Annotated in this window: 87 protein-coding genes and 1 pseudogene (1 of these 88 running past the window's edge); 43 read left to right on the plus strand and 45 right to left on the minus strand. The window is 69.8% G+C overall.

Features of this window, described 5'->3' with window-relative positions; genetic code table 11:
• From N542_RS0108270 to N542_RS0108280, 3 genes are all read right to left on the minus strand, one after another.
• A protein-coding gene (locus N542_RS0108270; protein ID WP_051551500.1) for a DUF7059 domain-containing protein crosses the window boundary here: on the minus strand, positions 1–234 show its 5' portion. Its footprint begins 1,239 nt before the window's first position; only the first 234 of its 1,473 coding nucleotides appear in the window; its start codon is at positions 232–234; its stop codon lies off the left edge, out of view.
• An 86-nt stretch (positions 235–320) separates the two neighbouring features.
• Positions 321–2,693, minus strand: a complete 2,373-nt coding sequence (locus N542_RS0108275; protein WP_028643528.1) for a sodium-translocating pyrophosphatase — start codon at positions 2,691–2,693, stop codon at positions 321–323.
• 184 nt (positions 2,694–2,877) lie between these two features.
• Positions 2,878–3,216 carry an STAS domain-containing protein gene (locus N542_RS0108280; protein WP_028643529.1) on the minus strand — a complete coding sequence of 113 codons (339 nt, stop codon included), beginning with the start codon at positions 3,214–3,216 and terminating at the stop codon, positions 2,878–2,880.
• A 243-nt stretch (positions 3,217–3,459) separates the two neighbouring features.
• On the opposite strand from N542_RS0108280, the gene N542_RS0108285 reads away from it, so the two are divergent.
• Positions 3,460–5,787 carry a DEAD/DEAH box helicase gene (locus N542_RS0108285; protein ID WP_028643530.1) on the plus strand — a complete coding sequence of 776 codons (2,328 nt, stop codon included), beginning with the start codon at positions 3,460–3,462 and terminating at the stop codon, positions 5,785–5,787.
• Positions 5,788–5,796: 9 nt separating this feature from the next.
• The gene (locus tag N542_RS0108290; protein WP_028643531.1) at positions 5,797–6,099 is read left to right on the plus strand and encodes a hypothetical protein; all 303 of its coding nucleotides are present in this window, start codon (positions 5,797–5,799) and stop codon (positions 6,097–6,099) included.
• On the opposite strand, the gene N542_RS0108295 is transcribed toward N542_RS0108290, so the two are convergent.
• The 6 genes from N542_RS0108295 to N542_RS0108320 form a co-directional block, all read right to left on the minus strand.
• Positions 6,093–6,455, minus strand: a complete 363-nt coding sequence (locus N542_RS0108295) for an Rv3654c family TadE-like protein (RefSeq protein WP_028643532.1) — start codon at positions 6,453–6,455, stop codon at positions 6,093–6,095. The genes N542_RS0108290 and N542_RS0108295 overlap by 7 nt on opposite strands.
• Entirely contained in the window at positions 6,452–6,829 is a 378-nt protein-coding gene (locus N542_RS0108300) for a TadE family protein (RefSeq protein ID WP_036506710.1), read from the minus strand. Before N542_RS0108300 ends, N542_RS0108295 begins: the two co-directional genes overlap by 4 nt.
• Positions 6,826–7,044, minus strand: a complete 219-nt coding sequence (locus tag N542_RS0108305; RefSeq protein ID WP_028643534.1) for a DUF4244 domain-containing protein — start codon at positions 7,042–7,044, stop codon at positions 6,826–6,828. The genes N542_RS0108300 and N542_RS0108305 overlap by 4 nt, the downstream gene beginning before the upstream one ends.
• 171 nt (positions 7,045–7,215) lie before the next feature.
• Positions 7,216–7,950: a type II secretion system F family protein gene (locus N542_RS0108310; protein WP_028643535.1), complete on the minus strand. Its 735-nt coding sequence runs from the start codon at positions 7,948–7,950 to the stop codon at positions 7,216–7,218.
• Positions 7,947–8,723: a type II secretion system F family protein gene (locus N542_RS27445; protein ID WP_036506713.1), complete on the minus strand. Its 777-nt coding sequence runs from the start codon at positions 8,721–8,723 to the stop codon at positions 7,947–7,949. The genes N542_RS0108310 and N542_RS27445 overlap by 4 nt, the downstream gene beginning before the upstream one ends.
• The gene (locus N542_RS0108320) at positions 8,720–8,986 is read right to left on the minus strand and encodes a hypothetical protein (protein WP_028643536.1); all 267 of its coding nucleotides are present in this window, start codon (positions 8,984–8,986) and stop codon (positions 8,720–8,722) included. Before N542_RS0108320 ends, N542_RS27445 begins: the two co-directional genes overlap by 4 nt.
• Positions 8,987–9,265: 279 nt before the next feature.
• Here N542_RS0108320 and N542_RS23950 point away from each other — a divergent pair, with 279 nt between their 5' ends.
• Both N542_RS23950 and N542_RS0108330 read left to right on the plus strand, forming a co-directional pair.
• Positions 9,266–10,852, plus strand: a complete 1,587-nt coding sequence (locus N542_RS23950) for an AAA family ATPase (protein WP_081795065.1) — start codon at positions 9,266–9,268, stop codon at positions 10,850–10,852.
• A 49-nt stretch (positions 10,853–10,901) separates the two neighbouring features.
• A complete protein-coding gene (locus tag N542_RS0108330; protein WP_197025892.1) occupies positions 10,902–11,711 on the plus strand; it encodes an HNH endonuclease signature motif containing protein in 810 nt (269 codons plus the stop codon).
• Between the two features lie 634 nt (positions 11,712–12,345).
• Here the strand turns inward: N542_RS0108330 and N542_RS28350 are convergent.
• The 4 genes from N542_RS28350 to N542_RS0108345 form a co-directional block, all read right to left on the minus strand.
• Entirely contained in the window at positions 12,346–12,762 is a 417-nt protein-coding gene (locus tag N542_RS28350; protein WP_081795066.1) for a DUF3263 domain-containing protein, read from the minus strand.
• Between the two features lie 743 nt (positions 12,763–13,505).
• Positions 13,506–13,916: a hypothetical protein gene (locus N542_RS0108335; RefSeq protein WP_028643538.1), complete on the minus strand. Its 411-nt coding sequence runs from the start codon at positions 13,914–13,916 to the stop codon at positions 13,506–13,508.
• A 131-nt stretch (positions 13,917–14,047) separates the two neighbouring features.
• Entirely contained in the window at positions 14,048–14,485 is a 438-nt protein-coding gene (locus N542_RS0108340; RefSeq protein ID WP_028643539.1) for a hypothetical protein, read from the minus strand.
• 78 nt (positions 14,486–14,563) lie between these two features.
• On the minus strand, positions 14,564–14,944 hold the full coding sequence (locus N542_RS0108345; RefSeq protein ID WP_028643540.1) for a hypothetical protein: 381 nt from the start codon (positions 14,942–14,944) through the stop codon (positions 14,564–14,566).
• Between the two features lie 233 nt (positions 14,945–15,177).
• Between N542_RS0108345 and N542_RS0108350 the strand changes: the two genes are divergently transcribed.
• The 5 genes from N542_RS0108350 to N542_RS27820 all read left to right on the plus strand — a co-directional run bounded on the left by N542_RS0108350 (position 15,178) and on the right by N542_RS27820 (position 23,484).
• A complete protein-coding gene (locus tag N542_RS0108350; protein ID WP_155992893.1) occupies positions 15,178–19,194 on the plus strand; it encodes a YobI family P-loop NTPase in 4,017 nt (1,338 codons plus the stop codon).
• 105 nt (positions 19,195–19,299) lie between these two features.
• A complete protein-coding gene (locus N542_RS26525; protein WP_155992894.1) occupies positions 19,300–20,502 on the plus strand; it encodes an abortive infection family protein in 1,203 nt (400 codons plus the stop codon).
• Between the two features lie 183 nt (positions 20,503–20,685).
• Positions 20,686–20,937, plus strand: a complete 252-nt coding sequence (locus tag N542_RS0108360) for a hypothetical protein (RefSeq protein ID WP_028643543.1) — start codon at positions 20,686–20,688, stop codon at positions 20,935–20,937.
• Between the two features lie 184 nt (positions 20,938–21,121).
• Positions 21,122–22,606: a DUF4041 domain-containing protein gene (locus tag N542_RS23960; protein ID WP_051551503.1), complete on the plus strand. Its 1,485-nt coding sequence runs from the start codon at positions 21,122–21,124 to the stop codon at positions 22,604–22,606.
• A gap of 8 nt (positions 22,607–22,614) precedes the next feature.
• Positions 22,615–23,484 carry an HIRAN domain-containing protein gene (locus tag N542_RS27820; RefSeq protein ID WP_197025893.1) on the plus strand — a complete coding sequence of 290 codons (870 nt, stop codon included), beginning with the start codon at positions 22,615–22,617 and terminating at the stop codon, positions 23,482–23,484.
• A gap of 41 nt (positions 23,485–23,525) precedes the next feature.
• On the opposite strand, the gene N542_RS27450 is transcribed toward N542_RS27820, so the two are convergent.
• Positions 23,526–23,684: a hypothetical protein gene (locus N542_RS27450; protein ID WP_155992895.1), complete on the minus strand. Its 159-nt coding sequence runs from the start codon at positions 23,682–23,684 to the stop codon at positions 23,526–23,528.
• Between the two features lie 234 nt (positions 23,685–23,918).
• On the opposite strand from N542_RS27450, the gene N542_RS0108380 reads away from it, so the two are divergent.
• From N542_RS0108380 to ku, 4 genes are all read left to right on the plus strand, one after another.
• Positions 23,919–24,332 (plus strand): hypothetical protein, encoded by a 414-nt coding sequence (locus N542_RS0108380; protein WP_155992896.1) that lies wholly within the window; start codon positions 23,919–23,921, stop codon positions 24,330–24,332.
• Between the two features lie 29 nt (positions 24,333–24,361).
• A complete protein-coding gene (locus N542_RS28425; protein ID WP_081795096.1) occupies positions 24,362–24,637 on the plus strand; it encodes a helix-turn-helix domain-containing protein in 276 nt (91 codons plus the stop codon).
• A gap of 6 nt (positions 24,638–24,643) precedes the next feature.
• On the plus strand, positions 24,644–25,066 hold the full coding sequence (locus N542_RS27455) for a hypothetical protein (RefSeq protein ID WP_155992897.1): 423 nt from the start codon (positions 24,644–24,646) through the stop codon (positions 25,064–25,066).
• A 668-nt stretch (positions 25,067–25,734) separates the two neighbouring features.
• A complete protein-coding gene (ku, locus tag N542_RS0108395) occupies positions 25,735–26,808 on the plus strand; it encodes a non-homologous end joining protein Ku (protein WP_028643546.1) in 1,074 nt (357 codons plus the stop codon).
• 21 nt (positions 26,809–26,829) lie between these two features.
• Here ku and N542_RS0108400 read toward each other — a convergent pair whose 3' ends face one another.
• Together N542_RS0108400 and N542_RS0108405 are read right to left on the minus strand one after the other, a co-directional pair.
• Entirely contained in the window at positions 26,830–27,879 is a 1,050-nt protein-coding gene (locus N542_RS0108400; protein ID WP_155992898.1) for an ATP-dependent DNA ligase, read from the minus strand.
• 185 nt (positions 27,880–28,064) lie between these two features.
• Positions 28,065–28,289, minus strand: coding sequence for a DUF2188 domain-containing protein (locus tag N542_RS0108405; RefSeq protein ID WP_028643548.1), 225 nt, complete (start codon positions 28,287–28,289; stop codon positions 28,065–28,067).
• A gap of 315 nt (positions 28,290–28,604) precedes the next feature.
• Between N542_RS0108405 and N542_RS27460 the strand changes: the two genes are divergently transcribed.
• Positions 28,605–28,901, plus strand: coding sequence for a DUF3263 domain-containing protein (locus N542_RS27460; protein ID WP_197025894.1), 297 nt, complete (start codon positions 28,605–28,607; stop codon positions 28,899–28,901).
• A 337-nt stretch (positions 28,902–29,238) separates the two neighbouring features.
• Here N542_RS27460 and N542_RS23975 read toward each other — a convergent pair whose 3' ends face one another.
• Positions 29,239–29,526: a hypothetical protein gene (locus N542_RS23975; RefSeq protein WP_051551508.1), complete on the minus strand. Its 288-nt coding sequence runs from the start codon at positions 29,524–29,526 to the stop codon at positions 29,239–29,241.
• A 186-nt stretch (positions 29,527–29,712) separates the two neighbouring features.
• Between N542_RS23975 and N542_RS0108420 the strand changes: the two genes are divergently transcribed.
• A complete protein-coding gene (locus N542_RS0108420; protein ID WP_081795067.1) occupies positions 29,713–32,427 on the plus strand; it encodes a helix-turn-helix transcriptional regulator in 2,715 nt (904 codons plus the stop codon).
• 90 nt (positions 32,428–32,517) lie between these two features.
• Here N542_RS0108420 and N542_RS0108425 read toward each other — a convergent pair whose 3' ends face one another.
• On the minus strand, positions 32,518–33,393 hold the full coding sequence (locus tag N542_RS0108425) for an alpha/beta fold hydrolase (protein ID WP_036506725.1): 876 nt from the start codon (positions 33,391–33,393) through the stop codon (positions 32,518–32,520).
• Positions 33,394–33,497: 104 nt separating this feature from the next.
• Between N542_RS0108425 and N542_RS0108430 the strand changes: the two genes are divergently transcribed.
• The 4 genes from N542_RS0108430 to N542_RS23980 all read left to right on the plus strand — a co-directional run bounded on the left by N542_RS0108430 (position 33,498) and on the right by N542_RS23980 (position 38,820).
• Entirely contained in the window at positions 33,498–36,227 is a 2,730-nt protein-coding gene (locus N542_RS0108430) for an AAA family ATPase (protein ID WP_028643551.1), read from the plus strand.
• A 93-nt stretch (positions 36,228–36,320) separates the two neighbouring features.
• Positions 36,321–37,145, plus strand: coding sequence for an alpha/beta fold hydrolase (locus N542_RS0108435; RefSeq protein WP_028643552.1), 825 nt, complete (start codon positions 36,321–36,323; stop codon positions 37,143–37,145).
• Positions 37,146–37,187: 42 nt separating this feature from the next.
• On the plus strand, positions 37,188–38,033 hold the full coding sequence (locus tag N542_RS0108440; RefSeq protein WP_028643553.1) for an alpha/beta hydrolase: 846 nt from the start codon (positions 37,188–37,190) through the stop codon (positions 38,031–38,033).
• Between the two features lie 4 nt (positions 38,034–38,037).
• A complete protein-coding gene (locus tag N542_RS23980) occupies positions 38,038–38,820 on the plus strand; it encodes an MBL fold metallo-hydrolase (RefSeq protein WP_036506728.1) in 783 nt (260 codons plus the stop codon).
• 69 nt (positions 38,821–38,889) lie between these two features.
• Here N542_RS23980 and N542_RS0108450 read toward each other — a convergent pair whose 3' ends face one another.
• The 4 genes from N542_RS0108450 to N542_RS0108460 form a co-directional block, all read right to left on the minus strand.
• Positions 38,890–41,616, minus strand: a complete 2,727-nt coding sequence (locus N542_RS0108450; protein WP_028643554.1) for a helix-turn-helix transcriptional regulator — start codon at positions 41,614–41,616, stop codon at positions 38,890–38,892.
• Positions 41,617–41,766: 150 nt separating this feature from the next.
• Complete coding sequence (locus N542_RS27465) at positions 41,767–42,156, minus strand: MarR family transcriptional regulator (RefSeq protein WP_155992900.1); 390 nt, start codon at positions 42,154–42,156, stop codon at positions 41,767–41,769.
• Positions 42,157–42,532: 376 nt separating this feature from the next.
• Entirely contained in the window at positions 42,533–43,390 is an 858-nt protein-coding gene (locus N542_RS0108455) for an enoyl-CoA hydratase/isomerase family protein (RefSeq protein WP_036506731.1), read from the minus strand.
• Positions 43,391–43,399: 9 nt separating this feature from the next.
• A complete protein-coding gene (locus N542_RS0108460) occupies positions 43,400–44,260 on the minus strand; it encodes an alpha/beta hydrolase (protein WP_028643556.1) in 861 nt (286 codons plus the stop codon).
• A gap of 147 nt (positions 44,261–44,407) precedes the next feature.
• Between N542_RS0108460 and N542_RS0108465 the strand changes: the two genes are divergently transcribed.
• Positions 44,408–45,469, plus strand: coding sequence for an alpha/beta fold hydrolase (locus N542_RS0108465; RefSeq protein ID WP_231482559.1), 1,062 nt, complete (start codon positions 44,408–44,410; stop codon positions 45,467–45,469).
• 54 nt (positions 45,470–45,523) lie between these two features.
• Here the strand turns inward: N542_RS0108465 and N542_RS0108470 are convergent, their stop codons facing one another.
• Together N542_RS0108470 and N542_RS0108475 are read right to left on the minus strand one after the other, a co-directional pair.
• Complete coding sequence (locus N542_RS0108470) at positions 45,524–48,247, minus strand: AAA family ATPase (protein ID WP_028643558.1); 2,724 nt, start codon at positions 48,245–48,247, stop codon at positions 45,524–45,526.
• 43 nt (positions 48,248–48,290) lie between these two features.
• Positions 48,291–51,053: a helix-turn-helix transcriptional regulator gene (locus tag N542_RS0108475; RefSeq protein WP_081795068.1), complete on the minus strand. Its 2,763-nt coding sequence runs from the start codon at positions 51,051–51,053 to the stop codon at positions 48,291–48,293.
• A gap of 136 nt (positions 51,054–51,189) precedes the next feature.
• Between N542_RS0108475 and N542_RS0108480 the strand changes: the two genes are divergently transcribed.
• Positions 51,190–52,065, plus strand: coding sequence for an alpha/beta hydrolase (locus N542_RS0108480; RefSeq protein WP_197025895.1), 876 nt, complete (start codon positions 51,190–51,192; stop codon positions 52,063–52,065).
• 26 nt (positions 52,066–52,091) lie between these two features.
• Here the strand turns inward: N542_RS0108480 and N542_RS0108485 are convergent, their stop codons facing one another.
• Positions 52,092–53,054: a helix-turn-helix domain-containing protein gene (locus N542_RS0108485; protein ID WP_028643561.1), complete on the minus strand. Its 963-nt coding sequence runs from the start codon at positions 53,052–53,054 to the stop codon at positions 52,092–52,094.
• Positions 53,055–53,608: 554 nt separating this feature from the next.
• Here N542_RS0108485 and N542_RS0108490 point away from each other — a divergent pair.
• From N542_RS0108490 to N542_RS0108530, 9 genes are all read left to right on the plus strand, one after another.
• Positions 53,609–54,928, plus strand: coding sequence for a hypothetical protein (locus tag N542_RS0108490; RefSeq protein WP_028643562.1), 1,320 nt, complete (start codon positions 53,609–53,611; stop codon positions 54,926–54,928).
• A 111-nt stretch (positions 54,929–55,039) separates the two neighbouring features.
• Positions 55,040–55,357: a hypothetical protein gene (locus N542_RS0108495; RefSeq protein ID WP_028643563.1), complete on the plus strand. Its 318-nt coding sequence runs from the start codon at positions 55,040–55,042 to the stop codon at positions 55,355–55,357.
• Positions 55,351–55,497 carry a hypothetical protein gene (locus N542_RS27470; RefSeq protein ID WP_155992902.1) on the plus strand — a complete coding sequence of 49 codons (147 nt, stop codon included), beginning with the start codon at positions 55,351–55,353 and terminating at the stop codon, positions 55,495–55,497. The genes N542_RS0108495 and N542_RS27470 overlap by 7 nt, the downstream gene beginning before the upstream one ends.
• A 383-nt stretch (positions 55,498–55,880) precedes the next feature.
• Positions 55,881–57,035 (plus strand): hypothetical protein, encoded by a 1,155-nt coding sequence (locus tag N542_RS27825; protein WP_197025896.1) that lies wholly within the window; start codon positions 55,881–55,883, stop codon positions 57,033–57,035.
• 298 nt (positions 57,036–57,333) lie between these two features.
• Positions 57,334–59,247: a TniQ family protein gene (locus tag N542_RS0108510; protein ID WP_155992904.1), complete on the plus strand. Its 1,914-nt coding sequence runs from the start codon at positions 57,334–57,336 to the stop codon at positions 59,245–59,247.
• The gene (locus N542_RS26545; protein ID WP_155992906.1) at positions 59,244–60,056 is read left to right on the plus strand and encodes a TnsA-like heteromeric transposase endonuclease subunit; all 813 of its coding nucleotides are present in this window, start codon (positions 59,244–59,246) and stop codon (positions 60,054–60,056) included. The genes N542_RS0108510 and N542_RS26545 overlap by 4 nt, the downstream gene beginning before the upstream one ends.
• Positions 60,046–62,619, plus strand: coding sequence for a helix-turn-helix domain-containing protein (locus N542_RS23995; RefSeq protein WP_051551510.1), 2,574 nt, complete (start codon positions 60,046–60,048; stop codon positions 62,617–62,619). The genes N542_RS26545 and N542_RS23995 overlap by 11 nt, the downstream gene beginning before the upstream one ends.
• Positions 62,616–63,776, plus strand: a complete 1,161-nt coding sequence (locus tag N542_RS0108525; RefSeq protein ID WP_028643566.1) for an AAA family ATPase — start codon at positions 62,616–62,618, stop codon at positions 63,774–63,776. Before N542_RS23995 ends, N542_RS0108525 begins: the two co-directional genes overlap by 4 nt.
• Positions 63,773–65,713 (plus strand): TniQ family protein, encoded by a 1,941-nt coding sequence (locus N542_RS0108530; protein WP_197025897.1) that lies wholly within the window; start codon positions 63,773–63,775, stop codon positions 65,711–65,713. Before N542_RS0108525 ends, N542_RS0108530 begins: the two co-directional genes overlap by 4 nt.
• Before the next feature lie 189 nt (positions 65,714–65,902).
• Here the strand turns inward: N542_RS0108530 and N542_RS24000 are convergent, their stop codons facing one another.
• Positions 65,903–66,856 (minus strand): TadA family conjugal transfer-associated ATPase, encoded by a 954-nt coding sequence (locus N542_RS24000; RefSeq protein WP_442937434.1) that lies wholly within the window; start codon positions 66,854–66,856, stop codon positions 65,903–65,905.
• A gap of 163 nt (positions 66,857–67,019) precedes the next feature.
• Positions 67,020–68,015 (minus strand): annotated as a pseudogene (gene ssd / locus N542_RS27115) (septum site-determining protein Ssd); the annotation flags it as partial.
• Positions 68,016–68,021: 6 nt separating this feature from the next.
• Here ssd and N542_RS0108545 point away from each other — a divergent pair.
• Positions 68,022–68,816: an HAD family hydrolase gene (locus N542_RS0108545; protein WP_036507088.1), complete on the plus strand. Its 795-nt coding sequence runs from the start codon at positions 68,022–68,024 to the stop codon at positions 68,814–68,816.
• Positions 68,817–69,067: 251 nt separating this feature from the next.
• On the opposite strand, the gene N542_RS0108550 is transcribed toward N542_RS0108545, so the two are convergent.
• Positions 69,068–69,808 (minus strand): hypothetical protein, encoded by a 741-nt coding sequence (locus tag N542_RS0108550; RefSeq protein WP_036506735.1) that lies wholly within the window; start codon positions 69,806–69,808, stop codon positions 69,068–69,070.
• Between the two features lie 35 nt (positions 69,809–69,843).
• On the opposite strand from N542_RS0108550, the gene N542_RS0108555 reads away from it, so the two are divergent.
• The 6 genes from N542_RS0108555 (at position 69,844) to N542_RS0108580 (ending at position 75,163) form a co-directional block, all read left to right on the plus strand.
• Positions 69,844–70,686 carry a class I SAM-dependent methyltransferase gene (locus tag N542_RS0108555; protein ID WP_028643570.1) on the plus strand — a complete coding sequence of 281 codons (843 nt, stop codon included), beginning with the start codon at positions 69,844–69,846 and terminating at the stop codon, positions 70,684–70,686.
• A 10-nt stretch (positions 70,687–70,696) separates the two neighbouring features.
• On the plus strand, positions 70,697–71,812 hold the full coding sequence (locus N542_RS0108560) for a sensor histidine kinase (RefSeq protein ID WP_028643571.1): 1,116 nt from the start codon (positions 70,697–70,699) through the stop codon (positions 71,810–71,812).
• Positions 71,809–72,555: a LytR/AlgR family response regulator transcription factor gene (locus tag N542_RS0108565; RefSeq protein ID WP_028643572.1), complete on the plus strand. Its 747-nt coding sequence runs from the start codon at positions 71,809–71,811 to the stop codon at positions 72,553–72,555. Before N542_RS0108560 ends, N542_RS0108565 begins: the two co-directional genes overlap by 4 nt.
• On the plus strand, positions 72,552–72,920 hold the full coding sequence (locus N542_RS0108570) for a membrane protein (RefSeq protein WP_028643573.1): 369 nt from the start codon (positions 72,552–72,554) through the stop codon (positions 72,918–72,920). The genes N542_RS0108565 and N542_RS0108570 overlap by 4 nt, the downstream gene beginning before the upstream one ends.
• On the plus strand, positions 72,917–74,425 hold the full coding sequence (locus N542_RS0108575) for a sodium/solute symporter (RefSeq protein WP_028643574.1): 1,509 nt from the start codon (positions 72,917–72,919) through the stop codon (positions 74,423–74,425). Before N542_RS0108570 ends, N542_RS0108575 begins: the two co-directional genes overlap by 4 nt.
• 87 nt (positions 74,426–74,512) lie before the next feature.
• A complete protein-coding gene (locus N542_RS0108580; protein ID WP_028643575.1) occupies positions 74,513–75,163 on the plus strand; it encodes a histidine phosphatase family protein in 651 nt (216 codons plus the stop codon).
• Between the two features lie 34 nt (positions 75,164–75,197).
• Here the strand turns inward: N542_RS0108580 and N542_RS0108585 are convergent, their stop codons facing one another.
• From N542_RS0108585 to N542_RS24015, 8 genes are read right to left on the minus strand one after another with little or no spacing between them, the layout of a single operon-like run.
• Positions 75,198–75,605, minus strand: coding sequence for a globin domain-containing protein (locus N542_RS0108585; RefSeq protein ID WP_028643576.1), 408 nt, complete (start codon positions 75,603–75,605; stop codon positions 75,198–75,200).
• 50 nt (positions 75,606–75,655) lie between these two features.
• On the minus strand, positions 75,656–76,300 hold the full coding sequence (locus N542_RS0108590) for a sirohydrochlorin chelatase (protein ID WP_028643577.1): 645 nt from the start codon (positions 76,298–76,300) through the stop codon (positions 75,656–75,658).
• Positions 76,297–77,415 carry a uroporphyrinogen-III synthase gene (locus tag N542_RS0108595; protein WP_028643578.1) on the minus strand — a complete coding sequence of 373 codons (1,119 nt, stop codon included), beginning with the start codon at positions 77,413–77,415 and terminating at the stop codon, positions 76,297–76,299. The genes N542_RS0108590 and N542_RS0108595 overlap by 4 nt, the downstream gene beginning before the upstream one ends.
• On the minus strand, positions 77,412–77,741 hold the full coding sequence (gene nirD / locus N542_RS24005; protein WP_036506740.1) for a nitrite reductase small subunit NirD: 330 nt from the start codon (positions 77,739–77,741) through the stop codon (positions 77,412–77,414). Before nirD ends, N542_RS0108595 begins: the two co-directional genes overlap by 4 nt.
• Positions 77,738–80,281: a nitrite reductase large subunit NirB gene (gene nirB, locus N542_RS0108605; RefSeq protein WP_028643579.1), complete on the minus strand. Its 2,544-nt coding sequence runs from the start codon at positions 80,279–80,281 to the stop codon at positions 77,738–77,740. The genes nirD and nirB overlap by 4 nt, the downstream gene beginning before the upstream one ends.
• Complete coding sequence (locus N542_RS0108610; RefSeq protein ID WP_028643580.1) at positions 80,278–81,639, minus strand: FAD-dependent oxidoreductase; 1,362 nt, start codon at positions 81,637–81,639, stop codon at positions 80,278–80,280. The genes nirB and N542_RS0108610 overlap by 4 nt, the downstream gene beginning before the upstream one ends.
• Positions 81,636–83,717: a molybdopterin oxidoreductase family protein gene (locus N542_RS24010; RefSeq protein ID WP_081795071.1), complete on the minus strand. Its 2,082-nt coding sequence runs from the start codon at positions 83,715–83,717 to the stop codon at positions 81,636–81,638. The genes N542_RS0108610 and N542_RS24010 overlap by 4 nt, the downstream gene beginning before the upstream one ends.
• Entirely contained in the window at positions 83,718–85,229 is a 1,512-nt protein-coding gene (locus tag N542_RS24015; RefSeq protein WP_081795072.1) for an MFS transporter, read from the minus strand. It abuts the gene before it with no gap.
• Positions 85,230–85,502: 273 nt separating this feature from the next.
• On the opposite strand from N542_RS24015, the gene N542_RS0108625 reads away from it, so the two are divergent.
• From N542_RS0108625 to N542_RS0108645, 5 genes are all read left to right on the plus strand, one after another.
• Positions 85,503–85,865 carry a DUF485 domain-containing protein gene (locus tag N542_RS0108625; protein ID WP_036507103.1) on the plus strand — a complete coding sequence of 121 codons (363 nt, stop codon included), beginning with the start codon at positions 85,503–85,505 and terminating at the stop codon, positions 85,863–85,865.
• A 1-nt stretch (position 85,866) separates the two neighbouring features.
• Positions 85,867–87,501 (plus strand): solute symporter family protein, encoded by a 1,635-nt coding sequence (locus N542_RS24020; protein ID WP_036506743.1) that lies wholly within the window; start codon positions 85,867–85,869, stop codon positions 87,499–87,501.
• Between the two features lie 75 nt (positions 87,502–87,576).
• Entirely contained in the window at positions 87,577–89,586 is a 2,010-nt protein-coding gene (acs, locus tag N542_RS0108635) for an acetate--CoA ligase (protein WP_028643582.1), read from the plus strand.
• A 122-nt stretch (positions 89,587–89,708) separates the two neighbouring features.
• On the plus strand, positions 89,709–91,022 hold the full coding sequence (nhaA, locus tag N542_RS0108640; RefSeq protein WP_051551511.1) for a Na+/H+ antiporter NhaA: 1,314 nt from the start codon (positions 89,709–89,711) through the stop codon (positions 91,020–91,022).
• Between the two features lie 21 nt (positions 91,023–91,043).
• A complete protein-coding gene (locus N542_RS0108645) occupies positions 91,044–91,454 on the plus strand; it encodes a phage holin family protein (RefSeq protein ID WP_028643584.1) in 411 nt (136 codons plus the stop codon).
• 39 nt (positions 91,455–91,493) lie between these two features.
• On the opposite strand, the gene N542_RS0108650 is transcribed toward N542_RS0108645, so the two are convergent.
• The 4 genes from N542_RS0108650 to nth are packed head-to-tail and all read right to left on the minus strand — an operon-like array spanning position 91,494 to position 94,721.
• Positions 91,494–92,669 (minus strand): MarP family serine protease, encoded by a 1,176-nt coding sequence (locus tag N542_RS0108650; protein WP_028643585.1) that lies wholly within the window; start codon positions 92,667–92,669, stop codon positions 91,494–91,496.
• Entirely contained in the window at positions 92,666–93,400 is a 735-nt protein-coding gene (locus N542_RS0108655; protein ID WP_028643586.1) for an NUDIX hydrolase, read from the minus strand. The genes N542_RS0108650 and N542_RS0108655 overlap by 4 nt, the downstream gene beginning before the upstream one ends.
• The gene (locus tag N542_RS0108660) at positions 93,397–94,014 is read right to left on the minus strand and encodes a TlpA family protein disulfide reductase (protein WP_051551512.1); all 618 of its coding nucleotides are present in this window, start codon (positions 94,012–94,014) and stop codon (positions 93,397–93,399) included. Before N542_RS0108660 ends, N542_RS0108655 begins: the two co-directional genes overlap by 4 nt.
• The gene (gene nth, locus N542_RS0108665; protein ID WP_028643588.1) at positions 94,011–94,721 is read right to left on the minus strand and encodes an endonuclease III; all 711 of its coding nucleotides are present in this window, start codon (positions 94,719–94,721) and stop codon (positions 94,011–94,013) included. The genes N542_RS0108660 and nth overlap by 4 nt, the downstream gene beginning before the upstream one ends.
• Positions 94,722–94,889: 168 nt before the next feature.
• On the opposite strand from nth, the gene N542_RS0108670 reads away from it, so the two are divergent.
• Positions 94,890–95,567, plus strand: a complete 678-nt coding sequence (locus N542_RS0108670) for a Crp/Fnr family transcriptional regulator (protein ID WP_028643589.1) — start codon at positions 94,890–94,892, stop codon at positions 95,565–95,567.
• A 170-nt stretch (positions 95,568–95,737) separates the two neighbouring features.
• Here the strand turns inward: N542_RS0108670 and N542_RS0108675 are convergent, their stop codons facing one another.
• From N542_RS0108675 to N542_RS0108695, 5 genes are all read right to left on the minus strand, one after another.
• Positions 95,738–96,547, minus strand: a complete 810-nt coding sequence (locus tag N542_RS0108675; RefSeq protein ID WP_028643590.1) for an MBL fold metallo-hydrolase — start codon at positions 96,545–96,547, stop codon at positions 95,738–95,740.
• Positions 96,544–97,413, minus strand: coding sequence for an NUDIX hydrolase (locus N542_RS24025; RefSeq protein WP_081795074.1), 870 nt, complete (start codon positions 97,411–97,413; stop codon positions 96,544–96,546). The genes N542_RS0108675 and N542_RS24025 overlap by 4 nt, the downstream gene beginning before the upstream one ends.
• Positions 97,410–97,874: a RidA family protein gene (locus N542_RS0108685; RefSeq protein ID WP_028643591.1), complete on the minus strand. Its 465-nt coding sequence runs from the start codon at positions 97,872–97,874 to the stop codon at positions 97,410–97,412. Before N542_RS0108685 ends, N542_RS24025 begins: the two co-directional genes overlap by 4 nt.
• Entirely contained in the window at positions 97,871–98,026 is a 156-nt protein-coding gene (locus N542_RS27830; protein ID WP_197025898.1) for a DUF4177 domain-containing protein, read from the minus strand. Before N542_RS27830 ends, N542_RS0108685 begins: the two co-directional genes overlap by 4 nt.
• A gap of 37 nt (positions 98,027–98,063) precedes the next feature.
• Positions 98,064–98,421, minus strand: a 358-nt coding sequence (locus tag N542_RS0108695; protein WP_028643592.1) for a sigma-70 family RNA polymerase sigma factor, incomplete at its 5' end; no start/stop codon positions are given.

A 98,421-nucleotide genomic window follows, 5' to 3' on the forward strand; every position in this document is an offset into this window, starting at 1 on the left:
CGCCCGCTCGGCCGCGTCGAGGTCGACCACGCTCTGCAGCAGGAAGAGCCGGGTCAGGGTCTCCAGGGGGCTGCCACCCGTCGTACGCCGCAGCGCGGGCGTCGTCTCGTTGCGCGCCAGCGCGTCATGGGCGGCGGGACCGAGCAGGTCGGCCACCCGGTCGTAGGTGAAGTCGGCGGCGACCAGGGCCGCACGCAGCCGGTGCGGGAGGGACACGGGCAGGTCGTCAGTCACACCGCGAAGCCTAGGGCCCCGGCAGACAGCGACCCGCCCGCTCCCGGCGATCGTGCTGTCGGGAGCGGGCGGGTCGACGCGTGGTGCTACGGCTGGTTCGGCGTCCCGAACTGCTGGGTCGGAGCCGGGTAGTCCGGCGGCGGGGGCGGAGCGTCCGCCGCGGGCGGAGGAGGCGGCGGCGCCGGTGTCCCGGAGTCGTCGTCGCCGAGCGTGACCTCGCGCTGCTTGGAGACGTAGACCGCGACCGCGATGATCGCGACCGCCACCAGGGCGATGGCGATCCGGGCGGCGTCGTGCTGGTCGTCGCCGACGCTCATCGAGACGACGGCGCTGGCGATCAGCAGCGAGACCAGGTTCATCACCTTGATCAGCGGGTTGATCGCCGGACCGGCGGTGTCCTTGAACGGGTCGCCGACGGTGTCGCCGATGATCGTCGCCTCGTGGGCGGGCGAGCCCTTGCCACCGTGGTTGCCGTCCTCGACGAGCTTCTTGGCGTTGTCCCACGCGCCACCGGAGTTGGCCAGGAAGACGGCCATCAGGGTCCCGGTGCCGATCGCGCCGGCCAGGAAGCCGGCGAGGGCCGTCGCGCCGAGGCCGAAGCCGACGGCGATCGGGGCCAGGACCGCCAGGATGCCGGGCGTCACGAGCTCGCGCAGCGAGTCCTTGGTGACGATGTCGACGACCTTGCCGTACTCCGGACGACCGGTGCCCTCCATGATCCCGGGGATCTCGCGGAACTGGCGGCGGACCTCGTAGACCACCGCGCCGGCGGCGCGGGCGACGGCGTTGATCGCCAGGCCGGAGAAGAGGAAGACCACGGCCGCACCGAGGAGCACGCCGACCAGGACCGCCGGGTTGAACACCTGGAAGTCGAGCAGGTTCCTCTCGTCGACGGTGGGGTTGGCGTCACGCATGGAGTCGAAGACCGACGTCGCGTAGGAGCCGAAGAGCGCCGTGGCGGCGAGCACGGCCGTCGCGATGGCGATGCCCTTGGTGATGGCCTTGGTGGTGTTGCCGACGGCGTCGAGCTCGGTGAGGATCTGGGCCCCCTCAGGGCTCACGTCGCCCGACATCTCGGCGATGCCCTGCGCGTTGTCGGAGACCGGTCCGAAGGTGTCCATCGCGACGATCACGCCGACGGTCGTCAGCAGGCCACAGCCCGCGAGCGCCACCGCGAAGAGCGACACCGTCAGCGCGGCACCACCGAGCAGGTAGGCGCCGAACACGGCGGCCCCGATGACGAAGGTCGTGTAGACGGCCGACTCGAAGCCGACCGAGAGCCCCGAGAGGATCACGGTGGCCGCGCCGGTCAACGACGTCTTGCCGACGTCCTTGACCGGGCGGTACTCGGTGCCGGTGTAGTAGCCGGTGAGCGCCAGGATGCCGGCCGACATCACGATGCCGATCACCACGGCGGTGGCCGCGATGAAGCGGGGGTCGCCGTCGTAGCCGGCGTAGCGGAGGCCGAAGTCGCTGAAGCTGCTCGGCAGGTAGACGAAGGACAGGACCACGCAGGCCACGGCCGCGATGCCCGAGGACAGGTAGAACGACCGGTTGATGGTCGTGAGCCCGTTCTCGCCGGCCTTCGGGTTGGTCAGGTAGACGCCCGCGACGGCGGTCAGGGCGCCGATGGCCGGGATCAGCAGCGGGAAGACGAGTCCCTTGTCGCCGAAGACCTGCGAGCCCAGGATCAGGGCCGCGACCAGGGTGACGGCGTACGACTCGAAGAGGTCGGCGGCCATGCCGGCGCAGTCACCCACGTTGTCGCCGACGTTGTCGGCGATGGTCGCCGCGTTGCGCGGGTCGTCCTCGGGGATGCCCTGCTCGACCTTGCCGACCAGGTCGGCGCCGACGTCGGCGGCCTTGGTGAAGATGCCGCCGCCCACCCGCATGAACATGGCGAGCAGCGCGGCTCCGAAGCCGAAGCCCTCGAGGACGTTGGGAGCCTTGTCCTGGAAGACCAGCACCACGATGCTCGCGCCCAGCAGGCCGAGGCCGACCGTGAGCATGCCGACCATCGCACCGGTCCGCAGACCGATCCGCATGGCGGGCTCACGGCCCTCGGTGTTGGCGGCGGCCGCGACGCGCAGGTTGGCGCGCACGGCGAGGTTCATGCCGAGGTAGCCCACCGTGGCCGAGAACCCGGCGCCGACCAGGAAGAAGACGGATCTGAAGACCCGGACCGTGGCGTCGTCGGCCGGGAGGGCCAGCAGCGCGAAGAAGGCGACCGCCGCGAAGATCGCGAGCGTCCGGAACTGTCGCGTCAGGTAGGCGTTCGCACCTTCCTGGACGGCCTGGGCGATGGTCTTCATGTTGTCGGTGCCTTCACGGGCGGCAAGCACTTCCTGGCGGAACATCGCTGCCATCGCGAGCGCGCCCAGCGCGATCAGTGCGACGACGATGACCAGGACGAGATTGCCCCCGGAGACTTCCACGACAGCGGGACTGATCCCCGTCATGCGGTTCCTCCTGAACGTGGTGCTGGAGTGATGCAGATCTCACAGGACGCGCCGGAGTCTACGCAGGGTGGTGCCCGGAATCGCACCGGGATGTGATGTGGAACACACGGCGAGTCGCGCACGTCCCGAAATGACGACCACCCCGTCGTCCGAGGACGACGGGGTGGGAGGTCGGTGCGGCCGGTCAGCTCCCGGCGAGCGCCGCCTCGGCGGAGTCGTGGATGACGAAGACCTTCGCCAGGCCGGTGATCCGGAAGATCTTGAGCAGCCGGTCCTGGTTGCAGACCAGCTCGAGCGAGCCGTCGTTGGCGCGGACCTTCTTCAGGCCGCCGACCAGGACACCGAGCCCGGTGGAGTCGAGGAACTCGACCTCCTCCATGTCGATCACGATGTCGTACGTGCCGGCAGCGACGAGCTCGGTGATCTTGTCGCGCAGCTTGGGAGCCGTGTAGACGTCGATCTCGCCACCGACGGCAACGATGGTCTTCCCACCGGCGTCGCGCGTCGTCAGGGTCAGGTCCACCACTAGTCTCCCGGTGCAGTTCGTTCGGTTGGCCGGTCCGCTGCGAATCATCCCCCGGCGTCCGGCCTGGACAATGAAACCACGCTCCAGCGTTCCCGCGCACAAACTAGGCCACAACCCCGAGACGAGCACCACCCGGGAGGGTGGGGCGGCGCGTGACGCGGCCGGTGCGAGCGTGCGGTGGTGGGCGGTGGCCGGCGGTGGCGATCACCGGTTGTCGGCGGCCTCGGCGAGAATGGGGGCGTGACCACGACCTCGCGATCGCCGTCGGTCGACCTGGGGCACCTGGTCGAGCGGCTGGCCTCGGTGCCCGGGCGCGACGGTCGGCTGCGGCACCTCGAGATGCTGCCGCCGCGGGCCGCGCGCGAGGCCGACTGGCCGACCTGGGCGGCACCCGAGGTCGTCGCGGCCTTCCGGGCTCGCGGGGTGGGACAGCTCTGGCAGCACCAGGCGACGGCCGCCGCGGCGGCGTACGAGGGTCGGCACGTCGTGCTCGCGACCGGGACCGCCTCGGGCAAGAGCCTCGGCTACCAGCTGCCGGCACTCACGACCATCCGCGAGTCGCGGGGCTCCCGGGGGCAGCGTGGCGCGGGGGTCCTCTACCTCGCCCCGACCAAGGCGCTCGCCCAGGACCAGCTCGCCAGCATCACCGCGCTCGGGCTCGACGTGCGCGCCACGACCCATGACGGCGACAGCAGCTGGGAGCAGCGCGACTGGGCCCGGGACCACGGCGAGTACCTCCTCACCAACCCCGACATGCTGCACCGGTCGCTGCTGCCGGGGCACCAGCGGTGGTCGGACTTCCTCGGCTCCGTGCGCTACGTCGTGGTCGACGAGTGCCACCACTACCGCGGTGTCTTCGGCGCCCACGTCGCGCAGGTGCTGCGCCGCCTGCGCCGGGTCTGCGCGTCGTACGGCGCGACGCCGACGTTCGTGCTCGCCTCGGCGACGGTGGCGGAGCCGGAGGTCGCCGCCGCGCGGCTGACCGGGCTCGACGTCCTCGCCGTCACCGACGACGCCTCACCCCGCGGACGGGTCGCGCTCGCGCTGTGGGAGCCGCCGTTCACGTCGTACGCCGGGGAGAACGGCGCACCCGTGCGCCGCGCCGCCTCCTCGGAGACCGCCGACCTCCTGGCCGACCTGGTGAGCTCGGACGTCCGCACCCTCGCCTTCGTGCGCTCGCGGCGCGGCGCCGAGCAGGTCGCCGTCACCGCCGCAGAGCTGCTCGCCGACGTCGACCCCTCGCTACCGGGACGGGTCGCCGCCTACCGGGGCGGCTACCTGCCGGAGGAGCGTCGAGCGCTCGAGGACGCGCTGCGCAGCGGCGAGCTGATCGGGCTCGCCGCGACCAACGCGCTGGAGCTGGGCATCGACATCAGCGGGCTCGACGCGGTCCTGATGGCCGGCTTCCCCGGCACCCGCGCTGCCCTGTGGCAGCAGCTCGGCCGGGCGGGGCGCGGGTCCCGGGACGCCCTCGGCGTGCTCGTCGCCCGGGACGACCCGCTCGACACCTACCTGGTCACCCACCCGGAGGCGCTGCTCGGCCGGCCGGTGGAGGCGAACGTCTTCGACCCGGCCAACCCCTACGTGCTGGGCCCGCAGCTGTGCGCTGCTGCGCAGGAGCTGCCGCTGACCGAGGCCGACCTGGCGCTCTTCGGGCCGACCGCCCGCGAGGTGGTCGACGCGCTGACCGAGGGCGGCCTGCTGCGCCGTCGACCCCGCGGCTGGTTCTGGACCGACCGGCGGCGGGCGAGCGACCTGGCCGACATCCGCTCGACCGGCGGCGACCCGGTGCAGCTCGTGGAGGCCGAGACCGGGCGCGTGGTGGGGACGGTCGACTCCTCGAGCTCCCACTCGACCGCCCACCCCGGCGCCGTCTACGTGCACCGGGGCGAGACCTGGCTGGTGCACTCGCTGGACCTCGAGGAGCACGTCGCGGTGATCGGCCGCGCCGAGCCCGCCTACTCGACCACCGCCCGCGAGCGCACCGACATCGCGATCGTCGACGAGCGGGAGCACGAGCGCTGGGGCGCGTGCCGGCTGTCCTTCGGGACGGTCGACGTGACCCACCAGGTCGTCGCCTTCCTGCGCCGCCGCCAGCCGGGTGGCGAGGTGCTCGGCGAGGAGCCGCTCGACCTCCCCGAGCGCTCGCTGCGGACCGCAGCGGTGTGGTGGACCGTGCCCCAGCACGCCCTGGCCGAGTCGGGGATCGACGTGCGCGACCTCCCCGGAGCGGCGCACGCCGCCGAGCACTGCTCGATCGGGCTGCTGCCGTTGTTCGCGACCTGCGACCGCTGGGACATCGGCGGCGTCTCGACCGCCCTGCACCCGGACACCGGTCAGCTGACGGTCTTCGTCTACGACGGGCATCCCGGCGGCGCCGGCTTCGCCGAGCGCGGCTACCGCTCGGCGCGCGCCTGGCTCGGCGCGACCCGCGACGCCATCCTCGCCTGCACCTGCGAGGAGGGCTGCCCCTCCTGCATCCAGTCGCCCAAGTGCGGCAACCAGAACAACCCGCTGGACAAGACCGGCGCCGCCGCGCTGCTCGACCTGCTGCTTCACGACGGATAGCCTCCGCGCATGATCATCGGTCTTGCGCTCATCGTGCTCGGTGCCCTCGCAGTGGTGGCGGCGGTGTTCACGGCCGACGGCACCAACGTCGAGCTGCTCGGCGTCGACGTCACCGCCCTCGGGCTGTACCTCGCCGGGCTCGGCAGCGGGCTCGCCATCCTGTGGGGCTTCGGCCTCACCAAGTGGGGCACCAAGCGGAGCCTGCGCCAGCGCCGGGAGAACAAGCAGCTCAACGAGCTGTCCGAGAAGCTGGACGAGCGTGACGCCGAGCGGCGCAGTGACGACGACACGAGCAACGACCGCAGCTACTGACCCGGCGGTGCCCCGCGCACCGGCCCGGCCCGCGCCTCGGCGGCGAGGTCCCCGGTCTGGCCCAGCCATCGCGGTCCGCTCACCTCGACCCGGAGCCGCACCTCGCGTCCGGACATCGCGCAGCTGATGACCGCGGCGCCGTTGGCGTCGGCGATCCGGGCGCCCGCGACGCAGCCCTGCTGACCGCGCGCCAGGGCCTGGGCAGCGGCGAGCGCGGCCAGGTCGGCCGCTGACTGCGCCCGACGCTGGGCGTGGACCATCGCCGTCACGACGCCCAGTGCGGCCGCGAGCAGCACCAGGAGGCCCAGGCAGGCGATCGCGAACGGCGTCGCCGAGCCGCGCTGGTCGCGGGTCATCGGCTGTCACCGTCCTCGGTCGCGGCCACCGCCTCGGCGGAGAACCGGGCGAACGGCAGGTCGAACAGCCCTCCTGGTCCGGCCACGCGTCCGACGACGACCGCCCGGACCTCACCGCCGGTGTCCTGCACGCTCACCTCGCTGCCCGGTGGGGCGACCCGCTCGCCGCGTGCGACCGCAGCACCGGTGGCATCACCTCGGGCCACGGCGCGCGCGGTCTCGCGGGCCGCATCCACCGCACGCACCTGGGCCAGTCCGACGGCCAGCAGCCAGACCAGCCCGATCGTCACCGCGATCAGCAGCGGCAGCGTCATCGCCAGCTCGGCCGTCGCCGCACCGCGCTGGTCGCCGCCGCGAGCGGGTCGACGCCTCATCCGATGCCCAGGAGCCCGAGGACGTGGTCGAAGAGCGTCTTGAGCAGCTGGTCACCGAAGCCGCCGGTAAGCAGCTTGTAGAGCAGGCCCGCGAGGCCGGCACCGGCCGCCGTGCCGACGGCGTACTCGGCCGTGGTGATGCCGCGCTCGCCGCGGGCGGTCCGCCGGGGTCGGCGAGCGTGGGTGCGGAGCTGGACGGGACGTGAGTGCGACATGGAATCTCCTGGTGGTGCTGGGATCTGGTGGTCTGCGGCCCGCCCGGTGCGGCCCGCCGGATCCGACGATGCGGGACCGGGGGGACATCGCGCAGGCGCCGGTGCTCCGACTGTGGACGGACCGGTCGGAGACCCGCCGGTGGACGATTGGTGGCCCGGAGCCGGTCGCCGTCACAGGTCCAGAGAGGTGAGCAGCGCGACGACCAGCGGCACGATGCCGATCAGCACGAACGCCGGGAGCAGGCACAGGCCGAGCGGTACGGCGGCCTGCACCCCGACGGCACGCGCGCGCTCCTCGCTCTCGGCCCGACCGGCCCGGGCCAGCTCGTCGGCGAGCCGCTCCACCGCGGTCACGACCGGCGCACCCGTCGCGTGCGCCCGGGCCAGGGTGCGGCCGAGACCGACGAGCCCGGGCTCGTCGGCCAAGGACGACCACACCTCGGCCGGATCGAGCCCCAGCGAGAGTCGGGCGGCGATGCCGGCCAGGCGGTCGGTCGCCGGACCGGGCAGCGCGCGGCACACCTGGTCGATGGCCTCGGCCGGCGCCGCCCCGGCGCGCAGGGCGGCGGCGAGGAGCGCGACGACGTGCGGCAGGTCCCTGGCCACGGCTCGTCGACGGGCCCGGACGGCGGCCGGCTCGGCCCGGCCGATCACGACCCAGGCCACGACCGCTCCCACCACACCTACCGGGAGCCCCATCGGGCCGGACACGAACAGCAGGGCCGCGAGCCCGGCCAGCCCGGACCACACCATCCGGTGCCGGTGCAGCCAGCCGGGCCCGGCGTCGGCATCGGGGGCCGCGGTCGTCGGCGCGGACGCGGTGGGCAGGTGGGCCGAGGGGCGCACCAGCAGCGCGGTGGCGGCGGCCGCCAGCAGCACCACCAGCACCGCCGACGACGAGGTCACGCGACGTCCTCGGCACCGCGGGCGATCGCCTCGATCCACCACAGGCCGGCGAGCCCGAAGGCCAGGCCGAGGGCCAGGCAGGCCAGCCCCGACGCAGTGCCGAGCAGGAAGCCCCACGGGTCGCCGCCGGCGCCCGAGCCCATCACCAGGGAGAGCACCGGGAGGCCGGCGACCAACCGTGCCGTGGCCCGGGCCGACGCCAGCTCGCCGGCGACGACGCGGCGGGTGCCGGCGGCGGCGCGCAGGGACTCGGCGACCCGGTCGATCGTGGACGCGAGGCCCTGACCGGTGCGGTGGGCCACCTGCCAGGCGGCAGCCACGACGCGGAGGTCGGAGGCCCCGTCGAGCTCTGCCGCCAGCTCGCGCATCGCGGTCGGGACGTCCGAGCCGACCCGGAAGGCGGCCGCCACCGGAGCCAACGGCGACCAGGCCGCGGCGGCGTGGTCGAGGCAGGCCCCCGGCGCCTGGCCGGAGGCGAGCTCGCTGGCCATCACCTCACAGGTCTCCAGGACCCGGACCGAGACCGCCGCCGCCGCCCTGCGCCGGCGTTGCTTGCGCACCAGCGCCACGCCGGCCGCCGAGGCACCGGCCACCACCAGGAGCAGCACGCCGGCGCCCGGCGCGACCACGGCCGCGACAACCCCGGGGGCGACCACCACCGACCACCATGACCCGGGTGCCGGGCCGCTGCGGCCCGGGGGTCGTGGTGGCGGCCGCACCAAGAGCGCCATCGCCGCCGCAGCCGCCGCGGCGGCCAGCACCACGGCGCTCATGCCGTCGCTCGGATCCGCTCCGCCAACCGGCCGGCAGCGGGCCCTGCGCTCGGCCGACCCTCGCGGTCCACCTCCAGGGCGGGGGTCATGGTGACCAGGCCGTCGGCACCACGGGTCGGGACCGCGACCTGGCGCAGGCGGCGTACGCCGTCGGCGTCGCGGGTCAGGTGGAGGACCACGTCGACGGCCGAGGCGAGCTGGCTGTGAGCGGCCTCGCGGCCGAGGCCTGCGGCGAGGGACAGCGCCTCGACCCGAGCGGGCACGTCGACGGCGGAGTTGGCGTGCAGCGTGCCGCACCCGCCTGTGGCCTACGGCCGAGGACTTCACTTCGGAGCGCGACTACAGGCGCAAATGAAACTTCGCTCGTCGGGTCGCAGCCAGCTACTGACGAGTGAACTTTTCATTCCGCCTACCCACCGGGTCGTCCTAGCTCGCGGACTGGTCGGGCTCCCTTGTCCTCGGCGGGTCGTCCCGACAGTCGGCCGCAGGGTCACGCCTGATGTCGGCGCCGTCCCGTAGCATCCGGGACGGAGAGGTGGCGAGTGGACTTTCGAGTGGTTGAGCGCGGGACGGATGTCGACGCGTCGCTGCGTAGCACGGTGTTCCTGTGGAACACCGGTTGGGACGACTGGTTCAAGTTCGCGACTTTGCACTCGGTGCTCTACGTCGACCACGAGGGCACACGTCACCCGCTGGGCGACGTCAAGATCGGTCAGGTTGGCCTGCGCGGCGCCAAGGCTGGCGAGGCGGGTCCTGGCGAGCGAGCCCCGGCCATCCCTACGTCGTTCACACAACTGCCGGATTCGTTCTTTTCGCTGGGCCAGGACGATTCGTTCTACGAGGACCTGGGCGAGTTCGGCGGGCAGTTCCGAGAGGACCTTCTGCGTGGCCTGCGGGACATCGCCTTCGACGAGGAAGCCCGGCGGATCGCGCTAGGGGAGCGTGTCACGACCACCTCGCTCCTGCGGTCAGTGACCCTGAAGACCGTCGAAGACCAGTTCGCCAGGATGGCGCACGGTGGGGCGCGGTTGACCGAGTACTCGTTCACATTCCTACCCGGCGGCCAGGACCCGCCGCCGCGGCTGTCGTTCTCCGTCGAGCCGGGGTCGCGCCCGCCCACGAACATCCACGTGCTCATCGGCCGGAACGGGGTCGGCAAGAGCAGCTTGCTGAACAAGCTCGCACGGACCATGGTCAACAAGTCACGCGAGGAGGATGCGCCACCTGGCCCTTGGGATCAGCTGTCGAACATCGTGTCCGTCTCCTTCAGCGCGTTCGACGAGTTCACGCCGATGCGGCAGACCCATGAGCGACAGCGCGGTCTGACCCACCAGTACGTCGGGCTGAAGAAGGTCGCTCCTCGCGAGGGCGAGGCGACGACGAAGGACGACCGCGCGATCAGCGCGGAGATGACGAAATCGCTCAAACTTTGCCTTGTCGGAGCCCGTCGAGCGAGGCTGCGGAAAGCACTCGGCCTCCTCGAGAGTGACCCGATCTTTGCAGAGGCGGGTTTGGCTGAGATTCTGGAGATCCCGCTTTCGGGCGAGTACTCGTCAGCTCCAGGGGAGCCCGGGACAGGGGACGAGCGCGTTGACGAGGCGATCACTGCCTTTGGCGCACAGTTCCGCAGGCTTTCCTCAGGTCACAAGATCGTGCTTCTCAGCATCTCGAAGCTCGTTGAGACCGTCGAAGAGAAGAGCCTAGTTCTGCTGGACGAACCCGAGGCCCACCTACACCCGCCACTCCTGTCGGCCTTCATCCGAGCGTTGAGCGACTTGCTTACGAACCGCAACGGCATGGCGATCATCGCGACCCACTCGCCGGTCGTTTTGCAGGAGGTGCCGCGCGGCTGCGTGTGGAAGTTGAACCGCTCCGGGAACGACCTCCGTGTGGAGCGGCCCCGGATCGAGACGTTCGGCGAGAACGTCGGCATCCTGACCGACGAGGTCTTCGGCTTGGAGGTCACCGCCACCGGCTTTCATCGGATGCTTGCCGACGCCGCTATGTCGTCGTCGACGTATGAAGAAGCGGTCGCCTCGTTCAACGGCCAACTCGGCTCGGAAGGCCGGGCGATCCTGCGCGCCATGATGCTCACAAGCAGCCCGATGTCTGGCCATGTGGGCAGTTAAGACGCCGACATTCACCGCATCCGAAAGTGCCAGCGCGTGTGCGAAGGGTGTGCGTGACAAGGATCTTCGAGCGCGCGCCACCAAAAGCGTCGATCAGTTTCAGGCGAACAGCGTGACGCTCCAAACGGCCATCCACACTCAGGCCCTGCACGGGGTGACGTCGGCGCAGTACAAGGTCGCCGGTCTCAGCGACGACGAGTTGAAGGCGCTGTACAAGGGGCAGTTGTCCCGCCAGAACAGCAAGGCCAGGCACCTGTACGACCACGTCATGAGCAACGCGCTGCACAGCCTGTGCAGCTACTGCCAGTACGGGGTAGCCAACACGTTGGACCACTTCATTCCGATCACGGTGGTGCCCGGTCTCGCGATCGACCTGTGGAACCTGGTGCCCGCGTGCGACCGATGTAACAAACACTTGCTCGACGCCTTCGACTACGCGGCTGAGCACCAGATGCTGCACCCGTACGCGATGCCGGCCTCGGTCCCACCCAGTGCCAGGTGGCTTCGAGCAGCGGTGCATCCTGGCCCGGTGGCGGCCGTGTCGTTCCACGCGGACCCGGACTCGAGCCTCGATGACCTGACTCGCGCACGCATCATCCACCAGTTCACGCGACTCGATCTCGGCGTCCTCTTCCAGGTGGTCGCGGCGCGCGAACTCTCCGGAACGTGTCGAAACCTCGCCGAGAGGTTCCCGGGCGGCAAGCCCCAGCCCGTGGCGGCTCATCTGCGGGAGTTGAGCGACGACGCCTTGGCGGCCGACCCCAACGACAGGCGTGGCGTGATGTACGAGGCCCTGGCGACCGACGAGTGGTTCACGACTGTCGGCTACGAAGTCGGTATCGAGCCTGCCACCGGGTAGCCCGGACCGGCGGCCGCTACGCCTTTGGCGGTCGCTCTTGCCAGGTTCACGCCAGCGCGTCACCGGGTGCAGCGGGCGACGATCCGTGGGGTGCGGGCGGCCGAGCCCGCCGGTCGGGGCTCGGGCGCTCGAACTCGGTCGATCGGGCCCCGCAAGATCCGTACGGAGTCGGCGCCGGCACCGGCGCACGGGTCGGGGTCCGCGCTGGGCGCGTCACCGTTGCTGAGCGAGTTTGGCAAGGAGCTCGGTTACGGCGGCTGCGAATGCGGTGCGGCTCATCCAGGACTTTCCTAGTGCGTAGTCGGACATGGTTCGCCTGCTGAGGCCGGCACGGCGGGCCACGTCCGTGGCGGCTCCCCGGCCGCAGCGGTCGCGGATGAGCCACGCAACCTCGTGCTGCGCTCGCGCAACTGCCAGGTCGGCCTCGTTGCCGTGTGTTGGTACGGCACAGCCGATGTGGCGACCTGTCCGAAAAGGTCAGGGTCGGCGACGTAGTCGCGCGGCGGAGGCCGCCTGATGGGCGGTCGCGGACTGATCTCGTGTGCCGTCCGCGACTGAGTCACTGGGCGCTCAGCGGCGCGGTGCGATTCGCTGCCGCCGTCGAGGTGGCCGACGTCGCCTTGCATGTGTCTGCTCAGTCTTGGAGGCCCTCGGCGCGGCCGCGGGTACGCCGTGGTGAGCGTTGTTCGCGTCGCGTCGCGTCGCGTCGCGCTCGCCGTAGCCGCTGGAGGCGGTGGACGGTTAGGGCGTCGAATGCTGCGGCCTCGGGTCTGTCGATCAGTGCGTTGAGGACCTGGTAGTAGCCGGTTGGTGACAGATCGAACTGGTCACGAATCGCCGTCTCTTTGGCACCGGGGTACTTCCACCAGCTGCGTTCGAATACGAGCACTCCTTCCTCCAGCGCCGTGAGGACACGGACGGTGCAGCCGTTGCCGTCGTGCGCTGCGCCGGCCTCTTGCTCCGGCGCTTGGGTTTCGCTCGCGCCAGCATCTTGCTGGTTCGGTTGCGCCTCGCCGGCTAGGTCGACTGCCGCGGAATCTCGGTCGGTCACGCGGCGAGTGTAGAGATCTATACCCACTCTCGGAAGCCCCCCAGAAACCGAACTGAAGCGATGTCCTGGCAGGCAGCGGTCGGCTGACGAATGCCGGCACGCGGCTGTCCAGACCGCTTGTCCGGCACTACGGCGCTGCAGCCGGACACTAGGCGGCCGATCTGGCGTGATGGTGGACCGCGTGGTTACTTAATCGAACAACCTTTCGATCTTGAGGATGGTGCGGAGGATGGACGGTAGGGCGCTCAACGTGGGCAACGACGCCGCAGAGAGAACAATGCAGGGGGGTCGGGCTGGGGGTGTCCGACTTTCACACGGCCGGCTCTGGCTGCGACGCGGTCGACGCGAGTACCTGGGAGCGGCCGACCAGCCGAAGGGTGCGCGCCGTGCGCCGTGCGCAGGGCCTGGGTCGGCGTCTCGTGACGGGGCGTCGCCGGCGTTGCGAGCTGACCGTGACCGACGGTCTACGGATGCGCGGCTCAGGTGGAACGAGCGGGCGCGAGCTCTCGGCTTTCAGGGACTAGCCGAGTACCTAAGCGCTCGGCTCCACGAGGGTGCGTCGTCGCATCGCGTGCGGACGGAGCTTGGCTGTGGCGGCACGGTTGCCGAACGACTCCTCACTGAACACCTCGACGTCGAGGCACTCGAAACGTGAGTGTCAGACAACGATGAGCAGCTGCACCCCGAGGGCGGGGTGGCGTCGGCGTCCCGGCGTTCCCTAGCGCGCTCAATGGCGCGGCGGGTCAGTCCGGTTCGGGGAGGTAGGCGTGGAGTTCGTCGACGCTTTCGCCGATGTCGTCGCGTAGGCACGTCCCTAGTGCCCAGCGGAGTCCTTGTGTGCGCATGGCGGTGAGGCGGTGTCCGCCGTTGGTGATCTGGTGGGGTGTGGCGAAGATCGGTTCGGCGTAGAGCGTGTAGAGGCCGGCGGTGTCTTTCTTGTTCAGGCGGACGCGTTCGGCGCTGGTCAGCGCCTGGTCGAGGTTGCGTGCGGGGAAGTCGGCGACGTTGTTGCGAACGAGGTCGTTGACGCGTGCCCAGTTCACCTTCTTTGCCCACTTGAGGGTGGCGGGCTTCCAGATGTCGTACGGCTCGATCTGTTCGAGGTCGATGTCGTACCAGACGAACTCGAGCTCGTCGGACGGGTCAGCTGCCATGAGGGCAAGGCTGGCATAGGTGCCTGGGCGCGGCCGTTCGTTCTCCACAGGTCCCCGCACGTGTATGTAGTCCTCTGTACGTGGACGACACAGTGGTGTGCCAGGTGGGTCAGCTCGACTGCGACCTGTTGTCAGTCGACTCGTTCCGCAACATGCTCAACGGTCACGACCAGCTGGCGTGGATGGCTGGGATGTGTGCGGTTGTGGTGCCAGGCGCCGGTGACGACTAGGTCGACTGCTGCGCCGGTGGTGTGGTGTTGCTCAGCGACTTCTGCGAATAGGTCGAGGGATTTCTGCAACGTGGGGAGCCCGATGATGACGGTCGGCAGTGTGGAGGCGGCCGCCGTCAGGGTCTGGTTCGCACGGTGGGCCGGGAGCACGAGGGCGCCGCCGGCGAGGTTGGCGAGCTCTCCGGCGAGGCCGACCCGGAAGTCCAGGTTGGCGCCGATGACCAGGACAGTGCCGCCGTCCGCGAGTACCCCTGTCAGCTGGTCGCGCTGCGACGATTCGAGCGTTGAGGCCGGGTGGGGCGCCAGGCCGTGGGTCGGGCGGTGTGCGGGGGCGGGCATGTACGCAGTGTCGGACCGGTCGTGGTGCGGTCTGGGTGAGGGGCGGCGCCCGACCGGGGCCCGCGGGTCGGGTCCGGGTCAGGCGCGGAAGACAATGTCTTGGACGGCTCTTGCGGTGGCTCGGGGCCGGTCGAGGAGTTGGTTTTCCTGGGCCAGGGTTATTTCGGTGTGGCCGTCGGGGACGTTCAACGCGGATGCATAGTCGCGCGCTTCGCTCCAAGCCTCGATCGCGTCCTGCACGATGTCGATGTCCTCGCTCGACATCTGCGGTCGTGGCGCATCGGAGCCTGTCGCGTTCCGCAGTTCCTTGGCTTCGCCTTCGAGGAGGTCCGGGAAGCCGCGTGTGCCGCGTGTAGCGACCCGGTTCGGGTCGGAGGCGAGACGCATTTCGAGGTGTACGGAGGCGTCGATGACCTCGATGAGGACGCGGTCGAGTTTCGCTAGCGGATCGTTGGTCACCCGCAGACCCTAGACGCGTCGTACGTTCCCAACACGGTGGGCCAAGCCGGCGTGGGAGCCCGGCTCGCACACAGGCCGTTTAGACCTCTGCTCAAATGCGGGGCGCCTTGCGCGATCGGTATCGCCTCCTTGAAAGGGCGGGTGGGCGTCGGCGGTCGCCACTACTCTGTCGCCGCCGCGTCTATGCGAGTCGAGGCCTCGCGGTCACTGCCCGGCGGCTTACGCGAGGCACGGTGCGGCTCGCAAACGAACGCGCGCTTGAAGGGGACACAGTGACCAACGGCTCTGAGCAGGAACATGAACCTGCCGACACTTCCGAGAATGCCGCGCGGTCGGATCAGAGGTCAGACTCAGGCGCGCGCGTCGCCGCTCCTGCGGGCCTCTCCGTCGAACATGTTGAGGAGGGCGATGCTGACGGCGAGAAGGGCCGGTCTGCCGGCGTCCCGCTGCGTTCCCTGACGCCTGAGTACGAGGCGGAGCGTCACGAGACGTACCTGCGTCGTCTCGAGGAGGCGTTGAAGGACCCTCGCAACCACAACATCGCGCTCACGGGCCGGTACGGCGCCGGAAAGTCGAGCGTGCTCGACAAGTTCGAGGAGAACCACCGCGACGCGACCCAGCGGCTGGCGATCTCGACGCTGGCTCCGGGTGAGCAGGGCGAGTCGACTACCAACCGCATCCAGAAGGAGGTCGTCAAGCAGCTCCTCTACGGTGCTTCTCGCAAGGTCGGCAAGAACTCGCGCTTCAGTCGTATCGCCGTCTTGTCGAAGCGGCGAGTGTTGGCCGAGGCGGTCGCGGTCGTCGGCGCCGTTGGTCTGGTGCTCGTCATCTTCGGGTGGTTGCCGGAGCTCGAATGGCCGAACGCGGGCGCTGAGACGTGGAAGCGGGCGACCGCGTGGTGTGTCGCTGCTGCCGTGGGGGTAGCTGTGGTCGCGGTCGTCAGGGTGCTGACGTACGGGTGGTTCATCTCGGACGTGGGGGCCGGCGGCGCAACGGTGACGTTGACCTCGAAGGAGTCGTCATCGACGTTCTTCGACAAGTACCTCGACGAGATCGTTCACTACTTCGACCGGGAGTCGAAGGACATCGTGATCTTTGAGGACCTGGACAGGTTCGAGGACCCCGGCATCTTCGAGGCCGTTCGCGAGCTCAACATCTTGCTCAACGACACACCCCGTCGGCGGGCGCGACGCCGTGGAAACGTGCCCGGCCGGGCGCTCCACTGGGTGTTGAAGAAGCTGCCCGGGGACCTGCCCGGCCGGCTGACGAACAAGCTGTCCGCGAAGTGGTCGAGGCGGCTGCTGGGGCTCGGTGTGCCGTTGCGGTTCGTGTACGCCGTGAAGGACAGCATGTTCGAGAAACTCGGCGCGGACACGAAGAACCTTGCCGCGGCCGGCGAGGCCGCGGCGGCGGAGACGCTGCGGGCCAACCGTACGAAGTTCTTCGACATCGTCATCCCCATCGTTCCGTTCATCTCCCACCGCAACGCCCGCGAACTGCTCTCGGACCTGCTCGCCGAGTCCGGCATCACCGGCATCGACCGTCCTCTGGTCGGGCTGGTTTCTCAGAACTCGACGGACATGCGGCTGCTGCGCAACATGTGCAACGAGTACCTGGTGTTCGCCGAGCGGCTCTTGGAGTCGAAGGAGACCGCACCGGGGTTGGAGCCGAGCAAACTGTTCGCGCTGGTGGCGTACAAGAACTTCCATCTCGAGGACTTCGAGAACATCTCGCGTCGCGACAGTGACCTGGACCGGCTCTACGACTTCCACCAGCAGTTGGTCCGCAATTCGGTCGCCGCGAACGAGAAGCTGGTGCGAGACCTGAAGGGAGGACGGGTTCTTCGCCGTACGAGGGAGGACGTGGCGAAGCGGATCGGGGACAGACTCACTCGGTACGTCCAGGCCGAACATCGTGCCTCGCAATACTCCAACTGGACCTACGTCCTGCTCACGGTCGGGTCGGCAACCTATTCGCTCGAAGACGCGACCAGCTACAAGTTCTGGGCCGCAGTCGCTGAGGCGGGGGCAATTTCGGTCTCGGTGTCGCCGAACTCTCAGCGCAGCCAGACGATGAACGTGGTGTCCTGGGCTCGCGCCGACCTAGAGGTCATAGTCCCCGAGGGTTTGGACGCGAACCAGTGGAGTGCGCTCGACGAGCGCTCGACCCGTGTCGAGTTGGCCCAGCTCGGGGTCGACATTGGGGCTCTGCGTAGCGCCGACTTCAAGCAGCTCGCCGCGTTGCCGGCCTACAAGCTCAACGCCCCGATGCCCCTGCTGCCCCCCATGGGGTCGAAGGCCAAGGCCCCAGCCGAGGTGACGTACGCCGACCAGACGTTCGCGCAGCTCGTGAGGGGGACGATGAAGTCGCAGCTGGCGCGCGACCTCGTACTGCGCGGCTACCTTGACCGGAACTTCTCCCTGTACGCCGCGCAGTTCTACGGACACTTCTCCGGCACCGACGTCGCGAACTTCATGGTTCACCACGTCCAGACGAACACGATGAACATTGACTACAACCTCCGACGCCCCGGCGCGGTCGAGAACCTCCTCACCGAGACCGAAGAGGCCGGCGAGGAGTTCACGACCACCGTCGCCGCGTACAACATCGACCTCGTCAACTACCTCCTAGTCACCGACCACCCCGGCGCGACCGGCGTGGTCAAACGGCTCGTCACCGACCACGACGACGACGCACGCACGTTCCTCACCGCCTACTTCACCTCGGGAGCCCGTCGCGAGGCCCTGGCGGCCCGACTGACCGCACAGCCCTGGCGGGCCGTGTTCGAGTACCTCACCACGGACACCGACGTGCCTGACGACGCACGGCCCGACCTAGTCGGGGCTGCACTCGCTGCCGCGCACCCCGGTGTTGCTTACGACCTTCCACCTGTGGTCGGTGACTTCATCACCGCGAACTACGCCAAGATGACTGCCTTCACCGAGCCGCTGCTCGAGAAGTCCATCGGCGCGGTCGTGACTATGTTGGAAGACACCGGCGTTCGCCTCCCCGACCTGTCCGGCATCGACGACGGCCTGTGCGACCTCGTCATCGAGCGCGATCGGTACCTGCTGACGGGTACGAACCTGCGCATCGCGCTCGGTGTCGATGGTGAGGTCCCACTCGACCGGGTCGTGTCCGACGAAATTGTCTACTCCTACTGCCTGGCCAACCCAAGCGAGTACCTGGCCGCAGTAAAGGGCGACTCGGAGACCAAGTACACGGTCCGACGACCGGAGACGCTGGTCAAGGTCTTGACCGACGCGGTCGAGCGGTGGAGCGAGACTCAGCTCGAGGACTACCTCCTCGATCTGGTCGGCGGCGCCGCCGAGCAGGCACGGATCAGTCAATTGCGGACCGTGCCGAAGCCCACCTGGGGAGCACTCGCGACTGCAGGGCTCTTCGACGCCACTCTGCCCAACGTCGAGCGGTACCGCGAACTTGCCGGCGGCGACATCCACCCAGCCCTCGCGGCGCTCCTAGAAGCCGCCGGGGCCATCAGCGACGTCAACGATGGAAGCGGCGACGAGTTCGACTCGAATGCTGCCGCGGTCGCCATCCTCAACGCGGCCACGTTCTCCTCGACCAAGGCTCGCGTCGACCTCGCGTCGACCCTCAGCGCCGACTTCCCGCTGGCGGCCACGGACATCGTCGTCGAACCCAGTGACCTGTTCGCCCGCATGCTGACCGCGAACTTGGTCGCCGACAGTCCGGCCTCGTTCGAGCACTTCCACAGCGCCGGATGGGACGCCATCAAGCCCGCCATCAAGGTGTCGACAGGCATTGAGACGTTCCTCAGCCCAGACCTGGTACTCGGCATGGTCGACAAGGTCCTTGCCGACCCCACCAGCCGGGAGAAGCTTGGCGACCAGATCGTCTCCAACGCTGAGGCGTTCGTGCCGGAGTCTGATGTGCCCGCCCTGAGGGCCGTGGCGCAGTACGCAGGCGAGCACGGCATCGCACTTCGCCCGGAGACCGTCAGACGCATCGCGGCCTTTCAGGCTGTCCCACCGGACCAGGTCCTTGGCCTCCTTGCTGCCGCCGTACCGATTCCGAGCGCTGCCCAGATCGTTGATGTGTTCACCGTCCTCGGCGGTCAGTACGCCAAGGTCGCCTCCTCTGGGGCGAAGTTCCACGTCGCCAAGGACGAGATTCACACCGCCCTGCTGACAACGCTGCGGCAAGCCGGTGTCATCAGCCCGCCCCGGAAGAAGCCTGGCAAGGACATCTACGACGTGAAAGTGACCTGACCCTGACGCGCACGCTAGGACCGCGACCTGTCCTCCCGTCAGGGCGCGGGGCAGCCGACCTGAACTGACGCCGAACCTCCACATCTGCGCGTACGGTTCACGACTGTGAGCGTGGAATGGCGAGCAGACGCGGCAAAGAACCTGGTCAAACTGGCCGTCGGCAAGGCTCTTCAGGCCCAAATGGTGGATGAGGGGAAGTGGCTCGAACTGGGGATGCTGACCGGCACCACCGAGGTCATCAACAACCACCCACGCCTACTGAGGTCGCTCAGGTTCGGTGACCCCGACTATGACGGGTGCGTCCTCGGCATCGTGCCGGCGATCCTCGGGGAACCACCTGCGCCCCCGGTCCCCCGGTGGCCTACGCCTCCAGAACCATCGCTTCGAGAGGCGTTCCCCAACCTTCAGACCGTGTCGGACTTCCTCGACCTACCCACCTGGTTGGTGCAAGAGAACCCGCAACTGTTCGACCGGGTCTTCTGCGAGGCAGCCGAGATCGTGCAGGGTGACGCGACGATGCCGGACGGGACGGTGCTGTCGGCCGCGGAGGCCATGGCTGCCAGGCTCGAAGTGGGTGAGATGCGGCGCCAGGTCGAACGGATCCGCCGCGACTTCACTGACGACCCAGAAGCGGCGGTCGGTCAGGCGAAGGAGCTCATCGAGTCGGTGTGTAAGACGATCCTGGGGCTGACGGGAGAAGCCGCTCAGGGGCACGAGAACCTGCCGAAATTGGTGAGCCGCACGCTCGCGCACCTCGGTCTCGACCCGGCCCTACTAGTCGGTGACGACCCCGTAGAGGTGCGCGCCGCGCAGCGGATGCTCGGAGGGGTCAGCAGCGTCCTCAATGGCGCCGGCGAGCTCCGCAATGCCCGCGGAACCGGACATGGGAGGTCAGGGACGCCCGTTGTCGATGCTGCGCTGGCGCGTCTGACGGTCGGCGTGGTTCTACCGTCGGTGGTGTACCTGATCGAGGTGTTTGAGTCACAGACCGAGCAAGTCGGCACTGAGGCTCCCGACCTTGTGAAGGTCCCGTCGTCGCCTCCCGTCGAAGCGAGCAGCACACCGTCCGCCGGTGAGACTGCCCGGGCCGTACCCGCCGCACCCACCGCATCCGGCCCTGAACCCCTGCCTGAGGTCGCCGTCGGCGACCTCGTGGTTCACGGGACGTTCGGCGAAGGCCAGGTCGTAGCAGTTGAGGGCGCGGAGCCGGCCAAGCAGATCGTGACGGTGGAGTTCGGTGACGATGTCGGCCAGAAGCGGCTACTGCTCCGGTACACCGAACTGCGGGTCCGCCCAGGCACGGGCTGAGACTGGCTCGAGAAGCCGATACTCGATGTGAGTCTTACGCCTGCTGCCACCTGGTTGCGTACAGACCTCTGCCCGGTACGGCGCGCCTCTGATCGTGTAGACGTCTACACGCGATCGGGTATGCGAGTGCCTCCCCGTCAACGCCGCGCCGGCTACGAACCCGGCCGTCAGCTTTCACCTCCGTTGGAGGCGGCGATCGCCGCGGAGGCAGCGCGCCTGGCCGCGATCGAGGACCCGGCGGAGGCGGTGCGTGCGGTGACAGAGGCGTTCATGGCGCTCGACGACGCGTTGGAGGCGGTCGCGGAGCCACGGTTGAGAGCCATCGCGCAGCTGTACCGGACGTCGCGGTCGTACCAGACGGTCGCCATAGCGACGGGGCTGTCGAAGGCTCGGGTCGCGCAGCTTGTCCGCGCAGCTAAACAGCAAGGCTTCTGAAGCACCTCGGCCCGCGGACATTGAGCGACGAGCGGTACGGATAGAGGTCTACACGGTGGCTGACCTCGTTTACTGACACTCAGTGCGCCGTCGTGCCAAGGTGGCGGTCGGGTCCAGTCCATTTACGGTCGGCGAGCTGACCTGAACCCGGTATCGGGCTGGGCGTCGGAGAGAAGAGGGCGACGTGAGCACACCTGCGGGCTGGTACCCCGACAACCAGAAGCAAGGACAGCTGCGCTGGTGGGACGGCAACACCTGGACCGAGCACGTCCACGACTCCACCACAGCAGCGTCGCCTGGCGACACCGCGCAACCGTCCGCCCAGCAGCCGGGGGCGCAACCCACCCAGCCAGCGGAACCCGCGGGTACGAAGAAGAAAGTGCCGCTCTTCGGTGCCCGCCAGGTTGCACGCGACCAGGCAGACGAACTGGAACGACTTCGCGGGGAGCTCGCCCGCCTCGGAGCCCTCGACATCGCCGACATGGAAGCCGAACGCGCCCGCGTCACCGCCGACCTCGCCGCTACACGGGAGCAGTACGCCCGGGAACGTGCTGACCTCGAAGCGCAGCTGGCCGGACTCCGCACCCGAGTGGTTGCAACCCAGGAGCAGGAAATCCTCCAAGAGGTCGGCCTGTACGAGTACCGCCACCCGCTCGCCGACTCGCTCGCGTACAAGGACCGGCTTGCGGACATCTCGAAGCAGTACAAGAAGATGGCAACCGCGTCCGGCGGTGCCATCGAAGCCAGCTCGACCTGGCAGGTAAACGGGTCCGCCGCCGAGGGCAAGAAGATGGTCTCCGACATCTCCAAGCTCATGTTGCGCGCCTACAACGCCGAAGCGGACAACCTCGTCCGCGGCATGAAGCCGTACAAGCTCGACACCGCGAAAGAACGCCTCGAGAAGGTCGCGTTCACGATCGAGCGGCTCGGAAAGTCGATGTCGATCCGGGTCTCCCCGGCCTACCACCGGCTGCGCATCGTCGAGCTCGAGCTCGCCGCGGACTACCAGGAGATGCTCGCTAGGGAGAAGGAAGCCGAACGCGCCGAACGCGAACGGCTCCGCGAAGAGAAACGCGTCCAGGCGGAGATTGAACGCGAACGTCAACGGCTCGAGAAGGAACGTCAGCACTACCGCAACGCGCTCGCTGCTCTCGAAGCGTCCGCGGACGCCGACGCTGAGGCGCTCGCTCGGCTCCGTGACCAGCTCGCCGAAGTGGACCGCGGCATCGCTGATGTCGACTATCGGGCCGCGAACCAGCGCGCCGGGTACGTGTACGTCATCTCCAACCTCGGGGCGTTCGGGCAGCGAATGATCAAGGTCGGGATGACACGCCGGCTCGAACCGATGGACCGCATCAAGGAGCTCGGCGACGCATCAGTGCCGTTCGGGTTCGACGTCCACGCCCTGTTCTTCGCCGAAGACGCCGTCGGCATAGAGACCCAGATGCACCAGCAGCTCGCGCAACGCCGCGTGAACCGGGTGAACCTGCGCCGCGAGTTCTTCTACGCCACCCCCACCGAAGCTCGCGACCTGCTCGCCGAGCTCGCCGGCGACCTCCTGTCATTCAACGAAGAACCCGAAGCGTTGGAGTTCCACCAGTCCCAGAACACCGCCACCGAGTCTCACGCCGGCGAGACGACGCCCCAACCGGCACAAGCCCCGGCGTAGGCACCCGGGTGCGATGGTTCCGTCGACGCCAGCGCGTCGAACCCGAACGGACCCCGACTCCGCCCCCAGCGACGGGGTCGCCCCCGCCGGCAGCCGACGACCAGGCCGCGCTCCTTGCAGCCCTCACAACCGACGTCGTTGCGCAGATCGACGCCGAAGCGGCCCGCTTGCTCGCTGACCTCGAACGGGAACACCCGCCCACGGCGCCCAGGCAGAACACCGCTGACCGGTCTACGAAACCCGTGCAGCCGGGTCCCACCGCCGACGAAACCGCACGCGCCGAGGGCTTCCACGACGCAGCCCACAAAGCAGCATCCGCAAGAGGGAAAGCCGCCCGAGCCGCACGCACACCCGCCGACAAGATCGCCCGCGCACAAGAAGTCGGCATGGTCGCCCGCGCCGAGTACCTCACCCCCGAAGCTGAAGCTGACGCACTGCGACCAGGCCCCGACGGACTCCTCAACGCCCGCCTCGAACGTGTCCGCGACCGCCTCCTCGTCGTCACCCCTGCCGGATGGGTCAACCCGAAGAGCCGCAGCGCCCACCGAGCTGGCCTGGACTCCTTCACAGTACGTGGCACCGGGTACCACCCGGGCGCCGTCAAAGCCGGAAAGTTCACGCCCGGAACACCCGTGCGGCTCGTCCGCGAACCCGACAACCCCCACGACCCCAACGCCATTGCCATCTACGCGGACACCGGCCGCAACAAGGCCGGGTACGTGCCCGCAGCACGCGCGAAACGACTCGCCAAGCTCCTCGACGCCGGCGTCGACCTCGTCGCCATCAGCGTCCGCGGCACCGGACGAGGAACCGACGGACCCGCCCCACACATCCTGATCTGCGAACGAGCGCTCTACGAACACCTCACCCGACCCTGAGTTCGGCAGCAAGGTGTGGTGGATGAGTAAAAGTCGTGCGCTCAGGTGGTCCGCGCGATGTCCCGCATGGGGTCGAGACCCGCGGCCTCGCCCGCCGCCGCCGCATCGATCCATTGATCAACTTGGGCCTGATCGGTCTGGTCGTATGAGCGGACGACTTCGAGCGCTTGCTGAAGCTGTCGGTCAGAGGGCTTCGCCATGCCTGCCATTGTCCGTCTCCCTGTCCTTCCGTCCGTAGCCGTTGACCTTCGATGTGTTCCTAGGGACTTCTACTCATGAGAACACAGCTTGCTGCCGAACTGGCCCGACCCTGAGCTTCGCCGCAAAATGTGGCTCTACGCACAAGCCAACCGACCTTGAAGTCGATCGAAAAGAGGTCCACACGGCAGCGCACACACGTCCGGCTGTCGGTGTTTCTCGGCACAGTGAGCGCCATGAACGACGACAACGACCCATCGGGGTCCGCTCGACCGCACAGCCACGACCCGACACCGCCGGCGCCTCCCGGGCCGTGGCGTTGGCAGAAGGTCATCCCCGACAGCCCGCCTGGGTTCGACCCGAACACAGCACCCATGGGGACCGCGCTGGTCGCAGCCGACGGCACATGGGTCATCTCCTCCGAGACCGGCTACGGCACCCCCGAAATCGACCCGGCCGCCAGGGAGCTCATCGCGAAAGCGCACATCCTGGAACGGTTGCCTGGACTGATCGAGTCCTGGGAGCAGTTCCGTGACGCGTCCACCCCAGTGCACCAAGCGGACTGCCTGCTCACGTTCGCGAACGACATGACCCACCTCATCTGGGACTTCACCGGCCAGCTCGACAATCCCGATCCGACCCAGGCATAGGGAAGACCCCTCGGGGTAAGTGCGTGTTCGTGCCCTACCCGTCCAGGCCGACGAAGGACCCGTTGCCGCAGTTCGCGGGAACGGCGAGCTCTCGCCCGACTCCGCAGCAACGTGCCGAGCTCATAGCGTTCGTGACGGCCGGCTACCTGGACGGGCTGTCGTTGCGGGAACTCGCCGAGCTCACCGACCGGACGCAGACAGCTGTGCGCCGAGCCCTCGACCAAGCCGGTGTGCGACGTCGGGAAGCGGGCGCACCCGTGGCCACTGAGAACCCGGAAACGCATTCGTACCCGTATCCGACCTGAACGTCGATGCCGATGCCGGAGCCGTCGCCGCGAGACTCGTTGACCATCGAACGCAGCCTCGTGCACCTGACCGACGCCGGCACCGCCATCCGCTGGCTACCTCGTGCGACTGACCGAGCGGCACTCGAGCGAGATCTGGGGCCGCGGCCTGTGTCGGTGCCCGGTGCGACTATCGAACACCAGAACGCCTGGCCGCCAGCCGCACTACGGAAGATGAAACCGATGAGCCAACTGTGGACCGACCTCGAGCAGATGTGCGGACTCATCAAGCACGCTCCCGAACACGTCGAACTCTCCCAGGTCCGGGCGCTGCTGCGCCGCTGTCAGCACTTCGTCGACACGGTGACAGACACGCTCGCCGAAGCCACCGTGACACTCCCCGGCGAACGAGTCACCAAGCTCATCGACGAATCCGTGTCCGGCGACTAACGGTCCCGAAAGGGCCGTTCCGGGGTCGCCACCGCCGCACAAACGCCACACCTCGAGCCAACAACTTCCCGAGCCGCGGTCAGGTACGGGACTGGAACTGCCGGTGAACGTTCCAGATCTCGGCCGCAACATCGACGTACCCCTCGACCGGGCCCGCGGTCTCCGGGACGAACCACGCAACGAACATCTCGTGCGTCAACGCCGCCCCCTCAGCCGGCCCGCTCACACCCGGCAGACCGATGACGATGGTCTCCGCCTCGGCGTCGTACTCGTCCGTGTTGAACCGAAGTTGATACCGACCGGGTCCGCCCGGAATAGAACAGCGGACACCGCCTCGACCAGGTCGCGTTGCGTTGCTGTGTGCTCGCGACGCCACTCCTTCGCAGCGAGAACCTCGGCTTCCTTGCGTGCCCAGTCCGCGTCGCGCATCGGCTGCCGGCCCCGGGCGGTGAACCACTTCTCAGCGAGATCATGCCCGTCCAGAGGAGCTCTCGACGCCTCGACAGAACACAGAAACTCCAACCTCCTGAGCACCGCCTCCGCAACCGCGACGCCACATCCCGGTCTCGCCAACTTCAGCCGTCGCCGGCAGGACGCCCACACGGTCCCCGGAGCGGTGTGGACATCGCGGCCCGCGGGTACGCGGAAGGCAACGACGAGGAGGAGAGATGGCGCGAGCAATTTGGACCGGGTCGGTGTCGTTCGGACTGGTCAACGTGCCTGTGGGCCTGTTCTCGGCGACCCGCGACCACAACGTCCACTTCCACCAGTTCGAGAAGGGGACGGCCTCGCGTATCCGCAACGAGCGGGTCAATGAGGACACCGGTGACGAGGTCTCCTACGACGACATCGTCAAGGGCGCCGACATCGGCGACGGCGAGTACGTGATGCTCACCCAGGAAGAGCTCGAGTCGATCGAACCCGGCCGCAGCCGCAGCATCGACATCTCCGACTTCGTCGAAGCCTCCGAGATCGACCCCATCTACTACCAGAAGTCGTACTACCTCGCTCCGTCGGACGACTCGGCGAAGAAGCCGTACGCGCTGTTGGTGAAGGCGATGGCGAAGGCGGACCGCATCGGGGTCGCGACGTTCGTGATGCGGGGCAAGCAGTACCTGGCCGCCATCCGGCCCAGCAGCGACGAGAAGGTCCTTGTCCTGGAGACGATGCACTTCGCCGACGAGGTCCGTGACCCCGCCAAGGAGCTCGACGGACTGCCGCAGCGCACGAAGGTCGAGAAGAAGGACCTCGACATGGCGGTCAACCTGGTCACGGCCCTGACGACCAAGTGGAACCCGAAGAACTACCAGGACACCTACACCGAACGCGTCGAGAAGCTGATCGATGCGAAGAAGAAGGACCGCGTGGTCGTCACCGCGGAACGTGACGAGGAGGCCTCTGGCAAGGTCGTCGACCTGCTCGCAGCCCTGCAGGCCTCCGTCGACGCGTCGAAGGGCCACAAGCCAGGCAACACCCGGAACCTCGCGAAGCTCGAGACCCGAAAGCCCGACCAGGACTCCGGTACCAAGACCCGGCCCGCGAAGAAGACGAGCAAGAAGAGGGCCACGAAGAAGACAGCGACGAAGAACACCGATGCCAAGAAGGCCCCGGCAAAGAAGACGGCGGCGAAGAAGACGGCGGCGAAGAAGGCGGCGGCCAAGAAGACGGCGGCCAAGAAGAGGGCGGCCAAGAAGTCGACGACGAGTCGGCGGAGCAGCAGCTCTACCCGCAAGGCGTCCTGATGACCGAGTCGCTCTACGGGGTCACCCTGGTGGGGCGACCTCGTCTGGGGTCAGGTCCGGACGTGCGCGTACGAACTTCGTGATGTGCCGCCACTTTCCTTGCTCGACCGCCGAGTCAGCGGCTATCTCGACCACACCGGTCGGCTCGACCAACGTCACGTCCTTAGGGGTGCGGCCCCAGCGCCCGGGGCGACCGGGCACGAACTCGTCGGCCCACGGATGTCCACCGTCCACCGCCGACAGAAGCGGGCGGACGTCGTCAGCCTGGCGCCGTGACAGCGGACCGGTCGTCCCGGCGAGGACGAGGTCGCCGACCTGGTCGACGTATCCGACGACGAGCCGGTCCGGTGCGGCCAGGGTGCCGGTGACGGCACCGACGACCACCTCGAAGGTGTCGCGGAACCGTAGTTTGGCCCAGCCGCGCCGCCCCGGCTCGTACACGCCGTTGATGTTCTTGATGACGAGCCCCTCGATACCGACACGAGCCTGCTCGTACTGCTCCATCCACGCACGCGCCTGGTCCGCGTCGGTCGTGTACGGGGTCACCTGAAACTGCGGCCCCGCGCCGCGAAGGACGTCCTCCAGAGCCGCACGGCGGGTCCCGAGTGGCTCTGAGCGCAGGTCAGCGTCCGGACTGGTGAGCAGGTCGAAAGCCATGAAGTTCGCCGGATGCGACCTGGCTAACCCGGCGGCGTTCTTCCCCGCAGCGAGCCGGCGCTGCAGCGCCCCGAAGTCGAGGCGGCCCTCGCCCCAGATGAGGAGCTCCCCGTCGATGACGCACCCGGCCGGAAGCAGTTCCGCGGCCGCCTCGGCGACCTCGGGAAACGCGCGGCTGATGTCGTGCCCACGCCGGGACCACACCTGCGCGACCACCCCGCCCCCTCGATCGCCCCCTCGCCCGTCGACCCGGCCGCCGTCACCGCCGACACCTGTCGCGGTCGTGGAGACCATCGCGCGGTAGCCGTCCCACTTCGGCTCGAACCACGCACCACGGAGCGCCCTTCCGGCCGGAAAGACCTCGGCCGGCGCCGCGAGCATCGGCTCGACCGGCAGTGCTACCACGTGCGGCACGCGTCGCCGCACCTCACGGGGCGGTCAGCAATGTCAGCACGACTGACCGGGCCAGGCACACCCCTGCCAAACGACAACGTCACTGGTCCCGCACCTGCGGCCCACGCCGCCGAGCCCGGCGCAGCACCACACCCATCGTGCGGCCCAGATGGTCCAGGTCCAGGTCGGCGGTGGCACTCGGAGCGTCAGCCGGGGATGTTGCGCGGGTCGTGGCCATACGAGTTCCGTTCGCCGATGGTCCCGTCGAGGTTTCGGATGATGTGCTCAACCTTCGCCGCACGTGCAAGGTCGCGGCCCGCGTCCACCGCATCTGCCTTCTTCTCGAACCTGTCCGGGTACGTCTCGCCGGCCTCGGCCCGGTTGTGCCAGGCGCCGTCGACGTGGAACGTCTCGATGTCTCCTGCGGGCATGTCGTCCTCCTCGTGTCCTGGGTCGCGATGTGTCAGAACCCATACCCCGTCCGGACCGTGGTAACGCCACCGACCCACTGGACGTCAGTTTCGTCGTTCGCGCTCCTCGAGCTCGCGGTGTCGACTCTGACCGACGGGGTCGGCGGCGTCCGTGTTCAGGGCCGGTTGCAACTCCTGCACGCCGCGCAGCGGCCGCACCGCCCGTCCGAGGTCACGCAGAAGTTCGGCAGGTCTGCACCGGACGCTAGTGAGGGCAGCCGACAGCCGCCGCGCGGGGGGACTGCCGGCCGAAAAGCGGAGAGCACGATGCGGCGCATGGACGAACCGACAACGCCTGGCGCCTCCGCCGACGTCGGAGACCAGGACGACGCGACGGCCGTCGAGCTCACCGACACCGAAACTGCCGTGCTCGAACTCGAGAAGTCCTGGTGGAAGCATCCAGCGCGGAAGGAGGCCGTCGTGTACGACAAGTTCGGCTGGTCAATGACCCGCTACTACCAGGTTCTGACCGCGCTCATGGACAACCCGGCGGCGCTTGCGGCGGACCCCGTCACCGTGAACCGGCTCCGACGACTGCGTCAGGAACGGCAGCGCGCACGCTACGGCCGATAGGCGGCCCAGGTCGTCAGGGTTGTTATACCTCGCCGGAAGTATAACGACGTATACCGCTGAGTCCTGGGTCTGCGGACGGCCGCCCGAACCCAGGATCCCGACACCGGTGTCGACGGGTCACCGCCAAGCGTCCGGTCCGCGGCCGCGTGGCTCCGAGGTTCCCTGAAGAGCACGCTCGCTGATCCCGGGGAGGGTACGCGGACCCGACCCGGCGAAGTTGCGAGACACGATCCAGAGCCGGCGGGTGCCGACATCCACGATCGTCAGCTGGACTCACGACAGTCGCTCAGATGTCGTACTGGAATCTGACCTCAAACCGACAAGGTTGGGTGCGTTGTCACCCCTCACTGACAGCGGGGCGTTTGTTCCATCCGTAGAACGGCGCCCGGTCGCCGGCCTCCCAACGCTCCCGAAGGCCGGGTGTGCTGAGGTCCCAGTCCGGCCGGATCTCGCGTGTGACCTCACGCAGGTCGTGCCAGAGGTCGGTCGCTGAGGGGCGTCCCCAAAACCAGTAACCGTTGTAGACGGAGTGGATGACGAGCCCGGGCTTGAGTACCAAGGTGTGCGGGACCATCGGGTCGTCGGCAGGGTCCGTGTACTCCTCGATGTCCAGGTCCTTCTCCACGGTCCGGCCCGGGTGGGAAAGGAAAGGCCACTGCGCTCCGAGGCGTCACAGAACTCCTGGGCGCCTCGCGGCTTGTCCGGGGTGATCGTGGCGGCCCGAACGTTGACCACCACGATCTTCGGCTGGAACGCGGCAAGATCGAGGTACTGCTCCGTGGGACTCAGCGATCTGCCCTAGCCTCGGTCCATGGGAGCGCGCAGGTCTGAGGGGTGGTCGGGCGAGCGCGACGGTCTCATTGGCCGCAACCTAGCCGTGTCGTCCTTGCAGGACATGCTGGACCAGGGTGGACGCGCTGCTGTGGTCGACGGCATCCCGGGAGCGGGTAAGACCTCCCTCCTGAGCGTTGTCGCACGGAACGCGCGCGCAGATGGATGGCAGGTGCTGTCGCTGACCTGTCACACCAGCGACGAGCACTTGGCATTTGGTGCTCTGATGGAACTGTTGAGCTCTGCGCCCGGCGCCGAGGCGGCCCTAGAGCGGGTGATCAGAGGGGTCGACGATCAGCCGCCTTCGGACCCGCTGCGCCTGCGACTCGAAGTTCTGGACTGGGTCGAGAGCCTCAGCGAACAGGGCCCTGTGCTGTTGCTCGTTGACGACGCTCATTGGTGCGACCCCAGCTCTCTGTCCGTCCTGAGCTTCGTCGCCCGTCGGCTGGCTGGCTCCCGCGTCAGCCTGCTGGCGTCCACCCGAGTCGACGTTGCGCCAGCCTCGCTCGCAGGCTTACCGCGGGTCTCTCTTTCCCCATTGGGTGACCACCAGGCCAAGCTGTTGCTGCGCCAGGCCGGACTGGAACTGGGTGCAGTACTGCTGCCCTCGGTACTGGAACGTGCGGAGGGAAACCCCCTAGCGCTTCTGGAACTCGCGCGGTCGGCGACGGTCGGGTCTGATACGAGGCGCGTTCCCTCCAGTGTGGAGGCAGCGTTCATCCAGGAGGTGTCTGCGCTGCGGTCGGGGACTCGCCGGGTGTTGCTGCTCGCGGCGGCTTGCAACGGTGACCTGGCCGCTATGGGACGGGTAGTCGAACCCGCGGAGCTCGTAAACGACCTGGCACCCGCGGAGGAGACGCGCTTCGTCGCCGTTGCCGGCGGCTCCGTCCGGTTCCGTCACCCCTTGGCCCGCTCTGCCGCGTACTCGGCATCCACGACCGCTGAACGGACGCAGGCGCACGCGCTGTTGGCCAGGGCGTACGTCGAGGACCCCGCCCGGCAGATCTGGCACCGTGCCGAGGCAGCCGTTGTGCCGGACGAGGAGGTCGCGTCGGCGCTCGCACAGATGGCGGCGCAAGCGCACCACCGCAGCGCCATCCTGGAGGCAGCGCGTCTGCTGACCCGCGCCGCCGAGCTGAGCCCAGCACGCGCGGACAGTGAAGAGCGGATGCTGCAGGCGGCCGTCATGAACGTAGGCGCCGGAAACTTCGACTGGACTGTGCAGGCCTGTGCGCAGTTGCGCGACCGGAGCGACAACCCGGTCGTGCAGCTAGGGGCGAGCCACCTGATGGCGTACGCCCTGGCCCAGACCGGCAACCAGAGTTTGGCTCGAGTTGCCCTGGTCGACGTGCTGGAGCAGCTAGTCGACGTGGACCCAGCTCTGGGGTGGGCGTCGCTGACGACCCTGGCGGTGCTGGTGTACCGCGGAGGCGGCGATGTTCAGGTGGTCGCCGACTGGCTCGAACGGTACGAAGGCGCCCACGTGGAGCCGTCACCGCACACGGACATGATCCCGGCCGCCCGAGCGTGGGTCCGAGTCCAGATCTCACCTCTGGAGCGACCCTCCGACGTGCTCGAACTGATCCGTGAAGCTCCGGTGCCCGACTCCCCGCACGCCTTTGCGGCGAGCCACGAGATGCTCCTCGGAGCCGCGGCATGGCTCCTGGACGAGCCGGAGATCGCGTTAACCAGGTTGCAACGTTCCGTTGAGTTCATGCGGCGGGCAGATGCACCCGGGGCGATGACGCAGACGCTGCTCGCCCTGGCCCTCGTTCAGTTCGCCGTCAGCGACTACGACGCCGCTGACGACACCGGGCGCCTAGTCCTCGACATCGCTGAGGCCCGCGGCGACGCATACGCATCGAACGACGCACGCGAAGTACGAGGGCGTGTGGCGGGCATCCGAGGCGACGTAGCCACGGCCCGAGCCTTGTGCGACCAGGTGCTGCTGAATCTAAGGCCAGGAGACTCACTCTCGCTCGAAGCGAACGTGCGCGTCACCATGTCGTGGGTGAGGCTCGCGGAGGATGACGCGGCCGGTGCTTGGGACCAGATGCGTTGGCTCTTCCGTGAAGACGGCGAGCCACGGCACACCCATGTCTCGTACCGCGAGCTCGGTCACTACGTAGCGTCCGCGGTCCGCGCCGGCGCCGGCGCCGATGTCGGCCCAGCGCTTGCGTTGGCTACTGAACGGTTGGCCGAGAGCGGGAAGCGTCATCAACTTGAGCTGGCGCGAGCTCGCGCACTGATGGCGGGTGAGGATGCTGAGCCTTTGCACCGTCAGGCCGCGACCGACCCGGAGGCGGCACGGTGGCCCTTCCAGCTGGCCAACGCGCAGCTGGAGTACGGCGGATGGCTGCGTCGTCGGCACCGGCAGGGTGAGGCCCGGGCCCAACTTCAGTCCGCGCTCGAGGTCTTCGAGCGGCTCGGCACCCAGGTCTGCGCCGAGACGGCTCGATCTGAGCTTCGCGCGGCCGGGGTGGCCACGACTGAGCCTGCGGCGTCCGCGTGGGCTCAACTGACCGGGCAGGAGCGTCAGGTGGTTCGTCTTGCAGCCAACGGGTTGACGAACCCGGAGATCGCGGCCGCCATGTACCTGTCTCCGCGGACCGTGTCGTCGCACCTGTACAAGGCGTTTCCCAAGCTTGGGGTGACGTCGCGGGCTCAGTTGCGCGACGTTGTGACGGAGCGTTGACGTAGGTCGTATCAGTCAGTCGTCCGATACCGGGAACGCTCCCAACTTCGTAGCGTTCCCGGTATGGACTTGCAGCGGACGACGGGGCTGTCAGCGGGTGGCGGCCTGCCGGATCAGGTTGGTGACCACCTTCGGGTGGCTCATCATCGCGACGTGCGAGCTGTTGATGACGACGGTCTTCGCGCCCGCCCTCTTGGCCATCGCACGCTCGGCCTGCGGCGGGATGATCCGGTCCTGCTTCGCGACCAGGAACCAGCTCTTGATGGTCTTCCACGCCGCCGGACCGGACGGCAACCCGAGCGCGGCCAGGGCACCGGGACGCTGAGAAACGGCCATCGGGGCCGTGACGGAGCGCTTCAGGTCCTGGGCGAACAGCTGGTGGAACCACTTGGGGTCGATGAACGCGTCGGCGTCACCTTCGGCCGCTCCGGGGAAGGGGCGGATGACGAGGTGCTTGGTGACGTCGGTGTGCCCACCGCCCAGCTCGTTGGCGGCAGCGACGCTCTCACCCTCCTCGGGTGCGTACGCGGCGACGTAGACGAGCGCCTTCACGTTCGGGTTGCCGGCGGCAGCGTTGGTGATGACGGCGCCGCCGTAGGAGTGCCCGACGAGAACGATGTTGCCGGGGATCGTGGACAGGAACTGGCGCAGGTACTCACCGTCCGAGACCGGGCCGCGCAGCGGGTTGGAGAACGCCAGCACCGGGAAGCCCTGCTTCGTGAGCCGGGCGATGACGTCGTTCCAGCCGCTGGAGTCGGCGAAGGCGCCGTGCACGAGCACGATCGTGGGCTTCGCGGCAAGCTTGTCGACCGTCTTGCTCTTCACGACGGTCGTGGTCTTCGGCGCCGAACGCTCCGGGGCAGCCTGAGCTGTGGAACCGGCGCCAGTGGCGATGAGGACGCCGGCGAGCACCGCCGCCGAGGCGGTCGCCGTGAGCGCCGCGAGGCGAGATCGAGAGTTGCGCATGAGTTGCTCCTCTGGCTGTGGGTTGGTCCTTCGATGCTCAGCCACTCCCAGTGGTCAACGAACCACGCGCCGCACGTAGTCCACCTCGTAGTCACGCGCGAGCCATGACGTCGACGGCTGCGCTACTGGGCCGCGACGAGGAACTGCGCCAGATAGGTGTGGTCCTCGGCGACGCCCGCAACGGACGCGGCGGGTCGGTATCCATCGTCGGCGACCCCGGTATCGGGAAAACGTCCCTGTTGGCTGCCGCTACCGCTGGACTAGCCGGTGCGCAGGTCATCAGTGTCGACGGCTACGAGACCGAGTCGACCATGCCGTTCGCGGCCATCCAACGCCTCGTGTTGCCGTTGCAACCGCAACTTTCGGAGCTGCCTGAGCGGTTCCAGCGAGCTCTGCGCATTGCATCTGGAACCGAGGCCGGCTCCCCTCCGGACCGGTTCCTGGTCGGCCTGAGCGTCCTTGGTCTGCTCGGCGTGGTCGGTCGGTCCATGCCGGTGGTGGCGGTCATCGACGACGCGCACCTGCTCGACCGTGAGTCTCTAGACGCTTTGGCATTCGTCGGACGTCGGCTCGAGGCGGAGTCCGCTGCGCTGCTCTTTGCCGGACGCGAGATCCCCGAGTACACGGCCCAGATGGCCGGTGTCCGCGAGCTACGTCTCAACGGACTGGCTCCCGACGCTGCGGTCCGGTTGCTGAGCCAGTCCCTGTCCGAGGACATCGACCCGGCTGTCGCCGTACAGATCGTGACCGCAACCGGGGGGAACCCCCTGGCACTGGTCGACCTGGCCCATGACCTCACGGTCACCCAGCTGACTGAGTCCAGCTTCGGTGACGAACCGGTGCCGGTGGGGCGGCACCTGGAGTCGTTCTACCTTCGTCAGGTCCAGTTCCTCGGAGACGACACACGGCTCTGGCTGCTGGTGGCTGCCGCGGACTCCACCGGCGACCTCGACCTCATCGCCTCGGCCGCCCGCGAACTCGCTATCCCAGCCACAGCTGGTGAGAGCGCCGAAGCTGCGGGTCTGGTTGAGCTGAGCCGTACCCTGCGGTTCCGGCACCCGTTGGTCCGCTCCGCCGCCTACAACGCCGCTCCGGGCAAGGACCGTCGCCGAGTGCACCGTGCCCTCGCGGCGATCGCCGAGAAGACCGGGCTTCTAGAGCTCGAGGCCTGGCACGAAGCGAAAGCCACCCTGGGAACCGACGAGGACGTTGCGCAGCGCCTCGAGGACGTTGCGGACCTCGCCGCCGAACGAGGAGGGTTCGCGTCACGGGCGCGGGTGCTCATCCAAGCCTCCGCGCTGACCCCTCCGGGGTCGCGCAAGTACGCCCGTCTAGTCAGCGCTGCCGAGGCCGCGCTCGCATCAGGAACAGCGCAACTCGCAAAGAACCTGTTCGACGAGATCGACGAGGACGCCTTGGACCCGGTCTCCCATGGGCGGCTCCTCATGCTCGGCGCCGAGCACTCCCTGTTCACCGCCGCGCCTACGGTGACACGCGCAAGCGCTGACCTACTCACCGCCGCCGCCCTCTTCCACGGGGAGGACGACCACCTAGAACAACTGGCACTCATCAAGGCCTGGGAGTGCGCACTACCTTCGGAGCGCCTCACGATCGGGGTTGACTGGACCGACCTTGGCCAACGACTTCGCGCGGGCGCCGACATCCACGAGGGGCACGCCGCGACCATCCTGCGCGCCATCAGCGCACTCATCCTGCTGCCGTACGCGGACGCGGTGCCAGCCATGCGGGAGGCGCTGGTCGCTTACGACTCGATGAACGCCGAGGAGATCTTGACCTACGGGCACAGCAGCGTCGCCCTCGCCACGGCGTTGTGGGACCTCGAGGCGCGAAGCCGTTGCCTGGAGCGGTGCGCTGCCGCGGCCCGCGACGCCGGCTCGTTGCAACAGCTCGACAACGCTCTGTGGGTGTTGTCGCTGAGCGAGGCGATGGGCGGGACCCCGAGAAGAGCGGTCCGCTACATGGAGCAGGTCCGTGAGTTGCGCCGAGCCATCGGCTACGACGCCGAGCATGTCATCAACGTGGCGGTGCTGGCCTGGTCGTCAGCGACTCGCGATCAGGTCGTCGGCCTGACCGAGATGATCCACGCCATGGGGTTCGGCGGTGTGCACGCCAGCGCTATGTCGGCGCTGGCAACAGTGGACCTCGCGGAAGGGCGGTACCAGGATGCCTACGACAAGCTCAAGCCGCTGGTCGATGACCCCTTCTTCCACGTCACGCAGCTGATGTGGCCGGACTTCGCGGAGGCCGCCGCGCGCTGCGGTCATCGCGAAGAGGCCGACAGCTTCGCCGATCAGCTCGAAGCGCGTGCGCAGGCGTGCGGGTCGGCGTGGGCGCAGGGCGTGGCGGCGCGCACCCGCGCGGTCGTGGCGGCTGATGCTGTGGCAGAGCAGAGCTTCCAGGCAGCACTCGCTTTGCTGGAGGGAACGACGTCGGGTGTCGACCTGGGCCGGACCCACCTGACGTACGGCGAGTGGCTTCGCCGCCAGAGGAGGCGTGGCGAAGCCCGGGTCCAGCTGTACGCGGCCGCCGAGGTCTTCGCAAGCATCGGCGCCGAGCCGTTCCTCCACCGGACGAACCGCGAGCTCGAAGCCGCGGGCGAGACCGTTCGGGCAGGTGACGGCCAACATCTGCCTGTCCTCACACCGCAGGAGCAGACGGTCGCTGAGCTAGCGGCAGCAGGAAGGACGAACGCGGAGATCGGCGCGACCATGTTCCTCAGCGCCAACACCGTCGACTACCACCTCCGCAAGGTCTTCCAGAAGCTCGCCATCTCCTCGCGACGGCAGCTCGCCGATCGACTCGACCGCGCGTAGGCGGGTCCGAGCCAGTCACGACTACGTACGACACGTGGTCCGCGACTCCAAGGGCGGCACCAACCTGGGTGGACCACAACCAAGGAGGCACCCATGCCGCACGTGACCGCCGACGACGGCGCGCAGATCTTCTACAAGGACTGGGGAACCGACGGCCCCGTCGTCATCCTCAGCCACGGCTGGCCGCTCAACTCCGACGCCTGGGAGGCCACCGCACTCGTGCTCGCCGAGCACGGCTACCGGGCCCTCGCCCACGACCGGCGCGGGCACGGCCGGTCCAGCCAGACCTGGCACGGCAACGAGATGGACACCTACGCCGACGACCTCGCGTGCCTCATCCAGGGACTGGGCCTGAGCGACGTCACCCTCGTCGGCCACTCCACCGGGGGCGGCGAGATCGTTCACTACATCGGGCGTCACGGCACCGACAAGGTAGCCAAGCTCGTGCTCGTGGGCGCCGTGCCGCCGCTGATGCTGCAGACCGACGACAACCCCGAAGGCCTGCCCATCGACGTCTTCGACGGCATCCGGGCCGGCGAGCGGGCCAACCGCTCCCAGCTCTACCGCGACCTCGCCGACGGGCCGTTCTTCGGCCACAACCGCAACGGGGCCGTCGCCCAGGGGTCCCGCGACGCGTTCTGGTTGCAGTCCATGGCGTGCGGACACCGCGGCGCCTACGAGTGCATCGCCGCGTTCTCGGCCACCGATTTCCGCCCGGACCTGGCCAAGATCGACGTCCCCACGCTGGTCATCCACGGCGACGACGACCAGATCGTGCCGTTCGAGGTCGGCGGCAAGCGCTCCGCCGAGCTCATCGACGGTGCCGTCCTGAAGGTCTACGAGGGCGGCGCCCACGCCCTGCCCGACACCGACCGGGACCGGCTGCACGCCGACCTGCTCGAGTTCCTCGGTTCTTGACCACCCACACAACGAGCAGCACAACGAAACGGAGCTAATCCCATGAGTGAGCAGACGACCGACTTCGTACCCGACACCATCGTCCTGGTCCACGGCCTCTGGATGACCCCGCGCAGCTGGGAGGGCTGGGTCGCCCACTTCGAGGCGAAGGGCTACACGGTCCTGACCCCGGCGTACCCCGGCTTCGAGATCGAGGTCGAGGCGCTGCGCGAGAACCCCGACGTCATCGCCAACCAGACGGTGCCCGGAATCATCGACCACATCAGCGAGATCATCAACGGGCTCGACAAGCCGCCCATCATCATGGGCCACTCCTTCGGCGGCACCATCACCCAGCTACTCATGGACCGGGGCCTCGGCTGCTCCGGGGTCGTGGTCGACTCCGCGCCGACCGAGGGAGTCCGGGTCAACCCGGTCTCCCAGGCCAGGTCGCTCTTCCCGGTGCTCAAGAACCCGGCCAACCGGCACCGCGCCGCCGGGTTCACCCCTGAGGAGTTCCACTACGCCTTCACCAACACGCTCAGCAAGGAGGAGTCCGACAAGGTCTACGACCGCTACCACATCGCCGCCCCGGGCTTCTTCGTGTGGGAGTTCGGCCTGTTCGCGAACTTCAAGCCCGGCAAGCAGGACACCTGGGTCAACTACGGCAACGACGACCGCGCACCGCTGCTCTTCATCGCCGGTGGGTCCGACCACATCATGCCGCCGGCGGTGAACAAGTCGAACTACAAGCACTGGAAGAAGAAGTCGAAGGCGATCACCGAGTTCCACGAGTTCCCCGGCCGCTCGCACTGGACGTGCGCGGAGCCGGGCTGGGAGGAGATCGCAGACACGGCGCTCGCCTGGGCCGTCGTTCACGCCACGGCCCACGCCTCCGCGAAGGCGTGACGCCATGACCGTGCGCCTCACCCACATCGGTGGCCCGACCGTGTTGGTCGAGGCGCACGGGTGGCGGATCCTCAGCGACCCGACCTTCGACCCGCCAGGCCGGCGATACTCCTTCGGCTGGGGCACGTCCTCGACGAAGACCGCCGGCCCAGCGGTCGCGGTCGCCGACCTCCCGCCGTTGGACCTGGTTCTCCTCAGCCATGACCACCACGCCGACAACCTCGACGACGCCGGTCGGGCGCTGCTCCCCGGCGCCCGGTCGGTGGTGACTACGCCCTCAGGCGCCCGCCGGTTGACGGCGTCGAACGTGCAGGGCGTCGCCGCATGGGAGACGACTGCGGTGAGCGCTCCCGGGCTGCCCGACCTCACCATCACGGCAACCCCGTGCCGGCACGGGCCGCCACTGAGCCGGCCGATTGCCGGCGAGGTCGTCGGTTTCGCGCTGCAGTGGGTCGACGACCCCGCCGTCGTCTGGATCTCCGGCGACACGGTCCTCTACGACGGAGTCCGCGAGGTCGCGGAGCGGCTTGACGTCGATGTCGCCGTGTTGCACCTCGGGTCAGTGAGGTTCGGGCTCACCGGGCCGCTGCGGTACTCGATGTCGGGACGTGACGCGATCGAACTAGCTGACCTCATCCGACCGCGCATCGCCGTACCGGTCCACTTTGAGGGCTGGAGCCACTTCTCCGAACAGGAGAACGCGCTTCACGACGTCCTCGACCCGGTCTCCGGCGATGTCCCTTCTCACTTTCGGTGGTTGACGAGGGGCGTGCCTCTCGAGGTGTGAGCGAAGAACTACGAGCCGGGTGGCAGTCATCAGGGGTTCGACGGTTGTTGTCCCCAGGCTTGCCTTCCGTCAGCCGGTCAGCCGGTCCGCCAGCTGACGGCGCGAGGAGATGCCGAACTTCTTGAACACCTTCCGCAAGTGGTAGTCGACAGTGTTGGCGCTCACGAACATGACGGCACCGATCTCTGCGTTCGTATGTCCGGCGGCAGCCAGCCGCGCCGCGGTGCTCTCCTGGGCGGTCAACCCTCGCTCGCGGCCCGCATCGGGTGGGCCCGAGTCCTCGCCCGAGGCTCGCAGCTCGCGGCGTGCCCGCTCGGCGAACGCTGGAGCTTCGGCACGGTCGAACGATTCGGCGGCTGTTCGGAGCTGCTCGGTTGCTTCACGCCGCCGTCGTGCGCGCCGCAGCCACTCCCCGTACACGAGGTGAGTGCGAGCGAGCTCCATCTCCATGCCCGCAGAACTCAGGGAAGCAAGCGCCGCCCGATAGCACTCCTCGGCAACCTCAGCGTCCTCCTGGACCATTGCTCGACAGCGCGCGGCAACGCCGAGCGTCCAGTCTGACCCGTTCACCGCAGCGAGGTACTCAAGCCGTTCCACCACCGGGTGCGCCGTCGCGTGCCGGTCGCTGCGCACGGCGGCTTCGACGAAGTCTCCGTACTCAAGAGGCGTCACATGCAGAAACGGTGTGTCGATGAGCGGCTGTAGACGTGCGAAGGCCTTCTCGTAGGCGCCGTCTGCGATGTCGCGGACAGCAAGGGCGTGCATGCCGGCCGCATACACACTCTCCACTCCGCTGCCAGCGGCAGCGGCCGCCACCTGCTCGACGTGCTCCTGAGAGGACCCGGTCCATGCGAGTAGTGCGGCGTTCTGCACGCTGGTTGGGTCGTAGCCGATGGCGCGGCGCAGCTCGCGAATCTGCTCGATGCACTGGGCCGACCGCTGTGGTGTGCCCCCGCGTAGCTCGGCCATGGATGTCGCCCACAGCACCTGGTCAAGCAGGCGCAGCGAGCCCACGTTGCGTGCTGCGGCAGCGGTTCGCTCCAAGCACTGTTGCCGGCTACGTGCATCCCACAGTGCGCTGGTCAACACCACGCTGACGACGCCGTACCGCAACAGGTCCTCGTCGCTGAGTTCGGCGATAGTGCCAACTGCGGCCTGCATGACGGGCACGGCCTGGTCGTACGGAAGCAGGATGTGGGCACTCAGCCCACGCAAGATGGTTGCTGCCACGCCGTCTCGTAGACCAGCGCCTTCTTCCAGTCGCCTGCCGAGCTCAGCGAGGCTCACCCCGGTGGCGGCGCGCTCAGCGGGCAGCGTCAGATAGAAGGCCTGGATCAGTGCGCCCTGAGCCAGGTCCGGCTCGTGACGCATGGCCTCAGCCGCGGTGAGCATGTCCGCCCCGGAGTGCCGCAACGCCGGGTCGGCGGTGAACAGCGCGATGCTGGCTCGCACAGCCACTGCTCTGCCTCGGGCAAGCGGGTCCAGAAGCGCTTCGTCGACCTCATCCAGCATGGACTTGGCGACCTGCGCCGCCCCGGTGGCCAAAGCGGCTTCCGAGGCCGCGACGAGACGAGAAAACTTCAGCGGTAGCTCGGGGGTCAGCGCCGAGGCTTGGGCCAGCACACTGGCCCTGGAGGCGTATCCGCCGCGGCTGCCTGCCATGTCGGCGACTCGCTCGAGTCGGTCGGCCACCTGCGCGTCGGTCCCCAGAGTCGCCTTGGCGGCGTGCCACGCCTCCAGTTCCACGAGGTGGAGGTCGGCGGCCGCAACGGCCAAGGCCCGATGAACCCGACGTCGCGTGGCGCCCGTCGCTGCGTTGTAGGCCGCTGCTTTGACCAGTGGATGTCGAAAGCGTACCGAAGCGTCTAGCTCGACCAGTCCAGCTGCCTCAGCCGCATGAGCCGCGTCGCCAGGCACGCCAAGCTGCCCGGTGGCCGACTCGATCAGCGACAGGTTCCCGGTGGAGTCCGCGGCCGCGGCAAGGACCCAGAGCTGCGTCTCCGACCCCAACTCCCGGACCCGACGCAGGTAGAAGTTCTCCAGGCGGGGCCCGATGGGGAACGGCTCCTCGGCGAACGCCGATCCCGTGAGCTGCCTGGCATCGAGCTCACGGGCCAAGTCAATGAGAGCCAGCGGGTTGCCCCGGGTGGCAAGAGCCGCCCGGACCGCAGACGCAGGATCGATCTCCTCAGGAGACGAGGCCATCAACAGGGCGGCGGCCGGCTCCGAAGCCAGACCGCCGAGACGCAACCTGGGGACACCGGTCAGGTGTTCCTCGATGTAAGCGGTGTCGCGGCTGGCGAGCAACAGGGCCACAGACTCCGCCTGGAGCCTGCGCGCGACGAACGCGAGAGCGTCCAAGGACTCGACATCGAGGTGCAACGCGTCGTCGATGACGCAGAGGATCGAGGTGTCCTCGCTGGCTGCGGCCAGCAGGCCCAAGGCGCCGAGCCCCACCATGAACCGGTCCGGTGCGGTTCCTTCCGTGACCCCGGCGGCGACACGCAACGCCCGTTGTTGGCGTTCTGGCAAGACCGACAGGTACTCGCGGAGCGGGATCATCAGTCGCTGAAGCGCGGCGTACGGCATCGTCGACTCCGCCTCGTAGCCGTCAGCGGATAGCACCTGTAGACCGGTGGCGCGATGCGACGCGGCGTCCAGCAGGGCCGTCTTGCCGATGCCCGGTTCGCCAGACAACAGAAGCGCTCCAGCCCGCCCGTTTCGTGCATGACCGACGAGCGCATCGAGTTGGCGCAACTCCGCATCTCGGCCCAGGAGCTCAGCAACCTCGGCCATGAACCGCGACTCTATGAGGCCAAACACCTGTGGCGCTAGGCACCAACCCCTAGTTCAGCGCAACGAAGGAACCTCACGCGAGGTTCGCGTCAATGCCTCGCAGGACTGCATCCGCGTCTCGCCGATGACCCCGCCACGATTCGGCCGTGCTCAGCCGTCCTGCGCTGGCAGCACCCGCCAGACGGCGGGGGACTCATCACCGCGGGAGACCAGGCCGCGATCAGCAAGTCCTTTGAGGGCGCGGGACGCGTTGTTGGGGTGCATATCCGCCTTCTCGGCCGCTTCGCGCGTGGTCAGTCCGACGTCACCTGAGCCGCGGACAGCTTCGAGAAGCTCGAGCTGGGTACCCCCGACACGACTCGTGGAGCGTCCTGGCGGCGTAGGGGATTCAGCAGCCGCAGCCTCGTCCTCGGCGCGCAGCCGGTCGGCGAAGAGCAGGAGCGCCTTACCGACGTCTTCGGCCAAGCCAGCAACCGCACGGGTTCGAAGCGTCACATCACCATGATAGCCAACATGATGTTGATGGTGTTTGTCAGCCACGCAACGCTCGGTGACAACTCGACGCAACTGTGCACTGAAGCTTCGAATGTCGGCGCTCAGTCCTAGCGTCGCTACATGGACGAGGCGACCCCTGAGCCAACGCTGTGGGATGACGACGACGCGCCCGAGACGGTGTAGCTGAACCGCTCGCCGTTGCAGACATCGGATGACGGATGGCTCGTCTCCAGCCTCGACGCTGGATGGATGACGTACCAAAGGGTAGGGCTTGAGCCTTGCTCATCGGCCCGGTACGGCGCAGACCGGTCACGCTTCGGACGAGACGACACCTCAGCACAGTAATCGAGCGCTGTTCGATCGACTTTTCTGTCGACGCCCTGCGGTGCGACTGATCGAGACATCTGCGGGCCCCAGCCATTTACCCCTGCATCTCGAGCAGTCGGTCCCCCAAGTTGCGCTCCATGTCGCCGTCGGTTTGGCCGCCGAGCTCGAAGAGCCGTTGGCCGTGACCCGCGACCAGGGGCCCGGCCGAGACCTGGAAGAACTTCGCCTGGGTCGCCTCCAGGTCGGCCGGCTCAGCCATCCGGACCCGTTTGTTGAGTAGTTCCTTCGTTGCGGCGAGCGCTGGCTTGTCGAAGGCGGCCACCCGCTCGGCGAAGCGCGAAACGAACGCGTCGAGGTCGGCATCCGCGACGGAGCGGTTGACCCATCCGTACCGTTCAGCGGTGTCCGCGTCGAAGTCCTCACCACCGGCGATGATTTCGAGCGCTCGGGCGCGGCCCACAGCAAGCGGAAGGCGCTCCATGCCTCCGCCGCCCGGGAAGAACCCGAAGCCGATCTCGGGTTGGCTCAGGATGCCGAGCTCCTGGGACGCGAACCGGACGTCGAGTGCGAGCAGGAACTCGCTGCCGACGCCACGGGCACGCCCGCGCAACACCCCCACCGTCAACACTGGTGCCTGCTCTAGGCGCACCAAGACGTCCGGCCAGGGCGGCAGACCTGTCGGTCCCGGTGCGGTCGAGCTCGCCGGGTCGTCGGTGGCCGCAGCACCGCCTACCTGGGTGAGATCGATGTGGGCCATGAAGAACGACGGGTTCGCCGTCTCGAAGGTGACGACCTTCAGGTTCGGGTCGGTCTCGATCTTCGCGACCAGGTCCTGGAAGTCGCGCAGGACGCCGGGGTCATACATGTTGATCGGCGGGTTCTCGAACAGGACCTTCCACCAACCGGCGGAGGCTGCGGTTACGGACAGCGTGCTCACGCGGGTCTCAGTCATGGCGTCCGCCTACTTCACAAACCGGGCGATGAAGTCGAGGGAGGTCTGGGCGACCTCCTCCCAACCGTCGTCGATGGTCAACGAGTGACCGCGGCCCGCGATGAGGGTGTACTCGGTGAGGTGGTCCTTGTTCTTCTTCTGGCGCTTGTAGATGGCCTTCGACGTGGCGTCAGGGGCCTGGTGGTCGAGCTCGCCGGAGATCACGAGCATCGGGCCGCGGTCGGGGTTCTTGTTGTCGGTCTTCGCCTCGCTGCCGGGGTTGATGTTCGAGAACGCGGCCTGGAACAGCGGGACGCCGGAGCCGGCGACGTGGAACTGGTCGTAGAGGCGGTGGGCCTCCTCCTCGCTGACCGCGTTCGCGAACCCGTAGCGGAACTGCTCGAACGTGAGCGCGACGGCCTTGTGCCGGTTGCTCGGGTGGGCGAGGACCGGCGCCGCGGCCTTGAGGGCGGATGCGGGAAGCGGCAGGACGCCGCGGCCGCCGGCGGCGTCAATCGCGACGGTCGCCGCCGAGACACCTCGGCCGGCGAGCATCATCGCGAGCAGGCCGCCGAAGGAGTGTCCGATGACAGCGGGCTTGCGGTCGAGCATCTCGATGATCTGCTGCTGGTAGGCGGCGACGTCCCCGACGCTCTTGTTCGCGAAGACGTCGGGGTTCTCCCGTGCCTCCTCCACCGTGGTCGGGTCATCGGGCCAGCCGGGGGTCACTGCGGCGTAGCCGGCGTCCTCGAAGAACTTGGCCCACCGGTCCCAGCTGCTGTCGAGGAGCCAGAGACCGTGGACGAACACGACCGGCTGCTTGCCCGACTCGTTGGCCTTCTTGACCTCGTCGAGCTCGGACTGGGTGGGGGCGGGGGTGACGTCGTTCATTTCGGCTCCTCGGGTTTGGGCTCAATGGAGGACCCGATCGTCGAACGCGGCGAAGGTCGTCGGAATCGTGCGTTTCCGTGAAGATCCGAACCGGCCGACCGACCCGCCGCCTCACATCTTGGCCATGACCTGATCTGTTCGGGTTAGGTGCGTGCACCCCTCGCCCGAACACGTGAGGCCCGGGACGGCAGCCACCCCCCGGCGCTTACCGTCGCCCGGTTCGATCCCGTTCGACACCACGATGTGCGGGACACGTCGGCGGTCGTTGACTCCGGAGACCATCCGAAAGAAGTCTCTGGAGGAGTCATGAAGATGAGAAACAACCGAACCACCGTGCTGCGGACAACACTCGCCGCAACCTGTCTGCTCGCGCTTGGCGCCGGCGGCGTCTCGACTGCACAGGCACACAACTCGCCGGCCACCACCAAGTCGACCACCACGGTCACCAGCGCGACGGCTCTGGAGAAGGCGGTCCGTGCCCAGAAGCAGAAGCCGACCATCGTGCTGGTCCACGGGGCGTTCGCCGACGCCTCTGGATGGCAGGCGGTCGCCACGAAACTGATGGCCGACGGCTACCCGGTCTACGCGCCGCCGAACCCGTTGCGCTCGCTCGACTACGACGCCGCGTACCTGAGGTCGTTCCTCGCCACCATCGAGGGACCGGTCGTCCTGGTCGGCCACTCCTACGGTGGCGCCGTCATCACCAACGCCTCCACGGGCAACCCGAACGTCAAGGGGTTGGTCTACATCGCTGCCTACGCACTCCAGAAGGGCGAGACCGTCGCAGACGCCAACCAGCTCGGCGGCCACCCGGAGGAGTCCCTCCTCCTGGCAAACGTCCGGACCAGGGCGTACCCGAAGCCGTTCCCGGACTACCCGGACGGTGACGCGGACGTCTACATCAAGGACGCCCCGTTCCGGAAGGTGTTCGCCGCCGACCTACCGCGCAAGACGACCCAGTTCATGGCGGCCTCGCAGCGGCCGGGGTCCTACTTCTCCCTCGGCACCCCGTCCGGCGAGCCGGGCTGGAAGACAATCCCGTCGTGGTACCTCGTCGCCCTCGACGACAAGGCCATCCCGCCGACCGCAGAGAAGACGATGGCGAAGCGCGCTCACGCGCACACGCGGATGATCCACAGCTCGCACGTCGCCATGATGAGCCACCCGAAGGTCGTCACGAACATGATCGAGCAGGCTGCGACCAGCTGATCCGCCAACCAGGGTGCCCGGACGCGGTTCGCCGCTTCCGGGCACTCGCGTCAGCTAGGGCCGGTCCATGACCAGCCGGGCGAGCTGGATCCGCTTGCCGACCCCGAGCTTGGTGTACACGGCACGCAGGTGGGTCGCGACGGTGTTCGGTGAAACCAGTAGCGCCTCAGCGACCTCGCGGTTGCTCAGCCCGTCCGCGACCAGTAGCGCGACGCGGACCTCGGATTCGGTCAACGCGTCCCAGCCGTCCGTTGCGCGCTGCGCCTGCGGCCCGGACCGCTTCCGCCGTACGCCGACCTGGCGCAGGGACCTGCGCAGCATGTCGGCTGCCCCCGTTGCGTCGGCGGACGAGTACAGCTCCCAGGCGCGGTCCAGTGCGGCAACGCCTTCGTCGCGCTTCCCATCTCGAATGAGGAGGCGGCCCAGATCGCCGGCGATCAACGCCCGAAGAAGGACCCGAGGTGAGGACGCCAGTGCCTGGTCTGCGGTAGTGACCGCACCCGGGTCGTTGGCCTCCAACCCAGCCAGATACGTGGCGACGGCTGCTGCTGTCCTGGTGCCCTTGGCGTGCTGGACCGCGATCCCGGAGAGTGTTGCGGTCAGGCGATGGTCGCCGGCGCTGAGGGCGATTCGGTGGGCAACGACCAGGTTTTCAACGGTCGCGAGCGTAAAGGGTCGGTCGGTCAGAACTGCCTGTACCCGTTGCGCAGCCGCGGTGGTGTCCCCGCGGAGGAAGAGCACCATGGCGGGGACGAGCCCGGTCCAGGCGGCGGCTGGCGCCCGGCCCGCGACGTCGTCGGACGTTGCCGCCAGTGCGGCCGCGGCCCGAACATCGCCGCGCAGGAGCGCGATTCGCGCCTGGACGTCACGGGCCCCGAGCACCACGTCCGCCTGGCCGAGCCGTGCCGCCCCTGCGGCGCAACGCTCGGCGTGGCTGGAGGCTTCTGCCAGAGATCCGGTCGAGAGGCGCAGCATCGAGCGTCCTAGCTCGAGCTGCATGTCGAGGGGCCCGCCCGGGTGTGCGTCGAGGGCCTGTTGGTCCAGCCAGTGCTCGGCACCTTCCTGGTCGTCGAGCTCGAGCAGCGCATGAAGCTCCTCTATGACGACAGCACCCAGACCCCGGGCGGCGCGGTGGAAGTGTGATGCCGCCTCAGCCGGCGAGCCCTGGAGCAGCGCTCCTGTCCCGGCCGCTCGACTGGTCCAGGCTTGCGTCACGGTGTCTGCGCTGGTGGAGGCCACGTGCGGTTCTCGCTGGCCGGTGCGGGCAAGTCCAGCTCGCTCGATAGCGCTCAGCCGGGCGTTCGTGCGGCTGTCGAGTCCGGCGTTGACCCCCTGGCGGGCTTCGGCGACGAGCTCGTCGTAGCGGCCGAACATCCACCACGCCGGCGCGACCGCGACCAGCGCGGTTGGGCTGTTCACGACGTTCTCGGCGTACTCCTCGACTGCCTGTTGGAACATCGAGGCGCCGCAATGGCCGTCGATGATCTCAGCGGTCAGCTCGCCGTGGAGCGGGTCCGCCGGGTCGACGAGTCCGCGGGCTCGGCGAAGCAGCGTCAGCGACTGGCCGACGTGTCGTTCCTCGGCAGCCGCCAGTTGCAGGACGGCAACGGCCTCTCGATCGCCAGGCAGAGCTGTGGCGCAGACGTGCGGCGCGACTTCGCCGAGCGGCCGGTGGTGCTCGGTCAGGTGGCGAATCGCATCGCGGTGCGTCAACTGCCGCAACGACTCCGGTACGGATGCGTAGGCGCCTGCTCGGACTAGGTCGAGGCCGAAAGACAGTTGACGCCCGTCGTCTTTCAGGTAGCCGTGCGAGACCAGCGCCTCCACGGCCGTCACCAGGCGTCGAGGCGGCAGCTCCACGACCGCGGAGAGGTCATCCAGGCTGAAACGACCCAGGACTGCGCCGGTGAGGAGTACCTCGACGGTCATCGGGTCGAGGTCGGCAGAGATTCTTGCCCGAAGGCATGACACGAACCCGTCCGGGAGGACCTCATGTCCCGTCTCGGTCGGCAGGGCGTGGACTGGCGCATCCTCGACGACGTGGTCGAGGAGGTGAACGAGGAGTCCGGCGTACCCGCCAGCTCCGCGGATCATCCGGGTCAACGTCGGCGAAGGTTGAAAGCGCAGTCGCTCCTCGGCAAGATCTGCGACGGCCTGGTTGCTCAGTGGCCCAACCGCCAGGTGAAGTAGCGGAACGTCATGACCCGCGGCTGAGGCGATCTCGTCGAGTTGGGGCGAGCCTGCGCGGCCGGTGATGAGCCAGCTCACCGGCACCGCGCGAAGTTGGCCCGGCAGGGTCTTGAGCGCGAACAGGCTCGCTTGGTCTGCCCACTGAACGTCGTCGACTGCGATCAGCACGGGCTGGTGGGTGGCCCGCCTTCCGATGGCTGACGCCAGTCGGTCCAGCAGCCAGACGGGGCGGTCGTGGGAGTGTTCGAGGTCGGCGAACTCCTCGTGCGTCAGCAGCGGTCCCGACGGTGACCACAGCGCAGCGGCCAAGGTGGCGTACGGCGGTGCGGAATAGCTCTGGCGCTCATCGTTGCCGTCCGCCGACCGAGGGTCGACTGACGACCCGGCAGCGACATGGCTGCCGCGGCGACGACTCTGCTCGACGATCTCGTCGTGCAGCGCGGACAGGCCGACCCCACCGTGCCCGCTGACGCAGAGCACTCGGCCCTCACCGGCATCGACCCCGGCCCGCAGGTGGCGCAGGCCGGTCGCGATCTCGACCCCGCGCCCGTGAAGGGTGCGAAGGGCTGGCTGCGCGGGGGCGTCCATCGTGCCAACCTACGAACGTCTCTCGGGCGAGGTGTACGTCATGCTACGTACCCGTGTGACGGTCGTCGTTGATCTCGCTCAGCGCCGCGGCCAGCTGGCCCCGGCCGCTGATGCCGAGCTTGGGGTAGATCTTGTACAGGTGGGTGCTCACCGTCCGGTGCGAGAGCAACATCTGGTCACCGATCTGCCGGTTGCTGAGTCCCTTCGCCGCCAACTGGGCGATTCGGAGCTCGTGTGCGGTCAGCGACACCCAAGCCGAGCTACCGAGGGTTGTCGGCGACTCACCTGCTGCCCGGAGCTCTTCGCGCGCCGACGCTGCCAGGACGATGGCTCCGAGCGACGGCAGCGAGCCAGCCGCAATGCGGAGTCGGTGGCGAGCCTCGGCGAGACGCCTATGCCGGCGCAACCACATGCCGTAAGAGAGCTGGGTCCTGGCCGACAGAAAGGGCCAGGCACGAAGCGAATCGAGCGCCTCGATGTAGTGCTCCTCGGGATCCTCTTCGTGGAGGAACGGCGCGGCGTACACCAGCTGCGCGGTGAGGATCTTCGAGGCCGTGCGGCGCTGGTGCTCCTCGAGGGTCGCGAGCTGCTCCTTGATGTCATCGAGCCGACCCGCGTGAACGGCGGCCTCGATCAGGTCGGCGGCCACCAGGCTGCGGTAGTAGAGGTGGAAGCATTCGTCGCTCGGATCGAAGATCCGGAGCAGGTGGTCGACCGCCTCCCCGTACCGACCGCCCGTAATGCTGATGCTTCCCCGGGCGTACTGGGCCATTGCGAGCATCGGGGCTGCACCCCGTTCGCGCAGTACGCGTTCTGCCGAAGCCACCAGGACCTCGGCTGACTCAAGATCTCCGCGACGTGCGAGGGCCGTGGCTGATGCGAGCTGACACGTGACATAGAAGAGTGCCTGACCTTGGTCAGGGGCGAGCCGGATTGCCTCCTCCGCGCTGGCCTGCGCCCGGAGGAAGATACCGGTATGGATGTCGGCCCATGTGCTCGCGGTCAACGCCTGCACGAGCACACCGAACTGACCCTGCCGACGAAAGTCCTCGACCGCGCTCAGGATCCGAGGCAGCGCCGCCGGATAGTCTCCGACGGCCATAGCGACCAGGGCGACCCAGAAGTCAGTGACCGACTGGTCCTGCGTGACCTGCGGTCGCAACCGGTCGAGATGCTCCGCAACCGCGCCGGCCCGCTCCATAGGCGTTGCGAGCGCGCGGACCATAAGGAGGCCGACATCGTCGTGCGGGTCCGGCGTCACGGCTTCGGCAGCCTCGGTCACCGCCAATCGCTCCTCCAACGTCGGGTTCGACCACCACATGCGCAAGGAATGCTCTCGAAGTGCACCGACCGCACGCTCCGGTTCACCGGACATGCCGATCTTGCGAGCGATAGGCGCCAGAGCCATCACGTGCGCCGCGCCGCTGTAGATCCCGTTCCGGGTGACATCACGAACCCAGCCGAGGCGGTTGTTCTCCAAGTCGTCGAGGAGCGCCACATCGATCGTTGCCAGGATCTCCTCGACCAGGTCCGGGCGACCAAGGTCGACGGCTTGGTGCATAGCATCGACAGATAGCGCCGCGCGTCGTCGAGGGTCCCGGGCAGTCCGTGCGGCCCGCCTCAGAGCGGCGACAGCAGTTTCCTGGTCACCGGCCACACTGAGCTGACGTGCAGTGTCGACCAGCGCGGTGGCCAGGTCGTCGTCGAGGTCCGTCGTCGACGATGCGCGGTGCCAGATCTGCCGAGCGGGCTCGTGGTCGAGAACCGTGCTGAGAGCTCGGTGCGCGGCCTGTCGTTCCGCCACGGTGGCGCTCTGGTAGATCGCTGAGCGGATCAACGGGTGTTCGAAGGTGACGCGTTGCTCCCCGACGTGCACGAGACCAGCGTCCCGCGCCAAGTCGAGGGCCAGGCTGGGTTCGGTGTCTCCCCAATCCGGGATACGGGTGACTGCTGTCAGGATCTCGTCTCGGTTGTCTCGGTCACTGCTCGCGGCCACCAGGAGCAGGTCGCGCGCCAGCTTCGGGAGCAATATATGACGCTCCGAAAAGGCGTTCTCTAGACGTGCGGTCAGGGGAACGAGCTGACCCGGGGGGGGCATCTGGCCGGTCGAGCGCATGAGTGCTCGGGGCAGCTCGACCAGCGCGAGCGGGTTGCCGGCTGCCTGGTCGAGAACGGTGTCCGCGTCTCTTGGACCCAACCACGACGCGTTCCGAGTCAGTACCTCCCGGGCCTCGGCGTGCTCCAACACTGGGATCGGCAGGTCCTCGAAGCCAGCGCGAAGAAGAAGTTCTCGCCGTGCCGACGCGTCTCGAACCCCAAGAACGCAAGCGACGGGGCTGTCGACGAGGCGCCGCACGGCGAAGACGATCGCATCGAAGGACGGCTGGTCCAGCCACTGCACATCGTCGACGCGAAGTAGCACAGGCGCTGTCTCCGCGAGGTCCTCGAGAAGGTGAATGAGTGCCATGGCGATCGCACCGACCCCAGACTGCCCCGCGTCCATCACGCAGCGCTCGAGGACGTCAGCTGCGTCAGGCTGAGCAACTCGTAGGCCGGCGAGATGATGCTGGACGAGCAGGTGCAGGCCGGCGTACGCGATTGTCACCTCCGTCTCCGACGGTGTGGTCGTCACGACCTGGATCGAACGTTCCGCGGCGCGCCTCTCGACCTCGTCTAGGAAGGTGGTCTTTCCGATGCCTGGCGGCCCGCTGACCACGACAGATGCTCCTTGTGACGGAAGGCCGCGAAGAAGGTTGCCGATCACCTCCAACTCTGCCGCCCTGCCGACGAAGGTCGCGCTGCTCATACCGGCCCTCTGTTCCCAGGAAGACGGCGGCCCGAAGCCGCCCTGACGTCGTACCTGACGCTAAGGGCCGAGAATGAGTCGATGTCGGCTGTTCGTGCAGACCTGTGTTCTGGATCTGCACGGACAGCACAGACCCGTGCGCAACCAGACGGCACAGCGACCTCGGCAACTCCTAGCGTGGATCTACCCGAACCACCCGCGTGAGGAGGACTCGGTGCTCCTACGGGCACAACCCGATGACGGGCGCGGCCTGGTCGTTTTCGTGCACGGCTCGACCCTGCATCAGTCCTCGTGGCTGCCTTGGGCGCAGCTCTTCAACGACAACGGGTACGAGTCCGTCGCGGTCACTTGGACCGGAGAGCCTCTCGGGGAGGGACCTGCTCGCTGGAGCGACATGTTGAGGCCGGGCCCGGTGCGGCTCAGCCGGGTCATCGCACGCGTTCACGAGACCGTGTCCTCGCTGTCTCGCCCGTCGATTGTGATCGGGCACGGCACGGGTGCCCTTCTGGTCGAGGCTTCGCTCGGCCACCCACTTGTGGCTGCCGGGATCGCCATCGCGCCCACGCTGCGCGGGCCGTTGCCCACTGTACGAACCGCGCTGGAGGCGTACAGAGACCTGCGGTCCAGGAGTTTTGCCGACGAGCAGCCGTCCTCGCGTGCGAGCTTCCACCGGTGGTACGCGAACGAGGTGTCCCGCGAAGCCTCCGACCTCCTCTACGACACCTACGTGGCGCCCGTCCAGGTCCGGCGGCTTGGTCGAGGGACTGCCACGAGCGGCCGCCTGGACGCCCGAGATCCTCACCGGCCGCTGTTGTTGTTGAGCGCCGGTCGAGACCGGATCGTCGCGGAGGCGTCCGTCGCCTCCCGCGCCCGGCGGTGGCGCTCGGCGTACCCGGACGAGACCACGGACCACTACGTGTTCCCTCGGCGTTGCCACGCCCTCGTCATCGACGAGGGTTGGTCTGACGTCGCCAACCACTGTCTCGACTGGCTGACGACCCAGGGCCTCTGACCGGTCGTGGACCGCCAGGACCATCCCTACTCGATGCTGCGCCGCAACTGCCGCCAGTCGCGTGGGGAGACGCCGTAGGCAGTGCGGAACCTGCGGGCGAAGTGCGCGGCGTCTACGAACCCGCAGCCGTGCGCGATCGCCGCGATCGTCCGGGACTCGCCCCCGGGTCGGGCGAGCTCGCGTCGGGCCTGCTCCAGACGTTCACTCATGATCCACTCAGCCAGGCTCAGCTCCTCGGCCGCCCACAAGCTGTACAACCGGCGAACCGAGATGTTGTGGACCTTGGCGATCTGCCCTGGGGACAACCCGGGGTCACCTAGTTCCTGCATCACGTACAACGAGATGCGGCGCTGCAACGAGTCCTCCAACGCTCCCCGAGCAACGGAGGAAGATCCCGCTACCGACCAAATTAAGGCCCGGGCCAGTTCGGCCGTGGCCGTCCCCAGCATGGCCGAGGCCGAACTGCCCTCCACCTGGTCGAGGTCGCGGACAAGGTGAACGATGTGCTGCCGCACTAGGCCGTAAAGCGGGCTTGATTCGAGGCGCTCGATGGCCACCCTGACCATCTCCATCGGGAGCCCCAGGGTCTCGCGGTCCATGTTGATCGCGCGGGTAAGGCCAGTGTCTGTCCGGGCGAACTGGTAGGTCGACGTGTGGTCGGTTAGGACCATCCCCAAGCCGGCTGCCCCCGAGACGTCGCTGCCGCGCTGAATGAAGCGCCACTGTCCAGGGGTCATCACGCTCAACGAGACGCGCTCCGCGGTTACGCCTGCCCGTCCGGGACCTTGCGTCAGACGGATGCCAGTGCTGGCGCGGCTCAAGATGTCCACGCCGCCCCCGAGCGACCACACGCTCATCGTCGCTTCGACGCCACGGTCGGCCGCCTGGTGGGTGATCTCGGCCGAGACGCCCGCGCTTCGCATCACCTTCAGGAGCGCATCCCGGCGCTCATCTGGAGGAACCGTGCTGGTATCCAACACAAGAACCACGGCGGCCTCTTCTCGTTCAACGAGTGCTCGGACCTGTCCCCAGCGACCGACCACGTTGAGTCAGGTAGCCAGCCGCGCACGGCCAGCCCAGCCTGGACCATCCCTACCTCGTCAACGTGTCCGAAACTCGGTCGTAGCGCCCACAAGACTAGTCGATATTCGTGCGAACGAGTCGGGCCCGGGCGCCGATGGCCACGATGACGATCGTACGGCGCCCCCTCCCACCCGGGTTCATGACAGCCTGGGAAAGCGAGACCCCGGACGTAGGTTCGACTCCGGCCCGGAGAGCTCAGGGCCTTTGTGCCCTCGGACGGCGCGGTCGACCCGCGCGCAGGCCGGGCGACAACACACACGATGAAGGGGATGAAGGCGGTCGCGCCGTGTGTCCACCAGCGAGGACACTTGCGAGCAAGTGTCCCGTCGGAAGTTCGAGTGTCGCGTCGAGAGCACTGAGTGTCCCGCCCGGATGCCAGTGTCCCGGCCGGATCACCGGACACTTCGACCAGACTCCGCAGGGCGCGGACCTGACCTCACTCGCCGCATCCCTGCCGGGCATGGCGAACACGCCCGAGGTCATCACCGCCGCCGCCCAGCTCGCGAGCCTCGACTCCGCCGAACGCACTACCGCGTTCGACACCGCGGCACTCGCGCTCGCCGCCGCCATCGTGGCAACGACGTCCCCCGTCCTGTTCGCCGACGCCGCTCAGCAGTTCCTCGCCTCAACCGCCCTACTTGAGGCCGCTGGTGAGCGCCTGGCTAAGGACGTCCTCGACCAGGCCACCGCCCCGGCCACCTCGACCGGCCCGGGGGTGGTCCGTGCGGCCGACGCGCTAGAGGTGGCCACCCAACTGCGCCTCGGAGGCTGGACGGCCCGCTGGGACCTGTTCGCGCTGCTCATCGAGTACGACGGCACCGGACCCACCTCGTACACGCGCGCTGCCCTGCGCGCGGTCCAGGCGTGCTTCGAGCAGTGGCCAGAGGCCGGCGACCTTCTCGCTGTCGCGCATCGCATCGCAGACCTCAGCGACGACACCGGCACGGACCAGGGCGATGACCAGTCCGGGTCGCCCTCCGACGTCGGCGTGATGCTCGCCCGCACCGAGCTCCTTCAGGCCCTCCGCGCTGACGGCCCCGACGCCGCCGTACGCCACATCGACGACGCCCTCGCCGCCCTCGCCGCCGCGCTCACCCACGACGACCGCCCCGACGCACACGTCACCGCGAACATCGCCCGACTCCTGCGAGGACTCATCGAGACCCAGAGCGTCGACCCGGCCGTCGCCGCCGACCTCGGCGACGGCGTCCGCGAGCTCCGGCACCTGTGCTACTCCCGCGGGCACTGGACCGGGGATGTCGCCGCGACCACGTGGGCGGCCTGGTCGCTCCTCGCCGACCGGCTGACCACCGCACGACAGAACCTCGACGAACCGTCCTGGCTGCACGCCGTGCCCGTCATCAACAACCTTGTCGACCTGTACCGCGTCAGCGGCTCCTACACCGGGTTGCGCTGCGACGACGACGGTCGCGCCGTCCAGGTCCTGGTCGCCCCCGTCATCGAGAACGGGTTCGCCGACGAGGTCGGACTCATGAACGTCCTGAGACAGCGTGTCGCTGAGATGGAAGCCGCCGCCGAAGACGGAACGGCGTCCGAGACCGAGCTCGCCGACCTCCCGGCCGCGATCGAGATCCGCGACGCGGCCGCACGGCGCCTGGCCGCGGGGATGCCCGTCCACGACCCAAAAGAGAGCGCCGGCGCCGAGCCGCCGGCTGACCACAGCACCGACACCCCACCGAGAAGGACGCCGAGGACCGTCTCTGGGAGGTCGCACGCCGCCGGCACCGCACCAAGCTCGCCAGCGCGTCACTGCCCGTGAACCAGGCCCTCCAGCAGATCTGGACCGACCTGGACGCCTCCACGCCTCCACCGACTACCGCACCCTCGACGGCCTGGCTGACGCCGTAGACCTGGGGTCACCGCACTCCTCATGGCGTTCCTGTTCGACCGGTCCTCGGTCGGTCCCAGCGAAGCGCCGTCCCTGTACAACCCCGCCGCCAGCGAAGAAGACCTCGCTCGCGACCTGCGCACCTTCGTCCGAGGCAGTGGCTACCTCAACGGCGTCGACACCGAAGTCCGCCACGTCGGCGGCGGCCGCGTCGACATGTGGTTCGCGTTCCCCGGGTTAAACCTGTACGTCGAGCTCAAGCAGGATTCGACCGAGGAGCCCGTGCCGGACAAGTCGTCGTACCTGAATCAAGCCGCCGCGTACGAGCCGAGCCCCGCATCGGGTTCCTGCTCGTGCTGAAGAAGACCCCGAAGAAGACGCCCGCGGTGTCGGTGAACGACTGGGCCCAGGTGGTCGAGGTCAGCGACGCCGAAGGCGCACCACGCCACGTGATCGCGATGACGCTCGCCGGAGCCCGCACCGTCCCCTCCGACATGTGACCGGCGCAGAAGGGCGAGGCTTCCCGGCGGCGCTGCTCGGACGCCACCGGACCACTACGACGACCATGCCCATCTGAGGTGCTACCTGCAGTCCCCCCAAAGCGCCTGAAGTCCGAGGACCCCCAGGTCCAGCCGGGACACTGCGGATTCCGATGGGGTCACTCCGGCCGGCAGGGGCCGCGACGGCAACCCCTGGACCCATGGGCTCCGTCGGGTATCGTTGATGCCGAGGCGGGCTGGACTGCCTCTCTCCAAGTCTGAGTCCCCACGCGACGACGACGCCGAGGACAACGGGTGCCGATCCAGTAAGGCAGGACCAGTCGAGACGCTCTCTCATGTCAGGGCTGGCAAGCGTGGGTTGCGAGCCCGGAACAGAGATTGAGATGTCCTCGAACAACCACGCCTACAACCGCGAGCTCCAGCAGGACGCGCGGTCCTGGGCAGCATTCACAGGATCGAAGTACACCGCCGCGCTGCGGCAGATGACGTCGCCCTTCACCCAGGGGCTCCTCGGGGACCGGCCGAGCGCGCGCCACCTGATTTCTGTCTTGGACCAGCACCCGCTGGTCGGGACGGACGACGATGGGCCTTCCCTCAGTGACAACGGCTTCTACGCGGATGACCCGTGGCGCTTCAACGGCCAGACCGACTTCGTCGAGCTCGTCCTCGTCGTCGAGATGCTCCGCATGTTCACCCCGACGGTCGCCGGCCAGGAACCCGAGCTCAGCAGCTACAAGCTGAAGCACACCGCCGAGCAGTTCCTACGCCCTCACTGCGACTACGTGTCGAACGGACGCCTGATCTGGGCCGCCGCCGCGCTGGGGCTGGACCTCGTTGACCGCGGTGGCAGCTTGAACCTCTCGGTCGGGGTGTCCGAACGCGAGCACCACTACCTGCGGCGCCTGACGGGGTCGGGGCAGGAGCGACCGCGTGGCCACCAGTTCCGCCCTCCCGGGCTGCTCCACCTGCAGGATGCGCTGGCCCGGTGTGCTGCCGGCGGACCGCTGACGGGGGCCTGGGTTCGACCGGCGTCCGCGCAGGTCGGGGCTCCGTTCCACGACTGGCTGACTGCGCAGGTTGGCCGTCCGGACCCGGTCGGTGACATCGCGAACGACTACACGGCCGGCGTGCGCGACAGCGACCACCCCATCGCCAGCACGCCCGGTGAGCTGCTGTCGCTCCTGTACGACGTCGAGCCGTCGCCGTCGTTCTACGACGCGGCCGTCGCCGCGATCGCCGAATGGATGGCCACCTCGCCCGAAGCGGCACCCATCCGTACAGACCTCGTCACCCGCGACGCGCACGAAGTCGCCGGCTGGGGGGCGGGGCCCGGTGACATCGAGGTCTACCGATACCGGTGCCCATGCGGCTTCGGCGAGATCGTCGAGGAGCACGACAACACTCCTGGGTTCCGCGAGCACGACGTACACATCAGGTGCGACAGGTGCCGGGAGGAGTGGCTCTTCGCAGCGGGTTTGCCCGTCCGCGGGTGGGGGCTGGTGCCCGCTATCGGGGCCGGGCGGGCACAGGCCGGGTAACGCCTGGCCGTTCACGGTGAGCGCTGGACGCGGCGGGATGGCAGTCACACCGGGGAGCCCGCCGCGTCCATCCACGACCAGATCGCATACACGCAACGGTCCGCGGACCCGGTGAGGTACAGACCACCCCCCATTGGTGCTTCCCGGTTCTGTATAGAGGTCTATACGTTGCGTTCTCGTGCCAACTTCCCCCTCTGGCGCAGCGTCCTCGACGCCGCCTCCTCGACCGTTCCTCCCACCCCCGGGGCAGCCCGGACCCGGCCGCCATCCGCTGCCCGCAGTTGTGCGTCTCCCGTTGGTGACCACACCGGTCGCCGGCGAGTCGATGTGGTCATGGCTCCACCGCTACAGCACCGACATCGACTGCCCGACCGGCGTCCTTGCTGATCGCCTTGGACTCCCCCTCCGTCCCGACGGCACTGTCACTCGCGTCCGCCTGTTCGGCATCCACCTCCCACGCGCCTCGACCACGCACCTCACCGAAGCGACCGGACTGCCTTCCGAATCGGTCGATGGTTTGCAGCTGTCGAGGTTCCACGGCACCGGACTCGACCTCAGCAGGCTTGACCCGTCGAACGAGAGGTCTCTGACCCAGGTCGTGAAGCACCAATGGCTCTTACCGCACGCCTCCCGAGTGTGCGCACGCTGCCTTGCGGAGGACCCGACGGTGTGGCCGTTGTGGTGGAAGCTCGGATACGCAGCCGCTTGTCCGCGACACGCGGTGCTGCTTCTCGATGAGTGCCCGACCTGCCGCATACCGTTCACTCGTGGGTATCGCCGCCACCCGCGCGCACTCAGCCGGGACTATCTGGTCGATGTCGCGGTGTGCGGAAGCGGCTCCTTCCATGACCCGTGCGACCAGCTGTTGTGCCAGCTGCCGCAACACCGGATCAGTGCCGGCCTCGTTGCCGCACAGCTCGCCGTGCTCGACGCGTTGGGCGTCACCCACGAGCCAGGGACTCGGGCGATGCCGCCGACACGATCGGCGAAGCGTCCAGCCGGAAGAGCCCGGGACGCGCTGACGATGACAGGCCGCGTCCCCCCTCCCCAGGAGCTCGCCAACGGCGAGATGGACGCAGCCACCAGGTTCGCCGCCCTGCGCGACCTGGCTGCCATGACGCTGGCGTGCGGCGCGGCCACCGACCCGAACTCCCTGTTTGCGCTGCCCCGGGCTACCCACGACGCTCCACCGGCCCGGACACGGACCGCACAGGTCAACGACGACGCTCTGGCTGCCGCTCTGGAGACCGTGTGGCACCGAGACCGTGACGACCTGGCGCCCAGGGTCCTCTACCGCAGCAGCCCAGCGACTGCCGCTCTAGCGGGCGCGTTGCTGCTCGCCACCCGTTCAGCGATGAGCGCGGCCAGTCACGACGAACTGGCCGAAGCCGCAGCACCGGTCACCCTCGCCTACCTCGCGAGCCGGGACTGGAACAAGCACGACCCGCTCCGCTGGTCTGGATCCTGCGAACCGATCGCGAGAATCGTGAGGCAGCTCAACCGTCCGCGTCGTGGGCGCATCGTGGACGCCCGGCGACCATCGCCAGGTCTCGCGACCGGTGCCGGAACCCGGAGCGACGCAACCGCGCTGCGCGTCACAGGCGACTCAGCCCGGTTCGTGCCGCAGCTGATGCCAACCGACCTGTACCGAGCTCACGTCGCCGACCACCTGGACGAGGTTGCCGACGCCACGGGCCGCTGCCTGGCATCCATCGCGGCCGCACGACTCCTCGGCGCAAGCAGCTGGCGCGCCGCCGCCACGCTTCTCGGCATCCCGGAACCTCGCGGTCGCCGCGCCATCGAACGAGTGCGGAAAGTCGCTGACGCCGACCAGTTCTGGGCCGGAGTCGCCGCGTGCCTCGACGCGCTCGGTGCTGCCGGCGACGACTACCGCGCCGCCGAGCGTCGCCTGAGCACGCTCGCGGCAGTGCCGTACCGAGAGTGGCAGCGGCTCTGCCGGCCGCATAATGTCGTCGCGACTCAGCAGCGCGCCCAGCACGCCGCCGTGTACCTCTGGGAGCGGGTCGCCGGAGCCGACTGGCGTGACTCTCCTGCCCTTGAGGACGGCTGGTGGCCGAGAACAACCCGGGAGTCTCGGCATGAGGGGCAACGTAGGTTCGCCCTCCAGATTCCGTCCGGGCTCCGCGCGGACCTCGAGAAGTGGGCATCCACCGATACCCCGCGACGCAGCGCTGGTCGGGCCGCCGCATGAGTTCGACTCGTGGTGCCACCACCGACACCACGACCCTTGGCGATCCGGAGCGACGGCGCGTCGTTGACCACGTCCGCGTGATGTCGCTGACGTGGTGCGGAGAGGACGCCCGTCTCGTCACGGCCGCACCCTCACCGGCCGTGGCTGAACAGATTCGGCCGTTCCTGCCTGCGCGGGAGGTCATGGACTACGCGGGTTCAAGACACACGCCCGGCGACTACTACTCCCACACCGACGACGAACTCCTGCGCTACGAGTCCTGGAACGAATGCCGGTGGCTGCGCATCCTCGACTTCGACCCTCACATCACCTACCTGGTGGCGCAGCCGCTCACCATCGAAGGTTTCGACATCGAAGGCACCCTCACCGCGACGCCTGACATCTACGCAGAGACTCGCGACGGCGAACGGCTCGTCATCGACCCCCACGTCTCCGAACTCGACATGCTCGACCCGAAGGACGCCATCAGGGCTGCCCGAAGAGCACGTCTGGTCGGGGCCACGTGCGAGTACCTCGGATGGACGTACTACCCAGTCGAAACGCCGCCGCAACCCCTCGCCGCGAACACCGACTTCCTCGCCGACTTCGCCCGCGACATCGGCTACGACCCCGTCCGGCCGACCATCCTCCAGGCCGCACACCGAGCCACAACCCTCAGCGACCTGTGGAAGCAGCTCGGCATGACCCTGGGCAACCACCCCCTCGTGCCGTCCTGCACCTACCACCTCCTGTGGACGCACGAGCTCACCTTCGACCGGAACGAACGGCTGAGCACTCAGACCATCGTGAGGAGTACCAGTGACCACTGACCAGCGGCACCCGTCATCGGAAGACGTGGCAGACCACCCCGACAGCTCTCACGACTCCGCGCCTCTGTACGGCGGAGACCCGTCCCTAGACAGGGCGAGGCACGGCGACCCGCAGTGGCCGCGGATCGGCATCGGCGACAACGTTCGGCTGTGGAACCGCGACTTCAAGGTCGTCGGGATGCACGAGATGCCGGAATGCAAGAACGCTCTCGCGTTCCGCCTGCGCTGCACCCAGACCGGCGCACACGACCTCGCCCTGGTTTCCGACGTGCACGCCGACATCATCGCCAACCGGTCGGCCGAGGCACGCCTGACCAACATCCCCGAGTACCTGACGGGAACCGCCGGGTTCGCGGCGGCAGCTCACTCAAGCTCGAAGCTGGACTACCTGGGTGCGCCCTACGATCGGGCCACCGCGGGCTCCGTCTGGCAGAGCGCGCTGACCGGTCCCGCGAAGGACGAAACGTGGACCCTCGCACCCGACCACACTGTTGACGGGGTGGACGTCGCCGACGCAGCCAAACCCTCCGAGACCGGGCTCCCCAACAGGGTCGTGAAACGGCGCGGCGAAGGCAGAAGCAGCTTCGGCCTGGACCGGCAGGCAGTCCTCGAAGGTCTGGCACCCAAGGCTGCGGCAGCTGCGTTGGAGAAGGAGCAGCATGTTCTCGAGGTAACGACCGGGTTCCGCAGCGGAGACCCTGATGATCCGCTGCCCGGCGAGCCGCTTCCCGAGTACACGACCCCCCTCCTCAAGGACCGGTTGAAGGCAAAGGCAGCCGAGCTCGGACTCACCGACCGAACTGTGCGGAACTGGGTCGACTGGTACGAGGCCGATGAACTGTTCGGCCTTCTCGACCAGCGCTCGGCACGCAGACTCAACCCGCTCGCCGGCATCGACCCTCGCATCATCAGCGCCGCCATCGAACAGCGCGTCGTCGTCGAAGGAAACGAAGCGACTGGCGAGAAGGGCAGGTTCTACAAGCGGCTCAAGCGGAGACTCGATCATCAGTATGGAGAGGGCGCAGTCCCTCTGCCACCGCGAACGACCCTCATGCCGAAGCTGAAGACGATCCTCGGACCCTCCGGAACGTTCGGCCCGTCGCCCGGGCGCCGAAGTAAGGACCGCACCCCAACACACTCGTTCAACCCGCTGCGCGCTTCGCGCCCCGGCCAGAGCGTGCTCATGGACGCGACCCCGCTCGACATCCGCGCCTACGACCCCATCAACGACGTGGACGTGACCGTCAGCCTCTCGATGACCCTCGACGTCGCGACACACACGATCTGCTCGTGGCGCCTGGTCATCGGCACCGAGAACAGGGCCGACGCCATCCTCCTCATCGCCGACGCCCTACGCCCTGAAGCCGTTCGGCCCGGGTGGAAGAAGCACCTCGCGGCGCGCCTGCTCGCACTCCCCGAGGAACTCACCATCCACCACGACGACAGGTTCGAAGGGGCCGCGGCACACCCCGTCATCTACATGACGAACCTCTCCGCCGACCACGGCAAGATCAACGTGTCCAAAGACTGCGAACGCGCCTGCCGAGTACTGCGCATCTCCAAGCGTGACGCCCGCAAGTTCCAACCCACCGACAAGGCCGCCGTAGAGCGGCTGTTTCGCACCATCGGGAGCGGCTTCGCCCAGCACGTCGCCGGCTACACCGGCGGAAGCGTCGCGCGTCGCGGCCTCAACACCGATGGCCAAGCCCGGTGGACCGTCGACGAGCTCGAAGAGTTCCTCGCCTACTGGGTCGTCCACATCTACCAGAACACCCGCACCCGGGCGCTTCCCGCGCCGGGCGCCCCGAACCGGTTCATGACCCCGAACCAGGCGTACGCGATGCTCGTGTCCTGCTTCGGGTGGGTCCCGGCACCCGTCGATGACGACCTGTACTTCCGGCTCCTGCCCGTCCACTGGGTCGAGTTCTCCAGGGCCGGCGCCAAGGTCAACTACCGCACCTACGACGCCGACGTCCTCCGGCTTTACGACACGGGCACACCTTCCGACTACCTCGCGCCTCTGACTGCCAAGGGCCGTCGACCTGGTCGCGAAGAAGGACGCCGGCTGCAAGGCGAGAAGTGGCCCATCCGGATCGACCCGAACGACATCACGATCGCGTGGTTCTACTCACCGCAGCACGAGGCATGGTTCCCCCTCCAGTGGGTCGCCGCACCTGACCCGGACCTCCCGATGACAGATCTGATGTTTCGCCAGACAAGAGCGTGGATGGAGGAACACGGCCTCGACAGCACCCTCGAAGCCGAGGTCGCAGCGGCGGCCGAGGAGTTCTACCTCCGGGTTGGCGCACCCGAGACCTGGACAGCAAAGTCCGCTCGAGAGGTCTCAAGGGAGATGGCTCGCGCCCGAACGCTCGCACGCGACAAGGCAAACCACTCGACCCCCGCTGCCGTAGCAACAACGCCGGGGCAGCATCTGACGGCCGTGCCCGACATCACCACGCATTCCTCTGACACGGCCGCCGATGCCGATGACGACTACTTCGACCCGCTGGCCGTCGCACCCCGCGCTGTCGCCAGCTTCGACAACCCGACCGGAGCGTGACTGTCTTGCTCACCACACCGTCATCCTTGTTCGGCAACTGGCCCGACATCCTCGTCAATGACCACGACCCTCTCATCCATCCGGCGCTGACCGAGCCGCGGTCGAAGGAGGCTTGGCGCCGCTACGTGCTCCAGTGCGACCCGGTCGTGCCAGCACGCCTGCTACGGCAACAGTACGAGCGGCTCTCGATCGTCGACCTCGACCAGTACAACCGCGCCCGACACCAGCACCACTCCAAGCTCGTCATCGTCGAGACCGACGAGCTCGTCGAGTTCCGCAACAACCTCATGGAGGTCATCGGACTCAACATGAACGCCCAGGCAGGTGCCCGGTCCGGCCTGGTTGTCAGCGGCCCCGCCGGGGTTGGGAAGTCGACAACGCTCAAGACCGTCCTGCGTTCCTACGAGTTGTTCCTCAGGGCAGAGCACCCGGAGTACTTCGCCCGAGTTGGAGACGACTTCGTCCCAGTCGCCTACCTCCTCATGCCCCACAAGGTCTTCCCGAAGGCGATGCTCGCGAAGCTCATCGAGTACTACGGGCTCCCACACCGTTCCAGCCACGACACCGTCACCCTCCGCCGGCTCGCGGTCCAGCTCGTCGAAAGGTGCGGCACCCAGGTTCTCGTGATCGACGACTTGCACTTCCTCAACGTCAACGGGAACGACGGCGCCGACGCGAACAACCTGATGAAGGAGATCCTGAACGAGACGGGCGTCACTGTGGTCGCTGCCGGCATCGACCTCGACCACAGCAAGCTGTTCCCCGCCACCGCGAAGCCGACTTCGGTCCAACGACAGAACGGTTCCCGCTTCGCGCTGCAGCGACTGGCACCCGCTCCGTGCAAGACCAAGGCCGACAAGCAGGCATGGGTCTCAACCATCGCTGCGTTCGAGTCCTCCCTGTGCCTACTCGACCACGAGCAGGGGACGTTGCCGGGACTGTACGAGTACCTCCACCACCGCACCGGCGGCATGATGGCCGGCTTGTCGCAGTTGATCCGCAAGGGCGCTCACCAGGCCATCCGAACGGGCCGAGAGTGCATCGACGAGGCCATGCTCAAGGACGTGCGCGTCGACATCACCAACGAGGCGCGCGTGGAGGCGGCTCGAAAGTCCACCCGAAACCCCGCGAAGCCGAGCCGGGGGCAGGTCGCGTGACCGTCAAGGCACTCTCGTTCACCGGGCCGGCCGGGACTGTCGCACCCTCAGCACGGGTCGAGTCGCTGCTGGCCGGGGAACCACGTCGCCTTGCGTTGTGCCCGGCACCAGTTGAAGACGAGTCATTCAGCAGCTGGATCGACCGGATCGCACTTGGTGTCGAGGCGCAACGGCGCGACTTGTGGCGGTGGTTCGGTCTTATCCCGGAAGCAGCGCCACGATCGCCCAACCAGCCGCTCGCGTACGGCGTCGACCTCCCGCCCGCAGAACGGTCCGCGATTCACGAGGGGACCGGCCTCACCGAAGAACTTCTCGACCCGATGCTGCTGAGTCGCTACCGCGGCATCGCGCTGGACCCGTCGAACTTGGACCGGCAGCGTCCGGCCACGGTCACCGCGTGGGCGCGCCGCTCGTGGGCCTTCATCTTCCCCTCCCTCGCGTGCCCCGCCTGTCTCCTCGATCGACCCGGCGTGTGGCACGTTCAGTGGAAGCTCCCGTGGACCTTCGCCTGCACCCCACACGGCCTGTACCTCTCCGCACGCTGCCATGAGTGCGGAGCACGGTGGCAGTCCAGCGCGCTCGACGCACGACAGTCGACCCAGTGCTGCGCAAGTCCGCCGCCAGAGGAAGAACTCACTGCATCCGGCACCCGTCGCCGCCGACGCACCGTTGACGGCATCTGTGGCGCGTCCCCAACCGACGCACCCAAGCTTGTCGCCAGCAAGGCGGCGCTGGTCCTCCAGACCCAGATCGACGCCCATCTTGCCGCGATCACCGACACAGACCGGCGTGCCGCCCACGAAGAACTCGCCGCCCTGCGCGCACTAGCCCCGATGGTGCTCTACATGGGCGGCGTGCACCTCGCAGCAGACTTTGACGACGCTGCCCGAACCGCATGGGAGACCCACATCCGCGACCGGGAGGCCGCCGTGCCGCGACGCGGGCCTGCCGCCGCAGGTCAGTACCGGTCGTACTCGCTGCCGCCAACGAACCCCCTGGTGACCGCCGTCGCCCTCGACGCCGCCGCTCGCCTTCAGCTCCACCGTGACCCTGCGGCCTGGCGAAGGTTCGCCGCCGCCCCGAGCGGGGAGCCAGTCAACACGACAGCGCAGTGGACCCAGCTGCTCAAGTTCTGGAAACCCCCAACCGGACACGCCTACGCGATGAACGCAGTACGGGACGAACAGAAGTTCACCGTGTCGGCCGCACTCGACGGCCGCTCCACTCACGCCGAGCCGCCCCACTCCGGCATCGGTACCGACCAGGTGCCCGCCCTGTTGTCCGCGACCCTCACCCGCGACTCCCTTCCCGTCCCACTCAAGGACGTCACGGCAAGTCGCCGGTACGCGGCCATGGCGCTCGCTCGAACACTCGAGCCCAGCCTGAAGAACTGGCATGAGGCCGCACAGGCGGTGGGCATCCACGCCAGGCACGCCTCGTACTGCGAACGCATGCAGTCCAAGGTTCGCCAGGCCGGCGTCGGCAGTCGCTGGCACGAACAGCTCACCTCGGTAGCGCAAGCACTCGCCGAGACCGAGAACCCGACCAACTTCGGTGCCCGACGACGAGCGTTCCGCACATGGGACGACTTCGAGGACGAGGACTGGCAGGCCGTGTGCCGCACCTCGTCTATCGATCCCACAGACCCTCGCTGGTCGCAGCGTCGACATCTCGCCGCTGCCTGGGTGTGGGAGTCGATCACGGGAGGCGACTGGCACGGCGCACCGTCCCTGAGGCTGGATGAGCTCAGCGCACACGACCGTGAGATGCAGGCCCAGCGTTACGTCGTGTACTTCACGCGCAAGCAACTCCACCGCGTGGAGATCGCGTTGCAGGAGTGCGTCAACACGCTCCTATCTCGGGAGTGCCTGGACGTGACATCGGACTGCTGGCTCGCCAACGGCGGGGCACCCGAAGGCACGCACAACATCGCCTAGGGCGCCGCGTTCCGCGACCGCTAGCTGGCTCCGCATCAACGCAGCTCGACACGAACTCTAAGGGCTGGACCGCCAAGGCAAGGGCTCGTCACACCCATGGCCTCGCGCCGGCCGCGCCGAGCAATGGAACGGCCAAGTAGTTGATTCGCAAACCATGCCCGTCAACGAGCCCGACGACGGCTCGACTCATCAGGAATGACGGGTTACTCGTCGGTACGGCCTCGAAATGAAGCGTTCGCTCGTCCAACTGAAAAGATTTCCCGTCAACTGAAACGTTCGGCCGTCAACTACACCGCCCTCGTGGCCCGTGTTGAGGGCCGCCAGCAGGTCCACGACCTCGGCGCCCCGGACCTCCCCCACGACGAGCCGGTCGGGGCGCATCCGGAGCGCCTGCCGCACCAGCGTGCGCACGTCGACGGCGCCGGCGCCCTCGAGGTTGGCCGGACGACCCTCGAGGGCGACGACGTGGGGGTGGTCGGGCCGGAGCTCGCTGGCGTCCTCGACCACCACGAGCCGCTCGCCCGCACCGACGCGAGCCAGCAGCGCCGAGAGCAGGGTGGTCTTGCCCGAGCCGGTGCCACCGCTGACCAGGAACGCCAGCCGGGCACCGATGACCGCGTCCAGGAGCTCGGCCGTCTCCTCGTCGACCGTGCCGTGGCCGACCAGCTCCTCCAGCGTGAAGCCCTGCCGCCGCGGCACGCGCAGCGAGATCACCGTCCCGGGGCGCGCCAGCGGGGCCAGCACGGCGTGGAAGCGGGTGCCGTCGGGCAGCCGGAGGTCGACGTACGGCGCCGCGTCGTCCAGCCGTCGCCCGCCGAGCGCCGCCAGGCGCTGTGCGAGCCGGCGGACCGACTCCTCACCGGGGAAGGTGACGCTCGTGAGCTCGAGGCCCTGCCCGCGGTCGAGGTAGACGTGCTCCGCTCCGTTGACCAGCACGTCGGTGACGTACGGCGTGCGCAGCAGCGGCTCGAGAGGCCCCGCACCGACCACGTCGCGCCGCAGCGTCTCGTAGACGGCGAGCACCTCGGCGTCGCCGACCGGCCGTCCGGCCTCGCGCAGCGCCTCGGCGACCCGGTGGGGCGTGAGCTCGCCAGGCGTGCGCGCCAGCCGGTCGCGCACCGCCTCCAGCTGGGGCGTGCTCATGCCGCGACCGCGTGCAGGAGCGCGAGCTGGTCGAGCACCTCGCCCGCGGCCCGACCGAGCGCTCCCCGGCGAGAGCGCACCGGCCCCAGGCCGAGGTCGATGGCCTCGGCGAGCCACGCTGGTCGGGCATCGCGGCGAGCACCGGGACGTGCGTGGCCCGAGCGATCGAACGGGGGTCGATGCCAGCGCCGCGCACCACCAGCCGCACCCGGCTCGGGTCGGGATGCCGGGCGCAGATCCGGGCCGCGGAGGCGACGCCGGCCACGGTGGGGACGACCACCACGAGCAGCCGGTCGCACCGCGACGCCAGCTCGTCGACCAGCGAGTCCGCCGAGCGCGGGAGGTCCACGACCACGAAGTCGTGCCCGCGCTGCGCCGCCGAGAGCACCTCACGCACGGCGAACGCCTGGAGGGTGCCGGGCGCACCGGCGTGCCAGGTCAGCGCCGCCAGGTCCTCACGACGGGGCAGCGCCTCGCGCAGCGACCGCGCGCTCAGGCGGCCGGTCGTGTGGCACAGGCCGTCCCACCGCACCCCGTCGCGGTCCTCCAGGCCGAGCACCCGGTCGACGCCGGGGCCGAGCGGGTCCGCGTCGATGACCACCGCCCGGCCACGTCGGGCCGCCAGCTGGCCGAGAGCGCAGGCGAAGGTGGTCGCACCGGCGCCGCCGCTGCCACCGGTCACGCCGATCACCGTGCCGGCGACGCGCTGCGGGTCGCCCAGGTCGGTGAGCGCCTCGACGAGCCAGGCCTCGGAGGACGGGAGCTGGGCGACGCTCTCCCCGCCCAGCGCCACCGTCGCTCGGAAGGTCTCGTCGGGCACCTGGCCCCAGGCGACGACGTGCACCCCGGGCCGGCGGGCGGGCGCGATCGCGGCCATCTCGGCAGCGACGTCGGCACCGACGAGGACCAACGGGGCGGCCGGCCACCGGGTGAGCGCCGCCCCGAGGTCGTCGGCGACATCGGGGGTGATCCCGGCCGCAGCGGACAGGCGCAGCAGCTGGTCCAGGAGCGACTGGTCACGGGTGAAGCACAGCGGAGCGGTCATGCCAGCCAGGGTCTCCGACACCCCGACCGACCACCACCGACCGGATTCCCCTTGTGGACAAGGGGGTTCGACAACCGCACGGTGGACGAAACCTGGCCCGTCGCCGCCTACCATGGGCCCATGGCGCGAACCGCAGCCTTCTTCGACCTCGACAAGACGATCATCGCCAAGTCGAGCACGCTTGCGTTCAGCAAGCCCTTCCAGGCCGGTGGCCTGATCTCCCGCCGCGCGGTCCTGCGCTCGGCGTACGCCCAGTTCGTCTACCTCGTCGGCGGTGCGGACCACGACCAGATGGAGAAGATGCGGCAGTTCATGTCGCAGCTCTGCACCGGCTGGGACGTCGCCACGGTGCGCGAGATCGTCGCCGACACCCTCTACAACGTCGTCGAGCCCCTGGTGTACGACGAGGCCGTGTCGCTGATCGAGGAGCACCGGCTCGCCGGGCGCGACGTCATCATCGTCTCGGCCTCCGGCACCGAGGTGGTCGAGCCGATCGCCGCGATGCTGGGCGCCGACCGGGTGATCGCGACCCGGATGGAGATCGTCGACGGCCGCTACAGCGGTGAGATCGAGTACTACGCCTACGCCGAGGAGAAGGCGCGGGCCATCCGCGAGGTGGCCGAGCAGGTCGGCTACGACCTCGCCGACAGCTACGCCTACAGCGACTCCGTGACCGACGTGCCCATGCTCGAGGCCGTCGGCCACTCGTACGCCGTGAACCCCGATCGCGAGCTGCGCAAGGCCGCAGCAGCGCACGACTGGCCCGTGCTGGTCTTCACCAAGCCGGTCGCGCTGCGCTCGCGGGTGCCGCTGCCGCCCGCGGGGCCGACCCTCGCCGCCCTCGCCGTGGGTGGCGTCGTGGCGGTCGGCGGGGTGCTGTGGGCCAACGCCCGACGCCGCCGACTGGGAGCCTGAGCGACCCACTCCACGGGCGCCGTGTCAACCCCTTGCGGACTGCCCGGGACCGGCGTACACAGGTAGTCAGAACTCCACATCCTGCACGTGAGCCGGGTACCCACGCGGCGATCTACCCTTCCTACAGGGCGCTGGTCATCGGGACACACCCGAGGCCGCAGTTAGAGCATGCACGCCTGGTAGCCACGGTCCTCACGTGTCAGCGACGGCACCCGGCCCACCATTCGAGAAACCGGGTGCCGTTCGCATGCTCAGTCCGCCGTACGACGCAGCGGGCTGGCCTCGGCCCCCGCGGAGTAGGCCTCGGCGGCGTAGAGCAGCCACGCGTGGACCCCGGCGGTGCCGCCGTCGCGGTAGCCGCGCAGGTTGGACTCGTACGCCGCCCGCAGGGCCAGGTGGCCGGCCTCCGGGACCACCAGCGACTTCTCGTCGACCCCGCGCGCGACCAGGACGAGCCGTTCGGCGGCGCGCGCGACCAGCCCGTTGTGGGACGCGAAGGGCGCCGCCGTCGCGAGCTCCGCGTGCACGACGGCCGCCACCAGCAGCGCGGGCGCGGCGGTCGACGCGGTGAGCAGGTCGCCCAGGCCCCGCAGGCGATCGGCCGCCTCGCCGTCGCGCGGGCGGCCCCGCGACTCGGCCGGCAGCCCGGCCGCGGCCAGGGCATGGATGCGCGCCAGCGCCTGCAGCGGGGAGCGGGCCAGCGCCGGCGCGAGCCCCAGCAGCTCGGTGGAGATCCGCACCGCGTCGGCGGAGATCTCGTCACCCGTGCCGACCCGCACCTCGGGCAGCGTGGCCGCCGAGCCCTCCAGCACGGCGCTCGCGTGGGCACCGCGCAGCAGGCTCTCCGTGGTCGTCTCCGGAGAGGTACGACGCAGGCCGCGGTCGCGCAGCATCACGTCGATGCCGTCCCGGGCGGCGGCGTACGCCGAGGGGACTCCCTCGAGGGACACCAGCGGCGACAACGGGTCGGCGTTCTTCGGGGCGGAGCTCACGGGCGAGAGGCTACCCAGCGGGTACGGTGAGCCCGATGAGTGACCAGCCCTCCCCCGCCCGCTCCTTCGGCTCGGTGGCCGACGCCTACGACCGAGGTCGGCCCGGCTACCCCGCGGAGGCGGCCGCCTGGCTGGTCGGCGACGACGCGGTCACCGTGCTCGAGGTCGGGGCCGGCACGGGCAAGCTGACCGAGGCCCTGGTGGCGCTCGGCCACGACGTGCACGCCACCGATCCCGACGACGCGATGCTGGCCCGGCTGCGCGCCCGGCTGCCCGACGTACCCACCTCGGTGGCGTCCGCCGAGGGGCTGCCCGCCGCCGACGCGTCGTACGACGTCGTGGTGGCCGGGCAGGCCTTCCACTGGTTCGACCACGAGGTAGCGCTGCGTGAGATCGCCCGCGTGCTGCGCCCCGGCGGCCACCTCGCCCTGGTCTGGAACGAGCGCGACGAGCAGATCCCGTGGGTCCGCCGGCTCGGCGGGATCATCGGCTCCCCGCGGCAGCCGCGCAACGCGGAGCCGCTGCTGGCCTCGCCGTACTTCGGCGACGTCGCGGAGACGAGGTTCCGGCACTGGCAGACGATCGACCGCACGTCGATCCAGGACCTCGCCGTCTCCCGCTCGAGCCTCGCGGTCCTCGACGAGGACCGACGCCGGGCCAAGGTCGCGGAGGTCCTCGCGCTCTACGACGACTACGGCCGGGGCATGGACGGCATGCAGCTGCCCTACCTCGCCTCCTGCTTCCGCGCCACGGTCGTCGACCGCCCGGCGACGGCCGACGCCGAGCGCTCCGACGAGACGTCCGCCGACGCCGACGCCGGACCCGCCACCGCCACGGCACCCGCCGACGACGACGTCCTGCTCATCGACTTCAGCTGACCCGGCGACGATGCCCCGACCGTGGCGCCGCCGGCACCTGGGCACCGAGGCCGACCGCGCCACCTTCCGCACGCTCCACAACGCCTCCCTCGCGGCGCCGGCGCTGCGTGCGGGTCTCACCGCCGACAGCGCCGAGCGCAGCATCCGGCACCTGCACGACCTGCTCGGCAGCCCGGCCCTCGCACTGACCGACACGGCCGGCCTGCTCGCCTGGCACGGCTCCGGCCAGCACCACCGGGAGCAGTCCGCCGGGCTCGCGGCGGTGACGGTGGAGGCCGGCCGGACCCGGGTCTTCGACCGCAGTGACCTGCGGTGCACGGTCGCCGGGTGTGAGATCCGGGCGGCCGTCGTCAGCCCCCTGGTCACCGAGCAGCGGGTGGTCGGCACGCTCCAGGTCTTCGCCGCCCAGCCCACGGCCGGGCTGGCGCGAGCCGCCGACGAGGTGGCGCTGTGGGTCAGCGCCCAGCTCGAGCTCGCCGAGCTCGACGCGTCGCGCACCCGGCTGATGGAGGCCGAGGTGCGGGCGATGCGGGCCCAGATCAGCCCGCACTTCATCTACAACTCCCTCGGCGCGATCGCCAGCTTCGTGCGCACCGACCCCGACCGGGCCCGCGACCTGCTGACGGAGTTCGCCGACTTCACCCGCTACTCCTTCCGCACCCACGGTGAGTACACGACGCTGGCCGAGGAGCTCCGCTCGGTCGAGCGCTACCTGCTGCTCGAGCAGGCGCGCTTCGGCGACCGGCTGCGGGTGACGCTCCGCATCGCCCCCGAGGTGCTGCCCGTCGCCGTCCCCTTCCTGTGCATCCAGCCGCTGGTCGAGAACGCCGTGCGCCACGGCCTCGAGTCCGCGGAGGGGGGCGGCTCGATCAGCATCGTCGCCCGCGACCACGACCAGGAGTGCGTCATCGAGGTGGAGGACGACGGCGTCGGCGAGGACCCCGACGTCGTACGGCGAGCGCTGGCCGGCGACGCGTCCCTCGACTCGGTCGGGCTGGGCAACGTCGACGGCCGGCTGCGGACCACGTTCGGCGACGGCTACGGGCTGGTGGTGGAAACGGCGCCCGGAGCGGGTACGAGGGTGACTGTCCGGGTCCCCAAGTTCGCACCGGGGGTGCACGCATGAAGGTCCTCGTGGTCGACGACGAGCGTCCCGCCCTCGACGAGCTCGCCTACCTGCTCGCCGCCGAGCAGCGCGTGGGCGAGGTGGTCACCAGCTCGTCGGCGACCGACGCCCTGCGGATCCTGCGGGAGGGCACCATCGACGCCGTCTTCCTCGACGTCCAGATGCCCGGCCTCACCGGCCTGGAGCTGGCGCAGGTCCTCGGGCGCTTCCGCGCCCCGCCCCCGGTCGTCTTCGTCACCGCCCACGAGCGACACGCGGTCGAGGCCTTCGACCTGCACGCGGTCGACTATGTGCTCAAGCCGGTGCGCGCGGACCGGCTGGCCGAGGCCGTACGACGGGTGGTCGCTGCCGTCGGCGGCACGACCGAGGCGGCGCCGGCACGCGACGACGCGCAGGTGGCGGTCGAGCGTGGCGGCGTCACCCGCTTCATCAACCGCTGCGACATCACCCACGTCGAGGCCCAGGGCGACTACGCCCGGCTGCACACCGCGAGCGAGTCCCACCTCCTGCGCAGCCCGCTGACGACGCTCGAGGAGGAGTGGGCGGCCGCCGGGTTCGTGCGGATCCACCGCTCGTTGCTGGTGTCGCTCTCGCACGTCAGCGAGGTGCGGATGGACGGCGGCCGCTGCACGGTCGTGGTCGGACCGCGCGGAGGACAGCACGGGGTGGAGCTCGGCGTCAGCCGGCGGCACACCCGCGAGCTGCGCGAGCTGCTGCTGGCGTCGCGGACCGTCGGTCCGTGACCGACCCGCCGGAGAGGGTCCGGGTCACCGGACCGCCACGTCGGCAGCCTCCGGTCCGCCGCGCCTCCGACATCGACGCCGGCACCAACCTCGGCGGCGTCTACATGCGGTCGCTGCTGCGCGAGCAGCTCCGGCTGGCGATCGGGGTGCTCGCGGTGATGGGGCTGACGATCGGGCTGCTGCCGCTCGCCTTCCACCTGGCGCCCGGCCTCTCCGGCGTACGCGTGCTCGGGATGCCGCTGGGCTGGCTGCTGCTCGGCGTCCTGGTCTACCCGGCGCTGGTCGGCCTGGGGTGGGCCTACGTGCGCCGGGCCGAGCGCAACGAGCGCGACTTCGCCGAGCTGCTGTCGGAGACCGAGCGGTGAGCCCCGGCCTCGATGCCGCCCCCGGCATCGTCGCGATCGCCTTCGTGACGGTCGCGACGCTGGCGATCGGCACCTGGGGCCTGCGGTTCTCGCGCACGACGAGCGACTTCTTCGTCGCCTCGCGGTCCGTCCACCCGCGGCTCAACGCGAGCGCCATCGGCGGGGAGTACCTCTCGGCCGCGTCCTTCCTCGGCGTCGCCGGGCTGGTGCTGCTCAACGGCGCCGACATGCTGTGGTACCCCGTCGGCTGGACCGCCGGCTACCTCGTGCTGCTGGTCCTGGTGGCCGCCCCGCTGCGGCGGTCGGGCGCCTACACGCTGCCCGACTTCGCCGAGGCCCGGCTGGGCTCCCGCGGCGTACGCGCCGCCTGCTCGGTGCTCGTCGTCGCCATCGGCTGGCTCTACCTGCTGCCGCAGTTCCAGGGCGCCGGGCTCACCCTGCGCTCCGCGGTCGGCGCGCCGACCTGGCTCGGGCCCGTGATCGTCGGGGTCGTCGTGCTCGCCAACGTCACCTCCGGCGGGATGCGCAGCATCACCTTCGTGCAGGCCTTCCAGTACTGGCTCAAGCTCACCGCCCTGCTCGTCCCGGCAGCCGTGCTGCTGGTGGTGTGGGCGGGCGACTCCTCGCCTCCGGCGTCCGGTGCCGGCGGCTGGTCGGTGCCGCTCGCCTCGGGCGGGCCGTCCGGGCTGTACGTCACCTACTCGCTGATCATCGCCACGTTCCTCGGCACCATGGGGCTGCCCCACGTGGTCGTGCGGTTCTACACGAACCCCGACGGCCGGGCCGCTCGGCGTACGACGCTCGTGGTGCTCGTGCTGCTCGGGCTCTTCTACCTGCTGCCGCCGGTCTACGGCGCCCTCGGCCGGATCTACGCGCCCGAGCTCGCGGTGTCGGGACGGTCCGACGCCCTGGTGCTCGAGCTGCCGCGGATCATGGTCGACGGGCTGCTCGGCGAGGTGCTCACCGGCCTCGTCACGGCCGGCGCGTTCGCGGCCTTCCTCTCCACGTCGTCGGGCCTCTCGATCGCGGTCGCGGGCGTGCTGAGCCAGGACGTCACCGGTCGCTCCCGCCGCCTCGGCGGGGTCGCCGCCTTCCGGCTCGCGGCGGTGGTGGCCGTGACGGTCCCGTGCGTCGTCGCCCTGCTGGCGCCGAACCTCGGGGTCGCCCGCGCGGTCGGGCTGGCCTTCGCGATGGCGGCCGCGACCTTCTGCCCGCTGCTCCTGCTCGGCATCTGGTGGCGCGGCCTCACGCCGTACGGCGCGGTCGCGGGGCTGGTCGTCGGCGGCCTGACCTCCGCGGTCGCGATCGCGTGGACCGTCGGCGTCGCGGACCCCGACGGCTGGGTGGACGCGCTGATGGGGCAGCCCGCGGCCTGGACGGTCCCGCTCGCGCTGGCGACGATGGTGTCGGTGTCGCTGCTCACCCGCGACAGCGTGCCGGCCCACGCCGACCGGTTCCTGGTGCGGCTGCACACGCCCGAGACGCTGGAGCTGGACCGGGGCTGAGCCGTCGAGACACCCGGAGTGGCTGTCACCGAGGCCGCCCGACAGCCAGTTCGGGTGTCTCGACGCGGGCTCCGTAGGCTCGACCACGTGCGCCTCATCCTGATCCGGCACGGGGAGACCCCGTCCAACGTCGCCGGCGCCCTCGACACCGCGGCCCCCGGCGCGCCCCTGACCCCGCTCGGGCACCGGCAGGCAGCGGCGGTCGCGCCCGTGCTGACCGTCGAGCGGATCAGCGCCGTCCACGCCTCGCCGCTCGTCCGCACCCAGCTCACGGCGGCGCCGCTCGCCACCGCCCGCGGGCTCGACGTCGTCGTGACAGCGGGGCTGGAGGAGATCGCCGCCGGCGGGCTGGAGATGCGCGCCGACGAGGAGGCGATCGCGGCGTACGCCGACACCGTCGCCGCCTGGATCGGCGGCGACCTGGGCGTCGAGATGCCGGGCGGCCCGGACGGGCACGCGTTCTTCGAGCGGTACGACGCCGCGGTGGCCGCCATCGCGGCGGCGCACGCCGACGACGCCACCGTGGCGGCGTTCAGCCACGGCGCCGCGATCCGGACGTTCGCCGCCCGCCACGGCGGACCGGCCGACGCCCGCCTGCTCAACACCGGCGCGGTCGTGCTCGAGGGCTCGCCGCGTGCCGGCTGGGCCGTCACCCGCTGGTCGCGCGACCCGCTGGGCGGCGCCCACCTGGCCGACACCGCGGCCGTCGACCCGACCGGGGACCCGGACCCGGTCTGAGACCCGGCTCGGACCAGGCTGGGACCAGGCTGCGTCAGACGGGCTGCGGTGCCGGGTAGCCGGCCAGCATGAGCCCGGCCACGACGCCGAGCGCCTCGGACCACGCGGCCGTCATCTCCGGGGTCCAGGCGGCGCCCCCACGCTCCGCCATGGCCGCGACCAGGCACTCGGCGACCGCGTCGAACATCTCCGGGGTCGCGCCGTACGTCGCGTGCTTGGCCCCGAGCGCCCCGAGCGTGGAGGTGAGCCACGCGGGGTCGTCGAGGTGGTCCAGGACGGCGATCACGGCCACCCGCAGCATGGCCGCCTGCGGGCGCACGTCGGCGGAGAACATCGGGCGGACCGCCGGGTGGCGCTCGAAGAGGATCTCGTAGAAGCGGGTGATGAGGCCTTCGTCGGTGTCGGCGAGCGCGAGGCCGGCCATCAGGAGTTCTTTGTTCATGGCCAGACCCTGACCCGCGCGGCTTGCAAGATCCCTGCGGGCTGGTTGCACTACGCGCTGCGACGGTCGGCGAGGACCGCCAGGGCCCGCTCCACGACCAGGTCGACGACCGCCGGATGGGCACCGATCACGTCGGCGACGACGCCCGCACGGGCCGACGCAGCGCGGCAGCGGTCGGCGAAGAACCCCGGAGCCAGCAGGTACGGCGACACGGCGTCGTCCGGGTTGACCAGGTCGGCCGGCCGACGACCGAGACCCGAGAGGGTGGCGACGCGCACCGGGCCGCCCCACCGCTCGGCGAGGTACGCCGCGGCCAGCGCCTGGTCGCGGGTGGCCAGCGGGTCGCTGGAGCCTGCCGCCACCAGCACCACGGGCTGCCCCGGGGTGGCGCCCGCCGACACCAGCCGACCCGCCTGGGCGGTCGCCAGCAGCGGGTCCGGCCCGAGCGCCCGGTCGGCGGCGAGGTCGTGGCGGATGTGGTGACCGGTCGAGAGCAGCAGCGGCACGACCACCGACGGCCGGCCCGACTCCATCACGGAGGCGAAGGACGGCTCCGCCAGCTCGACGTACGACGCCACCGCCGGCATCGCGAGCCGCGACCCGGCGAGCCGGGTGAGCTCGCGGGCCACCTCGTTGCCGGGGGCGTGCCGGGTGCCGTGCGCGACGGTGACGAGCCGGGTGCCCGGGGAGGTCACGGCGCCACCGCCAGCCGGTAGCCGCGCTTGACGACGGTCTGCACCGTCCGCGTCCCGAGCGCCGCCCGGAGCCGGGCGACCGCCATCTCGACGGCGTGCTCCGAGCCGGCCGTGCCCGAGGGCAGCATCGCCAGCAGCGCCGGCCGGGCGACGACGTTGCCGGGGTTGGCGACCAGCGCGTGCAGCACCGCGGCCGGTGCGGGTGACAGCCTCACCTCGTGGCCGTCGAGCAGCACGTCGTCGCCGTGCAGGAGCAGCTGGTGCCCGCCGACCAGCTCCAGCGTGAGTCCGGAGCGCCGCGACGGCAGCTCCACCTCGAGCTGCTTGACCATCGCGGTCAGCCGCGACCGCTCGGGGTAGATCGTGGGCACGCCCCACATCTCGAACGCCGCGGCCGTCACCGGCCCCACGCACGACGCGACCACGTCGGCCTGGAAGGCGCCGACCAGCTCCTCGCGACGCCCCGTCGGACCGGCGGCGTCCATCAGCGCGGCCACCGCCGGCGCCGAGGTGAAGGTCACCGCGTCGAGCGAGCGGTCGGCGACCAGGTCGATCAGCGCGAACATCGGCTCGAGGTCGGAGGCCGCCTCGACCCGGTAGACGGTCACCGTCGTGACGTCGGCACCCTGCCGGCGCAGGGCGTGCGCCACCATCGACAACGATTGCCCGTGCTCCTGCACGACGATGCGCAGGCCGGTCAGGTCCCGGCCGCGCAGGTGCTCCAGCACGTCCTCGAAGCACTCCGACTCGGGCGCCCAGAGCTCCCGCAGACCCTGCCGCCGCAGCGCGCCGACGCTCTTCGGTCCGCGGGCCAGGATCTCCGCGGAGCCCAGCGCCGTCAGCAGGTCCGGCAGCAGGCCCCAGCGCTCCGCCGCCGAGAACCACGACTTCATGCCGATGCCGGTCGTCGCCAGGAACATGTCGACCGGCCGGCCCAGCACCTCCTCGGTCGAGGCCCGCAGCTGTCCGTCGTCGATCTGGTTGGGGTCCAGCGAGAGCGCCGGCGCCCACTCGACCGCGGCACCGCGCCGCTCCAGCAGCACGATCTGCTCGTCCACCTTCCGGGCAGCGGTCACGCCGACCCGGAAGCCGCTCAGCGGAAGGGCTTCACTCATGGACTCTCCTGCCGGGCACCGACGAGGACGAGACCGTCGTCGACCCGGACGTCGTACGTCGGGACCCGGATCGCCGCATCGTCGAGGCACTGTCCGGTGCGCAGGTCGAAGGCCTGCTTGTGCATCGGTGAGGCGACGTACGGGACGTCACCGCGTGTGCCGACGATGCCCCGAGCCAAGACCGATGCCTGGGCACAAGGGTCGTAGTTGGACATCGCGTAGACGTTGCCGTCGTGTGTCCGGAAGATTGCGACCGCGGCGCCGTCGACCAGCGCGGCGACGCCGCCCTCGACCTCGATCTGGTCGAGGCGGCACACCGCGATCACGGCGCACCGACCGGGATCGTCGACCCGAGGGAGACCGGGCCGGTCGGCTCGGCCGGCGCGATCTGGCCGCGCTCGGTGCGGAAGGTGATGTGCGGGTCGGGGGTGCCCGGGGCGTTCACGAACGAGACGAAGCGCGCCAGCTTGTCGGGGTCCTCGAGCGTCGCCTGCCACTCGTCGAAGTAGGTGTCGACGTGCCGCGCCATCGCCGCCTCCAGCTCCGAGCCGAGACCGAGCGCGTCGTCGACGACGACCTCCCGCACCCGGTCGAGCCCGCCCTCGAGCGAGTCGATCCACGGCGCCGTGCGCTGCAGCCGGTCGGCGGTGCGGATGTAGTACATGAGGTAGCGGTCGAGGTAGCGCAGCAACGTCTCCCGGTCGAGGTCCCCGGCCAGCAGCTGGGCGTGGGCCGGGGTGGCGCCGCCGTTGCCGCCGACGTACAGGTTCCAGCCCCTCTCGGTCGCGATCACCCCGAAGTCCTTGCCCCGGGCCTCGGCGCACTCCCGGGCGCAGCCGCTCACGCCGCCCTTGAGCTTGTGCGGCGAGCGCAGCCCCCGGTAGCGCAGCTCCAGGTCGATCGCGAGCTGCACCGAGTCCTGCACGCCGTACCGGCACCAGGTCGAGCCGACGCAGGACTTCACGGTGCGCAGCGACTTGCCGTACGCGTGCCCCGACTCGAAGCCGGCGTCGACGAGCCGTCTCCAGATCGCCGGCAGCTGCTCCATCCGGGCGCCGAGCAGGTCGATCCGCTGGCCGCCGGTGATCTTGGTGTAGAGCTCGAAGTCGCGCGCCACCTCCCCGATGACGATCAGCCTCTCCGGGGTGATCTCCCCGCCGGGGATGCGCGGGACGACGGAGTAGGTGCCGTTGCGCTGGATGTTGGCGAGGTAGGCGTCGTTGGTGTCCTGGAGCGTCCGGGTCTGGCCCTCGAGCACGTGGCCGTTGAGCTGACTGGCCAGGATCGAGGCGATGGCCGGCTTGCAGATCTCGCAGCCGCGGCCGGTGCCGTGGGCCGCGACGACCTGGTCGAAGCTGCGGAGCTCGTGCACCGCGACCACGTCGAAGAGCTCCTGCCGGGTCAGCGGGAAGTGCTCGCAGATGCTGCGGTCGACCGTCCGGCCCTGAGTCGCGTAGAAGTCCTCGACGATCCTCTTCACCAGTGGCTTGCAGGAGCCGCAGGTGCTGCCGGCCCTGGTGCACCGGGTGACGCAGGCCGGTCCGTCGCAGGTGCCGTCCTCCGCGACGGCCGCCTCGATCTGAGCCCGGGTCACGTCGTTGCACGAGCACACCTGCGCCTCGGCGGGGAGGCTGGTCTCGGGCACGCCGCGACCGGCGGGCAGGATCAGGTCCTCGGGGTTGTCGGGGAGCGGGATGCCGGAGGCAACCATCGGCCGCAGGACGCCGTACGCCGTCGCGTCGCCGACCAGCACGCCGCCGAGCAGCCGGGTGCCGTCGCCGGAGACCACCAGCTTCTTGTACACGCCGGCGACGGCGTCGGAGTAGACGAGCTCGAGGGCCCCGTCGGTGGTCGCGAAGGCGTCGCCGAAGCTCGCCACGTCGACGCCCATCAGCTTGAGCTTGGTGGACATGTCGGCGCCGGTGAACGTGCCGGGCCCGCCGAGCAGCGCGTCGGCCACGACCTCGGCCATCGAGTAGCCGGGCGCCACCAGCCCGTACATCCGGCCACCCGGCGCGGCGCACTCGCCGATCGCCCACACGTGCGGGTCGGAGGAGCGGCACCGCTCGTCGACGAGCACGCCGCCGCGCTCGGCCGTCGCGAGGCCGGCGGCCCGGGCGAGCGCGTCGCGCGGGCGGATGCCGGCAGAGAAGACGACGATCTCGGCGGCGATCGCCGGCGCGTCCTTCAGCGCCAGGCCGGTCACCCGGTGCTCGCCCAGCACCCGCTCGGTCATCGCACCGGTGTGGACGCTCAGCCCGAGCCGCTCGACGTGCCGGGTCAGCGTCGCGCCGCCGGCGTCGTCGACCTGCACCGCCATCAGCCGCGGCGCCATCTCGACGACGTGGGTCTCCAGGCCCAGCTGGGACAGGGCGTTGGCTGCCTCGAGCCCGAGCAGGCCGCCGCCGATCACCGCGCCGACGGTGGCCGTGCCGGCGGCCGCCCGGATCGCCTCGAGGTCCTCGATCGTGCGGTAGACGAAGCAGCCCTCCAGGTCGTGGCCGGGGATCGGCGGCACGAACGGGGCCGCGCCGGTGGCGAGCACCAGCTCGTCGTAGGTGATCACCTCACCGTCGGCGAGCAGCACCGACCGGGTCTCGGGGTCGAAGGCCTCGACCGGGACGCCGAGCACCAGGCGCACCCGTGGGTCGTCGTACGCCCCGTCGGGCAGCAGGCTCAGCGCCTCGGCGCCGACCTCGAAGAAGGAGGTGAGCGCGACCCGGTCGTACGCCGCGCGCGGCTCCTCGCCGACGACCACGATGTCGTGGGTCTCGGTGAGGCCACGCTCGACGGCAGCCTGCACGAAGCGGTGGCTGACCATCCCGTGACCGACGACGACGATGGTGCGGCGGTGGTGAGGGCTCATGACGGGGTTCCTTCCAGGGAGCGAGCGGCGAGCAGGGAGCGGACGGCGTCGGCGCAGCCGCCGCAGCCGGTGGTGGCGCGGGTGGAGGACCGCACGTCCTCGAGGGAGGAGCAGGCGCGGATCCGGCCGGCCGTGACACCGGCGCAGGCGCAGACCTCGGCGTCGTCGGGCAGGGAGACGGTGCCGGCCGCTGCCGGCCGGTCGCCCATCAGCAGGTCACCGGGCTCGTGCGGGCCGAGGACGGTGGCGCGGTCGTAGTGCTGGGTGATCAACCCGATCCGGGACAGGTCGCCGACCAGGGTGGCGGCGACGATGACACCGTCGCGGACGACGAGCTTGCGGTGGCTGCCCGCGATCGGGTTCGAGACCTCGACGACCTGGCCCTCGGCCCGCTCGGGGTCGCCGAGAACGGCGACGTCGAGGTCGGTGGCGCGGAGCCGGGCGACGGTGCGCGCCCCGTCGTAGGCGATGTCCTCACCGCCCAGGTGCCGGGCGAGCAGGCCGGCCTGCTCCCAGGCGGGTGGCACGAAGCCGGTGACCTGGGCGCCGCGCTGGGCGCAGTCGCCGATCGCGTGGATGTGCGCGTCGCTGGTGCGCAGGTGGTGGTCGACCACGATCCCGCGGCGTACGTCGAGGCCCGCGCGGCGCGCCAGGGCGGTCGACGGACGCCCGCCGGCGGTGAGCACGACGAGGTCGGTCTCGAGGGTGTAGCCGTTGTCGAGCCGCAGCCCCCGGTCGTCGAGCCGGACGGCGCGGGCGCCGGTGTAGATCGTGGTCCCGAGCCGCTCCAGGTCGCGGGCCAGGATCGCGCCGGCGCGGGGACCGACCTGGCTGCGCAGCAGGTGCTCCCCGCCCTCGACGACCTCGGTCGCGAGCCCGCGGACGCTGAGCGCGCGGGCGACCTGGAGCCCGAGCAGCCCGCCGCCGACCACGACCGCGTTGCGCGCATGGGGGACGGCCGCCGAGAGCCGCCGGCAGTCGTCGAGCGTCCGGAAGGCGTGCACCTTCTCGTGCAGCCGGCCGTCCATCCGCACCAGCCCGCGGATCGGCGGCAGCGTCGGGATGCTGCCGGTGGCCAGCACGAGCCGGTCGTAGGGCACCCGGCTCCGGTCCGCCAGCTCGACCTCGCGCTCCTCGCAGTGGATCTCGACGACGCGGGCGCCGAGCCGCAGGTCGGCGCGGTCGGGCGTCGCGAGCGCCAGCGCCTCCGGGCTGTGCGTCCCCTCCAGCACCGCGGAGAGCAGGATCCGGTTGTACGGCGGGTGCCACTCGTCCCCGAGGAGGGTCACCCCCGGCAGCTCCTGGGCGAGCCGGCCGGCCGCCATCCCGGCGCCGACCACCACGATGCGCTCGCTCATGCCGGGGTCCCGGTGCGCTCGGCGGCGCGCGCAGCCACGGCGACCGCGCACGCGCAGACCTTGAACTCCGGCATCCGGCTGGCCGGGTCGAGCGCGTCGTTGGTCAGCCGGTTGGCGCCCACCCAGTGGAAGGGCACGAAGACGGTGTCGGGGCGGATCGTGTCGACGACCCGTGCGGGGGCCCTGAGCTCGCCGCGCCGGGTGGTGATGACGACCGGCTCCCCGTCGTACGCCCCGATCCGCTGGGCGAGCATCGGGTGCAGCTCCACGAACGGCCCGTCGTCCACCAGCTCCCGCACCCGGCGGGTCTGGGCACCGGACTGGTACTGCCCGAGCACGCGGCCCGTGGTCAGGTGCAGCGGGTACGCCGCGTCGACCGGCTCGGCCGGGCCCCGGTGCTGGACCGCCACGAACCGGGCGCGCCCGTCGTCGTGGGCGAAGGACGAGCCGAAGAGCCGCGGCGTGCCGGGGTGGTCGGCGCTCGGGCAGGGCCAGAAGACGCCGTGCTCGTCGCGGATCCGGTCGTAGGTGATGCCGGCGTAGTCGGCGCGGCCGCCCGACGAGGCCCGCCCGAGCTCGGCGAAGACCTCCTCGGGGTCGGTCGAGAAGGCCACCGGCGAGCCGACGCGGGCGGCCAGCCCGGCGATCACGTCCAGGTCGGACCGCACTCCCGCGGGCGGCGCCACGGCCTGCTGGCGCAGGATCACCCGGCCCTCGAGGTTGGTCATCGTGCCGCTCTCCTCGGCCCACTGGGTGACCGGCAGGACGACGTCGGCGAGGGCCGCGGTCTCGCTCATGACGATGTCGGCGACGACGAGCAGGTCGAGGTCGGCGAGCCGCGACGCGACGTGCGTGGCGTTGGGGGCGGACACCACGATGTTGCTGCCGAAGACGAGCAGCGCTTTCGGCCCGCCGTCGGTCCCGAGGGCGTCGAGCAGCTCGTACGCCGAGCGCCCCCTCCCGGGCAGCGACTCCGGCGGCACCCCCCACACCGCGGCCACGTGCTCCCGCGCCGCCGGGTCGTCGATCATCCGGTAGCCGGGCAGCTGGTCCGCCTTCTGCCCGTGCTCACGACCGCCCTGGCCGTTGCCCTGGCCGGTGAGGCAGCCGTAGCCGGCGTGCTCCTTGCCCGGCATCCCCAGCGCCAGCGCGACGTCGATCCAGGCGAGCACCGTGTCGGTGCCCTGCGCGTGCTGCTCGGCCCCGCGGGCGGTCAGCACCATCACCCGGTCGGCCCCGGCGAGCAGGGTGGCGAGCGCCCGCACGGAGGTGGCCGGCACCCCGGTCACGCGCTCGACCCGCTCCGGCCACCAGGCGGCCGCGGAGCGCCGTACGTCGTCCCAGCCGGTGGTTCGCGCCTCGACGTACTCCTCGTCGACCGCGCCCATCGCATCGAGCAGGTGCAGCACCCCGAGGGCCAGCGGGAGGTCGGTGCCGGGCACCGGCTGGAGGAAGGTGTCGGCGCGGTCGGCGGTCGGCGTCCGCCGCGGGTCGATGACCACGACGTGCCCGCCGTTGGCGCGCAGCCGGTCGAGGTGACGGGCGGCGGGCGGCATCGTCTCGGCGAGGTTGGAGCCGACCAGCACGAGCACGTCGGTGTGCTCGACGTCGACGAGGGGGAAAGGCAGCCCCCGGTCGATCCCGAGGGCGCGGTTGGCCGCCGACGCCGCCGACGACATGCACCACCGGCCGTTGTAGTCGACCTGGCTGGTGCCGAGTGCGACCCTCGCGAGCTTCCCCAGCTGGTAGGCCTTCTCGTTGGTCAGCCCACCACCCCCGAAGACCCCGACCGCGTCCGCGCCGTACGCCGTCCGCAGCTCGCGCAGCCGTCCGGCGACGAGGTCGAGCGCCTCGTCCCAGCCGGCCGCCCGGAGCTCGCCGGTCCCCCGGTCGCGCACCAGCGGCGTGGTCAGCCGCTCGCGGTGACCGCGCAGCCCGGTCGCGGTCCAGCCCTTGCGGCACAGGGTCCCCTCGTTGACGGGGAACTCCGCCCAGGGCTGGACCTCGAGGACGCGACCGCGCCGCTCGAGGGTCATGCCGCACTGCAGCGAGCAGTAGGGGCAGTGGGTGTCGGTCACTCAGACCCCAGTGACGACGAGGCTCTTCGCCTTCGTCGAGCTGCGGATGTAGACGCCGTAGGTGACGAGCGCGCACACCACGTAGTAGGCGGTGAACACCATGAACGCGCCCTTGGTCGCCGACAGCGGGTTGTCGACCCACGGCGAGCTGAACGCGATCGGGATCAGGAAGCCGCCCATCGCGCCGATCGCGCCGATGACGCCGAGGGCGGCGCTCGCCTGCTTGGTCGAGGCCGTGATCGCCGCCGTCCGCTCGGGCGTCCCGGCGGCTGTCGTGCTCTCGGCCTCGCGCCGCCAGATCGCGGGGATCATCTTGTACGTCGAGCCGTTGCCGATGCCGGTCGAGGCGAAGATCAGCAGGAAGAACCCGAGGAACCACGGGAAGAGCGACTGGTTGTCGCTGGCGATCGACGGGTCGGCGGTCGGGTTGGCGCTCAGCCGGGTGAGCGTCGCGAGCACCGCGAGCGTGAAGACCACCATGCCGGTGAAGGCGCCGAGGGTGACCCGCGCGCCGCCGTACCGGTCCGCGAGCCAGCCACCGAAGGGCCGGGTGACGGAGCCGATGCCGGCGCCGAGGAAGGCGAAGTAGGCGAAGTAGATGCCGGTGCCCAGGGGTGCCGGCTCGGGGACCCAGAAGTTGAGCTTGATCAGCAGCGGCATCGCGGCGGAGTAGCCGATGAACGAGCCGAAGGTGCCGATGTAGAGGAAGGCCATGATCCAGGTGTGCGGCTTGCGCACCACCTGCAGCTGCTCACGCGGCCTGGACGTCGCGCCGGTGAGGTTGTCCATCCAGAGGTACGCCGCGACGGTGGCGACGACCGCGAGGCCGGCGTACACGTAGCCGGCCGTCTGCAGGTGCAGGCCGCCCTCGCTGGCCTTGACCAGCCCGAAGATCCCGGCCCCGCCGATGATCACCGGCAGCAGCAGCTGGATGACCGCGACGCCCGCGTTGCCCCCGGCGGCGTTGAGGCCCAGGGCGGCGCCCTTCTTGGCGGCCGGGTAGAAGAAGTTGATGTTCGCCATCGAGCTGGCGAAGTTGCCGCCGCCGAAGCCCGCGGTCGCGGCGATCAGGCAGAAGGCCCAGTACGGCGTGCCGGGGTGCTGCACCGCCACCGCGAAGAGCAGTGTCGGGACCAGCAGCAGCCCCGCGCTGACCATCGTCCAGTTGCGGCCGCCGAACCTCGGCACGGCGAACGTGTACGGCAGCCGCAGCAGCGACCCGACCAGGTTGGGCAGCGCGACCAGCACGAAGAGCTGCTGGGGGGTGAAGGAGAAGCCCATCTGGAGCAGGAACGCCGAGCTCACGCTCCAGATCAGCCACACCGAGAAGCCCAGGTGCTCGGCGAAGATCGACCAGACCAGGTTGCGGCGTGCGACCTGCCTGCCGCCGCCCTCCCAGAAGTCGGGGTCCTCGGGCCGCCAGTCGTCGATCCAGTGTCCGTCGCGTCGCGCGCCCGGGGTGCCGGTCGTCGCGGCGGTCGCGTCGTGCGGTCCAGCGTCGGTGAGGGTCATGAGGGAGCTCCTGAAGGGGTTCGGGTGCTCCCACGCTCGGCGCCGGACGTTTCGCCCGCCTCAGGACGCCGTACCGGAACGGTCAACTTGTCCTCACGACCTCACGCCCCGCACGACCTCACGGCGGCGTACGGCGGGACCGCTCGTCGTACGGGACGGACCACTCGTCGTTCCGAAGGCGCCACTGGTCGCGGATCTCGCTCGCACCCCTGCCCCACCGCGTCGCGGGTGGGCAGGGTGACGGCGATCACACCCGACTCGGAGGCAGGCACCGTGACCGATCTCGACCCACCGTCGCACCAGCGCGCAGAGCGCCACGACCCGATCTACGACACCCTCCACCGGGAGCCGGACTTCGTCGAGCTGCGCCGGGCCTACCGGTCGTTCGTCTTCCCGGCGACGGTCGCGTTCCTGTCCTGGTACCTGCTCTACATCGTCCTGAGCAACTGGGCGCACGACTTCATGAGCCACCAGCTCTGGGGCAACATCAACGTCGCCCTGGTCTTCGGCCTCCTGCAGTTCGTGACGACCTTCCTGCTGGCCTGGCTCTACAGCCGCTACTCGAACGCCCGGCTGGACCCGCTGGCGCGCCGGCTCGACGAGCAGTACGTCGCCGAGCTCGGGGGGAGGAGCTGACATGGATGGCGACCAGATCCTCACCACCGGCCTCTTCCTCGCCGTCGTCGCGGTCACCATCGGCATCACCTTCTGGGCGAGCCGGCAGACCTCCGGCGCGGCCGACTTCTACGCCGGCGGCCGCGGCTTCTCGCCGGTCCAGAACGGGCTCGCGATCGGCGGCGACTACATGTCGGCCGCGTCGTTCCTCGGCATCTCCGGCATCATCGCGCTGAGCGGGTACGACGGGTTCCTCTACTCGATCGGCTTCCTGGTCGCGTGGCTGGTGGCCCTGCTGCTCGTCGCCGAGATGCTGCGCAACTCCGGTCGCTACACGATGGCCGACCAGTTGGCGTTCCGGATGCGCCAGCGACCGGTCCGCACGGCGGCCGCCACCTCGACCGTCGTGGTCTCGATCTTCTACCTGCTCGCCCAGATGGTCGGCGCCGGCGCGCTCGTGGCGCTGCTGCTCGACGTCAGCAGCGACACCGCCAAGAACATCACCATCTTCGGCGTCGGCGCCCTGATGATCTTCTACGTCACGGTCGGCGGGATGAAGGGCACGACCTGGGTGCAGATCGTCAAGGCGGTGCTGCTGATGGCGGGCTCGGCCCTGATCGTCGTGCTGGTGCTGGCCAAGTTCGGCTTCAACCTCTCCGACCTGCTCGGCACCGCCGCCTCCAACACCGGCAAGGGCCAGGCGTTCCTGGAGCCCGGCTTGAAGTACGGCGTGAGCGACACCAGCAAGATCGACTTCCTCTCGCTCGGGATCGCGCTGGTGCTCGGCACGGCGGGCCTGCCGCACATCCTGATCCGCTTCTACACCGTGCCGACCTCGCGGGACGCACGGAAGTCGGTGCTGTGGGCGATCGGGCTGATCGGCGTCTTCTACCTCTTCACGCTGGTCCTCGGCTTCGGAGCCGCGGCGCTGCTGAACAAGACCGACTACGCCAAGGTGGTCGCGTCCGGCGGCAACCTGGCCTCGCCGCTGCTCGCCCAGACCGTGGGCGGCGGCGACGGGTCGACCGGGGGCGCCGTCCTGCTGGCCCTGATCTCCGCCGTCGCGTTCGCCACCATCCTCGCCGTGGTCGCCGGGCTCACCCTGACCTCCTCCGTCAGCGTCGCGCACGACATCTACAACGGCGTGATCCGACGGGGCGAGGCCTCGGAGGGCGAGGAGCTCAAGGTCGCCCGGTGGGCGGCCCTCGCGATCGGCCTGGTCGCGATCCTGCTGGCGATCCCCGCACAGCGGCTCAACGTCGCCTTCCTGGTGGCGCTGGCGTTCGCGGTCGCGGCCTCGGCCAACCTGCCGGCGATCGTCTACAACATGTTCTGGAAGGGCTTCAACACCCGCGGCGCCGTCTGGAGCATCTACGGCGGCCTGATCTCGTCGGTCGGCCTGGTGATCTTCTCCCCGATCATGTCGGGCAAGGGCACCGACCCGGTCAGCGGCAAGAACCTGTCACTGCTGCCGACCAGCATCGACATCTCCTGGTTCCCGTTGGAGAACCCCGGCATCGTGTCGATCCCGCTCGGCTTCTTCCTGGGCTGGCTGGGCTCGGTCACCTCCCGGGAGCCGGCCGCCGAGGAGCGCTACACCGAGCTCGAGGTCCGGGCCCTCACGGGCGCCGGCTCCGAGAAGGCCGTCCAGCACTGACCCGCCCGCCACCGGTACCCGCCACGTCCTAATGTGGCGGGTACCACTACTTCCGACCCGGACAGTCCAGGAGAGATCGTGAGCGCTGAATCCCCCGAGAGTGGGACCCTGTCGAACCTCCTCAAGGAGGACCGTCGCTTCGAGCCGCCGGCCGCCATCGCCGAGCACGCCAACCTCCAGGCGGAGGCGTACGACCGGGCCGCGTCGGATCGCGACGCGTTCTGGGCCGAGCAGGCCGAGCGCCTCGACTGGAGCCAGAGGTGGGACCGGGTGCTGGACTGGGACGATGCCCCCTTCGCGAAGTGGTTCGTGGGCGGCAGGCTCAACGCGTCGTACAACTGCGTCGACCGGCACGTCGAGGCAGGTCGCGGCGACAAGGTCGCGATCCACTGGGTCGGCGAGCCGCTGGACGACACCCGCGACCTGACCTACGCGCAGCTCAAGGACGAGGTCAGCAAGGCGGCCAACGCGCTGATCGACCTCGGCGTGCAGACCGGCGACCGGGTCGCGATCTACCTGCCGATGATCCCCGAGGCCGTCATCGCGATGCTGGCCTGCGCGCGGATCGGCGCCCCGCACACCGTGGTCTTCGGCGGCTTCTCGGCCGACGCCCTGGCCTCGAGGCTCGACGACTGCCAGGCGAAGGTCGTCATCACCGCCGACGGTGGCTACCGGCGCGGTGCGCCCTCGGCGCTGAAGCCGGCGGTCGACGAGGCGCGCACCAAGACCGGCCGAGAGAGTGGGCACCGCGTCGAGAAGGTGCTCGTCGTACGCCGCACCGGCCAGGACCTGGGCGAGGACGGGTGGGACGACAGCGTCGACGTGTGGTGGCACGACGTGGTCGACACCGCCTCCCCGGAGCACACCCCCGAGGCCTTCGACGCCGAGCACCCCCTCTACGTCATGTACACCTCCGGCACGACGGGTAAGCCGAAGGGCATCCTGCACACGACCGGCGGCTACCTGGTCGGCACGTCGTACACGCACTGGGCGGTCTTCGACCTCAAGGCCGACACGGACGTCTACTGGTGCTCGGCCGACATCGGCTGGGTGACCGGGCACTCGTACCTCGTCTACGGGCCGCTCGCGAACGGCGCCACCCAGGTGATGTACGAGGGCACCCCGGACGCGCCCGAGCGGGGCCGCTGGTGGCAGATCATCCAGGACTACAAGGTCACGATCTTCTACACCGCCCCGACCGCGATCCGGTCCTTCATGAAGCAGGGCCGCGAGATCCCGGACCGCTTCGACATGTCGTCCCTGCGGATCCTGGGCTCGGTCGGCGAGCCGATCAACCCCGAGGCCTACGTCTGGTACCGCCACGTCATCGGTGGCGACCGCACCCCCGTGGTCGACACCTGGTGGCAGACCGAGACCGGCATGATCATGATCAGCCCGCTGCCCGGGGTCACGCACGGCAAGCCCGGGTCGGCGATGATCCCGATCCCGGGCGTCGCGGCCGACGTCGTGACCGAGGAGGGCGCCTCGGTGCCCAACGGGTCCGGTGGGTACCTCGTGCTCACGGAGCCGTGGCCCTCGATGCTGCGCACGATCTGGGGCGACGACCAGCGCTACCGCGACACCTACTGGTCCCGGTACGCCGACCAGGGCTGGTACTTCGCCGGCGACGGCGCGAAGAAGGACTCCGACGGGGACCTGTGGGTCCTCGGCCGGGTCGACGACGTCATGAACGTCTCCGGTCACCGGCTCTCCACCACCGAGATCGAGTCGGCGCTGGTCTCCCACCCCAAGGTTGCCGAGGCCGCGGTGGTCGGCGCCAAGGACGAGGACACCGGCCAGGCGGTCTGCGCGTTCGTGATCCTGCGCGACGAGGCCGGCGACGGCGGTGCCGACATCGTCGAGGAGCTGCGCAACCACGTGCGCAAGGAGATCGGCGCGATCGCCAAGCCCCGCCAGATCATGATCGTCCCGGAGCTCCCGAAGACCCGCTCGGGCAAGATCATGCGGCGCCTGCTGCGCGACGTGGCCGAGCACCGCGAGGTCGGAGACGTGACCACGCTCGCCGACTCCACGGTCATGGACCTGATCTCGGCCCAGGAGAACGCCGGCTCCTCCGACGAGTAGCCGGGCCGGTGCCTCGTGCGCGAGGGTTGACGCGCACGGGCACCGGCTCGACATCTGTAGGGTGGGCGCAGGTGCGCCGGGAAGTCTGGTCGGCATGATGACGTCGACCCCTGAGGACCATCGTGACCACTTCTCCACCACCCGCACCGCACCGCTCCCGGCTGTTCGCCCGCGGCTCGTTCCTCGAGAGCTCGCGGACCGCGCAGATCCTGCGCGCGGAGACGACGGGAGGCATCCTGCTGCTGGTGGCCGCGACCGTCGCGCTGGTGTGGGCCAACAGCCCGGTCCGCGACTCCTACTTCTCGCTGCGCGACACGGTCGTCGGTCCGCACGCGCTGCACCTGGACCTGTCCCTCGGTGGCTGGGCGTCTGACGGCCTGCTGGCCATCTTCTTCTTCGTCGCCGGCCTCGAGCTCAAGCGCGAGTTCGTCGCGGGCGACCTGCGCGACCCGCGGCGGGCCGCGCTGCCCGTGGTCGCCGCCGTCGGCGGCATGGTCACCCCGGCCGTCGTCTACGTGCTCTGGAACCTCGGCTCCGACGGCGAGCTCGTCGGGTGGGCGATCCCGACCGCGACCGACATCGCCTTCGCGGTCGCGATCCTGGCCGTCATCAGCACCCACCTGCCCACCGGGCTGCGCACCTTTCTGCTGACCCTGGCGGTCGTGGACGACCTCCTCGCGATCACGATCATCGCGCTCTTCTACACCGACCACCTCAGCCCGGCGTACCTCCTGCTCGCCCTGGTGCCGATCGCGGCCTTCGGCGCCCTCGCCCAGCGGCGGATCTACCGCGGCTGGCTGCTGCTGCCGCTCGCGCTGGTCGCGTGGGCCCTGGTCCACGCGTCGGGCGTGCACGCCACGGTCGCCGGCGTGCTGCTGGCCTTCACGGTGCCGGTCGTCCGGTCCGACGGGGCCCCCGGACGCGGCCTCGCCGAGCACCTCGAGCACCTGGTCCGGCCGATCTCGGCAGGTGTCGCCGTACCAGTCTTCGCCTTCTTCGCCGCCGGCGTGTACGTCGGCGGGCTGTCGGGGCTGACCGACTCGCTCACCGACCCGATCGCGCTGGGGGTCATCTGCGGCCTCGTCGTCGGCAAGAGCGTCGGCATCGCGGGCTCGACCTGGCTGCTCGCGAGGTTCACCCGCGCCACGCTCGACGACGAGCTCACCTGGGTCGACGTCATCGGGATGGCGATGCTCGCCGGTGTCGGCTTCACGGTCTCGCTGCTGATCGGCGAGCTCGCCTTCGGCAACGGCACGACCGCCGACGACCACGCCAAGGTGGGCGTGCTGGTCGGGTCCCTCGTCGCGACCGCGCTCGCGGCCGTCGTGCTCCGCGGCCGCAACCGCACCTACCGCAGGCTCTGCGAGCTCGAGGAGCGTGACTCCGACCGGGACGGGGTACCCGACGTCTACCAGCACGACGACGAGACACACTGAGGGTTCTGTAGGGTGACGCGCATGGCGAGCAACCAGGTCCACGAGCCCGAGCCCACCATCGGTCGGCTGGTCCACGACGCCACCCGCGACGTCTCCACGCTGGTGCAGAAGGAGATCCAGCTCGCGAAGTCGGAGCTGAAGGTCAGCGTCAAGGCCGGCGGGATCGGCATCGGCCTCTTCGCGGCGGCCGGGTTCATCCTGGTGCTCGCGGTGATCATGCTGTCTGTCGCCTTCGCCTACTTCATCAACTGGAACGGCGAGGGCCTCGCGCTGCACTGGGCGTTCCTGATCGTCTTCGGCGCCTACGCCCTGATCGCCGCGCTGCTCGGCTTCCTCGGCGTCCGCAGCGTCAAGAAGGTGCGCGCGCCCGAGCGCGCGATCGAGCAGGGCAAGGGCATCCCGAACGCGCTCAAGGGCAAGCACACCGTCTGAGGCTCGCGGCTCTCGCCACGGTGCCGGCGCGTCGCGCTCTCAGCCGGCGCAGTCACCCGTGCTGACCTGGTCGGAGCTCGTCCGGCCGGCAGCGGCAGCCCGCGAGACCTGGTCGGCCGTCAACGCGTAGCCGGTGTCGTGGTCGTTGACCGACGCGGCGAAGACCACGCCCGCGACGTTGCCCCGCGAGGTCACGATCGGCCCGCCGGAGTTGCCCGGACGGATCAGTCCGCGCAGGGAGAAGACCTCGCGGATGACGGTCCCGTTGCCGTAGATGTCCGGGGAGCGCAGCCGCTGCTGGGAGCGGATCCGCCCCGGCTGGACGTCGTACGGACCGTCCTCGGGGTAGCCGAGGATCGCCACGTCGGCGCCGGGCTTGGCGGTGAGGTCGAACTTGAGCGCCTTGGTGTCGCCGCTGTCGAAGGCGAGCACGGCGACGTCGACGTCGGGGTTGTAGTAGACGACGTCGGCCGAGACCGTCGTGTCGCCGATCATGACCTCGGGGTCGTCGACGCCCGCGACGACGTGGGCGTTGGTCATCAGCCGGTTCTGGGCGTAGACGAAGCCGGAGCCCTCGACGCCGCGCCCGCAGTCGTTGCTGCCGCGGATCTTGACGACGCTCGCCGCGGCCCGCTGGACGTCGGGATCGCGCAGCAGGCGCTTGTCGCCCGGTCCCACCTCGACGATCCGCTCGGGTGCGAAAGGCTCGAGGTAGCGCGGGAAGAAGGTGGTGCCGACCACGTTGTTGAAGGCCTGGAGCGCCCCGTCGGCGGTGTCGGGCAGTGCCTCGTCGACGTGGGCGAGGACCGTGGAGCTGCGCACCAGCGGGGTGACGCCACCGATCCGGGAGCCCGAGATCGCGACGCCGAGCGCCCACGCGACCACCAGCACGGCGAGCGCGCTGAGCAGCGCACCGCCGACCGCGTCGACCGCGCGCACCGGCTGCCACGTGATCCGGTCCCGGATCCGCGATCCGACGAACTGGAGCACCGCCTGGCCCAGCGACGCGGAGATGATCACGATAAAGAGCGCACCGAGGGAGACCCACATCGAGGGGTTCGCGTCGCCCAGCGCCGTCGGGGCGAGCCACACCCCGAACAGCCCACCGATCAGCAGCCCGGTCGTGGCGAAGACGCCGGTGATGAAGCCCTGCCAGTAGCCGGAGAGCGCGTAGGCGAGCACCAGCACGACGAGCAGCCAGTCGAGCATGTTCATCGGGCACCCCCTCTGCGCTGGTCGTCGTCGATGTCGAGCAGATCGGTGCCGCGCCGCTCGCGCCCAGTGAACATGTACGACGGGAGGTCGCGCACCTGCGACTCGTCCCATGGGACGGACCAGCCGAGGAAGTCCAGCAGGCGAGCGATGATCCCGCCGGTGAATCCCCAGAGGATGACGTCGTGGTCTGGACCGATCAGGAACCCCGGGCTGCGGTAGTCCCCGGTCGGCAGCTGCACGGTGATGCGGTGGGCGGGGTCGACCAGCTCGGCGAGCGGCACGTGGTGGATCGCGTGCACCTCGGCGCGGCTGACCACCGAGGCCTGGGCCTGCCCGGTCCACCAGCCGAGGACGGGCGTGACCGCGAAGTTGCTCGGCGGCAGCCAGAGCTCGGGCAGCTGCCCGAAGACCGTGACGGAGCTCGGGGGGACCCCGACCTCCTCCTCCGCCTCCCTCAGCGCGGCCTGGACGACGTCCTCCCCCGGGTCCAGCGACCCACCGGGGAACGACACCTGGCCCGGGTGCGAGCGCATGTCGTGCGCCCGCTCGGTGAGCAGCAGCTCACCGCCCTGCGGGCCCTCGCCGAAGAGCATCAGGACGGCGCCGCGCCGGGCGTCGCCGCCCGGTGGCGGCACGAACCGGGTGAGGTCGGAGGCCTCGATGTCGCGGGCCGCCTGCTCGACCGGCCGCAGCCAGTCCGGGAGCCCCGCCCCGGGCTCCGATCCGCTCACAGGCGGACCCCGAGGTGCTTCTCGACCAGGCCGACCAGGTCGTCGACGCTCTTGACCCGGCCGAGCTCGAGGGTGACGGTGCCGTCCTCGGCGACGAACGCGAACGACGGCACCGCGATCCGTGCCGCGAACGGCGGCTTCGCCTGCAGGTCGCCCTGGGTGTCGGCGAGCAGCGGGTAGGTCACGCCGGACCGCTTCGCGAGGTCGAACGCCGCCGCCGTCTGGTTGTCCTGGTAGTCGATGCCGATGACGGGGACCTGGTCGCCGTACCTCTCGTAGAAGGCGGCGATCTCCGGCATCTCCTTGACGCAGGGGCCGCACCACGACGCCCACAGGTTGACCACGAGCGGACCCCGCAGGCCGGCCAGGTCGACGTCCTCGCCGCCACCGAGGCACGGCAGCGTGACGTCCGGGAGGCCGTGGTCGACCGGCGCGCCGGTGCCCGGCTCACAGGCCTCGATGCCGGCCTCGGTCCTGAGGGTGCGCAGCTGCGGGGTGTCGACGTCGATCCGCGCCGCGCCCGGCGAGGGGATGTCGTCGCTGCTGCAGCCCGCGACCAGGCCGGAGCAGACCAGCAGCGCCGCGACCAGCGCGGCGGTGGCGGACCACCTCATGCGCGGCCTTCGGTCTTCACCAGCTTGGCTGCGACGTCGGGTTCGGTCGGACCCTCGCCGTACGACGGGCACCACCGGGCGATCGGGCAGGCGCCGCAGGCCGGCTTCTTGGAGTGGCAGATGCGCCGGCCGTGCCAGATCACGTGGTGGCTGAGCATCGTCCAGTCCTTCGGCGCGAAGAGCGCGCCGACGGCGTGCTCGACCTTGACCGGGTCGGTCTCCTCAGTCCAGCCGAACCGGCGGGCCAGCCGGCCGAAGTGCGTGTCGACGGTGATGCCCGGGATGTCGAAGGCGTTGCCCAGGACGACGTTGGCGGTCTTGCGACCCACGCCCGGGAGCTTCACCAGGTCGTCGAGCCGGGCGGGCACCTGACCGCCGTGGTCCTCCACGAGCGCGGCGCTGAGCTTGAGCAGCGACTCGGTCTTGGCGCGGAAGAACCCGAGCGGTCCGATGATCGCCTCGAGGGTGGCGCGGTCGCCGGCGGCCATCGACGGGGCGTCGGGGTAGGCGGCGAACAGGGTCGGGCGGACGGCGTTGACGCGCTTGTCGGTGGTCTGCGCGGAGAGGACCGTGACGACGAGCAGCTGGAAGGGATCGTCGAAGTCCAGCTCGCTCCTCGCATCCGGGTAGGTCTCGGCCAGGACGCGGTCGATGCGCCGCGCACGGCGTACGAGACCGGTGCGGGTCTCGGCGACGGGGGCAGGCACGGCGCAAGCGTACGGCGCCGCACGGACAGGGCCCGATTCGACCGGCCCCGGCGGCCCGCGCGATCCGCGCCCGACTTGCGGACACCGGTGCAGCCTGTGAGGTTTGCCACTGGCTAGGATCAACGCGGAACCCGTCTGTTTGCGGGTCATCGGTCACAAGGAGGATCCGTGGACAACGACGTACTGCGTCAGGCTCCGCTCTTCAGCGCACTCGACGACGAGGCCGCCACCGCCCTGCGCGGCTCGATGGCCGACAGCCGGCTGCGGCGCGGCGACGTGCTGTTCCACGAGGGCGACTCGGGCGACAAGCTGTACGTCGTGCTCGACGGCAAGGTCAAGCTCGGCCGCACGTCCTCGGACGGGCGCGAGAACCTGCTGGCGATCCTCGGCCCCGGCCAGATGTTCGGCGAGCTGTCGCTCTTCGACCCGGGCCCGCGCTCGGCGACGGTGACCGCGGTGACCGACGCGACCTTCGCCTCGCTCTCGCACGAGGACCTGCTGCGCTGGCTCGAGGGCCGCCCGGTCGTCGCCCGGGGGCTGCTCGCCCAGCTCGCCGGCCGCCTGCGCAAGGCCAACGACGTCGTCGCCGACCTCGTCTTCTCCGACGTCCCTGGCCGGGTCGCCAAGGCGCTGCTCGACCTCGCCGACCGCTTCGGCCGCACCGCCGACGACGGCGTGCACGTCCACCACGACCTCACGCAGGAGGAGCTCGCCCAGCTGGTCGGCGCCTCCCGCGAGACCGTCAACAAGGCGCTGGCCGACTTCGCCTCCCGCGGGTGGCTGCGCCTCGAGCCCCGCTCGGTGGTCATCATGGACGTCGAGCGCCTCGGTCGTCGCGCGCGCTGATCGCTGGGTCGCTGGGTCGTTGCGACGGTTTGTCGTTGCGTCGGTTTCACCGGTGCACCGGTGAAACCGTCACTTCTCGGCCGAAGCATCGCCCCAGAAGTGACGGGATTGCCTGAGGAGTCGACGGTCCCCGAGCGCCGGGACGCCGGGCGAGGCAGGCGGGAGCGCGGCTACCGCGCCGCCAGGTAGGCGAGCTGCGCACGCACCGAGAGCTCGGCCGCGCCCCACAGCGACTCGTCGACGTCGGCGTACACGACCTCGACCATCCGCCGCGGCAGCGTCTCGTCCTCGGCGGAGTCGGCGGCGAGGACGAGGCCGAGCTCGGAGACGGCCCGCTCGACCTGAGCAAGCCGCTCGCGCCGATGGGCCAGGTAGAGGTCCAGGACGCCGAGGGCGTCGTCGAGCACCGGGCCGTGCGCCGGCCACAGCGTGCGCACCTCGCCGGAGACGACGAGCGAGCGCATCCGCTCGATGGACGAGAAGTACGCACCGAGCTGGCCGTCGGGGTGCGCCACCACCGTCGTGCCGCGTCCCAGCACCATGTCGCCGGTCAGCAGCGCGCCGTCGGCGGGCAGCACGAACGACACCGAGTCGGCGGTGTGCCCCGGGGTGGTCACCACCCGCACCGACAGCCCGTCGACGCTGAGGTCCTCGCCGTCGCGCAACGGGTCGCCGTCCAGGCAGTACGCCGGGTCGACGGCTCGGACCGCACAGCCCTTGGCCCGCGCGAACTCGTGCGCCACCTCGGCGTGGTCGTAGTGGTGGTGGGTGAGCAGCACCAGCCCGACGTCGCCGAGCTCGCTCACCAGCCGGTCGAGGTGGCCGTCCTGGATCGGACCGGGGTCGACGACGACGACCTGGCTCGCTCCCGGCTCCCGCAGCACCCAGGTGTTGGTGCCGTCGAGGGTCATCAGGTTCGGGTTCGGGGCCAGCAGGCACTCGCCGCGCTCGCCGTACGACCCGCCGCTCCAGCCGGTCACGGACGCCGCCGGGCCGCCACCAGTGGCCGCAGCCGGTCGGGCATCGACAGGGTCCAGCCCTCGCCGAGCGGCTCCACCGACGGCGTGAACATCTCGACCGAGCGCGACGCGGCGACCGCCAGCACCTCCTCGGGCGACGAGTGCTCGCCGACCTCCATCGAGGTGAGGTACGTCGGCGGCATCAGCGCCAGGTCCCCGGCGTCGGCCTGCTCCGCGGCCACCCGGGCCGGGATCCACTCCACCGACGACGACTCGCTCGACACGTCGCGGGTGACCTGGCCGGTCGGCAGCGAGGCGACGAAGAACCACGTGCGGTAGCGCTTCGGCTCGAAGACCGGGGTCAGCCAGGCGTCCCAGACGCCGAGCAGGTCGGTGCGCAGCACCAGACCGCGACGGTTGAGGAAGTCGGTCAGCGACAGCTCGCGCGACTCGAGCGCGACCCGGTCCGCCTCCCAGTCGTCACCGGTCGTGTCGGCCACGACGTTGGTCTCCGACGTGCCGGCCAGCAGCACGCCCGACTCCTCGAAGGTCTCGCGCACGGCGGCGCACACCAGCGCCCGCGCGGTCTCCTCGTCGCAGCCGAGGCGGGCCGCCCACTCGAGCGGGGTCGGGCCCGCCCATGCCACGGCCGCGTCGAAGTCGCGCCTGTCGACGCCACCTCCCGGGTAGACGCACATGCCACCGGCGAAGTCCATCGACACCTGGCGTCGCAGGAAGTAGAGTTCCGGGCCCTGGTCCGAGGCGCGCATCAGGAGCACGGTCGCCGCGTTGCGCGGCTCGGCCGGCGCCTGCCGGCCCTCCTCGAACTCGCGCGCGACCTCGACCAGCCGGTCCGGCAGCGGGACCGGCGGGAGGGGGATCCTCACTGCGAGACCCGTACGACGATCTCCACCTCGACCGGCGCGTCCAGGGGCAGCACGGGCACGCCCACGGCGGAGCGCGCATGGATGCCGGCGTCGCCGAAGACCTTGCCCAGCAGCTCGGAGGCGCCGTTGGCGACCTGCGGCTGGCCGGTGAAGTCGGGCGTCGAGGCCACGAACGCGACGACCTTCACGACCTGCGCGACCCGGTCGAGGTCACCGATCACGGACTTCACGGCCGCGATGGCGTTGAGGGCGCACTGCTGCGCGGCCTCCTTCGCCTCCTCGGGGCCGATGTCGCCACCGACCTTGCCGGTGTACATCAGCTCGCCGTTCTTCATCGGCAGCTGGCCGGAGGTGAAGACCAGGTCGCCGGAGGTGACCGCCGGGACGTACACCGCCACCGGCGTCGGCACCTCGGGCACGGACAGGCCGAGCTCGGCCAGCCGGTCCTCGGGGGCGCTCATGCGACCGGCCGCTTGAAGTAGCCGACCAGGTTCTCGGGGTTCATCCCGGGTGCGACCTGGACCAGCTCCCACCCGTCGGCCCCGAAGTTGTCCAGGATCTGCTTCGCCGCGTGCGTGAGGATCGGCGCGGTCAGGTACTCCCACTTCGTCATGCCCGGCACCCTACTCGGGGCGCCGGCGCACGGTGGGTCAGGCGGAGCGTACGGCGGCGGGGGTGCCTCGGCGGGAGGCGTGGCGAGCGGCGACGGAGGCGGCGTAGGTGGCGCGGCGGCGGGCCACGATGCCGGCCTGGTCGGTGGTGGTGGTGTCGAGGAGGTCGGGCTCGAGGGCGGCGGCGAGGGCGCCGCGCAGCAGCACGAGGGCTTCGGCGCGCAGCTGGGAGATCCGGGACTCGGTGACGCCGAGCTCGGCGGCGATCTCGGCCATGGGGCGCTCTTCGAGGAAGTAGCCGCGTACGACGGCGCGCAGGCGCTCGGGGAGCTCCTCGATGGCGTCGGTGAGGTACTCGACCTGCTCGGTGCGCTCGAGGACCTCGGCGGGCCCGGGG

It is taken from the genome of Nocardioides sp. URHA0020 (assembly GCF_000620705.1).
Lineage (GTDB): Bacteria > Actinomycetota > Actinomycetes > Propionibacteriales > Nocardioidaceae > Nocardioides.

Excerpts from the sequence above, each read along its gene's own strand:
- N542_RS26545 (WP_155992906.1), top strand. The coding sequence starts at position 59,244 with ATGAGTTCGACTCGTGGTGCCACCACCGACACCACGACCCTTGGCGAT.
- N542_RS0108305 (WP_028643534.1), bottom strand. The coding sequence starts at position 7,044 with ATGTCGCACTCACGTCCCGTCCAGCTCCGCACCCACGCTCGCCGACCC.
- N542_RS0108405 (WP_028643548.1), bottom strand. The coding sequence starts at position 28,289 with ATGCCCGCAGGAGACATCGAGACGTTCCACGTCGACGGCGCCTGGCAC.
- N542_RS27830 (WP_197025898.1), bottom strand. The coding sequence starts at position 98,026 with ATGACGAAGTGGGAGTACCTGACCGCGCCGATCCTCACGCACGCGGCG.
- N542_RS24000 (WP_442937434.1), bottom strand. The coding sequence starts at position 66,856 with ATGAGCACGCCCCAGCTGGAGGCGGTGCGCGACCGGCTGGCGCGCACG.
- N542_RS0108495 (WP_028643563.1), top strand. The coding sequence starts at position 55,040 with ATGGCGTTCCTGTTCGACCGGTCCTCGGTCGGTCCCAGCGAAGCGCCG.
- N542_RS0108430 (WP_028643551.1), top strand. The coding sequence starts at position 33,498 with ATGACGTCGACGGCTGCGCTACTGGGCCGCGACGAGGAACTGCGCCAG.
- N542_RS0108335 (WP_028643538.1), bottom strand. The coding sequence starts at position 13,916 with ATGGCAGCTGACCCGTCCGACGAGCTCGAGTTCGTCTGGTACGACATC.
- N542_RS0108560 (WP_028643571.1), top strand. The coding sequence starts at position 70,697 with ATGCCCCGACCGTGGCGCCGCCGGCACCTGGGCACCGAGGCCGACCGC.
- N542_RS23980 (WP_036506728.1), top strand. The coding sequence starts at position 38,038 with ATGACCGTGCGCCTCACCCACATCGGTGGCCCGACCGTGTTGGTCGAG.
- N542_RS0108300 (WP_036506710.1), bottom strand. The coding sequence starts at position 6,829 with ATGAGGCGTCGACCCGCTCGCGGCGGCGACCAGCGCGGTGCGGCGACG.
- N542_RS0108490 (WP_028643562.1), top strand. The coding sequence starts at position 53,609 with ATGGCGAACACGCCCGAGGTCATCACCGCCGCCGCCCAGCTCGCGAGC.
- N542_RS0108435 (WP_028643552.1), top strand. The coding sequence starts at position 36,321 with ATGCCGCACGTGACCGCCGACGACGGCGCGCAGATCTTCTACAAGGAC.
- N542_RS0108340 (WP_028643539.1), bottom strand. The coding sequence starts at position 14,485 with ATGCCCGCCCCCGCACACCGCCCGACCCACGGCCTGGCGCCCCACCCG.
- N542_RS0108645 (WP_028643584.1), top strand. The coding sequence starts at position 91,044 with ATGGCGAGCAACCAGGTCCACGAGCCCGAGCCCACCATCGGTCGGCTG.
- N542_RS0108660 (WP_051551512.1), bottom strand. The coding sequence starts at position 94,014 with ATGAGGTGGTCCGCCACCGCCGCGCTGGTCGCGGCGCTGCTGGTCTGC.
- N542_RS0108460 (WP_028643556.1), bottom strand. The coding sequence starts at position 44,260 with ATGAACGACGTCACCCCCGCCCCCACCCAGTCCGAGCTCGACGAGGTC.
- N542_RS27460 (WP_197025894.1), top strand. The coding sequence starts at position 28,605 with ATGGACGAACCGACAACGCCTGGCGCCTCCGCCGACGTCGGAGACCAG.
- N542_RS24020 (WP_036506743.1), top strand. The coding sequence starts at position 85,867 with ATGGATGGCGACCAGATCCTCACCACCGGCCTCTTCCTCGCCGTCGTC.
- N542_RS0108290 (WP_028643531.1), top strand. The coding sequence starts at position 5,797 with ATGATCATCGGTCTTGCGCTCATCGTGCTCGGTGCCCTCGCAGTGGTG.
- N542_RS27825 (WP_197025896.1), top strand. The coding sequence starts at position 55,881 with ATGTCCTCGAACAACCACGCCTACAACCGCGAGCTCCAGCAGGACGCG.
- nirB (WP_028643579.1), bottom strand. The coding sequence starts at position 80,281 with ATGAGCCCTCACCACCGCCGCACCATCGTCGTCGTCGGTCACGGGATG.
- N542_RS0108470 (WP_028643558.1), bottom strand. The coding sequence starts at position 48,247 with ATGGACGCCCCCGCGCAGCCAGCCCTTCGCACCCTTCACGGGCGCGGG.
- N542_RS24015 (WP_081795072.1), bottom strand. The coding sequence starts at position 85,229 with ATGACCCTCACCGACGCTGGACCGCACGACGCGACCGCCGCGACGACC.
- N542_RS0108295 (WP_028643532.1), bottom strand. The coding sequence starts at position 6,455 with ATGACCCGCGACCAGCGCGGCTCGGCGACGCCGTTCGCGATCGCCTGC.
- ku (WP_028643546.1), top strand. The coding sequence starts at position 25,735 with ATGGCGCGAGCAATTTGGACCGGGTCGGTGTCGTTCGGACTGGTCAAC.
- N542_RS0108450 (WP_028643554.1), bottom strand. The coding sequence starts at position 41,616 with ATGGCCGAGGTTGCTGAGCTCCTGGGCCGAGATGCGGAGTTGCGCCAA.
- N542_RS0108685 (WP_028643591.1), bottom strand. The coding sequence starts at position 97,874 with ATGAGCGCCCCCGAGGACCGGCTGGCCGAGCTCGGCCTGTCCGTGCCC.
- N542_RS0108610 (WP_028643580.1), bottom strand. The coding sequence starts at position 81,639 with ATGAGCGAGCGCATCGTGGTGGTCGGCGCCGGGATGGCGGCCGGCCGG.
- N542_RS0108420 (WP_081795067.1), top strand. The coding sequence starts at position 29,713 with ATGGGAGCGCGCAGGTCTGAGGGGTGGTCGGGCGAGCGCGACGGTCTC.
- N542_RS0108275 (WP_028643528.1), bottom strand. The coding sequence starts at position 2,693 with ATGACGGGGATCAGTCCCGCTGTCGTGGAAGTCTCCGGGGGCAATCTC.
- N542_RS27450 (WP_155992895.1), bottom strand. The coding sequence starts at position 23,684 with ATGGCGAAGCCCTCTGACCGACAGCTTCAGCAAGCGCTCGAAGTCGTC.
- N542_RS0108545 (WP_036507088.1), top strand. The coding sequence starts at position 68,022 with ATGGCGCGAACCGCAGCCTTCTTCGACCTCGACAAGACGATCATCGCC.
- N542_RS0108565 (WP_028643572.1), top strand. The coding sequence starts at position 71,809 with ATGAAGGTCCTCGTGGTCGACGACGAGCGTCCCGCCCTCGACGAGCTC.
- N542_RS0108380 (WP_155992896.1), top strand. The coding sequence starts at position 23,919 with ATGAACGACGACAACGACCCATCGGGGTCCGCTCGACCGCACAGCCAC.
- N542_RS0108455 (WP_036506731.1), bottom strand. The coding sequence starts at position 43,390 with ATGACTGAGACCCGCGTGAGCACGCTGTCCGTAACCGCAGCCTCCGCC.
- N542_RS27455 (WP_155992897.1), top strand. The coding sequence starts at position 24,644 with ATGCCGATGCCGGAGCCGTCGCCGCGAGACTCGTTGACCATCGAACGC.
- N542_RS0108595 (WP_028643578.1), bottom strand. The coding sequence starts at position 77,415 with ATGAGTGAAGCCCTTCCGCTGAGCGGCTTCCGGGTCGGCGTGACCGCT.
- N542_RS0108475 (WP_081795068.1), bottom strand. The coding sequence starts at position 51,053 with ATGAGCAGCGCGACCTTCGTCGGCAGGGCGGCAGAGTTGGAGGTGATC.
- N542_RS0108585 (WP_028643576.1), bottom strand. The coding sequence starts at position 75,605 with ATGAACAAAGAACTCCTGATGGCCGGCCTCGCGCTCGCCGACACCGAC.
- N542_RS0108555 (WP_028643570.1), top strand. The coding sequence starts at position 69,844 with ATGAGTGACCAGCCCTCCCCCGCCCGCTCCTTCGGCTCGGTGGCCGAC.
- N542_RS0108425 (WP_036506725.1), bottom strand. The coding sequence starts at position 33,393 with ATGCGCAACTCTCGATCTCGCCTCGCGGCGCTCACGGCGACCGCCTCG.
- N542_RS0108440 (WP_028643553.1), top strand. The coding sequence starts at position 37,188 with ATGAGTGAGCAGACGACCGACTTCGTACCCGACACCATCGTCCTGGTC.
- N542_RS27445 (WP_036506713.1), bottom strand. The coding sequence starts at position 8,723 with ATGAGCGCCGTGGTGCTGGCCGCCGCGGCGGCTGCGGCGGCGATGGCG.
- N542_RS0108650 (WP_028643585.1), bottom strand. The coding sequence starts at position 92,669 with ATGAACATGCTCGACTGGCTGCTCGTCGTGCTGGTGCTCGCCTACGCG.